General features: G+C 39.7%; 69 protein-coding genes. 35 read left to right on the forward strand and 34 right to left on the reverse strand.

From position 1 onward, the window contains the following. Positions 1-346 precede the first annotated feature (346 nt). Genes M2408_RS08980 through M2408_RS08995 form a run of 4 tightly spaced genes read left to right on the forward strand, consistent with a single transcriptional unit; the run spans position 347 to position 8,786 of the window. Positions 347-3,016 carry a M14 family metallopeptidase gene (locus M2408_RS08980; RefSeq protein ID WP_259180998.1) on the forward strand — a complete coding sequence of 890 codons (2,670 nt, stop codon included), beginning with the start codon at positions 347-349 and terminating at the stop codon, positions 3,014-3,016. Between the two features lie 51 nt (positions 3,017-3,067). Continuing rightward, entirely contained in the window at positions 3,068-4,066 is a 999-nt protein-coding gene (locus tag M2408_RS08985) for a TlpA disulfide reductase family protein (protein WP_259181000.1), read from the forward strand. Positions 4,067-4,096: 30 nt separating this feature from the next. After that, positions 4,097-7,258, forward strand: coding sequence for a TonB-dependent receptor (locus M2408_RS08990; protein WP_259181002.1), 3,162 nt, complete (start codon positions 4,097-4,099; stop codon positions 7,256-7,258). A 19-nt stretch (positions 7,259-7,277) separates the two neighbouring features. Then, positions 7,278-8,786 carry a RagB/SusD family nutrient uptake outer membrane protein gene (locus M2408_RS08995; RefSeq protein ID WP_259181008.1) on the forward strand — a complete coding sequence of 503 codons (1,509 nt, stop codon included), beginning with the start codon at positions 7,278-7,280 and terminating at the stop codon, positions 8,784-8,786. 215 nt (positions 8,787-9,001) lie between these two features. Here M2408_RS08995 and M2408_RS09000 read toward each other — a convergent pair whose 3' ends face one another. Continuing rightward, positions 9,002-9,688, reverse strand: a complete 687-nt coding sequence (locus M2408_RS09000; protein WP_259181009.1) for a hypothetical protein — start codon at positions 9,686-9,688, stop codon at positions 9,002-9,004. 268 nt (positions 9,689-9,956) lie between these two features. Between M2408_RS09000 and M2408_RS09005 the strand changes: the two genes are divergently transcribed. The 3 genes from M2408_RS09005 to M2408_RS09015 all read left to right on the forward strand — a co-directional run bounded on the left by M2408_RS09005 (position 9,957) and on the right by M2408_RS09015 (position 15,399). After that, entirely contained in the window at positions 9,957-11,129 is a 1,173-nt protein-coding gene (locus tag M2408_RS09005) for a helix-turn-helix domain-containing protein (protein ID WP_259181010.1), read from the forward strand. Between the two features lie 250 nt (positions 11,130-11,379). Next, entirely contained in the window at positions 11,380-14,184 is a 2,805-nt protein-coding gene (locus tag M2408_RS09010; protein WP_259181012.1) for a TonB-dependent receptor, read from the forward strand. A gap of 12 nt (positions 14,185-14,196) precedes the next feature. After that, complete coding sequence (locus M2408_RS09015) at positions 14,197-15,399, forward strand: phosphatidylinositol-specific phospholipase C1-like protein (RefSeq protein ID WP_259181015.1); 1,203 nt, start codon at positions 14,197-14,199, stop codon at positions 15,397-15,399. Between the two features lie 117 nt (positions 15,400-15,516). On the opposite strand, the gene M2408_RS09020 is transcribed toward M2408_RS09015, so the two are convergent. The 6 genes from M2408_RS09020 to M2408_RS09045 all read right to left on the reverse strand — a co-directional run bounded on the left by M2408_RS09020 (position 15,517) and on the right by M2408_RS09045 (position 24,215). Continuing rightward, complete coding sequence (locus tag M2408_RS09020; protein ID WP_259181017.1) at positions 15,517-18,387, reverse strand: TonB-dependent receptor; 2,871 nt, start codon at positions 18,385-18,387, stop codon at positions 15,517-15,519. A 26-nt stretch (positions 18,388-18,413) separates the two neighbouring features. After that, on the reverse strand, positions 18,414-19,688 hold the full coding sequence (locus M2408_RS09025; RefSeq protein ID WP_259181018.1) for a serine hydrolase: 1,275 nt from the start codon (positions 19,686-19,688) through the stop codon (positions 18,414-18,416). Positions 19,689-19,717: 29 nt separating this feature from the next. Beyond that, positions 19,718-20,740 (reverse strand): alpha/beta hydrolase, encoded by a 1,023-nt coding sequence (locus M2408_RS09030; RefSeq protein WP_259181019.1) that lies wholly within the window; start codon positions 20,738-20,740, stop codon positions 19,718-19,720. 10 nt (positions 20,741-20,750) lie between these two features. Beyond that, positions 20,751-21,611 (reverse strand): alpha/beta hydrolase, encoded by an 861-nt coding sequence (locus M2408_RS09035; RefSeq protein WP_259181020.1) that lies wholly within the window; start codon positions 21,609-21,611, stop codon positions 20,751-20,753. A 20-nt stretch (positions 21,612-21,631) separates the two neighbouring features. Next, positions 21,632-23,194 carry a long-chain fatty acid--CoA ligase gene (locus M2408_RS09040; RefSeq protein WP_259181021.1) on the reverse strand — a complete coding sequence of 521 codons (1,563 nt, stop codon included), beginning with the start codon at positions 23,192-23,194 and terminating at the stop codon, positions 21,632-21,634. 124 nt (positions 23,195-23,318) lie between these two features. Further along, entirely contained in the window at positions 23,319-24,215 is an 897-nt protein-coding gene (locus M2408_RS09045) for a helix-turn-helix transcriptional regulator (RefSeq protein WP_259181022.1), read from the reverse strand. A gap of 242 nt (positions 24,216-24,457) precedes the next feature. Here M2408_RS09045 and M2408_RS09050 point away from each other — a divergent pair, with 242 nt between their 5' ends. Next, positions 24,458-24,985 carry a DUF4442 domain-containing protein gene (locus M2408_RS09050; RefSeq protein WP_259181023.1) on the forward strand — a complete coding sequence of 176 codons (528 nt, stop codon included), beginning with the start codon at positions 24,458-24,460 and terminating at the stop codon, positions 24,983-24,985. Between the two features lie 60 nt (positions 24,986-25,045). Here the strand turns inward: M2408_RS09050 and M2408_RS09055 are convergent, their stop codons facing one another. Further along, positions 25,046-25,381: a hypothetical protein gene (locus M2408_RS09055; RefSeq protein WP_259181025.1), complete on the reverse strand. Its 336-nt coding sequence runs from the start codon at positions 25,379-25,381 to the stop codon at positions 25,046-25,048. Positions 25,382-25,974: 593 nt separating this feature from the next. Here M2408_RS09055 and M2408_RS09060 point away from each other — a divergent pair. Together M2408_RS09060 and M2408_RS09065 are read left to right on the forward strand one after the other, a co-directional pair. After that, entirely contained in the window at positions 25,975-26,373 is a 399-nt protein-coding gene (locus M2408_RS09060; RefSeq protein ID WP_259181027.1) for a hypothetical protein, read from the forward strand. Between the two features lie 13 nt (positions 26,374-26,386). Beyond that, positions 26,387-26,713 carry a hypothetical protein gene (locus M2408_RS09065; RefSeq protein WP_259181028.1) on the forward strand — a complete coding sequence of 109 codons (327 nt, stop codon included), beginning with the start codon at positions 26,387-26,389 and terminating at the stop codon, positions 26,711-26,713. Positions 26,714-26,914: 201 nt separating this feature from the next. On the opposite strand, the gene M2408_RS26340 is transcribed toward M2408_RS09065, so the two are convergent. Both M2408_RS26340 and M2408_RS09070 read right to left on the reverse strand, forming a co-directional pair. After that, positions 26,915-27,052, reverse strand: a complete 138-nt coding sequence (locus M2408_RS26340; RefSeq protein ID WP_409049484.1) for a luciferase family protein — start codon at positions 27,050-27,052, stop codon at positions 26,915-26,917. A gap of 374 nt (positions 27,053-27,426) precedes the next feature. Next, the gene (locus M2408_RS09070) at positions 27,427-27,768 is read right to left on the reverse strand and encodes a hypothetical protein (protein ID WP_259181030.1); all 342 of its coding nucleotides are present in this window, start codon (positions 27,766-27,768) and stop codon (positions 27,427-27,429) included. Between the two features lie 461 nt (positions 27,769-28,229). Between M2408_RS09070 and dinB the strand changes: the two genes are divergently transcribed. Both dinB and M2408_RS09080 read left to right on the forward strand, forming a co-directional pair. After that, positions 28,230-29,411 (forward strand): DNA polymerase IV, encoded by a 1,182-nt coding sequence (dinB, locus tag M2408_RS09075; RefSeq protein ID WP_259181032.1) that lies wholly within the window; start codon positions 28,230-28,232, stop codon positions 29,409-29,411. Continuing rightward, a complete protein-coding gene (locus M2408_RS09080) occupies positions 29,392-32,328 on the forward strand; it encodes a DNA polymerase III subunit alpha (protein WP_259181035.1) in 2,937 nt (978 codons plus the stop codon). Before dinB ends, M2408_RS09080 begins: the two co-directional genes overlap by 20 nt. A gap of 148 nt (positions 32,329-32,476) precedes the next feature. Here the strand turns inward: M2408_RS09080 and M2408_RS09085 are convergent, their stop codons facing one another. Beyond that, positions 32,477-33,079 carry an FMN-dependent NADH-azoreductase gene (locus M2408_RS09085; RefSeq protein ID WP_259181037.1) on the reverse strand — a complete coding sequence of 201 codons (603 nt, stop codon included), beginning with the start codon at positions 33,077-33,079 and terminating at the stop codon, positions 32,477-32,479. 109 nt (positions 33,080-33,188) lie between these two features. On the opposite strand from M2408_RS09085, the gene M2408_RS09090 reads away from it, so the two are divergent. After that, complete coding sequence (locus M2408_RS09090; protein WP_259181039.1) at positions 33,189-33,575, forward strand: helix-turn-helix domain-containing protein; 387 nt, start codon at positions 33,189-33,191, stop codon at positions 33,573-33,575. A gap of 153 nt (positions 33,576-33,728) precedes the next feature. Here the strand turns inward: M2408_RS09090 and M2408_RS09095 are convergent, their stop codons facing one another. Next, positions 33,729-34,106, reverse strand: a complete 378-nt coding sequence (locus tag M2408_RS09095) for a helix-turn-helix domain-containing protein (protein WP_259181040.1) — start codon at positions 34,104-34,106, stop codon at positions 33,729-33,731. A gap of 133 nt (positions 34,107-34,239) precedes the next feature. On the opposite strand from M2408_RS09095, the gene M2408_RS09100 reads away from it, so the two are divergent. Continuing rightward, complete coding sequence (locus tag M2408_RS09100; protein WP_259181042.1) at positions 34,240-35,187, forward strand: NmrA/HSCARG family protein; 948 nt, start codon at positions 34,240-34,242, stop codon at positions 35,185-35,187. Positions 35,188-35,309: 122 nt separating this feature from the next. Here M2408_RS09100 and M2408_RS09105 read toward each other — a convergent pair whose 3' ends face one another. Together M2408_RS09105 and M2408_RS09110 are read right to left on the reverse strand one after the other, a co-directional pair. Then, positions 35,310-35,942, reverse strand: coding sequence for a hypothetical protein (locus M2408_RS09105; RefSeq protein ID WP_259181043.1), 633 nt, complete (start codon positions 35,940-35,942; stop codon positions 35,310-35,312). Positions 35,943-35,958: 16 nt separating this feature from the next. Next, positions 35,959-36,936, reverse strand: coding sequence for a helix-turn-helix transcriptional regulator (locus M2408_RS09110; protein ID WP_259181045.1), 978 nt, complete (start codon positions 36,934-36,936; stop codon positions 35,959-35,961). A 199-nt stretch (positions 36,937-37,135) separates the two neighbouring features. Between M2408_RS09110 and M2408_RS09115 the strand changes: the two genes are divergently transcribed. From M2408_RS09115 to M2408_RS09150, 8 genes are all read left to right on the forward strand, one after another. Continuing rightward, positions 37,136-37,393: a hypothetical protein gene (locus tag M2408_RS09115; protein WP_259181047.1), complete on the forward strand. Its 258-nt coding sequence runs from the start codon at positions 37,136-37,138 to the stop codon at positions 37,391-37,393. 105 nt (positions 37,394-37,498) lie between these two features. Continuing rightward, on the forward strand, positions 37,499-37,771 hold the full coding sequence (locus M2408_RS09120; RefSeq protein ID WP_259181048.1) for a hypothetical protein: 273 nt from the start codon (positions 37,499-37,501) through the stop codon (positions 37,769-37,771). 63 nt (positions 37,772-37,834) lie between these two features. Then, positions 37,835-38,188, forward strand: a complete 354-nt coding sequence (locus tag M2408_RS09125) for a hypothetical protein (RefSeq protein WP_259181049.1) — start codon at positions 37,835-37,837, stop codon at positions 38,186-38,188. Between the two features lie 19 nt (positions 38,189-38,207). After that, positions 38,208-39,173 carry a hypothetical protein gene (locus tag M2408_RS09130; RefSeq protein ID WP_259181050.1) on the forward strand — a complete coding sequence of 322 codons (966 nt, stop codon included), beginning with the start codon at positions 38,208-38,210 and terminating at the stop codon, positions 39,171-39,173. A 36-nt stretch (positions 39,174-39,209) separates the two neighbouring features. Then, complete coding sequence (locus M2408_RS09135; protein ID WP_259181052.1) at positions 39,210-41,426, forward strand: hypothetical protein; 2,217 nt, start codon at positions 39,210-39,212, stop codon at positions 41,424-41,426. Positions 41,427-41,907: 481 nt separating this feature from the next. Then, a complete protein-coding gene (locus M2408_RS09140; RefSeq protein WP_259181054.1) occupies positions 41,908-42,987 on the forward strand; it encodes a hypothetical protein in 1,080 nt (359 codons plus the stop codon). Positions 42,988-43,074: 87 nt separating this feature from the next. Next, positions 43,075-43,734, forward strand: a complete 660-nt coding sequence (locus M2408_RS09145; RefSeq protein WP_259181056.1) for a vancomycin high temperature exclusion protein — start codon at positions 43,075-43,077, stop codon at positions 43,732-43,734. A gap of 3 nt (positions 43,735-43,737) precedes the next feature. Continuing rightward, positions 43,738-44,532: a hypothetical protein gene (locus M2408_RS09150; RefSeq protein WP_259181059.1), complete on the forward strand. Its 795-nt coding sequence runs from the start codon at positions 43,738-43,740 to the stop codon at positions 44,530-44,532. A gap of 336 nt (positions 44,533-44,868) precedes the next feature. Here M2408_RS09150 and M2408_RS09155 read toward each other — a convergent pair whose 3' ends face one another. From M2408_RS09155 to M2408_RS09170, 4 genes are all read right to left on the reverse strand, one after another. After that, positions 44,869-46,410 carry a YdiU family protein gene (locus tag M2408_RS09155; RefSeq protein ID WP_259181062.1) on the reverse strand — a complete coding sequence of 514 codons (1,542 nt, stop codon included), beginning with the start codon at positions 46,408-46,410 and terminating at the stop codon, positions 44,869-44,871. A gap of 355 nt (positions 46,411-46,765) precedes the next feature. Then, complete coding sequence (locus M2408_RS09160) at positions 46,766-48,394, reverse strand: SusD/RagB family nutrient-binding outer membrane lipoprotein (RefSeq protein WP_259181064.1); 1,629 nt, start codon at positions 48,392-48,394, stop codon at positions 46,766-46,768. Positions 48,395-48,405: 11 nt separating this feature from the next. Next, positions 48,406-51,456 carry a SusC/RagA family TonB-linked outer membrane protein gene (locus M2408_RS09165; protein WP_259181066.1) on the reverse strand — a complete coding sequence of 1,017 codons (3,051 nt, stop codon included), beginning with the start codon at positions 51,454-51,456 and terminating at the stop codon, positions 48,406-48,408. A 524-nt stretch (positions 51,457-51,980) separates the two neighbouring features. Continuing rightward, entirely contained in the window at positions 51,981-52,964 is a 984-nt protein-coding gene (locus tag M2408_RS09170) for a type I glyceraldehyde-3-phosphate dehydrogenase (RefSeq protein WP_259181068.1), read from the reverse strand. A 166-nt stretch (positions 52,965-53,130) separates the two neighbouring features. Between M2408_RS09170 and M2408_RS09175 the strand changes: the two genes are divergently transcribed. Further along, positions 53,131-53,379 (forward strand): hypothetical protein, encoded by a 249-nt coding sequence (locus M2408_RS09175; RefSeq protein ID WP_259181071.1) that lies wholly within the window; start codon positions 53,131-53,133, stop codon positions 53,377-53,379. On the opposite strand, the gene M2408_RS09180 is transcribed toward M2408_RS09175, so the two are convergent. Further along, the gene (locus M2408_RS09180) at positions 53,365-54,573 is read right to left on the reverse strand and encodes an ROK family protein (protein ID WP_259181073.1); all 1,209 of its coding nucleotides are present in this window, start codon (positions 54,571-54,573) and stop codon (positions 53,365-53,367) included. The two genes, M2408_RS09175 and M2408_RS09180, sit on opposite strands and share 15 nt — an antisense overlap. Positions 54,574-55,075: 502 nt before the next feature. On the opposite strand from M2408_RS09180, the gene M2408_RS09185 reads away from it, so the two are divergent. After that, positions 55,076-55,519, forward strand: coding sequence for a GNAT family N-acetyltransferase (locus M2408_RS09185; protein WP_259181075.1), 444 nt, complete (start codon positions 55,076-55,078; stop codon positions 55,517-55,519). 326 nt (positions 55,520-55,845) lie between these two features. Here M2408_RS09185 and M2408_RS09190 read toward each other — a convergent pair whose 3' ends face one another. The 7 genes from M2408_RS09190 to M2408_RS09220 all read right to left on the reverse strand — a co-directional run bounded on the left by M2408_RS09190 (position 55,846) and on the right by M2408_RS09220 (position 67,986). Then, on the reverse strand, positions 55,846-56,433 hold the full coding sequence (locus M2408_RS09190; protein WP_259181077.1) for a hypothetical protein: 588 nt from the start codon (positions 56,431-56,433) through the stop codon (positions 55,846-55,848). Then, on the reverse strand, positions 56,430-59,138 hold the full coding sequence (locus M2408_RS09195; protein ID WP_259181079.1) for a GH116 family glycosyl hydrolase: 2,709 nt from the start codon (positions 59,136-59,138) through the stop codon (positions 56,430-56,432). Before M2408_RS09195 ends, M2408_RS09190 begins: the two co-directional genes overlap by 4 nt. A 21-nt stretch (positions 59,139-59,159) precedes the next feature. Further along, positions 59,160-60,326: a DUF1735 domain-containing protein gene (locus M2408_RS09200; RefSeq protein WP_259181080.1), complete on the reverse strand. Its 1,167-nt coding sequence runs from the start codon at positions 60,324-60,326 to the stop codon at positions 59,160-59,162. 34 nt (positions 60,327-60,360) lie between these two features. Next, the gene (locus tag M2408_RS09205) at positions 60,361-62,328 is read right to left on the reverse strand and encodes a RagB/SusD family nutrient uptake outer membrane protein (protein ID WP_259181081.1); all 1,968 of its coding nucleotides are present in this window, start codon (positions 62,326-62,328) and stop codon (positions 60,361-60,363) included. Between the two features lie 88 nt (positions 62,329-62,416). Continuing rightward, positions 62,417-65,893 (reverse strand): TonB-dependent receptor, encoded by a 3,477-nt coding sequence (locus M2408_RS09210; RefSeq protein ID WP_259181084.1) that lies wholly within the window; start codon positions 65,891-65,893, stop codon positions 62,417-62,419. Positions 65,894-66,065: 172 nt separating this feature from the next. Next, a complete protein-coding gene (locus M2408_RS09215) occupies positions 66,066-67,217 on the reverse strand; it encodes a FecR family protein (protein WP_259181086.1) in 1,152 nt (383 codons plus the stop codon). 226 nt (positions 67,218-67,443) lie between these two features. Then, positions 67,444-67,986: an RNA polymerase sigma-70 factor gene (locus M2408_RS09220; RefSeq protein ID WP_259181090.1), complete on the reverse strand. Its 543-nt coding sequence runs from the start codon at positions 67,984-67,986 to the stop codon at positions 67,444-67,446. Between the two features lie 460 nt (positions 67,987-68,446). Between M2408_RS09220 and M2408_RS09225 the strand changes: the two genes are divergently transcribed. The 4 genes from M2408_RS09225 (at position 68,447) to M2408_RS09240 (ending at position 71,719) form a co-directional block, all read left to right on the forward strand. Then, entirely contained in the window at positions 68,447-69,853 is a 1,407-nt protein-coding gene (locus M2408_RS09225; protein WP_259181091.1) for a sialate O-acetylesterase, read from the forward strand. 363 nt (positions 69,854-70,216) lie between these two features. Beyond that, entirely contained in the window at positions 70,217-70,405 is a 189-nt protein-coding gene (locus M2408_RS09230) for a hypothetical protein (protein WP_259181093.1), read from the forward strand. Beyond that, a complete protein-coding gene (locus M2408_RS09235) occupies positions 70,398-70,985 on the forward strand; it encodes a Crp/Fnr family transcriptional regulator (protein ID WP_259181095.1) in 588 nt (195 codons plus the stop codon). Before M2408_RS09230 ends, M2408_RS09235 begins: the two co-directional genes overlap by 8 nt. Before the next feature lie 53 nt (positions 70,986-71,038). Beyond that, a complete protein-coding gene (locus M2408_RS09240) occupies positions 71,039-71,719 on the forward strand; it encodes an MBL fold metallo-hydrolase (protein ID WP_259181096.1) in 681 nt (226 codons plus the stop codon). A gap of 109 nt (positions 71,720-71,828) precedes the next feature. Here the strand turns inward: M2408_RS09240 and M2408_RS09245 are convergent, their stop codons facing one another. Both M2408_RS09245 and M2408_RS09250 read right to left on the reverse strand, forming a co-directional pair. Beyond that, positions 71,829-72,329 carry a GNAT family N-acetyltransferase gene (locus tag M2408_RS09245; protein ID WP_259181097.1) on the reverse strand — a complete coding sequence of 167 codons (501 nt, stop codon included), beginning with the start codon at positions 72,327-72,329 and terminating at the stop codon, positions 71,829-71,831. 7 nt (positions 72,330-72,336) lie between these two features. Next, on the reverse strand, positions 72,337-72,930 hold the full coding sequence (locus M2408_RS09250) for a hypothetical protein (protein ID WP_259181099.1): 594 nt from the start codon (positions 72,928-72,930) through the stop codon (positions 72,337-72,339). Positions 72,931-73,262: 332 nt separating this feature from the next. Between M2408_RS09250 and M2408_RS09255 the strand changes: the two genes are divergently transcribed. The 3 genes from M2408_RS09255 (at position 73,263) to M2408_RS09265 (ending at position 75,938) form a co-directional block, all read left to right on the forward strand. Further along, on the forward strand, positions 73,263-74,477 hold the full coding sequence (locus tag M2408_RS09255) for a DUF3472 domain-containing protein (RefSeq protein ID WP_259181101.1): 1,215 nt from the start codon (positions 73,263-73,265) through the stop codon (positions 74,475-74,477). A 366-nt stretch (positions 74,478-74,843) separates the two neighbouring features. Then, positions 74,844-75,437 carry a DMP19 family protein gene (locus M2408_RS09260; protein ID WP_259181103.1) on the forward strand — a complete coding sequence of 198 codons (594 nt, stop codon included), beginning with the start codon at positions 74,844-74,846 and terminating at the stop codon, positions 75,435-75,437. A gap of 102 nt (positions 75,438-75,539) precedes the next feature. Beyond that, on the forward strand, positions 75,540-75,938 hold the full coding sequence (locus tag M2408_RS09265; RefSeq protein WP_259181104.1) for a hypothetical protein: 399 nt from the start codon (positions 75,540-75,542) through the stop codon (positions 75,936-75,938). A gap of 38 nt (positions 75,939-75,976) precedes the next feature. Here M2408_RS09265 and M2408_RS09270 read toward each other — a convergent pair whose 3' ends face one another. The 3 genes from M2408_RS09270 to M2408_RS09280 all read right to left on the reverse strand — a co-directional run bounded on the left by M2408_RS09270 (position 75,977) and on the right by M2408_RS09280 (position 78,256). Beyond that, positions 75,977-76,447 carry a DinB family protein gene (locus tag M2408_RS09270; protein ID WP_259181105.1) on the reverse strand — a complete coding sequence of 157 codons (471 nt, stop codon included), beginning with the start codon at positions 76,445-76,447 and terminating at the stop codon, positions 75,977-75,979. Between the two features lie 432 nt (positions 76,448-76,879). Beyond that, positions 76,880-77,638: a leucine-rich repeat domain-containing protein gene (locus M2408_RS09275; protein ID WP_259181107.1), complete on the reverse strand. Its 759-nt coding sequence runs from the start codon at positions 77,636-77,638 to the stop codon at positions 76,880-76,882. Between the two features lie 15 nt (positions 77,639-77,653). Continuing rightward, a complete protein-coding gene (locus tag M2408_RS09280) occupies positions 77,654-78,256 on the reverse strand; it encodes a carboxypeptidase-like regulatory domain-containing protein (protein ID WP_259181109.1) in 603 nt (200 codons plus the stop codon). A 560-nt stretch (positions 78,257-78,816) separates the two neighbouring features. On the opposite strand from M2408_RS09280, the gene gndA reads away from it, so the two are divergent. Genes gndA through pgl form a run of 3 tightly spaced genes read left to right on the forward strand, consistent with a single transcriptional unit; the run spans position 78,817 to position 82,453 of the window. Further along, a complete protein-coding gene (gene gndA, locus M2408_RS09285; protein ID WP_259181111.1) occupies positions 78,817-80,241 on the forward strand; it encodes an NADP-dependent phosphogluconate dehydrogenase in 1,425 nt (474 codons plus the stop codon). Positions 80,242-80,243: 2 nt separating this feature from the next. Beyond that, positions 80,244-81,725, forward strand: coding sequence for a glucose-6-phosphate dehydrogenase (zwf, locus tag M2408_RS09290; RefSeq protein WP_259181112.1), 1,482 nt, complete (start codon positions 80,244-80,246; stop codon positions 81,723-81,725). Positions 81,726-81,742: 17 nt separating this feature from the next. After that, the gene (gene pgl / locus M2408_RS09295; RefSeq protein ID WP_259181114.1) at positions 81,743-82,453 is read left to right on the forward strand and encodes a 6-phosphogluconolactonase; all 711 of its coding nucleotides are present in this window, start codon (positions 81,743-81,745) and stop codon (positions 82,451-82,453) included. Between the two features lie 82 nt (positions 82,454-82,535). Here the strand turns inward: pgl and M2408_RS09300 are convergent, their stop codons facing one another. Continuing rightward, on the reverse strand, positions 82,536-83,417 hold the full coding sequence (locus M2408_RS09300; protein WP_259181115.1) for a DJ-1/PfpI family protein: 882 nt from the start codon (positions 83,415-83,417) through the stop codon (positions 82,536-82,538). Positions 83,418-83,538: 121 nt separating this feature from the next. Between M2408_RS09300 and M2408_RS09305 the strand changes: the two genes are divergently transcribed. Then, positions 83,539-83,943: a right-handed parallel beta-helix repeat-containing protein gene (locus M2408_RS09305; protein ID WP_259181117.1), complete on the forward strand. Its 405-nt coding sequence runs from the start codon at positions 83,539-83,541 to the stop codon at positions 83,941-83,943. A 90-nt stretch (positions 83,944-84,033) separates the two neighbouring features. On the opposite strand, the gene M2408_RS09310 is transcribed toward M2408_RS09305, so the two are convergent. Further along, positions 84,034-84,288 carry a hypothetical protein gene (locus tag M2408_RS09310; protein WP_259181119.1) on the reverse strand — a complete coding sequence of 85 codons (255 nt, stop codon included), beginning with the start codon at positions 84,286-84,288 and terminating at the stop codon, positions 84,034-84,036. A gap of 5 nt (positions 84,289-84,293) precedes the next feature. Further along, entirely contained in the window at positions 84,294-84,779 is a 486-nt protein-coding gene (locus M2408_RS09315; RefSeq protein WP_259181122.1) for a hypothetical protein, read from the reverse strand. Positions 84,780-85,137: the final 358 nt, after the last annotated feature.

An 85,137-nucleotide genomic window follows, 5' to 3' on the forward strand; every position in this document is an offset into this window, starting at 1 on the left:
TCGTGATTCCTGATAAAAGCAAAAAAAGACTACTTGTTTAGTAGTATTTATCAGTAAGATGTTTTATATTTGTGATCAAATCGTTTATCAATTGGCGTTGGCAGCGATACAACCTAACAAAAACAAAGTTCAAATGAAACCACAAAGATCAACCTTTTCCGTCATTCACAACATGAAAAACATTCGATTTAACCTTACTTCATTTCGAATGCGCTATTGCGCTTAAATTTTTTCTTCTAGACTTTTTTAATGGATAGTAAAGGATAGTATTTCTCTTATTATCAATCATGCCACAAGTAGCATCATCCTACTTGTCAGTATTCACTTATTAAACTAATTCATCCCTATGAAAAAATACGAAGTATTTTTCCAGTGCTCGCTATTGCTTTTTTTTCTGTGGAGCAGTATTCTTTTTGCTTCTGCCCAGGAGGGCTCAGTGCCCAAAGTGTTTCAAAATGAATCCGCTGGGCGAAACTTGGAGAAAGATTATTATTTTCCCGCAGGAAGCCGTTTTGTGACAAACATCCCCACGCCAAGTCAATTTTTCAATCATCAAATCGGTCATAGTCATACCCGTTATGACCAGATTGTTGATTATTTTAAGATACTTGAGCAACGTTCCGGCCGGATAAAGATAGATACGATTGGTCGTACCTGGGAAGGGAGACCGCTGGTCGTGCTGAAAGCTTCTTCACCCGACAACATCCGTAATAGTGAACAAATTCGTCAACAGCATATCGAAACGATTAACAAAGCAAAAGAGAACCGGATCGTATCTAATGAAGCGCAGCCCGCATTGGTATTTTTGGGTTTTAGTGTGCACGGTAACGAAACCTCAGCTGCCGAAGCATCTATTTTAACCGCTTATTACCTAGCAGCTGCCGAAGACCCAGCTGTTGCGACCTCACTTACAAAGGGAATATTTTTTATAGACCCAGTCCGTAATCCAGATGGTTATGATCGTTATGTCAATTGGGTAAATGCTAATGCAGCATTTCCACCAAACGGAAGCCCTCTGGATAGAGAGCATAACGAAGTTTGGCCCGGAGGCCGAACAAATCACTATTGGTTTGACTTAAACCGCGATTGGATCAATCAGGTAAATCCCGAAAGTAAGGCGCGTGTCAACTACTTTCAACATTGGCTGCCCCATTTTCAAGGTGACTTCCATGAGATGGGAGCAGCATCTTCCTTCTTCTTCGAACCTACAAAGACCGATGCTCAAGAATCTCCCTTAGTCCCTAAAAGTACATATCAGCTAAATCAGAAATTTGCTACTTATTATGCGAAGGCATTGGATGAAATAGGATCTTTTTATTTCACCAAAGAACAATTTGATAATATTAATCCAACCTATGGATCTACTTATCCTGATCATGTCGGAAGCCTAGGAATCCTCTTTGAGCAAGCAAGTCCACGGGGCCTCTTTCAAAAAACAAGCAATGGTGATCTAACTTACCCCTTTGCTATTCGAAACCACTTCAGAATAGCCTTGGCGAGCATTACAGCATCTATTGATCATCGTACGACACTTTTGGAAAATCAACTGAGATTCTTCCAGTCCGCGTTCGAATTGGCCCAAAAAGATCCAGTTAAAGGTTACTTGGTAGATCTAAAGTATAATAATAACACTGCGGCACATTTCAAAGAACTTCTTGCCAGGCATCAAATCCACTACATAACGAACAATCGTGACCGTAAGGTAGATGGTAAAGATTTTGAGAAACAAACTTCCATCATTATTCCGACTGCCCAGGCAAATTATCGGCTGGTCAAAGTCATCTTTGACGAAACCAAAACTTATGTAGATAGCGTTTTTTATGATGGCTCGGGCAATTCCATTGCCTACCTCTATGGGTTCTCTTATGCTAGTCTAAAACAAGGGTTGGACAACGGAGAAACTGATCAAAGTTCTGTTACTAATCCACCCGCTATTGCCCTGACAAGGAGCAATTATGCTTATCTCGTAGATTGGCGGCAGGAGGGAGCAGCTTGGTTGTTATCCCAATTGCTACAACGTGGAATTCTTGTGAAGTCCACTAGTAGTCCCTTTGAACTGTCTGATCAGGGCAGGACAATAGGATTTGATTATGGAAGCCTGTTGATTCCCATACAAGGCCAGCCTATCTCAGCGGATGAATTATTTGATTTCTTACAAAAATTGAATAAAAGAGGAAATATAACGATTGAATCCGCTTCCACGGGATACAGCGGAAAGGGAATAGATCTCGGAAGTAGTGGATTTAAAAGCCTCGCACCTCAAAATGCATTACTTTTAACCGGAAATGGGATTAGTGCTTATGAGGCCGGTGAAGTGTGGTATACATTTGAACGCCAATTGGAACAGCCCATCTTACGGTTAAATATTGATCAGTTCAGTCGTGTAAACCTCGAGGAATACCAAGTACTTGTCATGGCTAGCGGTGAGTACACCGGATTGAGTTCGGCCGCTATTGAACGTATTCAAGCTTGGGTAAAAAATGGAGGAACGTTAATTGCTTTTGGACGTACGGGACAATGGCTTGCAGAACAGAAGATTGCTTCTTTTAAATTTCTTGACGGGAGGAGCGATAGTGTGGTGCCGAAAGAGGGAAAACCAACGAAAACAAAGGAACGTTTTGATTATGCTTCCGCCCAAGGTAGGGAAGGAACAAAACGTATCGGTGGAACCTATTTTAACACTGAAATTGACATAACTCATCCGATCGGTTATGGTTACATACAGAAAACAAAGCCTGTTTACCGCAATCACACTCTTTTTGTTGAGCTGGGTGACCAGGCCTATAATAATGTTGCAATTTATAGCAAGTCTCCCTTATTAAATGGATACGCATCGGCCGAAAATCAAAAGAAAATCGCAGGTACAGCCAGTATTCTCGTAGAAAATAGTGGGAATGGACGTATTGTATATTTTGTTGACGATCCCTTATTCCGAGGTATTTCCTTTGGCAATGCACGCAGCTTTTTTAATGCGGTCTTGCTTGGACAGGTTCTTCAATCTGGGATAAGAAGATAAACGATTCCATTTATATCAATTAAAATAAACACTCCTAAATAATTTAAATAGATGAAAAATAAACTAACATTATTTACTGTTTCGATGCTGTTTCTTGCCACACAGGCATCGGCTCAAAAAGTAGCAGCGCTACGTTTAACCGGAAAAATAGAAGGATTGAAAGAAGGTAAAATATATCTTCAACAATACGATAATAAAGTATTTAAAACGATTGATTCTGCCTCGGTCCACAACGGTCGATTTAGTTTTGGGACTAAAGTGCCGTTACCCGAACTCTATGGTCTGAAGTTGAATGAAGAAGGTTATCCCGTCCAACTTTTCTTGGAGGATGCTCCAATTGAAGTGCTCATCCAGTCTGGAGAAAATGGCGATCATGCTACCGTGAGAGGATCAAAAGCTCAAGCTTATTTTGAGCGCGCAAATAAAGAGCAACGTAAGTATACTGCCAAGCAGTTTATTGAAGCAGATCCCAAATCTATTGTCGCTGCGTATGCATTGTTCCGCAACTATTCCTATAATCTGTCTCCGGATGAGCTCGAAGAGCATATAAAGTTGCTGGATGCCTCATTGCAACAAACACAATATGTACGCATCTTGAAAGATTTAATCTTAAAACAGCGTGCCGTATTGCCGGGTAATAAAGCCTTAGATTTTGTGTCTACTGGTCCCGATGGAAATAAAATACGATTCAGTGAGCATCTTGGTAAAGGATTTGTGCTGCTTGATTTTTGGGCCGCCTGGTGTGGTCCTTGCCGTCGGGAAAATCCCAATATTGTTGCAGCTTTCCAGAAATATAGAAGCCATGGATTTAGCGTATTTGGCGTATCACTGGATAAGAAAAAAGCAGACTGGCTAAAAGCCATTAAGGACGATGGACTGGATTGGACTCAGGTTTCTGATCTTTCGTTTTGGGATACCGAAGCTGCTGCTCTGTATGGTGTCCGTTTTATCCCAAGCAACCTACTTATCGATGAGCATGGTATTATCGTTGCCCGAAACATTAAAGGCGATGCCCTATTACAGAAATTAAAGGAAATCTACGGCGAGTAAAGAACAAAAAAAACATCAAAAAGAAAAACAATGAGAAAATCAAGCTTGTTTTATTTGCTTCTTTCATTAGCTGGGAGCGGGGCCGTGGTGCCTTCCTTCGCACAGGAGCAAACAAAATCTATTATAAATGCTGTACTCAGTGGTGTTGTACAGGACGCTGCTACCGGAAAGCCTCTTTCTGGTGCAACCTTAAGTCTAAAGGATGTAACCCATCATGTAAGTACCGATAAATTTGGGAGGTTTCAATTTGTAACCGGACAGAAATTGCCCTTTACAGTTACAATTTCCTTTGTGGGGTATACAAGTCAGACCTTGGTCATAGATCATTCTCCAGTGGTTATTGAACTTGAGTCTGTGGATCATACACTTGAGGAGACCGTCGTCGTAGGTTATACTACTGCAAAAAAATCAAGTTACACAGGATCCGTAGCGACGGTAAGTGGCAAAGAATTGGATAATCTACAGATTACGACGATTGGGAAAGCATTGCAGGGGACGGTACCCGGGCTACAGTCCATTGCCGCAGCAGGTCAGCCTGGAAGTGATGCTGAATTATTTGTCAGGGGTGTAGGCTCTGTAAACGCTTCAACAGCACCGCTTTATGTCGTAGATGGTACCCCAGGGGCCAATCCCAATAGCCTCAATCCAAAAGATATCCTATCCATTTCGGTCTTAAAAGATGCAACAGCAAGTGCACTATACGGTTCACGTGGTGCAAATGGCGTCATCGTGATCACAACAAAATCCGGTGAACTGAACAGTAAGACCGCCGTTAACTTTTCGGCGAATTACGGTTATACAGGTAGGGCAGTGAAAGATTATGAATACCTGTCGCAGCAGGAGTACTATGAATTGCAATGGGAGGCAATCCGTAATACACAGCTCGACCAAGGGAAATCCGCCGGCGATGCTGCCCAGTACGCTACAGATTATTTGGTGGATGGTGCGCTTAAAGTAAACATCTTTGGGGCTAACTATCCAAAGCCTGTGGGACTCGATGGAAAGCTGGTTGCAGGAGCAACATCACTCTGGAACGATAACTGGGGAAAAGCAATTGCCCGAAGGGGGATCCGCCAGCAATATGACCTTAGTTTGAGTGGTGGTGGGGCAAGTACACGTTATTATCTTTCTGCCGGTTACCTCAATGAACAGGGCTGGATTCGCACGGCTGATTTCAAGCGGTATAATTTCCGAACAAATATACAGTCAAAGGTCAACAACTGGTTTGAAGTCGGTGGGAATGTTGCCCTGTCATCAGGCTTTCAACGTGCACCTACACAAAGCGATAGCAATACCGGCAACTTCGCTAACTTTCAGCGTTTAGTGTCCGATCTGTATCCCGTCTATCAGCGCAATCCTGATGGGAGCTATGTGCTGGATGAACAGGGCAATAAGATCTGGGATTATGGGTTATGGCGCCCAACCACAGCTGCGAGTGGTTCAAATATTTTAGGTAGCGCTGAAAATGCAATTTCCGGCACCAACAATGAATCAGTTTTGTTGGGGACCAATATCAAAATATCATTTGCGGACAATTTATTCTTGAAGACCTCGGCCAATATCGACTACCGAAACACGAGTTCACATACCTATTCGCATTCGTACTATAGTACGGGTATCCTTACAGATGGAGCGGGATCCGCAAGCCGAAGTTCGAGCCGTACACTCAACTATACGGTCAATAGCTTTCTGAACTATGCGGCTACATTTGGTAATAAGCATAGCATTAGTGCTCTGGTTGGTCCCGAAATCTATGTGGAAGGAGCTTCTTCACTATCAGGTAATCGCACGGGCTTCCAGGTACTTGGTAAAACGGAGCCATCCGCAGGGACACTGAGTGGTGTTTTTAACGGGACTTCTTCCGATTATAAGCTCGCAAGCTGGTTGGGACAGGTAAATTATGATTATCTGGACCGCTACCATTTTTCTACGAGCTACCGTAGAGACGGTTCATCCCGCTTCAGTAAGCAATCGCGTTGGGGTAATTTCTGGTCCGTCGGTGCTGCTTGGAACGTGAAAAAAGAATCCTTCCTGAAAGAAATCAGTACGATTAACAACCTGAATCTAAGGGCGAGTTATGGAGCCCAGGGAAATGATAAAGTTGGTAACTATGCCTATGGCGGATTCTATTCCATTTATAACAGTTTGGACAATCTGGGGCTTTTACCGTCTGATTTACCTACACCAGATTTGAAATGGGAAACAAATCTTAATCTCAATATCGGCGCTGATATCGCTTTATTCAATAATCGGTTGGTAGCACAGATCGATGTCTATGACCGGAAGTCAAAAGACCTGCTTTTCCAAAAGCCACTTTCACCGTCTACAGGTTATAGCGGGATCGATGCCAATATTGGCTCATTGAGCAACCGTGGAATTGATGGGCAGATTACAGTGGTACCTATTCGAAACAAAGATTTCAGATGGTCTATTACAGCAAATGTGGGGCACTATAAAAATAAAATCACCAAACTACCACAAAAAGAAATTCTCACTGGATCCATTGGGCAGTATGGTAACACGAAAAAAATGGTTGAAGGTGGTTCCATCTATGATTTTTATATCAAGGAATGGGCGGGAGTAGATCCAGAGACTGGCAAGGCAACCTGGTATAAGGATGTAAAAGATGCGACAGGAAATATAACTGGGCGCACGACGACAACGAATCAAAATGAAGCATCATTTTATTTTGAAGGAAGTTCATTGCCAGATCTTTATGGTGGTATTAGTAACAGCTTTAGTTACAAAGGAATAGAATTGTCTTTCTTGTTTTCCTATAGTCTAGGCGGAAAAATCTTTGATGGTGATCAACCCATGATTATGCATGTGGGTTCAGCACCGGGGCGAAGCTGGTCCAAGGAAGCCCTCAATAGATGGACACCCGAAAATAGAGATACCGATTTCCCCCGATTGTCTTACGTGACCGATTCCTGGAATAGTATTCCTTCCACACGTTTTCTAAGGAGTGCAAGCTATGGACGCCTAAAGAATTTGAACTTAAGCTATACTATTCCGCGTAATCTTGTGTCAAAATGGTCTCTTTCCGATGTCCGGATACGTTTTGTAGGTGAAAACTTATTGACGTTCTATGGAACTCAGGGCCTGGACCCAGAGCAAACGGTAGGTGGAGTTACCTACTATCGCTACCCGGCACAGAAGTCATACGCTCTCGTCCTCAATGTTTCCTTTTAACATTCCTATTTGATTTATTATGAAATTAAAATATATCACCATCATTTTTCCTTTATTGGCACTCTCATCCTGTCGAGACAGTTTCTTTGAGACTGCTCCGGCAACCCAAATTACGACCCCTGAGGTATTTTCTTCCGAGAATAATATTGACGCCTTTATCAACGGATCAATCCGCTTTTTGATGGAAAATAGCACCTCTCAAGACAATCCCGGACTCCCGACCATATTCCTCACACATGAAGTGATGGGAGAGGACGCTATTGCACGTGACGGCCGTTATGGTTTTCGGGACTCTTATCCCTATAAAGATCCTTTTGACAATACCACCCGCCGAGCGCTTTTCTTTTGGACTTTGCAATATAAATCTATCGACCATGCCAATAATCTGATAGCCAATGTGAAAATTGACGATAACAGTAAAGAAAGTTTAAAACATCTCAAGGGGCAAGCCTATGCCTTGAGAGGATTGAATTATCTCAATCTCGTGCGCCAGTACCAGTTTACCTATGTGAAAGACCCAAATGCCAAGGCAATACCGATCTATACTGAACCGACTACACCAACAACGGTTCCCAAACCACTGGCTACAGTAAAGGAGGTTTATGAGCAGGTTATTTCCGATTTGAAAGAAGCCGAAAAATTATTGGTGGGTTTCAAGCGGAAAGTGAAGAACAGACTCGACCTCAATGTCGTTTATGGTCTACTGGCCAGAACATATTTGACACAGGAAAATTGGGCCCAAGCACGTGATTATGCGGCAAAAGCACGTGCCGGTTATCCGATTATGACGGCAGAGCAGTACAAGGAAGGATTTAACGATGTCAGTAATTCGGAATGGATCTGGGGGCACCCACAGACCGCGACCCAAAATTTGGGTGGAGCTTCTTTCTTAGCCTATATTGAGACAACTCCCTATGCAACAGATGCCAAAGGTGTAAACCTATATTTTGGTTATAATAGCATTATTCCTGACCCCAATTTTATCAGCTTATTTACAGCTGCTGATGTGCGTAAATCGCTCTTTGAGATTGCCAAGCAACCTGCTGAAGCGATCTATCGCTCCTATCGTTACCGTAAGTTTAGAAATAAACACCCCAATCGCGATGGACATATCGTTTTAATGCGATCATCAGAACAACTCCTTATCGAAGCCGAGAGTAGAGCTCGCCTGGACGATGTAAAAGGTGCTATAGACCTCCTAAACGAATTAAGACGTAAACGGACTTTGCAAGATCTTGATGTCGCAAATTTCGATAAGGCAAAGGCGGTACAAGAAGTTTTATTGGAGCGCCGTAAAGAACTATGGGGTGAAGGTTTCCGTCTTTACGATATTCTTCGGACGCAGACGGCGCCTGTACGTCGTGAGGCTAATGAGACCTTTGTGGATGATGCTGGAAAGACAGTAGCTGTGATGGGGCATTATATTCTCAAGTTTCCGGATGGATCCAGCTTATCTCCAAATAGCAAATATTTTTTATTTCCAATACCTCTAAATGAACTGAATAATAATCCGAGTTTGCAAAACTAATTGATAGTCAGTTGTTTATAAGAATTCCTAAAAGGCCGCTTAGAAAAAACGCTAAGTGGCCTTTTATTACAAGGCTGCTTCTTTCTAGTATAGAAAAGAAGCAGGCTATCAAATCTGGGAATGAACCAGTTGTTAATAGATCATTTATTCCATTTATTGATGAAGGCGAATTTCTTCTGCTTGATGCATGAATAAGCTAGCAAGCGAGATTTAGCTTATTCTATTTTTAATAAGAGTGCTATATCCTGTTTTGCGAGAACATGACCTTTATTGACAATATTACTTTTTAGATAAAGAAAACATTGGTCGTTATGGTCGAGCTTACCGATAGTCAGTTTTATCGATTTTATATCGAGCGTATTAATTTCTGATGGATCCATCTTATCGGGGTCTGCAATTAGTTTTCCGTCTTTCCTAATTTCTTCAAAATCCCAAGAGTATCCCTTCCATGGTCCCGCAACTAACGTTGTATTTTTGCTGTCCATGATGCGTTGACTTTTGTATTTCAAGGGTATACTGTCGATCACGATCGTATAGTCCTTAAGATGAATTGCGAGCTCTTTTAAATAATGTGGAAAGTCTTCGGGCACGAAATAGATGCTGTTGTCTTTGTGAATGATCTTAAGCTTTACAATCCCTATTTTATCTATTTTTACCGATTGTGAAACTTGTATAAATACCGCGTACTCCTGTTCGCTAATGCCCAAATTTTTGTGATAGGGCATAAGTTCCCCAGGTTTTAATTCACTCATTGTTTTTAGAAACCAATCTTGGTTCTGTTGAATGGCAAGTTTCATTTTTTTGAGAATTTCTGACTTGGTGGTATTCAGGGGAGGGGTGCCCAACACCTCTGCGACATAGTCGCCCTCTGGAAGTAATCTGTCAACGAATTGAAACGCCATTACTGTGCTGTCTGTTTTAGTCCTCTCTTGAGCAAATCCATTCATGGAAAATAGTAGGGTAGCTATGCATGCGATAAAAGAAAGATATCTACGGAGAAATGTCATGTTGAACTTGAGCTTTTGTAAACGTTTAAGTTACAGCTTAATTCTGATAAATAAGAGGCTGAAAAGGAATCACATAATAGGAAATGGCAAAGAGAACTTGCTGAAAGTACATTTAACAATTTGATAATACCTGATTATTAACTTTGCAAAACAGCTTAAGAACGTGAATTATATTATTATTGTAGGGGCAACCCAAGCACTAATGGCTTTGGGAATTTTATTGAAGGACAAAAAAAATAATGGGCAGCATGATAATATCCTTTCTTATTTGTTGGCCTCCATTTTTTTGCATCTGGCAATCAGTTTTGCATTGAACGTCTTTTGGCCTAATTCAAAAATCCATCAGCAATTCAATACATTTATCGCCTTGGCATATCCTGGTTTGTTATGGTGTTATATACGTTTTCTCGAACATAAGGGAAAGCCCATCGATATTCTTTTGGCGATGTTTCCATCGATAGGTGCATCTGTAGGTTACTTTTGGATTGCTGCTTATGTGATCAGCCATTCTGGCGAACTACCACCATTCATCAAATTGTACAATTCGATATCTGGTTATGCATATACGATATTATATATCGTGTACCCATTAAAAATTTTGGCTAAGACACATACGATACCGACATTTTGGAAACTTGAAAAACGTATGGTTAGGCTGGCCGCTTCCCTGTTCCTGTTTGTTGGCTTTGCATTTTTGGTCATCTCCATCTGGACTCGACTATTTGATATATCCATCTATTTTAATTTTATCCATCTGTGGCTCCGTCTGATTATCTATTCTATATTGGCGGTTATCTGCATATCTATTATTTATGTCAAAGTAAGCTCCTTTCTGTATATTCATTTATATCAGCAGGAGCAAGCAAAACTGCATATTATTGACCATCAGCATGAAGATCGGTTGGACAGCTCGATGGTGAAATCCCCATATCCATCTGCGGAGGAAAATGAAAAGAATGTCGGTATAGACTATGTAGGTATTTTGGCGAAGGTAGAAAATCTGATGTCCCAGCATAAAATCTTCTTAGATCCAAGTCTCACATTAGATATTCTTGCTACAAAGGCCGATGTATCACGTCACCATCTTTCCGAGACGTTAAATCAGTACCAGGAAAAATCATTTTATCAATATGTCAATGAGTATCGAATTAAGGAGGTTGTAACATTAATGGATCTGTACAGAAGCAAAGGAGAGAGCATCAATATACTTGCGATGGCATTTCAGGCTGGATTCCATTCAAAATCCTCGTTTAATCAATATTTCAAAAAGGTTCAGGGCTGCACGCCTTCGGCCTATCTCAAGGCGAAACCACAATATGACCTAGTTAATACCTAAGTGAATATTCTTGTCCATCGGACTGCAGGAACGTGTATTAATCCATCCTGAAAGCGGTGTTCTACGTCGCTATCGGCGTACCAATTTATCGGTAACCTAATCTTAATGTAAATTTAATTTTTGTAAACATCATTAAATGAGTGTTTTGTGGTATTGGCGGCTAATTGAAAGTACTTCTTTATCGAGAAAGACGACAGGCATCTCATGAAATATCAATTTCGTAGCAAATAACAAAAATTGATTACATGATATGAAAAGAACATTACTCTTTTTGATTTCGTTGATGCCATTCTTTTTACAGGCACAACAAATTACAGGGACTGTCACTTCAATGACCGATGAGGTATTGCCTGGTGCTACAATACAAGTAGGGAAGTTGACTGCACAAACTAATCTCGATGGCAAGTTTACATTGATTTTAAAAGAAAAGGGACCTGTTCGACTTACTGTTTTCTACACCGGCTATCAGGCATTCGCCTTAGATACACTTGTTTCGAACGAGGGGATTCATTTGGGCGTAATCAAATTGCATCCATCCAATAATAGCCTGGGCGAGGTTGTTGTCGTTGGTTCTTCAGCTGGTTCTCAGCTCAAGGCATTGAACATCAAAAAAACGGCAAATGCCATTATGGAAGTATTGGCTGCAGATGCTATTGGTAAATTACCCGATCGCAATGCCGCCGAAGCGGTACAACGCATTCAGGGGGTTTCCATTGAACGAGATCAAGGGGAGGGGCGATATGTTTCTGTACGTGGCACACCCATACAGTGGAGTGCGTCTTTGTTAAATGGGAACCGGCTTCCTTCCGCTAGTCTTGACTATGCAGATCGACGGATTCAGATGGATATTTTCCCCTCAGAGATGATTCAATATGTGCAGCTATCAAAAGCAATCACTCCGGATATGGAAGGAGATGCGATCGGAGGGTCGATCAATTTTATTACCAAAGCAGCTCCCCTAAAACGTACACTCCATATCAATGCGGCTGGCGGCTATAACGGACAATCTCAACGCGGATCATACAACAGTTCAATCCTCTTTGGCGATCGTGTTGCGCAGGGAAAATTGGGTTATATCCTTTCGGCAGTAATTTGGGACCGAACAGCTGCCCAGGACCGATATAACCTAAACTATGATTTTTCGAACAGTAATGCTACGCAGGCTTTTTCCATCACAGATCTACAATTGAGGGATTATATTGCACGTCGGCGTACACTGGGATTTAATGGTGGACTTGAATATGCATTCAATGAAAGACATAAAATCATGGCTAAGGGACTTTATAGCGAATATATGGACGCTCAGCGTGTCCGTGAGAATTATTTCTATTTTAATACCAAAACAGCGACGATAACAACCAGAGCCGCAGATTACCATACGAGCCTTTATTCTGGAGAGCTTAGCGGGCAGTCGAGTCTCTCAGAACGATTTGGATTGGATTGGGCACTGAGTATGGATAAATCTGCTTTTAAATTTAAGGATCCAGATTACTATCCGATGGCAACCTTTTCCCAAAAGGTTGATTACGACGGCTTGGCGTCCGATGGAAAGAAATACCTCGCCATGGATTCACCAGATGGAGCAGGAGATTATATTGACCATATCCTACCTCATCTTGCTTCCACTACAGCGATTAGCGCAGAAGCCATGAAATTAACACAAGTTGTCAATATCAGGAGTAAAAATCAAGAACGCAACAAGCGTGTTGGGGTAAATTTGAAATATACACCTAGCAATTCATTGATCGTTAAATTTGGTGGAAAGTTTATCCACAAAGATAAACAGGTAGAAAACCCCTATAGTATTTATGTGGCCGGTATCTCTGGGGCTGCTCCAACATTAGCCAGCTTAGGTACTGAACCGTATCCCTATCGGGGTGGTTTTTTGACCGAAATAGGATCGCCTTACAACAATGTGCTTATTGATCAGGTAGCTATGGCATCAGTGAGGCAACTTGCATCACCGGAGGGTATTGCCGAAAACAAGTTGTATCCATTCCGCGTCGATTCAGCGGGCAACGCTTCAGGCGCCGCCAACTACTACAGTGGAAAGGAAAACGTATACGCAATTTATGGTTCTGCAGAATTTAAATTGACAGAGCGGCTCACCATTATAGGAGGAATACGAAACGAGTATAACAAAGTTACTTTTTCAGGCAACAAAGTATCCACGCTCGCAGACAAATCGACAAAAGTAGAAGCAATCAATCAGGATAACAGCTATAATGCTTTTCTACCGATGTTGCATGTAAAGATCAATGCGACAAAGAATGATATTATTCGGCTGGCATTTACGCGAAGTTTCACACGTCCCGATTTTGGTAGTCTCAATCCCGGTACGACACAGGACGATATCAACCGTGTCATCACCCGTGGTAATCCAAACTTGAAACCCACTTTCGCCAGCAACTTTGATTTCATGACCGAACATTACTTTGGCGGCATAGGTATGTTTTCGGCAGGGGCATTTTACAAAAAGCTTTCCAACCTGATCTATTCCAATCAATCCACACAAGATATTGATGGTATTTTATTCAATGTAAATGAGCCCGAGAATCTTCAAAACGCCTGGCTGTTAGGTTTTGAAGCCGGCATATCCAAGCGATTTACAGAGCTGCCAGGAATATGGAAAGGATTTGGAGTTGACGCCAACTACACCTATACAGACTCAAAAGCGAAAGTTCCGCGCTTTGACAAAGGAAAATTGATAGAAGATGAAAGTGTAATTCCTAAGCAGGCAAAACACTTGTTCAATGTCTCCTTGATCTATGAGAATAGCAAGTTTATGGCACGTATTGCTGGCAACTATAAAGGTAAATATCTTGATGCCATTCGTCAGGTCGCTGGACCCGAACATTACCGTTGGTATTCAAGCAATTTTTCGGTAGACTTTTCTTCTTCCTACAGCATCAACTCGAAATTCAGATTATTTGCCGAATTAAATAACATTACTGGCACCCCGGTGCGCTACTATCATGGTGTATACGATCGTGCCGAACAAGCAGAATGGTATTCTGTCCGTGGTCAAGTGGGGATCAGTGCAAAACTTTTTTAAAATATAACAAATATGGAATTCAAACAGATTATCCTAACAACGTTGTCCACCCTGGTACTAGGTACTGGAGTTATTCGTGCTCAACAATCCGAGCTTCCACAGCTCAATACATTAAAGATCAATCAGATTCAGGTGCTTGGTACGCATAATAGTTATGCTAGGCCTGTCGATCCACGTCTTGCCGCCTATGCTGACCCTATTTTTGCAAAAATGATGGAAAAAATGACCACATTAATCCCCACGGACAAGCTCGCGTCATTTAAGGAGTTTCATCCAAATACGATGACGATGAGCGAAGGGTTGAAATATGACCACCCGTCTTTTGATGTACAGCTCGACAGTGGTATCCGTAGTTTAGAAATGGATGTTTATTATGACCCTACAGGACATCGTTTCAATAGGCCTGCTGGGTACGAGGTATTAAATAGCATGGGTGTTTCGGATTTGGCACCCTATCAAAAGGAAGATTTGGAAAAGCCAGGCTTCAAGATGCTCCATATTGCAGATTTTGATTTTCGATCGCATTACGCTACTTTCCGAGGCGGCTTGAAAGCGTTAAGAAATTGGTCCGACAGACATCCCGGTCATCTTCCGATCTTTATTATGGTCGAAGCAAAGGACAAAGGCATACCAATCTTTCCAAATAGCGCTGAGGTTCTTCCATTTGACGAGAAGGCATTCGATCTGCTGGATGCCGAAGTTATCGAAATATTGGGAAAAGACAAGCTTATTACCCCAGATGATGTACGTGGACAGTATACAACGTTACGTGAGGCAGTGCGTTCTGGCAACTGGCCTACCATTAAAACATCCCGTGGAAAATTTGTTTTCTTGTTACTTCCGGCGACTGCTGGGATGAACCTGGAATCTGCTTATGTCAAAGACAGACCCAATCTTGAAAAACGTATCATGTTTGTACAGTCGGAACCCAATGATAGTTTTGCATCCTTTATCCTGTTGGACAATGCGCTAGTTCGTCAAAATGAAATTCAAAATCTTGTAAAACAAGGTTATATTGTTCGTAGCCGTTCAGATATCGAAACATACGAAGCAAAGATCAATGACTATACGAGGGCAGATGCGGCTTTTAATAGCGGAGCCCAGATTATATCCACCGATTTTTTTAGACCAGGTAATGGTTACCATACGTCCTATTATGTGAAGTTGCCTCATGGCAACCCCGCTCGTTCAAATCCTATCAATGGAAGAAAGTGAAGCGTAGATGCTCAGAAACAATAAAAATAAAGAATGAAATAGTACCGTTTCAATATCGAAGCGGTACCATTTTTATTTGAAACTTTTAAAACTCTAGTAAGCAACGATACTAGGGGACTAAAAGCGAAAAGTGGCGGTTAGAAAGGATGCACGCGGTGGAATGGACACTGTCGCATAGGGTGACTGTTTTTGAACAGCGAGCGTATATTGCTCTTTGGTAAAGCTGTTATTGCCTTCCAATGTTTCCAATATACCTCCTGGTCTTACCCAGCTCATTACACCATATGTATTTAATAAGTTATTTATATTGAGACTTAGTTTTACGCTTTTGCTGAGGTCATAACCCGCTCCAAGGTCAAATTGAGAAAAGGCGGGTAAGGTGAATGTGTTGACCACATTAGCTTGCCTTTTTCCAAGGTAGGACCAGGTGATAAAAGTATAGAATTTTCCATTAAGATAGGTGGGCGTGAGATTGAAAATAGCGCGAGCATTATTATCTGTTTCGTTGCCTGAGTAGGAAATCTTAGTATCATCTTCAGGTCCAGGATTATTGGCTACCCATGACTCGAGGTTAACTATTTTAGAACGTTGAAGAGTAGCTATACTACGTATGTTAAAGTGCTTGTCGATCTTCCATTCAGCTTCGATTTCCACACCTATCGTTCTATATTTTCCGTATAACATCTCAGGTGTATAGAATCCGCCGCCGCTGGCTTGCAGAAATTGCCCGTTGGGTACACCGCTAAGAACACTATAGAATGGTGTGACAAAGATGTTGAGCGTTTTTGTTTTAGCTTTTAATCCAACTTCTATTTGTCTAGTCGTACGTTCTTGGGGGTGTAGCAGTCCAATTGTTTCAGGTCTATTGGTAGCGAAGTAAACATCTAGGTCTGGTGCTTTTTTTCCTTGAGAATAACGCCCATAGAGTGCGATATTGGTATTGAAGGTATAGTTTAATGCACCGGAAAAAGAAACCGTATGAAGAGTCTTATCATAATCTACCCTTGTTATTTTGTCAACAGTATTGTTGTCGTAAAACGTCTTGGGATTTCCGTCTGTACCTCCCTGTAGTCCAGTTTTCATATAGATACGTTCGTTATATCCTTTGATATTTACATTTTCATAACGGACACCCCAGTCAAACGTCAACTGTGGATTTATATACCAGGTATGGCCAAAAAATAAGGCCGCCTGATTTTGTTTGGCATTGAATGTTAGCGAGGCACCATTGTCGCCATATGCTTGCGCGATACCGTCACTGTTACTTATTTGATGTAAGCCCGTCGTGCCGGCGAGTGTCGCACCGGTAAACTCGAGTGAAATCAGCTGTGGCCTATTTTCAATTGTGCTAAGCGCAATACCATCTATACCTGAATAACGTCTTACATTTGAATAGCCATAATAACCCCCCAGTGTAAAATTCATCTTATCTGTAACCTTTTGAAAAGAAAACTGATCAACAAATTCCTTGACGTTATTTTTATATGCACCAAAAGTGGTCATAAATATGGAATTGGGCAGAAGGTCCTGTCCAGGAAGTTCATTCTTGTTAACTGTGTAGACTGGTAATCCATTTGAACCTAGCGTTGAAGTAACCTGCATAAGTTCGGTTCCTGTTTTGGCATTTTTGAAAGAATAGGAACCGATGCCCAAACCCTGTTGTCCGGTCATTAAAAAATAGCTTGTCATGTCCTTTGTACTCATTGCTGTGACAGCACCAGGTGTGTTATAGAGAATATCATTGCTTGAATAACGTGCCGCATTATTAAGGGTCCAGCCCGCACCCAATTGTTGTTCCCAATTGACACCACCTGAACGATATTTACTTTTGACTAGATTCTTTGGGTTAAAAGAAATAGAACCACCATATCTAAAATCCTGCGAGGTATAATCAACTGCTGGCATCAATACCGTAGCGTTAATGTCAAAACCTTGGGCTGGTCTTGGTTTGTCGAAATCTTTTGTCGGAATAAACTGGACATAACCATTTTTGTCGTTCAAGTATTTCGCGAAAAACTTAAGTGTACCTCTTTTCAGTTTCTTGACTACATTCGCCTTGACCTGACCACCATTATTCATGGGATATCCAGGATATCTGCCGCTTTCATCATATCTGTAGAAACCACCAATATTATAAAACCAGTTATTTTTCAATGGCCCACCAATATTCAGATCGACACGGGCATAACTCCGTCCATCGATCCCGACCAGACCATATTTTGTTCTCAGTTCACCCTCGAAACGATCCGTTCCAGTTTTGGATACGTAATTAAAAACGCCTCCGGGAGCATTGGCTGCGGTAATAGATGCAGTTCCCCCACGAACAGCTTCCAATCGATATAAGGTTGCATCAGGACGGAGGAAAAAATCAGGACCATAATTGAAATATGTCGTGTTGGTTACCGGTAAACCATCTTCTTGCATGGAAACATATTCGTAACCAAAACTACCATCTTGTGTCCCAACGGTGATGCCTCTGCTGGCCACGCTATTGCGTATTTCGCCGAGTGACGAATTAACAAACACCCCAGGTACATTTTTCAAGAGATCGGCAGCACTCAATGGGACTACCCGTTCTATTTGTCCGGCATCTAGTGTACTGATCGCAACGGACGCGTCCATACGCTTGCGTTTGTCAAAAGTTCCCGTCACAAACACTTCATCCATCTTGTTGTTTTCGGATGTAAGTATCACTGTTGTATTTTGCCCAGGACTTGCCTGTTGCTCTTTGTTGAGATAACCGATGGAGGAAACTTGTAGTATAACAGACCTACTCGTTACCCCTGCTATCTGGAATGCCCCCAGATGGTCACTCACAGTTCCCAAATTGCTGTTTTTAACTTTGATGGTAGCTCCCTGTATCGGTTGTCCACCAGTATCTTCTATTTTCCCTGAGAGGATATTTGACTGTCCAAAACAGAAAGTAAAGGCGCAGGTCAAAAATAAGATGAGAAGATAATTTTTGTAATTTATTGATTGTGTTTTCATAGCGGTTATAATTGGTGATATCGACATTATAACAGTGCTTGGTAAACTGACACCTTGAATTTGTCGCCGAGTTCGCTGTGCCTTAGTGGCCACTGTTGTATAAATAGTAGTGCAATTATTTTTTCTCGCGGGTCCGCCCAAAAAGTCGTTCCGAAAAATCCACCCCAAGAGATGCTTCCTTCTGATAGACCCAATTTCGCATTACCTTCACTTGAAGTGATCTGAAAACCAAGTCCAAATTTATCGTCCCCCAAAGAAAGATCTCCGATCTGATTTTTGGTCATTATTTCTATCGTATGTCGTGATAGTAAACGATGACCATTATAGATACCTTTGTTTAATAGCATCTGAAGGAATAGGGCATAGTCTTTTAATGTTGATACAAGGCCGGCCCCACCAGCGTAGAGTCCATTGTGATTAATTGGATAGTCAATAGAGACATTCGGAAAAGTATTGTCAGCCCATGGCATGACTGTTCCAGTTTGCTTATCTTCTGTGTAAACTTGGACCAGTCGATGTTGCTTTTCTGTGGGTAAGTCAAAATAGGTATCCTCCATTCCTAATGGTTCAAAAATTCGAGTTTTGAAAAATTGATCGAGTGTTTTTCCTGAAGTGACCTCAACTAACCTTCCCAATACATCTATACTCAGACTATAAGTAAATTTTTCGCCAGGTTGGTGGATAATAGGCAAGGTCCCCAATTTGTTAATCATTGGTTCAAGTAGTAGGGGAGTTTTTGAAAATCCGGCGATGATACCTGCTTTGGCATAGATTGCTTGCATCTGTGGCGATCCAATTTGGGCGTAATCTAAACCAGAAGTGTGTGTAAGCAGGTCGCGAATTGTAATCTCGCGCTTGGCGGGTACAGTAGTAAATGTACTGTCCTTTTCATTAAACTTATCTAATACACGAGGTTTAGCAAAGGAGGGGAGATAGCGTGAGATTGGATCATCTAATAAAAATTTACCTTCTTCATAGAGCATCATAACGGCGGTGCTTGTAATCGCCTTTGTCTGTGAAGCGATCCGGAAGATCGCATCCTTGTCCAAACTCTTTTTAGGTTTTATCCGATCTACTCCAAAAGCTTTATGATAAACGGTGTTTCCATGATGAATCAATAGAGCAGCTGCACCTTTTATCCAACTACTGTCGACGTACTGTTGTAATAACAGATCAATGCGTTGGAGGCGCTCTTGGGAAAATCCATGGATTGTTTTTTCAAGATTACCTTCTTTGCCAGGTACTTGCGCAAAAGATAGCAAGGGCAGCAAGGCATAAATTAAATAAATAGCTATTTTCATCTTTTTCTGAGCGAAGTAATTTTTGAAAATTATTTTATAGGTTTATAGAAGTATTCATACATAAAACTGTACAATTCTGGAAATACCCTATCAGGCAATAAACCATGTGGATAACCGGGAAAATTATGCAGTTCTACTGGAATACCGGCTTTGATCAGTTTAACACCTAAATCCAATCCACCATCACGCAGAGGGTCTACACCACAGGTTGCAATATATGTAGGGGGTAACTGGCTGAAATTATCGGTCATTCCGGGCAATACATTCTTAGGGATATTGGAGGCATAATCTTTGCCTATATACAGTTTCAATAGGTAGGGGATATCAGCTCCTTTCACGCCTGGTATTTGCCAGAGCTCACGTACGGAAACATGGTTTGTATCTATATCTGCAGGAGGAAAAAATAGAGCCTGAAGGGCGATTTTTGGTCCCTTTCGTTCGCGATTCAATAAAGTCATGCTACCAGCAACACCAGCTCCAGCGCTACCGCCACCCAAACCTATTCGTGTTGTATCCCCCTGAAAATTTTTCGCATTCTTAATACTCCATAGAAAAACAGCATACGCATCGTGAACTGCGGCTGGGTAAGGATGTTCAGGTGCAAGTCGATAATCTACCGAAATAACGACAACCTTTCCCCGTATTGCCATATTTGCACAATGCTTATGGTCTCCGTTCAGATTTCCATAGACAAATCCACCTCCATGAAACCATAAGAAGATTGGGGCAGTAGTAATATATTTGGGTTTGTAGATCCTAACTGGAATGTCAGGATCACCCGCCTTCAAACCGGGGACATTGCGATATGTTATCTCCACACTATCTGCATTGGTTAATAGCGGTATAGTGGATTGCTTTTCTTTCTCCCTTACGGACTTGATATTTTCATAGTCCAACTGCGTGAGGGGCATCAATGCCAATGGAGCGTATTTGGGGAGAAGTCTCTGACTTACTTCTTGAGGAGTAAGCGGGCGGATTGTGTGTTTATCTTGTGCCCGAATCCCCAAGAGATGAACAAAGACCAAACATGTGATAAAAATAATCTTTTTCATATGTATATTTTTAGTGACCATACTGTTTTATCCATTGTATTGCTGCTCCGTATACACGTTTTCGAGCGTTCTTATCCGTCATATTCAAATCATGACCAGCGCCTTCTATACGGACAAGTTCATGCACAATTTTCCTGTTGGAAAGCGAATCGCTGAGCTGTTGGGACTGTGAGAAGTCGACGACTGGATCTGCTGTACCATGTACTATCAGCACAGGGATATCTTTGATGTGTTTTATGGGACTAGACTTGTAAAAGCTAATGTCCAATGGTTGACCTGACTCATAAGTATGCCCTGTCATTTTTTCAATGACATCTTTTAGTCCGACTTTTTCTGAATAAGCAAGTGTCGTGGTATCAGTTAAATTGACAGGACCACAAAATTCAACAATGGTTTTAATCCGCTTGGATGATGTATAGCCATACAAGAGCGCCAAATGGGCACCAGAGCTGACCCCGGTCATCGTAAAACCATCTTTACGCGTGTTCCACTCCGAGGAATGGGCTATACAATAATCCAGGGCTTGATCTATATCAGCTAACATCTGTTGATAATGAATAGCCGCATGATCTGCATATCTATGATTGATACTAACAACAGCTATACCATGTTGAAATAAAGTATCCTGATAGTCCCGTATATATTCTTTACCAGCCATTGTCCATGCTCCGCCATGGATCAGCAGGACAAAAGGTGTATTTTTATTCCTTTTAGCTGGAAGGAATACATCCATGATCTGGCGTTCGTGTTTGCCATAAACAACATCCATTAGCCGGCTTTCTTGTTGTTGAGGAAGCTGTTGTATAGGTTTGCTGCTTTTGCATCCAAATAAGGTTAACAAACTGATCAGTAATAGCAGATTTCTTTTCATTGTTACAATATTTTAGTCAGTTATTTATTTAATTTTTCATTGTCGGCAGCCCGCAGTTCTTTTTTGAGAATTTTACCAGTTGCGGATATAGGCAATGCATTGGCAAAGTGGATCACACGGGGATATTTATATTTCGCCAAACGATCTTTTGTCCAACGCATCAGCTCATCTTCGGAGATTTCCTCCTGCTCTTTTAGAACTACAACTGCTTTTATTTCCTCCCCAAGTTTTTCATCGGGGATACCTATAACAGCAACTAGAGAAATTGCTGGATGTTTCATCATAATTTCTTCTACCTCCCTAGAGTAGACATTCATACCTCCACGAATGATCATATCTTTTGTCCGATCCACGATAAAGTAGAGACCTTCGTCATCACGATAAGCTACATCACCCGAATGCATCCAACCATTCTCAATGGCTTCTTCTGTTGCGGTATGTTTATTATAATAACCTTTCATAACATTATGTCCCCTGAAAACCAGTTCCCCTGTCTCATAGTTCGGTAGGGTATTGCCATCCTGATCTATAATTTTCACATCTACGCCCCATACCGGGAGTCCAATAGATCCTGGCTTGCAGCCTAAACGGATATCATTAAAAGTGACGACAGGAGAGCCTTCACTCATTCCATACCCTTCAATCACTTGAACATTGAACCGATCCTGAAAATCTTGTAATACTTTGACCGCTAGGGATGCCCCTCCAGAGACGCAGAGTCTTAAACTGTTGCTGATGTCTTCGTCCCTAAGCTGTTGATGATGGAAGTTGAGTAGCGCCCAGTACATAGTAGGAACACCAGCAAAAACTGTGATGTTTTGTTGCACAATGATTTCCATAATAGTCTGCGGATCAAATCGAGGCACCAGTACGTGTTTTGCGCCCCTATAGATCCCGGTATTCATCAGTGTTGTCATTCCAAAGATGTGAAATAGGGGCAAGACCAGTAATTGTACGTCGCGATTACTTGTTTCAAAGAGATCCGCAACGAGCTGAGCATTGCAGAACAGATTGAAATGAGTAAGTTCTGCACCTTTTGGGAGGCCAGTCGTCCCGGATGTATAGACTAAAACAGCCGTGTCATCTGCTCCAGTCTGTGCACTCGTAAACTCGTTGGAATGGCTTTCTATAAAATTATTATAATATATGATCCGTTCGTCAACAAATTGGATATTTTGATCTAGTGTAATGAAATGTATGCATTGAGATGCCTTGCTGAACGCATAAAAACATTGATCGGCTATAGGTAAAGTTTCTTCGTTGGAGTAACAGAAATATACCTTTGCATTACTGTCATCCAAGTGATATAGGATCTCATCCTTTTTCAATAAAATATTTAGTGGGACAACAATGGCGCCCAGTTTAAGCACAGCATAATAGATCACTGGAAAATCGATGATATTTGGTACAGACATCGCGATTTTGTCGCCAGTGGTTACTCCGATACTTTTTAATGCATTGGCTAGACGGTTTACCTGTTGATTCAATTGCGTGTAACTCATTTCTATTTTACCATCGGAGATAGCAATATGGTTTGCATAGCGTCTTGCAGAATCTTCAAGAATTAAAGATAGATTAAACATACATTTATAACTGGTTAGTTTCAAGTACCCTAAAAGGAGTCTCCTAATGTGTTATAAAGTTATGTTAACATAGTAAATTGTATTGTATCGAAACGGAAATGCTTTGATACGAAATGGGAGTATTTTAATGCGCTGAATTTAGCCTATCTTGTAATGGGGAGGTGCCGAAAAAACGTTGATACAAGCTAGAGAAATGCCCTCTATTACTATAACCTATTATTTGGCTGATTGTTGCAATAGGTAGGTCAGTGGTTCTAATAAGTTCACGGGCCTGTTCAAGACGTAGTTTGATATGGTATTGATGAATCGGTAAACCATATATTTTCTTGAAATTTTTTTTAAGATCATATTCGTTTAACCCGACTTTTCTACTAAGAAGTTTGATAGAGAGCGTTTTGTTGATATGATTCTGTACAATCTCATGAGCATTATTTACCGCTGAAAGATGCCGATTGGATATATCATCAAAGTGGAGATCTATTTCTTCAGTACGCAGATAATCGATCCAGTAATAAATGAATTCCAGCATTTTGCTCTCTAACAACATTGCGCTGGGAATATCGTCCGGACTCAACGTTAATATTTGCTTCTGTAGGTTGATGATGTTATTATTGTAACAGTACTTTTCAAAATGATCTGGAAATCGGCCATTATGGAGATTGAGGTATTTTTCAGGAATAAAAAAACGGAAACCATCCACTTCAGTGATTTCCCATTCAAATCTTTTATCGCCTTCAATTGAAGCGGAATGTATTTGGCCACTTTTGTTGACGCGAAAATCTATTAATCCTTTTTTACCCACTTGATCCTTTGAGATAAACATAGATTCTTCCTTAAATTTCCATTTCCCTCTAAAATAATGGATATCGTTGCGGATATACAACTGTAGGGCACCCTCTCCAACATTTTCTGGAAACATAAGGTTTATTGAGTTCCATGCACCATTATTCCCAAAGCTGTAGTTGTTGGTCAATGTAGCTGCAAAATCTGCAGGGTCGATGTAAGGCAATTTAAGTTCCATTTTCTTAACAATTGGTTTATTTCGGTATTAAGCTAATGATTCTACTGTTGCTAATATAAACATTTTCAGTGGATTAAAAGATGATGTAAAAGTAAGAATTTTCATCACCTGTGTATGTGATCGTCCCTTCTGGATGCAAATTAATTCATATATGGAGTTTAATTGCAAAACTAAGGTCGTAATCGTGATGTGAAATGTTGAAGAAAATTCATAGATTCATGGTGGATTAATCGAGAAATCTTATGTCATTTTATCAAACAATCTCAAGAATAGGTTCGAAATATCTAGGAGTTGCGAAGACTTTTAAATGGGGATTTAACCTCTCACCGATGTACAGACGTAGTACGGGCCGAATAGAATATGTATCGGATGATCTATATGATATCCGTATTAGGCTTCCCATCAGTTATAAAAACAGAAATTATATGGGAACAATTTTTGGTGGCAGCATGTTTTCTGCAGTTGACCCTATTCCTATGGTACAACTTATTAATTTATTGGGTAACAAATATGTAGTTTGGGATAAGGCGGCCGAAATTTATTTTAAACGTCCTGGAAATGAAGATTTATATGCTTATTTCCAGTATACAAAAGAAGAGCTAGAGGAGATAATTGCTGGGGTAGAAAGCGACAAGGAAATAGAAATAATAAAAGTAACTAAGCTTACGAATAAAGATCAATCGATTCTATTTTGTGAAATTCGAAAAACTATTTATATCGCAGATAAAGAGTATTTTAAAAATAAACGAAAAAAAGGTGAATCCACCTGATTATTGCCTCCTCGTTCTTTCAGATTGCAGGATAACCGGGTAACGCTATGGATTAAATTTTTATTTACTGGCGTAATAACAACTTTGACTATAAAGACGCTGTAAATTTGCAGTCGAAAGCCAGTTATATTTTGTGAGTATAAACTGTTTGAATTGGTTGAATGCTACAAATTCAACTCCTGAATCGGAGCGAATGGGATTCTCGGCCACGTAGTTATGTGCAATTTGATGTACCCTCTTGCAGATCAGATTGCATTCTTCCTGTTGTTGCTTATTTAGATTAGGAAATTTAATTTCCAGCCTTTCATTTATAGGTTTTAACCAATTTTTTCCAAATTCCATGGATAGTTGGAGTCCATAATTTAATACTTCAATTGATAGGTTCATTTGAGCCATAAATCATAATAAGTTTGTTGATCTAGTTTTGTTTTTGCTCGCTATAGACGCTTACTTGTATAGGTTCTTGATTAGCTTTTTATACTATTTCTAAGATAGCAATTTATCCTTAAAAACGTATTTGTCATCTCTGTAACAATTTAAACCGAATCCTACCTGTTACCATTTCAGGATTGTCTCATTCTTGAAGCTTTCCTATTGGAAAGTTTACAATAGGATTATTGTATATTGATCTAGTGAACTACATTATATCGGTATAATTTCTGGAAATTCTTTAAAATATCTTGATAGATAGGATAGGAGGCCTATTTTATTGACTTTCTATCTTCAAATAGATACGATAGACCCGACAGCACTCTCATGTTGGCTAGTGCGACCAAACTCAGATTAAAAAAAAATTTCGAGAAAATCAATTCAAAATTAATTACAATTTGACCAATCCTTTCTCCGAAAGGATCTAAATAACTTTATTATCTTTAGATGGAAGAGCAATCATCACTTCATCCATTTGACTAATCTTTGCTAAGATATTGTCAATGAACGAAAAGCTCTATCGTTATCTCAATACATACTTATTCTAATTAGGAGGTAATATGGCTAGTTTAGCAAAATATGTTTCGAACGACAACCCAGAATTCTCAGTATTTATCGAAGATGATGATAAAGTCTGTTATGCATACTTATGGAAAGAGGGTGAAAAAATAATTGCTGATGTATGGTTGTACAATAGTGCTCCAACTCCGGTTGAACCCGAATGGGATAGCCAAGAGAATCTCCCATTTTTAAACCCGATAGCATTTGTCGGAGAAAATCTGGAACCATTTAATGCTAGTACAATTGTTGAAGTGAATTGGGAATTTGGTGATGAAACAGTCGCTAAGATATTTGTTTCATCCAGATTGATTGCAAAGCTTACCGAGGGATCATGTCCGGGCTGGTCAAGTCTTGTTCGTAAAGACGGGCCATTAGCACAGAAGATGCAATGCCCTTAATAAACAAGTTTCTATGATAAAAAATGTATATAGTCCAATATTGGAGTGTTATTTTAAGAGGGCGATCGATTCATTTTACAGCTGTATCGAACTAGAAGAGAATTCTTGCTTATTTAAAGAAATAGCTATATCGGCTAGTGATGTCCAACTGGAAAGGGATTCGATAAAATTTTTATATAATGTTATGCGCAGTAAGCACCATGTCATCGAGGTTAGCTTGAATTTATTGTCAAAAGAATCAAATGTGGGCTATTATACATTGATCCTAAATGAAGAAAATCAGGCATTGGACGACTATCTAGTTTTCAAGACCAGAAATGTGAATACCTTTGAATATTAGATTAGTTTTTGTTCAAATTAATAATAAATTATGTTAAGTTATATCGCAGCGATCTGCCTAGTTTTCTTGGGAATAATGCTTAAATATTCCTCCCAAGACAGTTATAGTCCATTAAGAAAATATTGGATTTTTTTTACGATTGGAGGGTTGTTGTCCCTACTTTATAACCTATTTCAATTACTTTAGGTGATATACAAAATTCTACTTTTGTTTAACACGATCGTAAGCCATATTCAAGAGGTAACATGCATAGCCTATGTCTTGTTTATTGTGAAGCTGGAAACTTATCCATCCTGAATTTTTAAATACATGATGATCCTTAATTTTTCCTTTAAGCATCAGCGATTGCTACCCCCTGTACCTTTATCGAGTCATCTATATGACCTTGGATTTTGAAGATCATCGTAATAGCATCACTTATATTGGTCTCAGCATTTAAGAACGTATCTTTACTAACATCTGACACCCGCCATTCGCCACGATTTCTATTATTACACGAAACAAACGTTGTAGCTAAAAAAACTAGGGAGAATAAAATAAATCTGTAATTCTTACAAAACATATTACTATTTTCTTTAATTTGAAAATTGATTGATACCTTCTCAATTTGAATTTATCGATCGGGTGAAATCTTATTGTATTACTATGTTTCGAAAACTTTCTCTATTGGATCAATAACAGGCAGAAATCAATGCGGTAGAAGAGAACCAAAATTAACCTGTATAATTTGTCAGCATGAAATAGGTAAGACTAAAAGATACAACACATACGATAGAAAAGATCAAAAAAATAATTGCCGTATGATAGTCTCTGACTATTTTGATATGTTCAAGTTTTGAGTAAGGTTTAGATAAATGCCACAGACAATTTATAATATAAACAATTCCGATCAATGCAATAGCACCGCCCAATACGAAGGAAATTAGGAGTAAAAGAAGCACAACAGAGGCTCCGGTTGTAGAAATTCGCAACTCCTCCTTCTCGATAGGATCACTGTATCGAGGGAAAGATAAACCTGCGATCCTGATTTTGCTTTTCTCGTATTTTACTTTCATTACTATTCTTTCATTATTGTAATAGTGGTTCGTGTTTTTCTTGTTCAAGCACCCGTAAAGATGAATATGCACAGTCTAAAACAAATTTCTTATGCTATGCAAATGTTGCATTAGAAAGGATTGTTTTTAAGCGTAAATAGGTTATAAAAGTGCTAACAAGCATTTTCTCTATCGTGTAAATTTAGTTAAAACTGTGGTGAAGTCTGTATACTCTTACAATTTAGTAAGAATTTAAGAGATAGATGATCTTAAATTACGATACCAATTATTTTTTTCGTAAAAACCAACCGTACAAGCTTATTTAAATCAATATAGTCTACAAATTATCTGGTTGATCCTGAATATGATAAAATTAAATCAATCTTCCGTATTCAAAATTGCTAATAATATTAGTAATTTTGAATACGGAAACTGCCGAAAATAAAAGTCGTGCGGAACGGCTGGATAGCGAATAGAAAAACATGGAAAGGAGTATAGTACATTGTGATCTAGATACATTCTTTGTATCTGTCGAGCGTTTGCAGAATAGCAAGCTTATCGGAGTACCTGTGCTCATAGGGGGGAGTAGTGACCGCGGGGTAGTTGCGTCCTGTTCCTATGAGGCCCGTAAGTTTGGCGTACATTCCGCTATGCCGATGCGGTTAGCCCTACGTATGTGTCCCGAAGCTATTGTGGTGCGGGGGGATCATGATATATATAGTCAGTATTCCAGTATTGTGACGCAGATCATCGAAGAGGAGACACCCATTGTTGAAAAAGCAAGTATAGACGAGCATTACCTTGATGTCTCGGGAATGGACCGCTTTTTTGGCTGTTGGAAATGGACACAAGAGCTTCGCCAGCGGATTATCAAAGAAACAGGATTGCCGATCAGCTTTGGACTATCCGTCAACAAGACCGTTTCGAAGATCGCTACCGGGACAGCCAAGCCCTGTGGCGAAAAACAAGTTCAAGGCGGTACGGAAAAAGGATTCCTAGCTCCGCTGTCCATCCGCAAGATCCCCATGGTCGGGGAGAAATCTTTTACCCTGCTGCGTAATATGGGGATCTCCAAGATCGGAACCTTACAGCAGATGGAAGTATTCACGATGCAGAAAGTCCTCGGCGAGAATGGGATTAACATCTGGCGTAAAGCCAATGGTCTGGACGATTCATTGGTCGTACCTTTTCGTGAACAAAAGTCGATGTCCAAGGAAAACACCTTTCAGCAGGATACCATCGATATGGATGTACTCCGCTGCACCCTGATCAGCATGATCGATACACTGGCCTTCGATCTGCGGAAAGATCAGAAGTTGACGAGTTGTGTCACCCTCAAAATCCGTTATAGCAATTTCGATACCCATACCCAGCAGTTGCAGGTCGGTTACACCAACTCCGATCGAAAGTTAACGGAAGTTGTGCTCTCCCTTTTTAAGAAACTGTATAGCCGCAGGATGCTGATACGCCTTATCGGGATCAAGTTCTCCGGACTGATCTACGGTTCCTATCAGACCGACCTCTTTGACGATAGTGCCGAAGAGGTCAACCTGATGCAGGCCATGGATAAGATCCGGAAACGTTATGGTACCGAATTTCTGATGAAAGGTATCTGTGCACCACTACCAGAGAAAGGAGGGGAGCATGCTCTTAAATCTACATAGTTATTTTAGCCTACGCTTTGGTACACTGAGTTTACTGGATCTTATTTCGGGGATGCGGGCAGGTGGCTATGATACTGCCGTGCTGACAGATATTAACAACAGTTCAGGATCGCTGGATTTTATTAAAATGGGGCGTGAAGCTGGGCTCAATCTCCTTGCTGGCATGGAATTCCGTGATGGCGATCAGCTTTGTTTCGTCGCTATCGCCAAGAATGAACAGGGATTCCGTGAGATCAACGAGTACCGGACCAAGCTCAATATGGAAAACCGCACCACAGCCGAGCGTGCACCTGAGTTTGAACAGGTCTTTGTAATCTATCCCTTTAGCCGGATCAAGACATTTCAATTGCGGGACTTTGAATACATAGGTATCCGCCCGAGTGAGCTTACCCGCGCGAAACTGCTGGAGCGGAAGCTGCTTGACCGCTGTGTGATCCTGGCTCCCGTTAGTTTCCGCAAAGCTGATTATACCCTGCATCGGCAACTGCGAGCTATTGACAACAATCTGCTGATATCCCAATTGGAAAGAGAGCAGGTCGCCGCCGAAGATGAAGTCTTTGTTGCTAAGATCAAGCTGATGCAACTATTTTCCGAGTTACCACAACTGCTGGCCAATACCAACCGTATACTAGGACAATGTTCCTTCAGTTTTGATTTTACAAGTGTCAAGAATAAAGCGACCTTTACCGACAATCGCTACAACGATAAGCAGCTATTGCATAAGTACTGCATGGAGGGCTTTGCCAGACGTTATGGCCGGAAGGATGGCATCGCTGCCGATCGGATCCAGCGCGAACTCAAAATCATTGAAAACCTGCGTTTCTCGAGTTATTTCCTTATTACCGATGATATCTGTCGGCATGCGCGTAGTCGCAGTTTTTATTACGTAGGCCGTGGGTCAGGAGCCAATTCTGCTGTGGCCTATTGCCTCGGAATTACGGATGTTGATCCCATAGCCCTCAACCTTCCTTTTGAGCGTTTCCTCAATCCGAAGCGGAAGAGTCCACCGGACTTTGATGTCGACTTTAGTTGGAATGAGCGGGATGAAATGTATGCATATATTTTTAATCGTTATCAGGCCGGCCATACCGCATTGATGGGCGCCATGAGTACATTTCGGTCGCGTAGTATCCTGCGTGAACTCGGTAAGGTATATGGTCTTCCCAAAGCAGAGATCGACCGACTGGTGCACGAGCCGGGGCATATGCTCAATAAAAATGAAGTGACCAATACCATTTTGAGCGTGTATAACCGCATGGCCGATTTTCCCAATCAACGAACCATTCATGCCAGTGGGGTACTGATTTCTGAGGAGCCGCTGACATGTTATTCTGCCATGGACAATCCACCCAAAGGACTACCCACCATGCAGTTTGATATGTATGTTGCCGAGGATATCGGTTTTGAAAAATTTGATATCCTCTCTCAGCGCGGTATCGGCCATATCCAAGATTGCCGTACCATCGTTCGGGAGAACCTGGGCGTTGTCATTGACACTGACAATCCAAAGCGCTTTTTCGAGGACGACAATATTGCCGCACAGCTCAAATCAGCCAATACCATTGGCTGCTTCTACGTCGAAAGCCCGGCCATGCGACAGCTACTGACCAAGCTACGCTGCGATGATTACCTGACTTTGGTGGCGGCCTCATCCATTATCCGGCCTGGTGTAGCCAGTTCAGGCATGATGGGTGAATACATCCGTCGCCATCACGATCCCAGCACGGTAGTCTATCCACATCCTGTATTCAAGGAACAGCTTGAAGAAACCTATGGCGTTATGGTGTATCAGGAGGATGTAATGAAAATCGCCAATGCCTATGGTGGACTTGATATGGCCGATGCAGATGTGCTGCGCCGTATGATGTCGGGCAAATATCGCAGCAAGGATCATCTGATTGAGATCGAGGACAAGTTCTTTTCCAACTGCAAAACCAAAGGCTATGATGAAAAAATCAGCCAGGAGATCTGGCGTCAGATGGAAAGCTTTGCCGGATACTCGTTTAACAAGGCACACTCGGCATCCTATGCAGTAGAGAGTTACCAGAGCCTGTTTCTCAAGACCTATTACCCCTTGGAGTTTATGGTTGCTGTACTCAACAATTATGGTGGTTTTTACAATCGTAAGGTCTATGTCAATGAAGCGCGCGTATCCGGTGGTACCATTTGCCTGCCCTGTGTCAATCGGTCGGTTTTCAATACCTCGATCCAGGGAAAGGATATCTATCTCGGTTTTGACTGTCTGCAGAATCTGGAGGGAAAATTAGCCCATAGGATTATCTCCGAGCGCGAGCGCGATGGTATCTATCGGAGTTTGCAAGACTTTGTCAAAAGGACTCACGCGGGACTTGAGCAGGTCGTTATTTTGATCCGTGTCGGTGCTTTGCGGTTTACGGGGATAGGGAAGAAGGAGTCGCTGTGGGAGGCTCACCTGTTGATGAGTAGACACAAGCCCGCTGTGGTAGGTATGGCACTGTTTGAGACCGAGAGCTGCAAACCAATTCTTCCTGCTTTGGAAGAAGATATCCTGGAGGACTATTACGATGAGATGGAGCTGATTGGTTTTTGTGTGACGGGGTCACTCTTTGACCTTGCCAAAAGCGATTACCGTGGAGATATGCCATCCAGGGAACTTCATCTTCATGAAGGTGAAATTGTGCGCATTGTTGGCGATTTTGTCTGTGAGAAATTTGTGAAGACCAAGCGTGGCGACCAGATGAAATTCGGAACCTTCCTGGACGCTGAAGGGCATTTCTTTGACACCGTACATTTCCCACAAACGCTTGTAAAATATCCCCTAAGAGGAGCAGGCATCTATCTGGTCGAGGGCAAGGTCATTGTCGAATATGGATGTCCATCCATTGAAGTTATCCGCTGTGCGAAGATGCCTTTAAAACCCGATCCGAGGAGTGAGTAAAATAACTTAGTTAATTCATTGCTCCCCACCCTAGCATTTTGTATTTAATACATTTGCGATTTTCTTGTTAATAGCTGATTCCTCTGCCAGATAAAAAATCCTTGTCAAAATTTGAATGACAAGGATTAATTTCTGATCAGATCTTATATTAATCAATGGTAATGTTATTGATTGCTCTTTCGAGTGATGTCTCCATTATTCCGGGAATTGAAAGACCTTCTGCGCGGAAAACACTGATGTCAGAAACACCGTAAAAGCTAAAGATATTTTTTATGTAAGGAATATTGGAATCGTATATTTGGTAAGGGCCTTCCGAATAGATATTTCCAGAGGTAAAAGCAATGTAAAGCTTCTTGTCATTTAACAAGCCCTTTGGCCCATTTTCATCATATTTGAAGGTATATCCTGCCCTTGAAGTAAAATCGAAATAGGCTCTCAGGGTTGCGGGAACTGAAAAATTGTACATTGGAGAATCAATGACAATAATATCCGCTTCCTTTAATTCCGAAATTAAGCCTTCCGAATATTTGCTGATTGATTGTTGTTCTTCAGAATGATTTTCAGCTGGTGTAAAAAATGTATTTATATGCACCTCCTCTAAAAGTGGAACTTTACTTTTTGTAAGATCGCGTTCCTTTACAATGCTATCGGAATACTTTTCCTGAATTTTTTGAATAACAGCAATTCCTAATTTTCTACTTGCAGATACCTCCGCTCTTGGACTTGAAATAATGTGAAGTATGTTTTTCATTTTTCTTTGTTAAAATTTCTTTAACAAAATTATGTATATTAGCTTATCAAAAGTTAGTAGTAATCAAAAGGTTAGTAGTAACCTTTAGGTTAGTTTAATGTCGAACCCCATGGAAAATACAATTCATTTAGAGGAGCCCATCACAGCTACAAAATGTTCCGAAAATCTTTCCTCTGTTGAGGATGCAATTTATGTTATCGGCGGAAAATGGAAATTAAAGATTATTATTGTTCTGCAGGAAAACGGGAATATCAGATTTAATGAGCTTCAAAGAAATATTAAGGGCATCTCGGCGCGAGTGCTTTCAAATGAACTGAAAGACCTTGAATTAAACGGTTTTGTCAAAAGAGTTGTACATGCTGATCAAATACCAGTGGTCGTAGAGTATATTTCCACAGATTACAGCAGAACCCTTAAAAGCGTTATTATAGCACTTTCGGATTGGGGAAAAATGCATAAACGAAATATTCGGACAGAAACATTTTTAAGTCAATAAAAATTAAACTGTCAGCTCCTGATGAATATTTCCATGATGAAGTTGTTTTTGATTTTTGCTTTTCAAAACCAACCTCCTGTCTGTGAGGCTGCCTACAATCCTAAAAGAAAATAGTAATGAGCTTAGACAAGATCATCCTACAGAAACAGGATGCTATATTTTTGTCTGCACAAACTCGCCTTTTTCACTGACAACTTTATTACCCCACTCTGTAATAGCCTCCAAAACCGGAACAAATGATTGACCAAAATCGGTTAATTTATAAATGACTTTTATAGGAGGTTTTTCTCCATATACTTCCCTGGACACTAACCCATCTTTTTCCAGTTGTTTCAACTGCAGGCTCAATGTCATTTCTGTAACGGATGGCATTTCTTTACGAAGTTCACTATACCTTTTGGCCTCATCCTTTAAATGATACAGAATAACCGCTTTCCATTTTCCACCCACTAAATCCATTGTCAAACTCACCGTACAAGGGTAGCTCTTCTCATTCAGTTTTACATAATCACTGGTACATTCAATTTTCATTTTGTTTTTTTTGCAGCTATCTATTTTGATAGTTATTGCAAATCTACTTTGCTAAAATTAGTTTTGCAACTATAAAAATTATAGTCAATTAAAATTACGAACAATGATATCAAAATTAAAAAGACAAGACGCTTTGGAGCACGATGATCGACCAATAATCACCGTCGTTGGTGTTCTAGGTAAACAAGGTTTGAGCGCCGCTCGTTCACTTGTGGAAAGTGGACTTTATCAGGTACGAGGCATTACCCGCAGGGTCAATTCAGCAGAAGCGATTAAGCTGGCAGAGCAGGGAGTTGAACTAGTGAATCTGCCTCTTGATCTTGGTTATAAAAAGGCTTTTGTAGAAGCATTTAGGGGTTCTTATGGTGTTTTCTTGATGACGCCAAACATTGCCCCACCAGCTACCCACGAATTTGAATTGGGTAAAGAGTTGGCGGATGCTGCTGTGGAAGCTGGTGTACAGCATCTCATTTTCAGCAGTTTGGAAAACGTGGATAAAATATCAGACGGAAAATTGTTCGCCCCTCATTTTACCGACAAGGCCAGGGTCGAAGAATATATCCGAACGCTGCCCCTGACAAGCTCGTTTATTTACATGGCTTTCTTTTATACAAATCTGCTTGAATTTTATACGCCCCAAGTAAAAGGAGATAGCCTTGTGTTCCCGATTTATTTACCCAAAGATTTTCAGGCACCATTTGTTGATCCGCTTACAGCTACCGGAGCAGCAGTTCTGGAAATATTTTCCAATCCTGTTGAATATTCAGGTAAGGCCCTTCCAGTCGTAGGTGATATGATCTCCCCTGGGGAAATAGTGGAAACTTTCAAAAAAGTTACAGGTAAAAAAGCGGAGTATGCCTCGGCATATACAAAGGAGGACATGCTTAAGCACTTTCCAGAATTTGGGGCAAATGATGGTCTGGTGAGAGAGATTTTGGGGATGGCCAGTTACGCTATTGAGTATGGGTATTACGGTAAGGAACGTGACCTGGAATGGAGTAGACAGGTACATCCTCAAAGCCTTACTTGGGAGCAGTTTCTTCGCAATACAGGCTGGAAAGGTCAAAAACTTTTATTTTGATTGCACAGACCGCGGGCAATTTTAGGATTTATAGTATTCTGATCACAATACTATAAAATGTAATTCCCTCCTATGAATTTCAATAAATGACTAGTAAGCATTCTGAATCAATTGGTTTAAAACTAGTCATGTTTTTTGACAGATTCATCTATAAGTTTCATGAGATGACTAACAGTTTGAGTTACTTCTTCTTTCTGCACGACTAATGTTTTTTTCTCTAGACCCTGCGGAAGAGTAACCTTCCCATTAAATTCAGGAAGAAGCAAATTGATTTTTTCCTGATCCATTTTATTGAAGTTTAAGAAAGTCCATCTTTTTGATTCGTCTTCTTTTAACGCTAATAAGTTAGCTGAAGTGATAGCCATTTTGTCTTTTTCAGGCATCGACATTACCAATACTTGAGGAATAAAGCAATATGCTATCCTATCAATTTTTAAGACATCCATATCAACGTAATTGATAACAGAATCAATTGTAATCCCATAATGTGTAAGAGCAGAATAGACATCTTTTGTCAGTTTTGTGGCTTGATCCATCCCGCCCATGCTTTCAATTAATCGTGGAGATGTTTGACTTAAAATACCTTCAACGTCTCCAGAAATCGATGCTTTTGTCATGATCGATAATGCATCCTTAAGCTGCGTATCTTTTTGCGCAGAGCTTGTATTATAAAAAATAGTTAATAGTATAATTACTAAAAACGTTCTTTTTTGCTGGATGTTCTTATAGTGGGTGAACCCATTGATAATTCGCATAAATCTTGAATGTAGTTTATTTTAGCTGACTAGGGCGCATGCCAAATTGCTTTTGAAAGGCAGTTGAGAAAGCTTGTGTGCTACCATATCCATATTTTAACGCAATTGTGCTGATCGAATCAATATTATTCTTCTGCAATTCCTCAAAGGCTTTAGTCAAAACTGATTGATGGTAAAATTTAATAACAGAAATATTATAAATCGCCTGAAATCCTGTTGTCAATTTGAAACGGTTCAAACCAATTGTTTTGCATAGATCGTTAATAGAAAGTTGTAATATCTGATCTAGGTTTTGCAACAGCTTTCTTACTTCCTGTAGTTTTTGAATATCTAATGCACTAAATTTCAATTCTTGATGCTTAATTGATGAAATAGCATTTAGGTAATGTGCCATTATCTCATATAATTTACATTCCATAAATACCCGTCTAAAATTGCCTTTGAGCCTACATTCCAATATTTGTTTGATAATGACAGTTATGGTCTTAGAAATGTCAAAGATAACCCCCTTAACAGTTTTGGAAAAGACGGCATCAATACATTTTCTCTTTTCGGTCTTCTGATTGACATCGAAAAATTTGTCAACAACATTCAAAAAGTCCTCTTTGTTGAATATGATGGTTACCTGTTCGAATTTTTTTCCTTTCTCAGCTATGAAAAAAGAGTCTTCCCCCTGTGGATTATACATAAAGCTTTGCTGTGTACTTATTTTGGAGGTCGTTGTATAATCCCATTCATGAGCGATATTTCCCTTTAGACTGATCGTCAGTAAAATATTATTGTTATAATATTGATTGTACTGCATCTTATAGGTCTCCAGTGGAAAACCGGATAAATAGGCTAAAGTAACATTGGGTACAAGGGGAATAAGAGCAGTTTGTCCCTTACCAAGTATGGGGGCTCTAAACTTTAATATTTCGTCTTCGCAATTTTGGCGTATAATCTCTTCAAATGGCTGCTCTCTCAATTCCTTGATGACAATAGGAGCTTTCATATCAATAATTTATTGAATGAAGATACAAAAAAATAATGCGTTTCGATGCAAAAATAATGCGTTTTGATGAACATCTTTCCGATAGTTGCGCTCTAAATTTGCTATGAATAAGGAGAAGTTTCCAATTGTGAATTAAATGATAACGGGTATTTATTCCCGCAATTTTCTGACAGTAAATTTTACCGATAAAATAAAAATTATGAAACATGTTACATTACAACCAGGTCAAGAATCCGGATTGTTCGGCCCTGGTATTTTAAGGATCGATTTCGATCCAATGGGCGCCGGGCAGACTGGCTATTATGAAATCCACTATTATGGAGATAATGATAAACCGAATGGACAGTATTTAACAGGTAAAGTCAACGGGAAGTTAGGCTCTGAATATACATTAAATTATAAATTAAAGTTCAAAGTAAAAAATACCGGACAAAACACTGTAATTGGCTTTAAATAAGATTTATCATGATCTGAATAGCTCAATTCGAGAAATAGAAAAACTGTTACAAAAAGGGATGCCGAAAACTACATAGAGTAGGCTGAATTTAATAATAAAAATAGTATGCCAACAAATTTAATTCAGGCTGGTACAGTCAATAAAACCATTGACATCAGCACAAGGAAAAAAGATCAAATGACTGCAGCACTGGTAGAATCAAATACTACCGTGACAACGAAGGTAAATCTTAAATTTTCGGATCAGAAAAATAAAAGTACCTATAAGGCTTTTAATCTTACGCAAAATCAGGCGCATTCGGTTGTAGGTATTCCTGTAGGAGCGGTAGCATATAGTGTGACCGTTACTGGTGAAGATATCAATATAGCTTGGGCCTAAGTCGCTCTACTGACCAATGAGAATTTTATAAAGACAATACTTACAAATTAAAAAAAGATCATCATGGCTAGAAAAGTAAAAATGACGGTAAATAATAATACCGGTAAGGTGTTGACGTTAAAACCTACCACACCAAAACATGGAAAATTCACCACAGATCCTCCAAGTACGATTGAATCTTCCGGAAGCTGGGTCTGTACCACGCGAACAGGAGGCACAATTGGCCCTGAAGGTACAGTTATTTATCAGACTGATGGCGGAAAAATAATGATTGAGTTCTATTACAATCATCCTATGAACCATAGTAAGAGCTCATATAGAGTGACGGTCAGACCGTCCGATTCCATTGGATACGATATCAAAGGCAGTTTTGAAGGGCATGAGCAGGATATTACGTTTGAATTATACCTGATCTGAGCGAATACACGATAAGGTTATGGAAAATTTGATCAACGGGAAGTCGGAGATGAGTTCAATAAATACAGCTACTTGGATGGAAGGACTCGATCCTAAGCTGTTATTGAATGGGATTATCATGCCCGGTAGTCACGATGCAGGGATGTCCCAAACGGATCATTGCGGCGCTGGAGCCGTTTTAAATAAAGGAATAGTACAAACACAAGCATTGGATATGCTAGGGCAATTGGTGGCAGGAGCACGCTACTTTGACATTCGTGTTGATTATGATCACGGCAGATTGGTAAGCTATCATAGAACAGGGGATGCTGGATGTAACGGACAGCCGCTAGTTAATATACTAGAACAAGCCATCGCGTTTATCGATGCCCACCAGTCAGAAACCTGTATCTTAAAATTTTCTCATATCCGTACAAATCGTAACAATGAGCGGGAAATAAAAGATCGTATAGATCAGTTTTTGGCCAGTATCCAATACCGGAAGTATTTCTATAACAATAGGCATTACGATGTCAATTTAGCACAAATAAGCCTGGGAGCATGTAGTGGTAAGATTATCCTGGTCTTTGATTATCCCGAACATATCAGTGCGCGAAGTGGACGGTTTCGCTATTATGATGAAGATAAGAACATTGATTCAGCTCATGGGGAAATCGGTTCTTGTGATCCAAATATTAGGGTATATGATTCGTACTCAAATACAGTTTCACTCGAAAAAATGAAGCAGGATCAGTTGGCTAAATTGATTACTTACGCCGGTCTAAATAAGAATTATCTCTTTTTATTGTCGTGGACATTGACGCCAGATAGTGGCACATTCTTGACTAGTTCTATTAAAAATCTGGCAAAAGAAGCTAATCGAGCCCTGGAGCAGCTGTCCAGCGGATATTTTAGACAAGCCGACATTCCCAAACCCAATATCGCCTACATTGACTATGTGAATGAACAAACAGCGAGAAGTATCATTTCGCTTAATTTTCTTTAAACAGCTATTCTTTAAATATTTAATTGTAAAGGTCTCATGGAAAAATCTGAAACAAGTAATCCCTTGTATGGGGTGACAATTGGCTCAATTATTTATTCTCAAAGTGGGAAATTTAGTCCAAGTGTAATTCGGGCGCCCATCAGTAGAATGATTGCACAGCAGCAGTCCGAAAAATATATGTCTGGTGAAAGTAGTTATTTGTATTCTGAAAGGATGAATCAAGGTGCATTTGGCATTTCTGGTGCATATGGGGCTTCTGGAATGAGTTTGGTCAGATCATCGTTATCTGCTTATGTGGGGGCATCAGCAGCCACTACGGGTAGGTCTGTTGTCGTTCATTATAGTGCGATAGCTATTGGGGGTATAGAATATGTTAATTTTGAGGGTCTTACAGCAAGCGATCTTATTGCCAGTCTGAATGGCGCATGTCAGGAAGGTGCGCGAGCGGTATTAACCGCCTATAATAATGTGGTCAAGTATGCCGCAGAATCAAAACGTGATATACGAACAGCATTAAAGGAGACCGATGCGCAATCGTTACAGTTGAAAGAACTGGTCAATATATGGGTTGAAGCTTCAGAAGATTTTGCACATGACTTTGGCGATGGTTTAGTCGTTGGTGTGATCTGGGGTGCGCTCGGAGGAGTAACCATGAAAATGACCTCTCAAAGCGAATCCGAGTCTTGGCAGTACGGTGGTTCTGCTGATTTTTCCTATGCAAATGCATTTGCCTCAGTCGCTGTACAAGCGACTTATGATGGAAGTCAATCGCATGGTAAGGCGAAGGTCGATGTGGTTAGCAAAGGCTTTTCCTGGGGCACCGTCCTCGATGCTCAAGTAAAAGAATGGCTAGATAAAGTGAATGATAAATCATTCAGTGAGCTTTCCGATGTGAATGTTATTGAGAAGGCTCCCAAAATGGAAATTAGTCGTGGTGCACCGACGATACCCGAATTTCACAAACCCGAGGTCGACGAGGAAATTGAAAAGGAGGTGGAGAAGATAGCAAATTTGGATGACCTCAAAGAAATGGCGGAAGCATCAGCTTATAACAAAATATTAAAAACAAATCCAAAGCTCTCCTTTGACGAGTTTATCAATAATGCTGAGAAACCGGCAAATACAGAAAAATTGAAAGACCTTCAACAAAAAATACGGGCAAATGATATTGATACGCTGAATTTTTCCAACAAAAACAAAGCGAAGAAAGCACATTTCATGACCTCGAATATGTCAAAATCTCCAGATATTTTACATGCTGGCCAGGAGGTGAGTACCGAGGGATACGTTCCTTTAGGTGCCTGGATTAGCCATTGGTCTGAGCTTTTCCCCTGGATGGCACAAGGGTATTATAACAGTATCGATGGCATTGAGGGTGAAGAGGTCATCCGATTACGTGTCATGCTACAGGATTATCAGACGCTTAGTCGTATGTATTACATCGCTCACAATGCTGGCATTGTTGACTTTAAGCGAAAAGATCCTTCCCATGTCAACGTTTCAACTTTGGGACTCGGAGATGCCTTTGCCAATGCTGCTGCTCAAGTCCAAAAGGCCATAGAAACTTCTGAATTTGGTAATATACAGAAGATCTACACGGACTTAAGCGAGGCCACAAAAAACATTTATAAGCTATGGAATGAGGTGTCATTTCTTAGGAGTTGTGAGTTGGGGCTGGGGCTAATCAAAGATAATAAAACGATAGGTGCTGCGCTGAAAAATACAGATCAGAAAAGCGTGGGCACCCGGCAGGCATATACATTGACTGACTGCGATTTTGAAGGGAAAAACTACACAGCCTTCAGCCGTGCTTATAAAGTACTGCCCTTATTGACCCCCGACGGCGATATTTTGGCTTTCGGCCCCGAACAAGGCGCTTTAAGCTCGATATATGATAACGAAATTGTTTTTACCAAACCTGGGCGAACAAAATATCTTATATTCAGTTACGATAAAAGTGCTAGAGAATTATTCCATCAGGATCATCATATTAAACTTTATCCAATTCCATTCTCTGCTGCCGAGAATGTTTCAGCATGGAAAGGGATGTCTTTAAGTACTAATGTAGGTTCTATAAGAAGTTTAAACTCGGCGTTAGCTTCATTGAATGATCAATTGGAGAAGCTTCGGGCATGGACCTTCAGTAGCATGAGTTGGAGCAAAAAATGGAATGGCACAAAATTATATAGGCAACACCGTATAAAAAAACAATACCTAGGAATTATTGATGAAATAGAAAACATATTTGACTAGCAGCTCTTTTTTATAAAGCCAATTGGATCAGTCGAAGTTATTAAACGTTATTCACTAAGGATAAGATTCGATTTTTTGAAAAAGAGACTGGGCCGGTTACATGTAAGGGGAAAGCTCCGGTAAATTAAAAACTCAATGGTACAGCCATTGAGTTTTTAATTTTATATATTCTTTTGTCTGTATCTATGTTCACCACAGCCATCAAAGCTTCTGAAAATATACACAGAAAACTGCGAATACCTACGAATGACAAGTTATCTCCAGCGAATTATAATTCGTTTAATTTCCTAGAGATTTTACAGCTAAATTTAAGCGTAAAATAAAGTTTGAGTCTTCAATGATTACATTGGCATAATAGAATACGGCAAAACCTGTTTGAAGAAAAATGGTAAGCCTTTAAATGAAAATTATATCATAAAATTTAATCCGGCATTGATGAACAAAAGAACTTGCTTTTCAAAAAAATAAAATGATGAAAAAAATGGTAATTTCTATAGTAATAATTTTAGTAGCCTATGTAGCTATACAAACCTGGTCTGTTATTAATTTATCACCAAGTTTATTATGGAATAGAGCCAAGTATAAAAAGTTTGCCGAGTTGCAAGAAAAATTGCAATGGGATAATTTTTTGATGTATAGAGTAACACAACGTAGTAACGATGGCATTAGGTATTTCCCTGAAAGGAATTTTTTCTTAATAACTGGATCCCCATATTTTATAAAAATAGATCGTGGAGGAAATAAGGTGTTTGAACTAGAAAACAGTCCGAAATTGAAGTTTTTAGATGCCATAAATTGTTATGTCACCACAGAAGATGGTATTTACGATTTTTCGGCAGAAAGCCCCCGTATAGAACATTTTGCTGAGGTTTTAAATAAAGACACTGCTCTTTCCAACAAAGTATGGGTCGAAGAATTTTTTGGTAAATTTTATAATACAGCTGATGTTGTATTGTTCAGTTACCATACCGAATTGGTCAATAGAGAGGCGGTATATTTTCGTCAGCATGGTAAATGGATAAAGCTTTATACACCTAAATCTTCATCATTTATTTATGCAGAAGGTTCAAAAATAGAATGTAAAATAAATAAAGAACAAATTTTGCCGAAATGGCAGGATGAACATTTTCTGAAAGATGTGCAAAACGCAACTTACTCGAACGGGCTTAGGTATACGGATTCTTACATCACACCTTTTAATTCGGACAATGTGTTTTTCTCTGACCAAAAATTGGAATATATCAAAAAGGGAAAATTAAAAACACTGGCCTTTGCAAAAGAAACCTACACGACGGAGGGATATTTGAATCCCGGTATTCCCAACCAATTTTATGGAACAGCATACTATGATTTAGCAATTGAAAACACGACTTTGAATTTTAAAACTGTGGCCAATAAAGCATCTTTTAGAGGTGAAATAGAAACTTATCTGCATGTATTCGAATTGCCAGCTAAGTATGCTGCTCAAAGCAACGTACGTTTTTTGACGTACGATTATAGCACCAATTTTCACGAAAATAAGAAGCAGGGCGTGTATATTATTAAAAATATTGGGAATTAATAATAGTATTTTATGAAAAAATATCTGTTCCTTTTGCTGAAGACATAAAAGAAACCGATTTTTATAAATTGTTGTAAAATCAAATGCATGAAAAAGATTAAAAAGTTCCTTTTACCGGTTATCATCCTATGCCTAATAGCCCTCGTTGTTGTTTTGGTAATCAACAGCAATGTAGCGGCCGAGACGGAAAAGCTGATTTTCACTGAACTTAAAGATGTGCCAAAAACCAAGGTAGTCATTATTTTTGGCGCGGGAATAAACGGTGATCAGCCAAGTAGGTATTTAAAAGATCGGCTGGATGCTGGGATTTCGCTATACAAAAATAATAAAGTGGATAAAATATTACTATCAGGAGATAATGGGAGGGATGAATACGATGAGCTTACGGTAATGAAGTTATATTGTCAGAAAAACGGGGTCGATACCACAAAAATTTACATTGACTATGCTGGGTTTGATAGCTACTCGACTATGTACCGTGCAAAACATATCTTTCATGTTGATACAGCAATCTTGGTATCTCAGAAATACCACCTAAATAGATGTATTTATCTAGGTGATAAATTTGGTATAAAATCGTTTGGTTATAGTGCAGATAGGGGCGTTTATCCGGGTTATAAATACTATGCATTTCGGGAAAAACTATCCGTCACCAAAGCCGTTTTGGATATTATAAGAGGCAGAAAACCAAAGTATCTAGGTGAACCGGTTGATGTAAATGGAAAATCAAATTATACGAAAGAATAGCTTATGAGATACCTTCTTTTCTTCGCATCGCTTATGTTTTTAGGTTGTAATCCTATCCCTAAAAAAGATAAACACCCAGATGTGCCTCAACTGATTGAGTTGCTAAAAGATGAAAGCAAGTTCAGAAAAGTTACTGATATGACTGGCTTAAGTAGTCTAGTTTTTTTAAACGACGATAGAATACTTTTAAAGCCCGACAACAGTAACTCGCCCGTAAAGATTATTGATGTAGATAAAAATATGCTTTTTGAAAAGATTTACGATTGGGAAAAGCCATTTTATATCGATAAACAAGGAAATCTATATTTCAACGGCAAGAAGTTTTTCTATCCAGATTATGGAAAACAAGAAGATTTTAAAACGGTGGTTATTGCAGATAGCCTGAGCAAAAAATCAGAAGAATTGAAAGATCTGAACGACAGCTTGCAGATGAACGCTTTAAATAAGTATGAAGTAGAAATGCTGAAACCGTATGGGCTCAAACCTTGTCCCTACACGATCGTGAACACAGAGCGCTGCGATGTGTTTAAAGTAATCAACCAGACCTTGGTCGTTAGACAAACAGATCTTTTTAAAAGCGAACTTGATATAGCAAAAACTGAAATCCCTAAATTCGATGACGATGTTTTGATTGGTTGGCGCAATGGCAAACTGCCCAGTCCGGATTATTTGGCTTATTATGAACTGAAAAAACAACGCTTTAAGTGCGATGATATAACAATGCCCAAAACCGTAACATTAAAAGGCAAACAGTACTTTTTTGCTCCTAGTCTGGGTTTGTACCAAATCTTATTTTAATGCGGTCAATTAAAATCAAATACTATCGAAAAGCTTTTGGGACTGACATTATTTCAATTTGCTTATATCAAGATTTTTGGGCGTTTTTTTCTGTTTTAGCCAGTTCTTCTCTTACATACTTCCTAATCAGCCAAACTATGGCTCTATAAATTAAGTAGTAAAAATAAAGTTAAAACAAGACCAATAATCGACCAAAAAGTCATTCAACACAAATTGAAATCAATTGTATGCATCCCCAAAGTTAGTTATTTCTTTATTTTATTGAAAAAATAACTGTACGGACAGATCCAGAGCGACTCTCGTATTTATAAAAAGATCACAATTCATTAACTTTTGTTATGAACTACATGAAAGTGTAGAGCATCCTGCGGTGTCATCATAGCTGGATGGGCGCTTTACAGAAAATTCCGGAAATAGTTCTTGGTATGGATTTTCTAAAGCCTGAGTTAGTTTGAGTAGCATCTCTGTTTTCCCATTACTAATTTCTTCAATACACTGGTAAAGCAGGTAGTTTCTCAGTATAAATTTAGGATTTGTCGTTTTCATTAATTCCAGGGCTTCTTCCTTTGAAATTGTATTTGAATGCAGACGGGATTGGTACTGTTTAATGAAGTCTGCAAGTTTTCCGAGCCTTTCTTCATTTAAAATAGTATAAGCTATCGGGCTGAAATGTTCCATTAGATCCGTATCTGGAGTTATTTTTTCTAATTGATTGAAGAATAGAGTATGATCAAATTCCAACTCCTGCATTAAGCCCTGCCAGTTGGTGAAAAAGTCTTCATCCTCTTTTCTGAGCCCATCAAATCCGAATTTTTTGCACAGCATTTTGTCATGGGCCTCCCAAAAATAAACTCCAAAATTATTTAGTGTGTTTTCCAGGAATTTTTCATCATTGATTATTGGCTGAAGAGCATTTGCAAGTTTCCATAGGTTCCAATGTGATATCTGTCCCTGCTTTCCAAATGCATATCTTCTTCCCGGAAGATCCGTTGTATTCGGAGTGAAATTTAAATTATATTCATCCATCATGGAATAGGGACCATAATCAATCGTTAAACCTAAGATCGACATATTGTCTGTGTTCATTACGCCATGAACAAAACCTACTCTGAACCATTCTACCATTAAGTCTGCCGTCCGGGTACATACTTTTTCAAAAAAATCTTTATATTTCTGATGATCGGATGAAACAATTTCGGGGAAGTAATTTTCAATCGTAAAATCAAGCAGATCCTGCAATAGTTTGTGTTCACCTTGAGCAAACATCAATTCAAAATGCCCGAAACGAAGGAAGCTTTCAGCTGTTCTTATGACTACAGCTCCTTTTTCATATTGTGGATTGCCATTATACATGATATCCCGAATAACATCTTCTCCAGTAAAGGCCAGGCTCAAAGCTCTAGTAGTGGGTATGTCTAAGTGATACATGGCTTCACTCATCAGGTATTCGCGTACAGAAGATCGCAATACAGCCCTTCCGTCGGCACGCCTTGAATAGGGTGTTGCACCAGCTCCTTTCCATTGGATCTCTGTTTTCTTACCTGCTGCATTGGTAATTTCCCCAGCAAGAATCGCTCTTCCGTCCCCCAGCTGTCCTGCCCAGTTGCCAAATTGATGTCCTGCGTAAGCTGTCGCATAGGTCTGAATATTGTCGGGAAGCTGAGATCCCACCAGAAAATTAAGATCCTTTTCTTCAAATGTTCCCAGCCCTATTTCCTTAGAAAGAGCCTCGTTAAAAGCAATTAATTGAGGATGATCAAATCCGGCAGGTTTAATCGTAGCAAATAAAACTTTTGGTGTGTTTCTCTGCATAGGGTTATTGGAAAAATCTCCGGGAAATTTTTTGAGGAAAGGTTGTCCGATGTTTTCGATATTCATACTTCAAAGATATTAATTATAAAAGATAAGATCTTCCAAATTATGGAAAGGTCTTGTATATTCTAAAAGAGAAGTTATTAACAGAGTTAAGCGGCAATATTTTGTTTAATATTTTTCTGGTGAATTCCGCGATGACGAGTGATCCTGACAAAAGCAGATATGTTTTTCCATATCGTCAAACTGATAACGAAAGTGATAATGAGTATTATTCGCCAGAGATAAACCCTTGCCCTAACAAATCTGAAATTCTTAGGGGTAAACCCTCTGTTCAAGATTTCAGAATAATCTTGAATTTTTAATATAATAGCCGGCAATCCACCGGCTATTATATTAAAAAATGAATGAGAATGTTTTTCTAAAAATTCTTGTTCGCTACATCCCACCACAGTCGTGTACCACCGTTATCAGGGCCTCCTAATAACTGTATAGCGGCGGTAACGGATTGATTATTACTATCATACTCGCGTTGCGGATAAGGCATACGGCGGATGCCTGGAATTGTAGGTATGGTATTTCCACTGAAATTTACAATGTTAGGAAACAGAATGGGATAACCTGTACGGCGGTATTCTGCCCAGGCTTCATCACCATCCGGAAATATGGCGATCCATTTTTGTGTTATAATGCGTTCAAGTTTTCTGTTGTTTGAATCTCCGTCCTCCCAGCGGATAGTCATCGTGCTCAAATAAGGAGAGCCAATAGCTACGTTATTTTCACCAGCTTTAATAGCTTTTGGGTCAACATACGCTTTGGGTTTGCTCGTACTGTTATTTTTATAAGCTGTAACCTGGCTGCTTAGTCCATACATTTCGAAGGAACGATCTATACCTGTTTCATAGTTGGTTTTTGCTGTTCCTGCATTGGACCAGCCGCGCAGTGCTGCTTCTGCTTTCAAAAACCAGCTTTCAGCAGCGATCATTAATTGCATCTGATTCGGAAAAGCCCGGAGCTTGGAATAATTTTCATAACGGCTTTTGCCATCTATATTAATACCTGAGCGGATGCCTTTATACTGCCCAGCTACCAGGGGATCCGCTGCCGGGTCAAATAACTTTGCCATGCGCGGATCATCATAACCACCCAGTATAGATTCTATGGGTGCACTCATGCGTGTATCACCCCATGCGCCAGTGATGGTATTTAAGGGGTGATCCGTACTGAGCCCAATAATGCAGTTGTCGGCATTTGCCTCAAGCAGTCCACCGTTGGCAGGATTGAGTGCTTTTTCACCCTCAGTTTTTGCAATATTGGGTGCTATGGCAACGATACGTATCGCCAGCCGCAGACGCAGTGTATTTGCATAGCGTAGCCAGCGCTTATAATTATCTGCGGTATAAGCCATATCGGACTTGGCCATCGCCGCAGATTTTGGATTATTCTGTATATCTTTTAAGATTGTTGTCGCCGTATCCAGGTCTAAAAAGAAGTTTTTATAGGCATTTTCCTGCGAGTCATAATCGATCTGTCCATTTTCATTAAGCACATTATATTTGCTGTAAATAATGGGGCCAACTTTGTCACTGGTGCGATGCATAGCCGATACTTTCAAAAGTTTGGCAAAAGCGAAAATATCCTGAAGCCGTTTATCTTGACGGGTGTCGCTTTCCACACGGAAAAGCGGATTCATGGCTTTGATGTAGCGATCTACAAAAATAGCCTGATACCAGCCTGGAACTAGGCTATAGGTAACGTTATTCGCATTTCCGACGAAGGGAGTTGGGGGAGTAAGGTATCCCGCATAGGTGTCACTGCAGAGGTTATTGGCCAACTGATATTCACCGACGTTTTCGGGGATAATATCACGTTGTGCCTGAGCCAAAAATGAGGCGACTAGTGCATAGTCAGCATTTGCTTCTTCGTCCGTTACCCCGGCAGGATTCGTGTTTAATTCAGTGAAGTTTTTGGTACAGCCCGTTAGCAAGCAGGTAGCGAGCAAGATGCAGATCAATCTGCTATAAGCGAAAAATTTGATTGTGTTGTCCATGATCTACGTTATTAAAAGGATACCTTGAGATTTAAACCATAACTGCGAGTAGTTGGAAGGGCAAAGCTATCGTAGCCCTGGCCTCCGACACCCGTGGTTGTATTGAGTTCAGGATCATAAGGAGCATCGTTGCGAAAGAAAAATAAGTTCCGTCCTGTCAGTGATATGGAGGCTTGCTTGATGCCTTGCCATTTAATTGGGAGCTTGTAGCTTAAAGCAATTTCACGCATCCGAATATTGGTGGCATTGTATAGCTGGCCTTCGATGATACCGTCACGGTTGCCTACGGCACTGTAGTAAGCCTGTGCCGGAAGAAGACCCTGCCAAGGTGTGCCATCCATTTTAACAGCTGCAATGTCAACACCACCGCGATCCCTTGCCGCTGCACTTTCTTCGCTTACACCAAAGGAATTGAGGTAGCCGTCTGTGATACTGATTACTTTTCCGCCGAATCGGCCGTCTATCGTAAAGCTCAGACCAAAATCTTTGTAAGTAACATTATTGGTCCATCCGACAATGGCTTTGGGTGTATTATTTCCGATATATCCCGCAGGAGCGATCTGTGGGCGGCCATTGTCATCAACGATAATTGTCCCGTTTTGATCGCGCTTAAACATAGGAGCCCAGAAATCACCAAAGGAACCGCCAAGACGAAGGACATTGAAATTTCCGCCCATGGGATAAGTATTTCCCAGGTTGGGGGCTAATTTTAGAATCTTGTTGCGGTTGGCGGTAAAATTAAATCCCGTGTTCCAGTTAAAATGCTCTTTTTTGATTGCAGTCACACCCAAGGCCGCCTCAATACCTTTATTTTCAACATTTCCCGCATTCAAAAATACGGTCGTGTTAACAACACCCACTGGTCCTTGATACTCAAAATATTGATCTCTGGTATTTGTTTTGTAAAGTGCGATATCCAGATTGATACGGTCCTTCCAAAAGCGGCCTTCATAACCTAATTCAACACTTTTGCTAATTTCTGGTTTCAGTGGTATACCCCTGTAAGGCCCCGATACATTTGGCGTTAAAATGCCCGTATTTAAGGTGTTTACAGGGATTGTACTATAGGCGGCAACATCGTTCCCAACTTGGGCAAAGGATAGGCGGAGCTTACTGTAGGTAATAAAGCTTGGTAATTTGAATAATTCATTCAGTACGGTTGATACACCTGCAGACCAATAAAAATAGCCCTTATGTTCCTTGGGTGTATTAGCCAGTGTAGAAGCCCAGTCATTTCTAGCCGTTAAATCGAGGTAAACTTTTTCGCGGTAGCCCAAATTTGCCGAAGCAAATAAAGATTGGATCTGCCGACGTGAAATGGTTTCAGTCGCTGACTGCATAGGAGCATCACGATAGATATTGCTCATCAGAAACTTATTGGCCACGGCGAGCCTAGCTAGGTCTAAAACAGTGCCATTTGAACGTAAATCATTGATTGAAGTACCTGCTGTAAAATTTAAATCAAGCTGTTCGGCCCATTGTTTATTACCGGTTAATAATAGATCACCATATAAGGCCGTGCTTTCGCTTCGATCGGTATTATAACGGCCATTGTCGCCAAGTTTGCCATCGATCGGCAGGCCTGACAATACGCCCTGTGTTCCCGCATATATTCGGCGTTCCCAATGATCCCAGCGTTTGTTCAAGGTTCCGCGGGCACTTACAGACAACCAGTCAGTCAAGACATAACGGAATTGAGCCTGTCCGATAATATTATCCCTTTTTTGATCCGTAGGAATGCGATTGAGCACCCAATAAGGATTTTGCTGATGATGCGTTCCGGTCAGTTTAGCGTCGGCATTGATATTCCACCAATCCTGCAAATAGAAGTTGCGGCTTTCAGAGAAATATTCAAAATTTTTGTACTTATCAAAATCCTGTCCTCTCGGAAACAGGTATAAGCCGGCTATCGGGCTGAAGTACAAACCTGAGGAAGGACGGTTATGGATATTCTGACGCGAATACATCAGGCTTCCATCAAAGAAGAGTTTATCATCAAAGAAATTCATTGAATTTCGAAAGGTGGCGCTATGCTGCTTAAACGTGTTGGTTGGCAGAATTCCCTTGTTGCTTGTATTGGCATACGAAAAATAATTCTGTATGCGATTGGTGCCACCACTCAGTGCCAGGGAATTGATAAAGGTTGTTCCGGTATTGTAGAAATCTTTTACAGGGTCAGCGAAACTACCTTTTTCACCCCAGCTTTCCTCGCTTGAAGGCGTGGTCTGACCATAGCGGTATTGCAATTTGGGTAGGTAAAACGCTTTGTCAGCCGTGAAACCACTCGAGAGATCAATTTTTAAGTTTCCTTCAGCCCCCTTTTTTGTGGTGATCATAATTGCACCATTGGCACCCTGGCTGCCGTATAATGCAGAGGCTGATGCGCCTTTCAGGACATTGATGCTGGCGATGTCATCAGCATTCAAGGTACTCAGGATATCACCACGGTCGGTAGCTCCGCCGAACGCGCCATCATTGCCACTACCATTTGTATTTGTGATCGGGAGACCATCAATGACATACAAAGGCTGGTTGTTGCGGTTTGATTTAAATCCACGCAGCACAATATTCACGGATCCGCCCATGCCTGACGAACTGCGGTTGATCTGCACACCCGAGACTTTACCTGTCAGGTTATTCATGGGATTGACATCCTTTACTTTGGTCAGTTCGTCACCTTTTACGACCTGCGTCGAGTAGGTTAGACTTTTGGCCTTCCGCTGAATACCTAAAGCCGTGACCACGACCGTCTCCAAGGAAGACGATTTGCTCGTCATTTTGATGCTGATGTCGTTTTCTTGTGCCGTTAAGGTACGCCTTGCATCTTCATAACCAACCAGTGTAACCAGCAGCTTGACTGCACCCTGCGGTACATTTAACGTAAATTTCCCTTGATCGTCGGTTGAGGTTCCGACGTTGGTAGATTCAAGGCGAACCGTTGCACCTCCCAAGGGTGCATTAGTAGCGAGGTCAACAAGGCTTCCTTTTAGCGTCCGTTGTTGGCCATGGGCTAATGGGATGATCACTAGCCATAAAAGTAAAAAAGACAAGATTTTACTCATAATCATGTAATTAAAAATTGGTTAAAAATTGTGTTTGACCTAAGTAGATGAAGATGCAAACGCCGACAAGCCGAATCAATTTTAGCATTGTTTGCATAAATGTAAAGAAAAAGTTACGAAATAAAAAAGACTTTTTTTGAAAAATTTTTACACGTTAAAAGTAGCTGTTAATCAGTTGGATATAGACGTGTATGTTGTTGAAGGTATCTCCCTCAAGTAGCTAACTTGATATCTTAGAGAGTCTTTCAATGGTAAATTCAGAGACAAATTTTTGTCAGTAAACCCATAACTATTTCGATTGCCGAAATGAATGGAGAGTCAATGTCAGAAGCGGTTCGGGATAAGCATCATAAGGTTTATTGGCAAAATAAATTCGGGTGAAATTATCTAAAGGGATTAAACACCAAATATCGAGAATTGGGTAAATTTAAGAGAGGACTAACTCAAAAACATCTAGGTATAAAAAATAAGACCTTCCAAATTATCGAAAGGTCTTGAATGTTCAGCTTTTCATTGCTATTGCTCTAAATAGCTTGTACTTGTCTAATCATTTGATTGGTAAATCCCCATTCGTTATCATACCAGGCCATCACTTTCACAAGATCGCCATCGACAACTCTCGTCATTTCCAGATCAACTGTCGCTGCAAACGGACTTTTGATGATATCGGTAGATACCAGTGGTTCGTCTGTTACTGTTAGCACTTTTTTATAGCGATCAGTTTTGGATTCATCGACCAAAATTTGGTTTATCTCTTCGATCGTTGTGGGCCTTTCAGCAATAAAAGTAATATCGGATATGGATCCCACGGGAACAGGTACCCGAACTGCTATACCGTCAAACTTTCCGGCGTATTGCGGAAGAGCTTTTGTAGTTGCTATCGCAGCACCGGTAGCGGCGGGAGCAAGGTTAATTCCTGCAGCCCTTCCCATACGTGGTTCTTTTTTTGAAGGAGCATCTACAAGTGCCTGTGAAGCAGTATAACCGTGTGTGGTATTCAGAATCGCTTTTTTGATTCCAATCCTCCTTCCTAATATTTCGATGATCGGGCTGATATTGTTGGTCGTGCAGCTTGCGCATGAAAAAACAGAAACCTTTCCATCTTCAGTATTTACGCCATGGACAACAGTAGGCGTATCTTTGGTCGGACCCGAGATGACTACAAATTTTGCTCCGGACGTCAAATGTTTTTCAGCATCGGCTTTGTTCGTGAAAATACCCGTACTTTCGATGATGATATCAGCTTGAATATCTTTCCAGGGCAATTTTTCAATTTCCCTTATACTCGTATATTTGACAGCGTTTCCATCGACTACAAGTGTATCTCCCTCGATGTGTACATCTTTTTCATATTTACCATAATTACTGTCATATTTGAGGAGGTAGGCGGCGTTTTCAATACTCATCAGATCATTGATTCCGACAACCTCAAGGTCGGCCGTTTCTGTTATTATTTTTAAAGCGGCACGTCCGATGCGGCCAAATCCATTAATAGCAATCTTTTTCATAACATTCCTTTTAATTCTGTTTATATTTTTTTCTATTTAATGTATTGTCTAAGTTCTTCTATTTTCCGATAAAAAAGATTGACATTGGTCAATAAATTTCCTTTGCTAAAGTCACTTAGAAGTTTTTACTGATTATTAAACTGTCCATTGTTTTATAGCTTGGATAATGGAATTATTGGAAAGCCGCTGTCCAGGAAAAACCAAAGATAACTGTGGGGTGTTTATTGTTTCAATAATAATTGAAGTTTTTATGCTTTCATCTGCTGAGTTTGTGAAAGAATTAATTAAAAGGTTTCCAGCGATCAAAGACGATATGCTTGGTGAAGATTTTGCCTTTTCAATCACCCTACACATGGGGGTGCTACAAAGATTTATCCGAAATCTACATAAGCACGGAATATTAATTAATATTTAATGTCTCTCCATTTAATGCCAATATTGCTATAGAAGCAGTCCCCATCAGCTGCACATTGAGCAAGGATGATATCTCAATACTCGTATGCTTTGACAGGCGATTGATGCTGAATTCGACGACAGCGGCCTGAATCTGAGGTAGCAGTATCTGCCCGATTCTTGCACCATGTCCGCTAATAATCACTTTTTCTGGATTGACAATATGTATTAGAGTAGCAATACCTTTTCCAAGCATATAACCTATCCTAGAAAAGGAATTAATCGCCAGTTGGTCACCATCTATAGCAGCTTCCATCAATTGGTCGATTGTGATTTTTCGTTCCAGTTGGTATAGTTCGCTGAGTATTGACACCTCTCCAGCATCAAGTTTTAAACTGGCACACTCAATCGCGGCAAGAAGAGATGCTTCAACCTCGAGGCATCCCTTCTTGCCGCAGGAACACAGTTTATTTTGATCTGACAGCGGAATGTGACTAAACTCGCCAGCGAATCCAACACTACCTCTAAATAGTTCATTTTTTAAAATCATGCCCATCCCAACTCCCCAATTGAGATTGATGACCAATGCGTTTTCAGTATCCTTGGCTTTGCCAAAATTATGCTCAGCAATGGCGATAGCAGCAGAATCATTTTCGATATAAGCATGACGTTTCAGATGCTGCTGAATTATATCTCTTATATTAAAAAGAGGATGTTGTTCAGAATAGGATGTATTTATACCTTTAGCCGAATTAACGAAACCTGGCATAGTAATTCCGACAATTAGTATTCTTGCAGCCAATTGATCCGCTAAATAATGATCAATTCGTTCTAAAATTCTTACATGTAGATTACTGTCTAATTGTAGGTTTATTGTTTCCTGTGAGGATTCTTTTATGATGTTGTTTGAAAGATCCAATAAAGTGATGGTGAAGCTATATTGATCAATGGTAATAGCCAATATAAAAGGTAGATCCCTTCCGTTCAACGAATAATTAGTCGCTCTACGTCCGCCAGTTGATGGTGCGAGGCCTTCACAAGTGATGATTTTTTTTTCAAGAAGATACTGGATACTATTAGTGGTAATAGGTATACTTTTTCCTATTTTTTTGCTGAGCTCCGCGATGGATAATGTGCCTGAAAAATAGAGTGTTTTAACGATGACCTGATGTAATGGATTCATATTTAGCTTTAGGTAAGTGATTGTATATTGCATAGAATACCTATATGGTTTTAAATGCGCATGAGTATGATAAATTCTAGTTAGGCGAACCAATTACGCTGTAGGTAATAGTAAATACGATTCTGTTTATATTCGGTATAATGTAGATCTCATTATGGGAGAAGGCAGGTAAGACTATTTTTAGGAAGCTCAGCAACATAAATAAAGTAAGTTTTAGCAGCTTGTTGAACTATTAAAAGAATTCTTCAAACATATTTTATCCGAGGTCAACTATAATGCCAACGTCAAAAGGCCAGTTTAAAGCATGTTTCCTGTGTTTTCTCCTATGAGATGTCCGAAAATGGACATTATCACTTTTGAATCGTACGATAATGGTACACAACTCCGGACAATACAATTAATATCAAAGCTAGAACAATTGTATATTACCAAAAGAGAGGGGAAGCTCAAAAGGCGTTTTAGATTCGAAAAATTTCTAAATGAGAAATTCCAATAATTGTTTACATTGCGCCTTATAACCTATAAAAATCAATAGATGAATTTAAGAGAAGCAAAAGTGTCGGATATTCCACAGATGCAAGTAGTAAGGAATGCTGTAAAGGAAAATCCATTATCGGATCCAGGTCTGGTAACTGACGAGGACTGTGAAAATTTTCTAATAAATAGAGGCAAAGGATGGGTGTTTGAAATTAATAATAATATTGTTGGTTTTTCAATAGTGGATCTGGCGGAGCATAATATTTGGGCGTTATTTGTACATCCGGAATATGATAAACGGGGAATAGGGAAACAGCTACACGATATTATGCTGGACTGGTACTTTAACCAAACAGCGCATACAGTATGGCTGGGAACCGCACCCGGTACGCGAGCAGAACGTTTTTACCGAAAAGCCGGGTGGAGGGAAATTGGAACCCATGGTAAAGGTGAAATCAAATTCGAAATGCCTTTTGAAAAATGGAAGGAGTCGGCAGTTTAAAGGTTTTTGGTCAGTTTGTGGCTATTCCAACTCAACGGATAAAAAGCGCCGCTTTAAACCAAGTGGCGCTTTCTATTATTTATTTGAGAAGCTAATCTTCCCTTATCGTAGTTGCGTCTTTTAAGATCAGGTCTGCAATTTCATCTTTCCGTTTGAAGCTTACGCCCTCGGGGCTAATACATTATTGACCGTTTACCATGATATTGATTAAAAATCTATTTATACTTTTGTTGATCTCCTGTGCAGTAGCTGGTCGCCAGAATAAGATGGTGATGACCAGTGCCAACATGAAATTCAATTTGTTTATTTTCCGTAGTTAATAAATATTATTTGTTTCTGTTCTTTAGTATGCGGTGACGTAGTTCCTGCTCTTTGTCTGCGTTCCAATATTTGCAGTCAAGCTCAATGAACAGTGAAGTATAGGGTAATACGGACGCTGTTTTGAGAATGACAATGTTAAACAGTTTGGATGCGTCATCTATTTTTTTGAAAACAGATACGTGGGGGATGACCCGGATATCTGAACCAAAGATGGCACCAACTTCCTTTCTAAAGGCATCCATCCCGGGGACAAGTTGTTCGTCGATATGAGCAAGTTCTTCATCCTGATAAACAATCGGTTGGATATGGTCCTGTATTTTCAATAAACTATCTAGTTGTTTAGCTACCTCTGATAGATTCTGTCCAGTATTGATGATAGTGACATTGGCGCTACTCGGTGCAGGATAGGCTTTGTCTACGACCAAGATCCAGTTGCGGTGACCCAATAGAGGTAATGTTGCTTCCATTTGATTTTGCCAGCTACTACCTATTACTGCTTTTTTTTCATTAGACTGGGATGATGGTGCTTGGCAACTGCCACTAATGAGGCCAAAGCAGAAAAGTCCAAGAAAATAGGTTGTTATCTTTTTCATGACCAAGTGATGTTTAGTTTGTCTCCCGTCTGAAGTGTCAATTCATTCGTGAAAATTAATTTTAGCTGTTGTTGGATGACTTCTGTCTCCGATACTTGTACAGTTTTACCGTTTAATGTTATCTTAAGATTTTTGGTTTGACGCGGCAGTTTGGAAAGGTGACCAATACTCAAAGTCCGTAAACCCAGCGATCCATAAGACAGGGATATCGTAGCTTCAAAGGCAGACCGCAGGGTTTGCTGATAAGTTCCCCAACCCGTTGCGGCAGTAAAAGCGGCTTTGAAGTCCGCCTGTTGCATTCGCGGGGCAAAACCAAGATGTTTTTTAGGACCATGATATTGGTAGCCGCAAGCATTTATAAAAGTACCGTAGCTAGCCATTGCCCGCGCGTAGTGATCACTACATTCTATCTCATTATAAGGATTACGTTTTGTAGCATCATATCGTTCATGGATGCAACGGGTCAAGATCAGACTTTCCTCCACCATTCCCTCAGCCATCATATGAGCAGCAACCTGATGTTCAAACCCGCTCATACATTCGTGAAAGTAACCAAGTTGCCAGGTCACATCTTCGCCATATGCTGAGGTTTCATTGTTCGGATTCGTATTCATTACCATACCGCCCTCACCGGATAAGGCATAAGGTCTGCCATTAAGGTGGGTTCTAATATAAGGCCCTACATCCATTGTGAAATTGTATTTCCATAATGCCTTTAAGGCCGAGTGTGTTTTCTCAACGCTATTTATCCGGGGCAGATTGACCTGAAATGTCCAGGCCTGGCCATATACCTGATCGATATGGCAAGTGTTATAGGAACCCAATTTTTTTCGACCAAATTCCTTGTTTGGGCGATGGATATAATATTCTCCATTAAATAAGTCTGCATCCATTGCTGTCATTCCTTTACTGACGTATTGTGCACATGTTTTTTGGAATACCTGATCATTCATCTCAATTGCCATCAGTTCGGCGGCTTTAACTGCAGCAAGACATAAACCTACGATCCAGGCAATCTCACCTTCCCAAACCGCATCAAGTGTATTTTCCATTGGAGTGTCAGTCATACCATCACCATTTTTGTCCTGATCGATGATGAATTGAACAGCTTTTTTGAGTTTTTGCCAGTTATGAGCCAGAAAACTGTTGTCTTCCGACATTTGGTGTTCCCTGTAAAAACGGAGTATCACCCCAGCTTGACCATCAATAGCGGGGCGGGTTTCATATTCTGCGCGGAATATGATCGCCCCGCTTTCAGGAACGAAGCCAACACCTAGATCCGTAGTTTCACGAAGATTTCGTTCGAGTTCCGGAAAGAGGCGACCCATCGTTTGTCCATACTGCCATACATGGGTACAGGTACCGGCACAGGCACCAACACCCTCCCAGGCCCAAAAGCGACCACTCGCAAAACGATAGGTATTTGCAGTAGCTAGGGTACCGATATTGACCAATGTACGGTCCAGGAACCAGTGGGGGAGTGTCGAATTGTACCAAGTCTCGACCCAAGTTAATGTAGATTTGTTTAGATATTCTTTATGTTGGTGATAATATTTTAAAACATCACTAGCATCTGAAAACTTGGTGCCATACCAATAGCCCTTTTGTGCATCCTTGATTTTTTCACGCAATAGGGGGTGGGGATTGTTGAAATGCCAGCTGATGGCATAGGATACGGCATCGGTGCTTTGAGGAGAGATCTCACGTTGGACTATTATGTTTCCGATTTGGAGCTGGTCGAATGGGACTGCTGCTGATTCTTTGCCAAATGACTTTCGCGCCGGGTCGAAGGGCCAGAGATCTACCATAGCACTTGCCGTGGCGTCAACGGCATCACAGTAAAGTGCCATGGTACCATAGTCTCCCGCCAGTTTTTCGGCTTGGGGAACACCCTCACAGGAGTAAAGTATACTTTGTACATTTTCGATGGATACCACCTGAGCAAGCTTTGTTACTCCTTTAAATTCTTTGCGAGGTTTGTGCACTCCGTTTTCCAGCCAGGCACAAAAGGTCGCTTGAACTTTGCGTTTGGTCTTATTTGTTGCTTTCAGATGCATTGTAGTCATTGGCAAAGATGAACTTTCCGCGTCTAATGGAATAAATGGCGAATAGAGATGCAATTCGATGTCGAGGGGTGAATCTTCTGCCAAATAGATAATTTTGCAGCTGGGGTATGCCGATTCAAAAATGACCTCATCCCAGTGTTCTTTACGTAATTCGCGTGTCTGGATATTCCCATTTTCCATTATAGTCACAGAAAAGCCTTGTTCCAATAACCTTAAATTGTCAGCTATCGCAGGTTCTATATATGCTGCACCGTCGCGAGGTTTGATATTGACGTATTCACGGCCATTATACCATTGTACAAGCTTTGGGTCTATGCCTTCCCTGATTCCTTCATAGGTCTCATTATAGATCTGCCACAGCCAGAGACGTCCGTCGCCACCAGCATACACAGTACCTGCATGGAGGCCGCCGATGGGCATTCCAATGTATTGTAATTCGTTTTTGCTTTTGTAATAACGGGTTTTCTGCCCCCGCTTATAGAGCTGTTCAATCCACTTGGGATCGATTCTCTTACCAGTAGGAATATTGTGCAGGGGCTGATCCCATGCAAAGATGCTGCTTGCCCAGCTTGGAAACAGGGTGGTTAGCAACGCTGTACTTAATAAACTTGATCTTTTTATAAAGGATCTTCGATTCATGGTTAGTGAGATATAAATGTTCTATTTTCCGTCTATGGGTAGCCAATTTTTATAGCCTTGTTGTCTTACATATTGCCAATTGTGAGGACCAGATGATGTATTAGCATCGCGGATGTCCAATTTATCATCAATATAAGTTAGCACATCTGTATAATCTTGGCCTATTATATTTTTGTAGTGCAATACCAGAGTTTTGGTTTTCGGATCATAGGTATTGTCAGTGCTAGTTCCCTGTGTTGTGGCATATGCAAAGGTGCCCTGAGGAAATTTATTGTCCCCAAATGCGATGGGCTCCAATGTGTAAGTTCCATAGGCCTCATCATTCAAAAATAATTTATTGTACATCCAACCGTTTCCATGTAATCCAAATACTTCAAAGCTCCATAAACCAGTTCCCCAAATCATAAATTGATCTTTATCGTTTGGATCGTTACTCAACCGTGTAATGTATTTATAGTTATAGTGCACACCGTTTACATTGTTTTCTGCGGCATTAGCCTGCAATCGTGCGGAATGGTATCTTCCTTCAGGGAGTTTTGGGATAGGAAAACCAGACCAATTGACTACCTTTTGGGCGTCCACAATAAGGTTAGCGATCAAAAAGTTGTCGTAAAAGCGATTTTGGGGTATGCTATTACCTTCAACTATTCTTACCGGAAATGCAAAATTGGAATAGGCCTTACTGTCCATACGTTTGATCGGTATCGCAAAAATAAGTGCACTGGATGCAGTTCCTTTTTTAATCGTTACTGTAAAGGATTTTGTTACGGGGTCATAGGGTGCGTTTGCTTTATACAATAAAGATTCAGGAATATAATATGCTGTATTGTTTTCAATATTAAAGTCGGTGAGCGTTTCTTGGTCGAAAGCTACTTTGACCGGAATATCTTTGTCGGCCGTGAGTGAACCACCGATTCCGACTTTAAACTTGACCTCAAAGAATCCGTCCCGGAGGTCTTCGATAAGTTCTACATCATAGTTGTCGTTAAGGATCTTGAGCGTATCCACGAAGGTATAAGCCTGTATTGCTGTGATGGAACGCTCTGACGCAGATGTCGATTCAGCATTTACGATATATAATTCCTGCTTATAAAACTCTTTGTTTTCATAATCCAATTTACCGCAGGCTGCAAAAAAAAGGCAGATAGCAAGTAGCGAAAAATATTTTATATAATTAGATTTCATCATTATTTTATATAAGAATCAATAATACAATATATGGTTACCATCCCGGATTTTGGATGAGCTTGCCCCAATGGTTGGCGACATCGTTGTACGGCAAGGGGAAGAAATAGTCCTTTTTCTTGAAGGAATAACCATCTATAATGGTACGGTCATAAAAAGTAATATCTGCTTTTTTGTAATTCATTCCGTACACCGGCCCCCCTGATCCTTTGGGATTGCCCCAGCTGTCGCGCTGGACATTTTCAGCATCCTTCCAGCGTCTGATATCAAAATAACGCTTTCCTTCAAACGCCATTTCCACCAGGCGTTCATGTTTGATCTTGTTTCGGATTTCTTCTTTAGATCCTTGGCTATGTCCGGGAAGCCCTGCCCGATAGCGCACCAAATTGAGATATTTTAGGATATCTGGATGCCCTGGCTGGCTTTCATTGAGCGCTTCAGCATAGGATAGATAAACTTCCGCTAATCGAAATACCGGGTATTGTTTTTCATAAGTTCCTTCTATGCGCATATCATCGTCATTGATGTATTTGACAACGGCATAACCGGTACGTAAAGAGGGGCGATCGGTTTCAAAATAACCATCGGCGGTTTCGGGTCTGTAATCGACATAATAATATGGATCTACCTTATCATCTTGTTTATATCCGCGTCCGTGAAAGCCGATAGTGGCATAAAAACGTGGTTCACGGTTCAGCACTCGGTTTGGTACGGCAGGGAAGCGATTTCCGTTGAAAAAGTTGGTATGGATCGGCGAATTGAGCGAACTACCATCACCCAAGATATAATACCCATCGGCGGCGGATGAAGTCGAAAAATCCTTATAGAGCTTCTGGTTCTCTTCTTCGATCGTTGCACCGTTATTCATAAAAAAGCCATCAACAACTTTTTGCGTGGCGGCTATACGCGAACTATTGAGCGAATTGGAAGCTTTGTGACCTCGAGGCCATCCCAATGCAGTTAGGTTATAGGTTTGACTTTGTCGATTTACTTGCCAGATCACTTCCGTGTTCCAATAGTCATCACCACCGCTAAATAGGGCCTTGAAAGATCTATAAGGGTCAATACCTGCAGGTCCATTTGGCCAAGCCACAGTATTACCCGGAAAGTCACCTAAAGGAACAGTTTTGTAGTTTTTGTTTGCAGGCAAAGTGAACAATTGATATTGATTTAAGTCGATAATTGCTTCGTAGGCATCAGAGGCTTTTTTCCAGCGATTTTCATCGTATCCTTTTCCAAAGAAAGGTTGACCTTCAGGATTAACAAAACTATTGTACTCTGTGTTACCGTTGACGAGCGGACTTGCCGCCCAGAGTAGTATACGTGCTTTTGTTGCCATGGCCGTAGCTTTGGACGGTCTACCTAGATCAGAGGTCAATATCTGTGCCTGGCTTGGTAGTTTTTGGATGGTCAAGTCTAATTCGCTGGTTAAGAAATTGACACATTCCTCCAGCGTAGCTCGTTTTGTTGGGTAGTTAGCCTCATTCGCGTAGTCTACGGTTTTATCAACGATAACAAAGGGACCATATATTTCCAAAATCAATGAATAATAATAAGCGCGCAAAAAACGTACATCCGTTTGATAGCTTTCAAGCTCACCCTCTTTAATCAATTTATCATTAGCCTGTGGAGAATTTTCCAAAAATTGATTGCAAGCCCGTATCGCGCGATATAATTTTGACCAATAGCTCAGCTCCCATGGCATATTGTCTGAATTGTATTTACCCTGTGACAGTTGCATGGCCATATACGTATCCAGGCCCGCGTGGCCTTCATCGCCGGCCCCACTGAACGGCCAAGATTGATGCATATCGGTAAAATTTGGGAGATGGCCGTAACAGGCAGCCCAGGCTTCACGAATATTTTTACGGGAGGTCCAGATATCGTTAAGATTGTCAACCTCATGCAGATATTCCTCCGCATCCAGATATTTACAGGATTGCATATTTACGATAGTCAATAATGCAAACGCTAAGCCTATGTTTTTGATGTTGAGTATTTTCATTGGAGTAGTTTTATTTATTCATATTGTGTTTGTACTGTCTCGTAGACTCACTTCTTTTGATGATCTATTGTCAAAATGTTATGCTGATTTACAGTTTAAATCTGACATTTATACCAAGAGAATATGTGCGTTTTAATGGGTAAGCATACGAAGATTTCTGTTCAGGATTCCAGTCCTTGAATTTTGAAAACGTAGCCAAATTGTCCCCTCGTCCGTAGAAATAGATATTCTGGAACGGAAGTTTACTGTTTTTTGGCACCCAGGTATAACCTAATTCGGCATCTGCAAGACGCAAATAAGAAGCTTCACGTTCCCAGAAGGTAGACTGCTGTGCATTATTGCTGTTTTCCGAACCAACGCCCAGACGTGGATAGGCAGCATTTGGATTTTCAGTTGTCTTAGTACCCGAATAAGATTCAGGTATCCAGTGATCGTTGTAAGCAACTTCATAGATAGCACCACGGCTGCCTGAGGCATTGAACGGGATACGTCCACCATTAAGGGTACGGAATACATCCGATTTCCCGATGACACGGGTTGAAAAGGTCCAATTTTTATAGTTGAAATCCAGGGCAAGTGAATAGGTCCATTTAGGGTCTGTACTCGCTAACCAAATACGGTCTTCTGGCGTGATCAGGCCGTCCCCATTAATATCCTTGTATTTGATGTCGCCCGGCAGGACCTTATTCCAGGTTTGTACAGGGCTGTTATCGATATCAGCTTGATCTTTGAATAGACCCAAAGAGATATAGTTCAGGTCACGTCCCCAGTCCAGACCGATACCACTTTGGTAAGGCATTTTGGGATCAAGTTGTCCATTTTCTACAATCGTATTTATATTATAGGTCAGGATTCCACGAATATAATTGATTCGGAAATTGCCGAAATTTTTACTGTAAGACATATCTAGATCGAAACCTCTGGAGTACATCTTTCCAAGGTTAGCTTTTGGTACAGAACTTAAACCCAGTGTTGCCGGAAGTTTATTCAGGTCAATTAACTGGCCTTCACGTGTATTTCTGAAAATATCCAGTATCATTTTAAATTGATTGAACAGGCCGAGTTCAATACCGAGGTTCATCTTCTTATTTTGTTCCCAGGTAAGACCAAGCTGTTCCAAGCGACTTTCTCCTACACCGGGAATATTTGTACCGCTATAGGCCGTACCTCCAAAACCGAAAGTATAGCCATCAAGAGAACCTGTTGTCGCCATATAACCGAAGCGTCTGGCGTCCCCTGGAGCCCCCACTACACCATAAGAACCACGAAATTTTAATTGATTGACCGTTTTTTTCATTCCTTCCCAAAATTTTTCTTCCGATATTATCCAGCCTAAACCAATAGAGGGGAACGAGGACCAGCGCTTGTCAGGTGTGAACATTTGTGACCCCGAAGCACCGAAATTAATATCTGCAAAATAGCGGTTTTTAAAACCGGCCGTGAACCGTCCCGCAATAGATTGTTCCCTTGTCGGTAAAGCATTCACCAAGAGGGAATTCCCATTGTCATCATTAGGTACGTCGTCCATATACTCACGTTGTTTGTATAGTACAAAAGCTGTTGTCGTGAAATCCTTTCCAAAATCGCGGGCATAATTAGCACTTCCTTGTATTTCAACAACACGGTGTCCAGTCGGTGTTGATGGTTCAAATCGCATTTTGTCATCTAGATCAGGAGTGGTATTAAGTGTGACCAGATTTCCATCTTTATCGCGGCCTGTACCGTTGTAACTGTTCGCAAAATCAGGACGGTGTTTTTGATAATCCTTAATATATTGATGTGTATAATTATTGATTTTCGAAAAAGACGCAATACCGTTAAAAAACAGCCCTTTTAATAGGAAATCAAGTTTCTGTGTAATATTGAGGTTAGTATTCATCACATTGGAGTAGCCGCGGGTAAAACCCGTTTTATTGAGCATCGAAAAAGGGTTTTTTACACCAGCTGGTTCTTCTGGAGCAGTTCCGTTGGAGTATTGGGTAGGGAAGAGGGTCGGATTGATCTCATTGATGATATCAAGGATCTTATCCGTTCCCTGTCCCGGTTCTGTCGTTGTATTATAGCGCCCGTCAAATCCGAGTCCCAATGTCGTTGTCGGGCTGATATCAGCTTTTAAATTAGACCTAAAATTAAACTGGTTATATTTCGCATTAGAATTGTAAGATTGTAAATTTCCTTTAAACATTCCGTCTTCTATGTAATAACCACCAGACATATAGTAAGTCACTACATTGCCCCCACCACCGATATTGAAATTTCCTTTATGCGATAAATTATTTGGTTTATATAATGCATTGTACCAATCGACATTCGGGTAAAAGTCCATGTCATTATCTCCAAATTTTTTGATGACCTCATCAGAATATGGTTTGTCCTTTCCGCGTACGGCAAACGCCTCGTTTCGCATTTGTGCATATTTTACAGCGTCGATCCAATGCGGTTTAAAGGTCGCATTGTTGACTGAGGAAGATATGGACATATTGACGCTGGGTTTTTCAGAGAGCTTCCCCGTTTTGGTCGTGATCACAATGATACCATTAGCTCCTTCCAATCCATACACTGCTGTCGCAGATGCATCCTTAAGAATAGAGAAGCTTGCAATATCATTGGGGTCTACATCATCAATCGATCTTTTTAATCCATCGATCAAGATTAAAGGGTCAGAACTTCCCTTCACGGAGTTTATGCCACGAATAATAAAATTGGCTCCATCCTTGCCGGGTTGTCCCGACGTCTGATTGAAAGACATCCCTGCCACACGGCCAGCGAGTTGATTGGTCAGGGATCGGCCAGGAGTGATGAGTTCCTTGGGGTCGACAGTACTCATCGCAGCAACAACGCTAATTTTCTTTTGTACACCATGGGCGACAACCACTACTTCATCCAATGCACCATTATCTTTTTTCATTTCGACTTTGAGTTGGGTCAACTCGTATGTGGTAAGCGAAGCAGTATTGATCTCAACAGTTTTGTAACCAATTGAAGAAAAAACGAGCACGGCTTTTTCGGGTAGATTCGTAAGGCTAAAATACCCATTTTCATCAGTTACTGTTCCAAAGAGAGAATTTGCCTTTACCTGTACCGAAACGCGGGCAATTGGTTTATTTTCCTCGTCTGTAACTGTACCGGAGGTTTGACCTTTTGGAGATTTTTTTTCCGTTGTTATAGGAACTTTATTTTCCGTTGCCGTCTTTTTGGGCGGCAAAGCTTTGATCACAATTGTTCCATCGTGAATGGCATAGCTCAGGGACTGATTTTCCATTAGCTTATCCATAGTGTTTGTTAAAGAGGCATTTTTGACTGATAGATTAACTGCGGGCGCATGTTTTAATATAGATTCACTGTAGATAAATCTATAACCGGTAACTTTTTGCACTTCAGAAAATGCTTTGGTTAAAGGAGCGTTTTTTAGCTCCAGATTTAAGATTTGAGCCATTGCATTTGCCGATAGCATGGAGAAGGTACTGACGAGTACAGAGGCTATTAGGCCTCTTGTCCATGGTTTATTCGACTTGCCGAATGTCGGCGGTGGGCTTAAAAATGGGACATGAGAATTGCGTTCCATATCATTTGACTGGTTTATAAATTAGTATTTTTGGTTAAGATTTAACTTGATAAAGCTTCTTATCAAGTGACGAAGGTCAGACCCATACTTTTCTAAGTAAGATCTAGTCTAGGAGATATACTCATTGGTTTTTTAAGTAAATGTTAGGTTTATAACTTTGGTTTTTCATTGGTTATTTTATAATGAGTTTTCTTTGAGACATGGTAAACTGAAAACCAGTTAGGTCATTGAGTGTTTTACAGACAGTCTCTATAGAAGCGCTTCGTTTTAAGCCACCATTATAGTGCTCATTGGTCAGTTTGCGCTGTATATCAACATCTATGGCATACCATCTGGAGATCTCGCCAAGGATTTCTTTTAAATCTTTGCTGTTAAAATAAAAATAGCCTTCTTTCCATGATAGCGCTTCCTCAATATCAGCTTTATTGACTTCGATCTGCCCTTGGCCGCTGATTGTTTCATGTCCAGCGGTTATGGTTCTGTTTTGTCCACCATCAGTGACCTTGATACGGCCTTCGGTCAAAATCGTCTTTATTTTGTTGCTGCTCAGGTGGGTGTTGATGTTAAATGCTGTTCCTAATGCTTGCACCTCAGTACCATTGACGTTGACTTTAAATGGATGCTTAGCATCTTTTGCAACTTCGAAATATGCTTCTCCCGTTACTTTTACGATCCGATCCTCGCCACTGAAGACAGATGGAAATTCAAGCTCGGATTGGGCATTGAGCCAAACTTTGGTACCATCCGCCAACTCAATGTTATAGGTTGCACCAGTTGGGATCGTAAGCTTGTGTATTGTAGGTTTTTGAGCCTTGTTGTTCGAATAATCTAGCCCATTTTGATGGATCTCAAGAGAAGTGCTCCCATCAGAGATTCGATCTGATAAATTGGTGCCTAATTCTACTTTACTCCCATCAGATAACGTCAAGGTTGCTTTTTTGCTTCCGGGCGTTATCATGGTATTCACTTGTTTGCTCTGTTGATCTGTTTTTAATATTCTTTGTTGGTAAAAGTAAAATGCAATGGATAATGTTAGGATTAAAGAGGCTGCCATTGCTGCGATCTGTCTCCAACGTATTTTTATTTTATTGTTTTGTTGAGATTTTCCAATAATAGTTTGCCAGATTTCCTGCTTGTTGTTGCTTTGGTGATACAGAACTCTTTTGTTGATTTCCTCCATATCCAATCCTTGGTCTTCAATCCAGCTGTTGAGCTGAGGGAAGTTAATGGTGAGCTGCTTCAATTCTTGAAGTTCCTGATCGGATATTTCCTTCCGTATATATAGAGAAACTAATTCTGCAGCTCTGAAATATTTCGAATCCATAATTCTATTTGTTTTTGGACTTAGGTACTAATTTTGTTTTGATCAATACATTCTAACTTCGGTACTTTGTTTATACAAAGACACGGATTGTGTTAAAATGGGTGAAAAGAAATTAAAAAAAATATTTAGTTCCAATTTTTTCGGTTTATTTAAGTAAAAGAGAAGTATTCACTTTTGCTTAGTTTACTATAAGACACGGAGGGGAGAAGAAAAGGTGAAAAGAATTTTAAAAAAATAATAAAAAAATATTTTTAATACCTCTATAGAATGGATTGAGCTGTTTGCGCAACAGGAGCAATGCTCGGCGTTTCTGTGTTTTGACCGTATTAATAGAAACGTTAAAATGTTCAGCAATCTCCTTATTGGATTTTTCATCCAGATAAGCGAGCTTACAGATCTGTTGACAACCCTCGGGTAGCCGCTCAATTGCTTTTTCCAAATGGCTAACAATTTCGGCATAAATCAATGCATCTAAAAATAATTTATCGTCCTGTTCATGGAAATCTGTATGCTGTATATATTTCTCCGATACTTTCAGGTCTCGGAGATAATTCAAAGAGGCATTTTTTACAGTGGTGAAGAGGTAACTTTTTTTTGCTGCACTCTGCGAGCCCAAGGAATAAGGTTTGTCTAGTAATTTAACAAATACATCCTGCACGATATCGTTTGCCGTTTCGTTGCATTGGACGATCCGCCACGAAAACTCCACGAGAGCAACATAGTACTGTTCAAATAATTGTTGAATGTGGACTTTAGTCAATGATTCCATGTGGTGTTTTAAAGCCTATTCTACGATATTAATTTGTGTCGCGCGATAGATAATTGAGGTCTATTTTTCGGGATCAATATTACGTAAATTATTTTATATTGCAGGTATGTTGATCTTAAATCAAATTAAATATCTGTCCAAATTGAATGTCCTGCGATAAAAATGTATAGTCCCGACTGTTTTATAATAGCGCAAATACAATTTCATCACTAGGATTTTTACATGAGTTTGTTAGCCGTATGTCCTAGGAAATGTAGGATACTTACCTCATGATTTGGGTAAGGTGTTCATGCCAAATGTACTTTGTTGGTCGATGAGTTTCTTTCTATGCATAATTGTTTATACATTATTAAGACATAGTCGTGTACATAGGTCAGAGTTTCTCTTGCAGCTTGCCCCTTAACAATATCAAAATTTTGTGAGATATTTACGGGTAACTTAAATTATAAATTCAATCAATATGAACAAACCTCTTTTCTTTTTAGTGTTGTGTTTTTTTGTATTTTCATCACGTGCGAACGTCCGTTTGCCAAGTATCCTGGCGAGCAATATGGTTCTACAGCAACAGTCTACCACAGCGTTGTGGGGCTGGGGCAAGCCGCGAGAGAAGATAAAAATTACGACCTCTTGGAACAATAAGACCGTTGAGGTAACAGCAGATGGAAATGCCAATTGGCAAATTCCGGTTCAAACTCCGAAAGCTGGGGGACCCTACACCATTGTATTTGAGGCTGAAAATAAAATTGTCCTCGAAAATGTATTTATCGGTGAAGTTTGGGTCTGTAGTGGGCAGTCCAATATGGAATGGAACTATTATAATGGAATTACCTCTATCAAGGATGAATTTTCACCGCTCGATAAATTTAATATAAAACTTTTTCAAGTTGCTAAAGCTACCTCGAAAACTCCTCAAGATAATAATGAGGGAAACTGGATGGTCTGCGACAGCAACACGCTTAAAAATTTCAGTGCAGTTGCCTATTATTTCGGGAAGGTACTCAACAGCGAGTTGAATGTACCCATTGGATTGATTAGCAGCAACTGGGGTGGCACACCAGCAGAAGTTTGGACCCCCAGCGAACTGATTGAGAGCAACACAATTTTAAAAGATGCCGCGGAGAGAAAGAAGCCCTCATCTGGATGGCCTATTGCTCCGGGGTACGCTTATAATGCGATGATCGCACCTTTGATTAATTTTAATGTGGCGGGTGTCATCTGGTATCAAGGGGAGAGCAACGTTGAAACGGCTTCAAGTTATACGCAATTAATGGATATCATGATAGGTTCATGGCGTAGAGCATGGAACAAAAACTTTCCGTTTTATTATGTACAGATTGCACCCAACAGGTATCGCAACTATAATGTAGGGGCATTGCTTAGAGAAGCTCAAACTAAGAATCTGGCCACAGAAAAAACTGGAATGGTCGTCGTCTCGGATTTGGTAAATGATACGTTAAACATTCATCCTACTAATAAGAAAGATGTGGGTTTACGTCTTGCAAATTATGCTCTTGCTGAAACCTATGGTTTAAACATAGGGAGTTATAAAAGTCCACTGATCAAGTCTTTTGATGTGCGGGGAAATCAAGTTGTACTTGATTTTTATAATGCCGATGAGGGGTTAATGTTAAAAGGAAAGAAAGTTAAGGAAACTTTTATTGCTGGCGCGGACAAGATATTTTATCCTGCCGCTGTGGAAATCAGGGGCAAACAGATGATCGTTTCAAATAAGGAAGTAAAAAATCCGGTCGCTGTTCGATATCAATTTAGTAATACCGGGATCGGTAATATTTTTAGCAAAAAAGGACTGCCAATGGCTCCGTTCAGGACTGATGAATGGCCCCTGGATACTAGTAAGATAAAGTAGTATGATTCATTTTCTTGAAATAAGAATTGTTTCAAGAAAATGATGGCTTAGAACGGCTCAAAATACAAGAGCAGAAGAATTCTGTACGAAATCAGGTTGGGTAAAGAATGGAATGCACACGAATTAGTCGATGAGAAAATAGCATTTTTTTTTCGTTAAAACTTCCTTTAATTTTGCAACACTTAACGGAGGTTATTTAGGTGCGCCGCTTAAGATAAGAACCTAACTATCTAAATATTTTAATTACTTGAAAATGGGAATATTGAAATTAAAAGAGTAACTGTTGATGATATTGCGGAGCTTCAGAAGATTGGGAGAGAGACATTTTTGGAAACCTTTTCCGAAAGCAACAATGAGGAGAATATGGCAAGTTATCTTTCTGAGAGCTTTTCAGAAATAAAGCTGATCAAAGAGCTAAATAACTCAGGGTCAGAATTCTACTTTGCTGTAGATAATAATACCGTAATTGGTTATCTCAAATTAAATACAGGGAAATCCCAATCAGAGATTCAAGATGAAAATAAAAGAAAGAAAAAATTGACCAATGTCTGATATATTCAAAAATTACCTGTCCTTAACAGGAGCACTCTCAGCCGAGGAGGTTAACTTTTCTGCGAATTTCTTCAAGCCGATCAGCTTGAAGAAGGGTGATTTTTTTATTCGTGAGGGTGATACTTGCCGTTATATTGGATTTATTGCTAGGGGTGCCATAAAGGCATACGCTATCGACAAAGAAGGAAAAGAAAATATAACCTGCTTCAAGTTTGAAAATGAATTTGCCACCTCGTTTCCGGAATTTGTGGCGCAGGAAAAATCCAGAAGGAGTATCAGGGCAATAGAAGATAGCATAATTTACGGAATAAGCTATCCAGACTATCTGCATCTGCTTGGGGAGGTTAGCAGCTGGAACGGTATTATAAAATCGGTGATGGAGCGGGAGTATAGCCAAAAGGAGCTCTACCTGCTGAATTACAATAATAAATCGGCTGTGGATAAATATCGTCATGTCTTGATGAACGAACCGATGCTCGTGCGGCGTATAGCGACACAAGATCTGGCATCGTACCTGAGCATCACGCAACGGTCGCTTACTCGGGCCAAGGGACAATTGCATCGACCCAAGGAATTATAGGACAAATGTCCTTATGCAGTCCGGATCAGCGATGTAGATTTGAACAAAAAAATATGTTACGTCACATTGCTCCCGAGGTGGTTCAGATTCCATTGATGCCACGAAACAGTATTAACTGCTATATTATCGAAGGTGTATTGATAGACTCCGGAATACGGAGTTCATATACCACTGTCAAGAAAGTCCTGGAGGAAATACCCGTTTACCAACATATTCTTACGCATGCGCATGCGGATCACCAGGGTTGTAGCGATCAGATCTGCAAAGAGTTCTCCATACCCTTGCTCTGCCATCCTGATGAAGTTTTTAGGACCGAAACGGGTATGGTAACCAAGGATTATCCAAGGCCACAACATTGGATAGCAAGGCTTCAACAAAAGTATTGGGCAGGTCAGGGACATCGAGTTCAACGGACAATTGTTGAGAACGATAAGATTGGAAACTTTCAGGTCATTGAGACACCCGGACATTCGGCAGGTCACATCTCCTTATTCCGTGAGCGAGATGGTGTACTTATCCTTGGAGATGTAGCGACAAATATGAATTTGCTCACAACTACGAAAGGTCTACGGCTTCCGCCAAATCTATTCACCACAGATCAGCAGCGCAACATCAAATCGCTCCAGAAGCTGGCAAAACTGAATCCTGCCATTATCTGTTTCGGTCACGGACCGGTTATGCGCAATATAGATCGGAAGTTTGAGCAATTTGTGGCTAAATGTAGCGAGCTTTAATAAAGATGCATAACAAGAAGTAAGAGAAACTCTGTTTTATCTGATGGAGCATGATAATTTGTTATAATTGCTAGTAATTTTAGGAGAATTTCATTGGTATAATCATCTTTTATAATGTTAACATATAACTTTCGGATACTTTTTCAAAACCATACTTACTGAAAAAATGATGCGCACCATGATTATTCACGCCACTTTCCAGCATAATAAAACTAACATTCCAGTTTTTGGATTCCTGTATAACGCCTTCCAACAGTTTACTTCCAAGAGACTGGCCTCTGACAGATCCGTCCAAAAGCATGTCTTCTAACACTGCATATTTTTTAAAAGGGCTGCTGATCACAGTAAGAACAAGCATTCCCACGATTTTTCCGAGGTCGTTTTCTACAATCAGAATCTTAAGTTGGGAAGTCCCGTTATAATCATAATCGTTTATAAGCTGTTCTGTAAATACAGCTCTGAGATCAGGATTCCAATGCTGGGAATCGACGGCTCTGCCATACATGATTTCACTGTGTGAGATATAAGAATCTGTTTTGTGGGCGATAAAAAAATCTACAAGTTCTTCAACACGTGTTTTATCCGTCAGCCATTTCGTTGTATAGATCATGAGTGTATTATTTTAATTTTTTTAATTCCTCCAGAAGGCTGTTCTGTTTATTAATGAAATGATCCAGGCTATCTTTTTGTAAAGGATGTGCATTTTGGTACTTTTCAATTTCAGGGAGCGTTTTTCTGATTTTAAAAGCGGTATAGAGGCTTGTCAAGGTCTCACTATTTTTGTTGATCAGATCCATCCGTTCCTTTATATTTTTTACTTTAAGATCATACTGGTCAGAACTGGCGGTAATTTCCTTTTCTACCTGTTGCCTGACTAATGAATCTGTGATAGATTTTGTCTGAAGATGAGCATCCTGATAATAAGAGATAGAGGTGTTAAGTATATTTCTGTAGACGGCTAAAGTTTTTTCGGTTTCCTCAAAGGTGTTTACTATTTTGGTATTGAGCGCCGTTAGATTTTTATCATTTTTAATCAATTCAAAATAGATACAGTCTACGGTCACTTCGTCGCCCCGATAACTTTTAAGGGAACTGGAAACTGACGAGCCTGCATTATCTATTACGTTGTCTGCAGGGGTATTATCAGCTTTATTTTCTCTGCAAGAGAGAAGAGATAACGCCATGACAGAAGCAAAAAATATTTTTTTCATACTATATTTCTAGTGATTTACAATTCATCATATCCATTGACTAAAATTAATCATTTCAATTCTATCACTGGTGATTAAAGGATATAATTTTATTTACTTATCGCATTTTGCGAATGGTTGATGTGGTCATAAAATTTATTAAAATAACTTGCTATAATTTTATCCTTGATCGGATCTTTGGGTATCGCACTATACTGTTACACATAATATTACGCAATCGATTTCGTTTAAGCGAAATTTTATAATCCCAAATTTTATAAATAATTTATTGTAATGATGCTTTTTTAACAGCAGTCAGACTAGTTAACTAATTTTTACTAAAACTTGTAATTATGATAAAAGCCACGCGATGTGCGATCTTATTGAGTGTCCTATTAAGCAGTTCCTGTTCTAAAAGTACCAGGCCCGATTTAAAACTGAAGGAATACAGCGCACAAGCACAAAGCAGCAAAGACTTGCCCAATTTGAGCCTGTCGGGAAGTAATGCAGCACCATCGCAACACCTGGTTTATAGGTTTAAGAATGACGCTGTCTTGAAGATGCATAAGATTAAAATTACCAATACCGCCAAGACCGAATACTTTTCCGTACACAATTATCATGGTGGGTATGCTGGATTGCAAGATACGCCCGATCAGAATACACCCACACCTTATACCTTGATCGCATCATTATGGGATCTCAATACCAGTGCTGCTAACTATGCTTTTTATTCTTACAAGGCACCAACAACAGTGGCGAGCCGCTTTGGTGGAGAAGGAGATGGACAGAAAACCGTAAACCCTTACGGATGGGAATTAAACACCTGGTATAACGTGGTTCTACGGTCATGGAAGGAGAATGGAAAAATTTACATTGCCAACTTCATCCGTAATGAAGCGACAGGCAAGTGGTTTCATACTTCTACGATTGGACGGCAAGCAGAATCGGGATTCTTGGGTGTTGGTAATGGCGCGTTTCTTGAAAACTGGGTAGGTGATAATCCTTCATGGGATGGTAGATTTCATCGCAAAGCATTCTTTAAAGATTGTTGGAACTTGGGTGTAGACAACGTTTGGGAGAAATCTACGAGTCGATATTTTTCAGCGAATGCCAATGACGCCGGTCGTAATGGTTATTTCGACCGTGCCTTTAATGCCGGATATGATGCTACAGAGAATGCACATTTTATGGAGCATGGTGGTTCCGTAACACCAGATGCCGCCTTTGGAACAGGCCGTACTTTAGATTTGCCGGAGCAAGCCAATCAAGGGTCTACTCCAACGTTAACGACACTTAGCAGCAGCAATGAATCCGCAAAATATCAAAGTAATAAAGTCATTGTATCCTGGGCGGTTAGTGATACCGGTTCGCCACAGTTAAGCTATAAAATTGAACTACTCGATCCCAATGGGGCGGTACTAGCAAATAAAGAATTGATTAGGCCGGAGAAACGCGCCGATACGTTGAACAACAGCTTAGCCACAGGTAATTACAATGTTCGTCTGACCATTACAGACATTTTCAATAAGCAATCCACTGCGAAAACAGTTCGCGTGGTGAAATAGTGCAACTTGCTAAAAACAGAAAAGCTGTAGAATCCTACGGCTTTTTTTATGCTAAATGCTAGGCAAATACTATTTTACAGTGAGGTCAGGATAATATGAAAATTTTTCAGATATAAAAAAGGACTTCATTCAAACCCAATGCCACATATTATAGACGAAAACTACATATAAAGAGCATAATAATCGTGCAAAAATCGACCTAACTTTATACTTTTCGGTATCTCCCATATACCGCTTACATACACCTTGTTTTCCTCGGATAGCCTCCAGAGCAGCCATACTTTTGCTATATACATAAAAACAAAAGAATATGGCAAATCAATGTATATATTTGAGTACTAAAAAGGTTTAAAGATGATAAAATCAATGAGAACACAAATTATTACCATTGGAATTATAATAATAATGATTTTAAATTTGTTTGGCTGTTCTAAACGTACTAAGCAACACAATGGTAAGCCATCAATCGAGACTTCATTAACCGAACAAATTATTGATACGACTTCAGATGACATGTTATTAGAAGTCGTTTATGATAATCTCTTTCGTAAGTTATCGGCGGCATATGACAAAGAATATGAAATCGTCTTGTCTTGGAACAAATCTAGACAAGCAATTTATATGATCAGTCAATTACAAGCAGAAGTAAATAATGGTGGTTATAATCAATTTTATTTCAATTCAAGTGGTCAATTTGCTACCGCGTTGCCAGAAGCGTTGAAATTGGTCGGCGCTACTAAATTTGCTGATCTGACCGAGCGAGCAAACAGCACGTTTGAAAAAGAGAAATCGAAAATAACTGAAGATCAGGATGGCACGATAGAAGGTTTTAGTAAATCCTATGAGAACAATCCGTTGAACAAATTTGACGAGGAATTCTACAAACTTAATGAGGCTAAAAACTTGCAAAAAATTCAGGTTGACTACATCCGAAAGAACAAGAAAGAGTTTACTGATTAAATCCGAAGTTAGCCCTATACTGTACAATACCTTTGAACAAGTCACCAAAAGTTCTTTTCGTGAGCTGCCTGTCTTTAAACTATTTTACCTCTACATATAAATATGTCAAAATCTCACCCTTCCGATGGTTGCGCAGCAATTTCTGTTTTAGCGGTTACCATTGTTTTATTTATAGGAATTATCCTTTTTCTTACCCAAAAATCATATTTAATTAATTATTTTGGAGAATCGTCAAATGGCGAAATTGTAAGAATAGATAGTATTCACCGAGGATATTACAAATACGAATTTCAATACGGCATAAAACAATCAAATGGAAAATTTGCACTTGTTACCGAAGGAAATTATAAAAATAAGAACCATCAATTAGGAGAAAAGGTAAAAATAAAAACGTACAAAAATGAATCAGATTTTGAGGCCCAATCTCCAAACTGGTATTTGTTAATACCTTTAGTTTTGGTGTTTGCTCTTTTTGTAAGAGTGTATTTTATTTTCAGATAAATTCTAAATAATTAAAATAGATATGACATAAATATATCTTATTTACTAAGAAGTTTTAAGTAGCTTAATATTATTCCACTGTGTTCGGCTTCGTGAAAGTTAGCGGCTTGAAGTGCTTGAATGTGATTATTTATAAAAATGCCAATCGGTAAGCTAAAGGGCTGGTATTTAACAAATATACCCGATTCTAGATCTTTACCAAGTTGATTTACTGTATAAAGTAATAAATGTTTTATTTCATCAATGTCTGGAATACTTTTCCAAGTATGTGGTGAAGTTCCAATTTTGAACATTTCCATAAATTCCTGCGATATATGCATTGGTAATCCACTACGCATATACATATGCCGCTGTTGAGATGTGATACAGTGACCAATTTGCCAAACTATATTATTGTTAAAGTTTTCTGGAATTTTAAATAATACTTTGTTATCAACAGTTTCTATTAATTGTAATAACCTAGTTCTGCTAGCTTTTAAAATTTCAAATTCAAATAATTCATTAGTCATATTGCTGATTTACACCAAATATAAAGAAAGCAGAATGCTTTCTTTATTAAAAAGAAGGCTCTTAACAATTATATTTATTTTGTTTAAAAATTCCGCTTATCCAAACTATCCTGATAGATGATTTTTTCAAGTTCATTTATTTCAGCTTTGATTTGTTCTTTCGGCATCGAACTATAATGTATATACTCATCAGTTCCCATGCTGTCGTCGTTAAACCACCCACCATTTAGGTACTTGTAGAGATCATTGAGGTCGGCTATATCCTGATTTATCTAAAAACAAGGATGAAACCAAATCCAGAAATCCACTTGGTCGTTATAAGGATGGGGGAGGGTACAATCCCTGTACTACGGAATAGATCTCCAGGATGTTCTTTATACCCAAAGTGCGTAAACTTTTCGTTGAAATTTTCTGGAAACTATTGAAAAAGATTTACCACTCCATTTTTTCTAAACTCACAGTTCCGCTCATATTAACATTTGATAGGTGAGTGTAAGAGCAATCTAACTGTTTAAGTTCTCTTAATCCATACACATTAAGATCATCCAGCGGATTATCCCTCAGAGACAGTTCTTCAAGATGAGTAAATTTACTAAAATCCAATTTCGACAATTGATTCTCGTCTAACCTGATCAGCTTTACTGCAGGGCACCCAGTTACATTAAACTCTGTGAGCATGTTTTTCTGAAATTCGATATGTATAAGATTTGGAAGATTGGAAATGTTGACTTTGCTGACAGCATTCTGTAGCATTTTTATCTCTTCAAGCTTTTGCAGTCCTGTTAAATCTATGGTACTAATTTTATTCTGGTGAATGTGTAAAGTCCGGAGGTTTGTCAGTCCCTTAAGGTTGATGCTTTGGATCTGGTTATCGTATCCAAATATCTCTTCCAGATTTTTCAAGCCTTCTAAGTCCAATACTTTTACCTGATTGTTCCAAAAGCTCAGCTCTTTTAAGTTAGTGAAATTTTTAATGCCAACCAAGGAACTAATACCTGCTTTATCAAGACTCAGCCTCGTCACTTTCTGTGCTTCAGTAAGCTGGATTTCTTGATCTCCATTAAGATCAATACCCTCAGCCACCAATTGCTTTTTGAAATTAGGATCGGGTATTTTTATAGTTTGAGCGAGACTAGTGAAAGATACCGACATCCCAACGATGATCATGTATAAATACCAATGTTTTTTCATGATTTTCTCTAATTTTTAATTACTCACCATCACATTTACAACTGCGCCAGCTTCTTTGACTTCAACAAATCCACCGACTTCATTCTCTATAAAAACGTCGTAATGATGATCCTCATAAATTGGCGAAGATCCTAAAGCATATCCGTAAACATTATAAGAGGTGCTGGTTCCTGTTTGCACGGCAACGGTTTTTTGCCTGGCAAATGCAATCCAACTAATGATATAATATTTCCCAGGTTTCAGATTGGTAAACTGAAAAGTACCTTTATCATCCAAAAATCTGCCTTCTATCCGATAAGTAAATGCAACAGGGCTCATTGTAGCCTGCTTTTTACGACTATTAAATTTTTTCTTTAACTCCAGAAACTCGGTGAAATAGGGTGTTACCGGGAATAGTAGGATCTGGCTTCCTTTAACTCCAAAATTATCTTTCCCCTTTTTCTTAAGTGTAGCGGTGCCTTCTATTGTAGCGCTTCCTCTTTCCATCAATCTTGCTGTCTCCGCTTCATTAAAAGGCGTAGTGGGAAGAACCCATTGAGGAGCTTTTTGTGCATAAGCAATGTTGCAGCCTAAAAAAAGCAACAAATTAATCGAGAATATCTTTGGCAATGTTTTCATATTTTTATTGCTTCAATTTTTTGTGCATTTAAAATTTAGTAGAACTTATGGCTTATTAATAACTTCAGATTCGTTTTTTGAGCTCAAAAGTTATGCCATCAGTTGCGGTTAAGGTGATTTTAAGTTTCTTATGGTAGTTATAATCGCTAGCTAATCTCCGTAATCGTTAACTCTGCCTACTTTTCGGTATCTCCCCGATACCGCTTAAGAGGGTTTCATTTTGACGGCAAAAGCATGGGCTTATTGGCAAGGCAATTGTTTAGATAGCTGAAAATTTTCATTATCAAAACAAACTATTGTAATTAGTTTGATTGTTGTATTTGATTCAAGAAACTGATTTATCGCGTTAATCGATATTTGGGCGGCCAATTTCTTATTAAAAATTACAGAATTTGGACCTGAATTAGTTTATGTTTTGAATGGTGCCATTATCAACGTATTAATTAATGACCTTTTCCAGTTGATGATAAAAATGTCACAATTGAAAGAAAATTTTAGATAATTTTTTTACTGGCATGCATTTCAGTAAATTTGATGCATAACATAAACTTTAAGTAAGAATGGAAAAGTATAATTACGGGGTCATTGGTCTGGGTGTAATGGGAAGAAATCTGCTTTACAATATTGCCGATAATGGTTTCTCTGTCGTAGGATTCGATTTAGATGAAGAAAAGGTAGTAGAACTTCGTAAAGGAGTAGCTTCAGGTACAAAGGTTGTTGGAACTGTTTCTCTAGAGGAATTTGTGTTGAGTTTAGACAGTCCGCGAAAAGTTATTTTGATGGTTCCTGCAGGCAAACCGGTTGATGCTGTTCTTGAAAGCATAACACCACTTCTGAGTCCAAAAGATGTTGTCGTTGATGCGGGAAATTCTTATTTCAAAGATACTGAGAGACGTATAGCTGATTTAGCTTCTAAAAACCTTCATTTTATGGGAATGGGAGTTTCTGGAGGAGAGCAGGGCGCAAGAAGAGGACCAAGTATTATGCCGGGTGGAGATTTGGAAGTTTTCAATTTGGTGAAGCCTATGCTGGAAGTCATTTCAGCAAAAGTAAACGGGGAGCCCTGCACCGCTTATATGGGCAAAGGAGCTGCAGGAAATTATGTTAAAATGGTTCACAACGGTATTGAATATGCCATCATGCAATTGATCAGTGAAGCATACGATTTACTGCGAAAAGGAGCTAATCTTAACAATGAACAATTGCATGAAGTTTTCAAAAGATGGAATGAAGGCGAGATGAATTCTTTCCTTATCGAAATAACAAGAGATATTTTCCAGCAAAAAGATGATGTAACAGACGGTTTTCTTGTCGACAAGATTTTAGATAAAGCAGGAGCAAAAGGAACCGGAAAATGGACCTCCCAGGAGGCTATGGAAGTTGGGGTGTCTATTCCAACCATCGATATTGCAGTAACATCAAGAATTTTATCCGCTTACAAAGATGAGCGCGTGAAAGCTTCTCAATTATATGCTAAGGAAGAAGTAAAAACTCCTGAAAATACAGAATTGTTCATCAAAGAAGTGGGGGAAGCTTTGTATTTATCTACTTTAATCAGTTATGCTCAAGGTTTGGCATTATTGGTAAAAGCTTCTGAAGAATATCAGTTTGAAATTCCGTTAAAGGATGTTGTTAAAATCTGGAGAGGTGGATGTATCATCCGTTCGGTTTTATTGGAAAAATTTTATCTGGCTTATTCAAAAGACGAGAACTTATCTAATATTTTATTGGATCAGGAAATTTCAGAAATTGTAAAAGATAAAATTTCTTCATTAAGAAAAACAGCTGCTTTTGCTGTATCAAACGGAATTCCAAGCTTGGGAATTCAGTCGGCTCTAGGGTATTTCGAAGCTTACACCACAGCATCTTTACCTGTAAACCTGCTTCAGGCTCAGCGTGATTATTTTGGTGCACACACTTACCAAAGAACTGACAGAGCAGGAGTCTTTCATACGTCATGGCAAAACCCAAATAACGGAATCTAACAATGAGTGACAATACAATCCTGCATCCAACCACCATCGTTATTTTTGGTGCAACAGGGGATTTGGCAAAAAGGAAGCTTTTTCCTGCCTTCTACAATTTATATATCGATGGCAGAATGCCAAAAGGGTTTAATATTTTAGCTTTAGGAAGAGCCGAAAATACGGATGAAAAATTCAGGGCTTATATTAAAGAAAATCTGGAGAGTTTTTCCAGGAAGCCTGTAATCAAGGAAGATTGGGCTGGTTTTCAGGCTCACATCAGCTATTTTCAGCATCAGCTTGATGAAGAAAGCTCTTATCGGAATTTATATCAGAAACTGGAAAATTTTGATAAAGTGTATGGAATGAGGGGAAACAGACTTTTCTATTTGTCGATTGCACCAAACTTTGTATCGGTCATTTCAAATCATCTTAAAAATACATCAATAGCATCTGATCCTGCAACAGATCGAATTATTATCGAAAAACCTTTTGGTCACAATAAAGAATCTGCCATTGAGCTAAATAATCTTCTTTCACAAACTTTTCAAGAAGAACAGATTTATCGTATCGATCATTATTTAGGTAAAGAAACCGTTCAGAATATTTTGGCGTTCAGGTTCGGAAATTCAATTTTTGAACCTCTTTGGAATCACAGACATATCGAATCGGTGCAGATTACGGTTTCCGAAGAAGTAGGAGTGGAAACAAGAGCGAGTTTTTATGAGCAGACAGGAGCTTTGCGCGATATGATTCAGAACCATCTTTTGCAAATTCTTTGTATGGTTGCTATGGAACCTCCGGCGTCACTTGAATCGGGTGAGATCAGGGATCGTAAAGTGGATGTTTTAAAATCCATCCGTAGGATTTCTCCCGAAAAAGTAGATCATTATGCGGTAAGAGGACAGTACGGACGAGGCAAAGTAAATGGGCTAAAAGTAAATGGCTATCGCCAAGAAGAGGGAATTGCTCATGATTCCAATACGGAAACATTTGTCGCTATTAAGTTTTATCTGGATAATGAAAGATGGGAGGATGTTCCTTTTTATGTTCGTACCGGGAAGAAGATGAAAGAAAAGCATTCTTATATAACGATTCAGTTTAAGCCACTTCCAAATTCTACGTTTTCAGAAAGCACCTCGCTTCTGTCGGCTAACCGATTGGTTATTAATATCCAGCCACAAATGGACATCAGATTGCAGTTTATGTCTAAAAAACCTGGCTTGTCTTTAGAGCTTAAACCTGTGGAAATGATTTTCGATAATTTTGCCTGTCAGACCGATACGCCCGAAGCTTATGAAACGCTTTTATTGGAAGCACTTGTGGGAGACCTTACACTGTTTATGCGCTCTGATCAGGTAGAAGAAGCTTGGGATGTGATAAAAACGATTCAGGAAACCTGGGAAAAAACCAAAGACACATCTTTCCCAAATTATGCTTCAGGAAACTGGGGACCTGATGAAAGTGATGTACTGGTAGAGAGGCAGGGACATCAGTGGGTTTAAAATCTAATGAAAAGAAAATGAATATTACGATATTTGATAATCTCGATGCTTTATATAAAGAAGCAGCAGATACATTTGTTGAGCTTTCGAAAAAAGCAATCCAGAAGCATGATAAATTTGTGGTCGCGTTGAGTGGTGGCTCTTCACCGAAAGCCATTTTTAGCTTGTTAGCTACTCCCGAGTACGCAGATAAAATAATTTGGAACAAAATCCATTTTTTTTGGGTAGATGAAAGATGGGTCCCTCTTGAAGATGAGAAAAGTAATTTTAAGATGACTTTGGAAGTGCTTTTGAATAAAGTTCCAGTCAATAAAAATCAGATTTTCCCCATGTATAAAGAGGGAATTGAGCCTGAAAATTACGCTAAAGAATACGAAACTCAAATCAGAAATGTTTTGGGAGCTGACGGTATTTTTGATTTCGTCCTCTTAGGAATGGGAGATGATGGCCACACAGCTTCTCTGTTTCCAGGTGAAAAGATTTTACAAGAAAAAGAAAAATGGGTTGATGCCTACTATCTAAAGCCACAGACAATGTTCAGAATTACTTTGACTGAACCTATTATCAATAAAGCTGAAAATATTCTGATTGTTACATTTGGTAAATCCAAGAAAAACGCTTTGAATGAAGTTCTTAATGGTGTATATAATCCTGAACTATATCCGCTACAGTTAATTGAAGACAAAGCAGGAGTCCAGATTTTTACCGATAAAGAAGCTGGAATTTAAAGTCATTTAGCTATAGTGGACATCTAGCCAAAAAGGCTCCCTTATTGATTAATAAGGGAGCCTTTTATTTGAAAAAAATAGCCTATCCATTTTCCACTCTTGATTTTTCATAGACGAGAAGTTCATCTGCGCAGAGTTTGCCGAATTTATCAGCCGCTAATGGGCTATCAGCAGTAATCAATTTTCTGTCAACGTGACAATCGCCGGCAATTTTTTTATTCAAAATTTCAACCCCAAGTTGTTTGAGTTTTTCGCCATAAAACCAAGGCATCTCGCCCGGCTGGTATCCACTTTCTGGTAAAGTCTTATCCATTTCATCAGGAAACGAATTAATCTTATACCCCTTGAAGGGAAACTCAGCGTCTCCACAATTTGCTGCGCTTAAGAGCGCTGCCGGACCATGGCAGATTGCCAATAGATATTTATCTTCAGCTACTGCCCATTTGATAAGTTCTTTTACATCATTATTTTCAGGTAGTCCGAGCATTGCGCCATGCCCGCCTGGGATGAAAACGGCCACGTAGTCGACATATCCTTTATTCGTGTCGGCTATAAAATCCCGCAGGTTGTGCGGGTTTGAAAATTGCGTATTATACTTGTCGAGGACTTTACCGATGTTTTCATCTTCATAGGGCATAGCCCACATTTCAAATTTTACAGGATCACCGGTGGGGGTGTAGAAGTCAACCTCAAATCCAGCCTGTTCGAAATGAAGAATGGGAACCAGTGTTTCGACCGGATGATTACCCGTTGAAAATTTCTTTCCATTTTTCATTGTCATATAGCGCTCTTCTGTACAAAGCACAAGAATCTTCTTTCGGGTGTCCTTGTTGACATCACTGTACTTTTTTTTGCTGTAATTTGTCTTGGTCGTAACCATTGCCTTCCTTGAAAAAAAGGAAGGTTCGTAGCCAATGCCGTCAAATACAGGTTCTTTGCTCAAATCGTTTGAAAATAATGACATAGTAATATTTTTTTAGTATTTGTAATTCGTGCTATTGATTAGCTTCGAATGTCAAACTTTCCACATTTTATAAATCTTTAAGAGATAACAATATCAAAGCCCATGCTGTTTCAGATAAAAAATGTTTGTGGAAAGCAGCAGCGCCCAAAGAAGGTGCGGGAATTATAGGAAAGTATTCGTGTTGCGCAATATCAGTATCAATAAAATTCAGACCACTGTCAATGGTGAGGGGGTAAGGGTACAGGGAGAAGCTTTCTGTTCACATGATGATATTACAATGTCCGATATTTATATTGGCAATAGTCAGAGTACCGGAGTTTTGGCTACCTATTCCAATCGGATTACAGTTAACAATTTAAAGATTGATAAGGTCAATACCTCTCGCGGAATGCAGTTTACGCTATGCAATAATATTCATGTACAGGGAGGTTATATCTCCAATATCGGTAATTATGGAGCAGGCTTTACAGATTGCAAAGATGTACTTATTAGCGGTTTGAAGATTACAAATCCAGGAGCGATCTGAATTTATTAAAATTAGTAATTCATCACCGAATTCTCTACTTTTAAATGCTCCAGTTTTTTGGGGAGAGGTTACTTTTCATATTTACCACTATTATTTACTCCTTATTAAAAGCCAAACCGTACCGGCTATTAAAAAAATGCCGGAAATAAAAATGGTTACCCTAAATGCTTTGCGTCCCAACCAATAACCAATGGGGTTTGTTACCGAATTGTAAGGTGGGTTGTACAACCAGTTCCAATTACCAATTGCCGACCACGTAAAGAAAATCCCCAGCACAAGCATAAAATATTCGAAGCCGTGCTTTTGGCCAGAAATGTACTGTTGTGCCTGTTCTAAATAATCCATTTGGTTTATTTATTTACGCTCCACGATTTATCGTACCAATCGCTGTTGCTGTTAATTCCCAATTCAAATTTTTCTTTATCGACATTTGCCGTTTGGACGATTTTTTCAAATGCAGATTTGCCAATTTTTTTAAGCACCAGATGCCATTTTATTGGCACTGTTTGGTGCTCACATTCTTCAAAACTTGCCCATTCAAAATCGGCAGGATTGTAAAGCCGATCACTTTCTTCGGGCTTAAAAAGCTCCGCCTGTTCCAAATCTCCTTCGGCAAGAAATTTTTCATATTTTTTCCTGTCCCAATCGTTTGATTTTTCGATTTTTTGCAATGCATTTTCCTTGCTGTCAAAACTTATGGCACTCACTTTTGCATCTTTATCAGTCCAAATGCTGGCTGTATAAATAATAAAGTTTGGATGCTCTTCATTCATTCTTTTGATAGCTTTTTCAAGCATTGCGTTTAGCTCTGTAATATAGGTGTCTTGAGTTTCCATAGTGGCTGTTTTTTAAGGTTTTCAGTATCGAAAATTACGCCAATTCTTTTTCCATTTTTATACAGAAAATAGTCACTGAACATTGCTTCAATAATTAGGTTATCTATGCTTTTGATTTTCTTACGAAATTCTTCTTTGATTTTTTTTTGTTGTCATATCTTGTTCTGATTAGTTTGTCTGTATGTAAGTACAACGTTTCGGGGGCTTTGCGATGGTGGGACAATCGAAGCACAAAAGCTTGTTTTATTACTAATGTTCAATTAAAAGAACTGCTGTTCAGTTTTGAGCTTCAGTCCGCCTGACGCAAAACCCTTGTTACCAGCAGTATTATTTTTCTGTAAGTCTGGTTAATAATTCT

Origin of the sequence: Sphingobacterium sp. BIGb0165, assembly GCF_024810095.1 — a bacterium.
Taxonomy (GTDB): Bacteria; Bacteroidota; Bacteroidia; order Sphingobacteriales; family Sphingobacteriaceae; genus Sphingobacterium; species Sphingobacterium detergens.

Excerpts from the sequence above, each read along its gene's own strand:
- M2408_RS08985 (WP_259181000.1), top strand. The coding sequence starts at position 3,068 with ATGAAAAATAAACTAACATTATTTACTGTTTCGATGCTGTTTCTTGCC.
- M2408_RS09020 (WP_259181017.1), bottom strand. The coding sequence starts at position 18,387 with ATGAAAACACAATCAATAAATTACAAAAATTATCTTCTCATCTTATTT.
- M2408_RS09255 (WP_259181101.1), top strand. The coding sequence starts at position 73,263 with ATGATAAAAGCCACGCGATGTGCGATCTTATTGAGTGTCCTATTAAGC.
- M2408_RS09210 (WP_259181084.1), bottom strand. The coding sequence starts at position 65,893 with ATGGAACGCAATTCTCATGTCCCATTTTTAAGCCCACCGCCGACATTC.
- M2408_RS09195 (WP_259181079.1), bottom strand. The coding sequence starts at position 59,138 with ATGAATCGAAGATCCTTTATAAAAAGATCAAGTTTATTAAGTACAGCG.
- M2408_RS09155 (WP_259181062.1), bottom strand. The coding sequence starts at position 46,410 with ATGAATATCGAAAACATCGGACAACCTTTCCTCAAAAAATTTCCCGGA.
- gndA (WP_259181111.1), top strand. The coding sequence starts at position 78,817 with ATGGAAAAGTATAATTACGGGGTCATTGGTCTGGGTGTAATGGGAAGA.
- M2408_RS09215 (WP_259181086.1), bottom strand. The coding sequence starts at position 67,217 with ATGGATTCGAAATATTTCAGAGCTGCAGAATTAGTTTCTCTATATATA.
- M2408_RS09315 (WP_259181122.1), bottom strand. The coding sequence starts at position 84,779 with ATGGAAACTCAAGACACCTATATTACAGAGCTAAACGCAATGCTTGAA.
- M2408_RS09105 (WP_259181043.1), bottom strand. The coding sequence starts at position 35,942 with ATGCGAATTATCAATGGGTTCACCCACTATAAGAACATCCAGCAAAAA.
- M2408_RS09090 (WP_259181039.1), top strand. The coding sequence starts at position 33,189 with ATGGAAAATACAATTCATTTAGAGGAGCCCATCACAGCTACAAAATGT.
- M2408_RS08995 (WP_259181008.1), top strand. The coding sequence starts at position 7,278 with ATGAAATTAAAATATATCACCATCATTTTTCCTTTATTGGCACTCTCA.
- M2408_RS09230 (WP_259181093.1), top strand. The coding sequence starts at position 70,217 with ATGGCAAGTTATCTTTCTGAGAGCTTTTCAGAAATAAAGCTGATCAAA.
- M2408_RS09250 (WP_259181099.1), bottom strand. The coding sequence starts at position 72,930 with ATGAAAAAAATATTTTTTGCTTCTGTCATGGCGTTATCTCTTCTCTCT.
- M2408_RS09200 (WP_259181080.1), bottom strand. The coding sequence starts at position 60,326 with ATGATGAAATCTAATTATATAAAATATTTTTCGCTACTTGCTATCTGC.
- M2408_RS09000 (WP_259181009.1), bottom strand. The coding sequence starts at position 9,688 with ATGGCGTTTCAATTCGTTGACAGATTACTTCCAGAGGGCGACTATGTC.
- M2408_RS09240 (WP_259181096.1), top strand. The coding sequence starts at position 71,039 with ATGTTACGTCACATTGCTCCCGAGGTGGTTCAGATTCCATTGATGCCA.
- M2408_RS08990 (WP_259181002.1), top strand. The coding sequence starts at position 4,097 with ATGAGAAAATCAAGCTTGTTTTATTTGCTTCTTTCATTAGCTGGGAGC.
- M2408_RS09305 (WP_259181117.1), top strand. The coding sequence starts at position 83,539 with ATGTTTGTGGAAAGCAGCAGCGCCCAAAGAAGGTGCGGGAATTATAGG.
- M2408_RS09040 (WP_259181021.1), bottom strand. The coding sequence starts at position 23,194 with ATGTTTAATCTATCTTTAATTCTTGAAGATTCTGCAAGACGCTATGCA.
- M2408_RS09130 (WP_259181050.1), top strand. The coding sequence starts at position 38,208 with ATGGAAAATTTGATCAACGGGAAGTCGGAGATGAGTTCAATAAATACA.
- M2408_RS09050 (WP_259181023.1), top strand. The coding sequence starts at position 24,458 with ATGTCATTTTATCAAACAATCTCAAGAATAGGTTCGAAATATCTAGGA.
- M2408_RS09085 (WP_259181037.1), bottom strand. The coding sequence starts at position 33,079 with ATGAAAAACATACTTCACATTATTTCAAGTCCAAGAGCGGAGGTATCT.
- M2408_RS08980 (WP_259180998.1), top strand. The coding sequence starts at position 347 with ATGAAAAAATACGAAGTATTTTTCCAGTGCTCGCTATTGCTTTTTTTT.
- M2408_RS09145 (WP_259181056.1), top strand. The coding sequence starts at position 43,075 with ATGAAAAAGATTAAAAAGTTCCTTTTACCGGTTATCATCCTATGCCTA.
- M2408_RS09220 (WP_259181090.1), bottom strand. The coding sequence starts at position 67,986 with ATGGAATCATTGACTAAAGTCCACATTCAACAATTATTTGAACAGTAC.
- zwf (WP_259181112.1), top strand. The coding sequence starts at position 80,244 with ATGAGTGACAATACAATCCTGCATCCAACCACCATCGTTATTTTTGGT.
- M2408_RS09300 (WP_259181115.1), bottom strand. The coding sequence starts at position 83,417 with ATGTCATTATTTTCAAACGATTTGAGCAAAGAACCTGTATTTGACGGC.
- dinB (WP_259181032.1), top strand. The coding sequence starts at position 28,230 with ATGGAAAGGAGTATAGTACATTGTGATCTAGATACATTCTTTGTATCT.
- M2408_RS09035 (WP_259181020.1), bottom strand. The coding sequence starts at position 21,611 with ATGAAAAGAAATCTGCTATTACTGATCAGTTTGTTAACCTTATTTGGA.
- M2408_RS09010 (WP_259181012.1), top strand. The coding sequence starts at position 11,380 with ATGAAAAGAACATTACTCTTTTTGATTTCGTTGATGCCATTCTTTTTA.
- M2408_RS09120 (WP_259181048.1), top strand. The coding sequence starts at position 37,499 with ATGCCAACAAATTTAATTCAGGCTGGTACAGTCAATAAAACCATTGAC.
- M2408_RS09175 (WP_259181071.1), top strand. The coding sequence starts at position 53,131 with ATGGAATTATTGGAAAGCCGCTGTCCAGGAAAAACCAAAGATAACTGT.
- M2408_RS09205 (WP_259181081.1), bottom strand. The coding sequence starts at position 62,328 with ATGAAAATACTCAACATCAAAAACATAGGCTTAGCGTTTGCATTATTG.
- M2408_RS09270 (WP_259181105.1), bottom strand. The coding sequence starts at position 76,447 with ATGACTAATGAATTATTTGAATTTGAAATTTTAAAAGCTAGCAGAACT.
- M2408_RS09185 (WP_259181075.1), top strand. The coding sequence starts at position 55,076 with ATGAATTTAAGAGAAGCAAAAGTGTCGGATATTCCACAGATGCAAGTA.
- M2408_RS26340 (WP_409049484.1), bottom strand. The coding sequence starts at position 27,052 with ATGCTTAAAGGAAAAATTAAGGATCATCATGTATTTAAAAATTCAGGA.
- M2408_RS09060 (WP_259181027.1), top strand. The coding sequence starts at position 25,975 with ATGGCTAGTTTAGCAAAATATGTTTCGAACGACAACCCAGAATTCTCA.
- M2408_RS09165 (WP_259181066.1), bottom strand. The coding sequence starts at position 51,456 with ATGAGTAAAATCTTGTCTTTTTTACTTTTATGGCTAGTGATCATCCCA.
- M2408_RS09170 (WP_259181068.1), bottom strand. The coding sequence starts at position 52,964 with ATGAAAAAGATTGCTATTAATGGATTTGGCCGCATCGGACGTGCCGCT.
- M2408_RS09135 (WP_259181052.1), top strand. The coding sequence starts at position 39,210 with ATGGAAAAATCTGAAACAAGTAATCCCTTGTATGGGGTGACAATTGGC.
- M2408_RS09115 (WP_259181047.1), top strand. The coding sequence starts at position 37,136 with ATGAAACATGTTACATTACAACCAGGTCAAGAATCCGGATTGTTCGGC.
- M2408_RS09235 (WP_259181095.1), top strand. The coding sequence starts at position 70,398 with ATGTCTGATATATTCAAAAATTACCTGTCCTTAACAGGAGCACTCTCA.
- M2408_RS09150 (WP_259181059.1), top strand. The coding sequence starts at position 43,738 with ATGAGATACCTTCTTTTCTTCGCATCGCTTATGTTTTTAGGTTGTAAT.
- M2408_RS09045 (WP_259181022.1), bottom strand. The coding sequence starts at position 24,215 with ATGGAACTTAAATTGCCTTACATCGACCCTGCAGATTTTGCAGCTACA.
- M2408_RS09245 (WP_259181097.1), bottom strand. The coding sequence starts at position 72,329 with ATGATCTATACAACGAAATGGCTGACGGATAAAACACGTGTTGAAGAA.
- M2408_RS09080 (WP_259181035.1), top strand. The coding sequence starts at position 29,392 with ATGCTCTTAAATCTACATAGTTATTTTAGCCTACGCTTTGGTACACTG.
- M2408_RS09310 (WP_259181119.1), bottom strand. The coding sequence starts at position 84,288 with ATGGATTATTTAGAACAGGCACAACAGTACATTTCTGGCCAAAAGCAC.
- M2408_RS09265 (WP_259181104.1), top strand. The coding sequence starts at position 75,540 with ATGTCAAAATCTCACCCTTCCGATGGTTGCGCAGCAATTTCTGTTTTA.
- M2408_RS09125 (WP_259181049.1), top strand. The coding sequence starts at position 37,835 with ATGGCTAGAAAAGTAAAAATGACGGTAAATAATAATACCGGTAAGGTG.
- M2408_RS09225 (WP_259181091.1), top strand. The coding sequence starts at position 68,447 with ATGAACAAACCTCTTTTCTTTTTAGTGTTGTGTTTTTTTGTATTTTCA.
- M2408_RS09110 (WP_259181045.1), bottom strand. The coding sequence starts at position 36,936 with ATGAAAGCTCCTATTGTCATCAAGGAATTGAGAGAGCAGCCATTTGAA.
- M2408_RS09025 (WP_259181018.1), bottom strand. The coding sequence starts at position 19,688 with ATGAAAATAGCTATTTATTTAATTTATGCCTTGCTGCCCTTGCTATCT.
- M2408_RS09030 (WP_259181019.1), bottom strand. The coding sequence starts at position 20,740 with ATGAAAAAGATTATTTTTATCACATGTTTGGTCTTTGTTCATCTCTTG.
- M2408_RS09190 (WP_259181077.1), bottom strand. The coding sequence starts at position 56,433 with ATGAAAAAGATAACAACCTATTTTCTTGGACTTTTCTGCTTTGGCCTC.
- M2408_RS09015 (WP_259181015.1), top strand. The coding sequence starts at position 14,197 with ATGGAATTCAAACAGATTATCCTAACAACGTTGTCCACCCTGGTACTA.
- M2408_RS09140 (WP_259181054.1), top strand. The coding sequence starts at position 41,908 with ATGGTAATTTCTATAGTAATAATTTTAGTAGCCTATGTAGCTATACAA.
- M2408_RS09180 (WP_259181073.1), bottom strand. The coding sequence starts at position 54,573 with ATGCAATATACAATCACTTACCTAAAGCTAAATATGAATCCATTACAT.
- M2408_RS09070 (WP_259181030.1), bottom strand. The coding sequence starts at position 27,768 with ATGAAAGTAAAATACGAGAAAAGCAAAATCAGGATCGCAGGTTTATCT.
- M2408_RS09055 (WP_259181025.1), bottom strand. The coding sequence starts at position 25,381 with ATGGCTCAAATGAACCTATCAATTGAAGTATTAAATTATGGACTCCAA.
- pgl (WP_259181114.1), top strand. The coding sequence starts at position 81,743 with ATGAATATTACGATATTTGATAATCTCGATGCTTTATATAAAGAAGCA.
- M2408_RS09095 (WP_259181040.1), bottom strand. The coding sequence starts at position 34,106 with ATGAAAATTGAATGTACCAGTGATTATGTAAAACTGAATGAGAAGAGC.
- M2408_RS09160 (WP_259181064.1), bottom strand. The coding sequence starts at position 48,394 with ATGGACAACACAATCAAATTTTTCGCTTATAGCAGATTGATCTGCATC.
- M2408_RS09280 (WP_259181109.1), bottom strand. The coding sequence starts at position 78,256 with ATGAAAACATTGCCAAAGATATTCTCGATTAATTTGTTGCTTTTTTTA.
- M2408_RS09275 (WP_259181107.1), bottom strand. The coding sequence starts at position 77,638 with ATGAAAAAACATTGGTATTTATACATGATCATCGTTGGGATGTCGGTA.
- M2408_RS09260 (WP_259181103.1), top strand. The coding sequence starts at position 74,844 with ATGAGAACACAAATTATTACCATTGGAATTATAATAATAATGATTTTA.
- M2408_RS09065 (WP_259181028.1), top strand. The coding sequence starts at position 26,387 with ATGATAAAAAATGTATATAGTCCAATATTGGAGTGTTATTTTAAGAGG.